The organism is Streptomyces sp. P9-A4 (assembly GCF_036634195.1).
In the GTDB taxonomy this organism is placed as follows: Bacteria; Actinomycetota; Actinomycetes; order Streptomycetales; family Streptomycetaceae; genus Streptomyces.
In genome coordinates this window covers 2,877,343-2,991,033 of record NZ_JAZIFY010000001.1, presented here as the reverse complement: position 1 = coordinate 2,991,033, position 113,691 = coordinate 2,877,343, and the positions used below count along the sequence as shown (strand labels likewise).

Sequence of the window (113,691 nt, the reverse complement as noted above, 5' to 3'; positions counted from 1 at the left end):
CGGCCCTCCGCCGTCGGCGCCTGGAACCGCAAGGTGCAGGCCCGGATGGAGCGGACCGTCTGGAAGGCCGGCGGCTGCGACAGCTGGTACCTCGACGCCAACGGCCGCAACACCACGCTGTGGCCGGGCACGACGGGCGAGTTCCGGCGCGAGACCCGTCAGGTCGACCTCTCGGAGTACGAGGTCGTCCGCGCGGCCGAGCCGGTCAAGTCCGCCCGTGCGGCCGAGCCCGCCGCCGCGGCGAAGGGGCGCGGCGCCACCTCCCACAAGAAGGAGGCCGCCCAGTGAGCCGGCACCTGACCTCGCTGCCCGCGTCGCGCGAACTCACCGCCGTCTCCGCCGACGGCGCCCGGATCCACGTCGAGGTGTACGGCCCCGAGGGCGCGCCCGCCGTCGTCCTCTCCCACGGCTGGACGTGCTCGATCGCCTTCTGGGCCGAGCAGATACGGGCCCTCGCCGCCGACCACCGCGTCATCGCCTACGACCAGCGCGGCCACGGCCTGTCCCCGGCCCCGGCCGGACCCGCCGGGTACTCGACCCGCGCACTCGCCGACGACCTCGAAGCGGTCCTCGCGGCCACCCTCGCCCCCGGCGAGAAGGCCGTCGTCGCCGGGCACTCCATGGGCGGCATGACGCTGATGGCGGCGGCCGGCCGGCCCGGCCTCCGGGAGCACGCGGCGGCCCTGCTGCTCTGCTCCACCGGGGCCTCCCGGCTGACCGCCGAGGCCACCGTCGTACCGGGCCGTCCGAGCGCCCGCCGCACCCGGCTGACCCGGGGCGTCCTCGGCGCCAAGGCGCCGCTCGGGCCGGTCAACGCCGTCTCGAAGAAGATCCTCAAGCACGCGACGATGGGCCCGGGTTCCGCCCCGGACCGGGTCGACGCCTGTGCCAGGATCGTGCACGCCTGCCCGCGCGGCGCCCGTGTCGGCTGGTCCGGGGTGCTCTCCGCGCTCGACCTCGAAGCGGGCGTACGGGCCCTCGACCTGCCGGTCGCCGTCCTCGTCGGCACCGTCGACCGGCTCACCCCGCCCGTCCACTCGCGGGCGATGGCCGAGGCCCTCCCGCAGTGCGTGGGCCTGCTCGAACTCGCGGGTATGGGACATATGACGCCGGTGGAGGCCCCCGAGGCCGTCACCGCGCGGATCCGTGCACTGACCGACACCTACCTGGAAGTGAAGGAGAAGGCATGAGCCGGGTGAGCCTGGAAGGACAGGTCGCGGTCGTCACCGGAGGTGCCCGCGGGGTCGGGGAACTCCTCGCCCGCAAGCTCTCCGCGCGCGGCGCGAAGATCGCGCTCGTCGGCCTGGAGCCGGAGCAGCTCAAGGAGGTCGCCGGGCGGCTGCACACCGAGGCCGACTGGTGGCACGCCGACGTCACCGACCACGAGGCGATGGCCCGGGTCGCGGCCGAGGTGAAGGAACGCTTCGGGAAGGTCGACATCGTCGTCGCCAACGCCGGTGTCGCGGCGGGCGGTCCGTTCGCCGAGTCCGACCCGGTCGCCTGGCGGCGGGTCATCGAGGTCAACCTGATCGGCGGCGCCGTGACGGGCCGGGCGTTCCTGCCCGTCCTCATGGAGTCCCGGGGGTACTTCCTCCAGATCGCCTCCCTCGCCGCCCTCACGCCGGCGCCGATGATGTCGGCGTACTGCGCCTCCAAGTCGGGCGTCGAGGCCTTCGCGCACAGCCTGCGCGCCGAGGTCGCGTACAAGGGAGTGAAGGTCGGCGTCGGCTATCTCTCCTGGACCGACACGGACATGGTGCGGGGCGCCGACCAGGACGACGTGATGAAGGAGCTGCGGCAGCGGCTGCCGTGGCCGGCGAACCGCACGTACCCCCTCGGCCCGGCCGTCGACCGGATCGTGGCGGGCATCGAGCGGCGCTCGGCCCATGTGTACGCGCAGTGGTGGCTGCGCGGGATGCAGTCGGTCCGGGGCTATCTGCCCGGGATGATCGCGACCGTCGGGCAGCGCGAGATGAAGCGCTTCGAGCCCCGGCTCGGCTCGGTGCCCAAGGGGCTCGTGGGCGCGGGCGGGGCGGCCGACGAGGAGGCCAGGGCGGGCGGGTCCGCCGCCCGGTAGCGGTCCGTAACTGATCGAAATGCGTGGAATGTTCGCTCGTGCAACGCTGGTCGAGGCCCGAGGGGCAAGCAGCCCCCGGCCCCCGCACACATCTTTCTAGGAGTGAACGTTCATGGGCATGGCAGACCAGTTCAAGGACAAGTCGGAGCAGCTCAAGCAGCAGGCCAAGCAGGCCATGGGCAAGAAGAAGGACGAGGCGTCCGAGCGCGCCTCCCAGGGCCGCGACCGCTCCGACGACGAGACGCGCCGGGCCCAGCAGGAGGCCCGGGACCGTCTCGACCAGGACTACGACGCCTGACACGTCGCGTTTCGCGTGCGATCGTGTCGGTCGCGTCGGGAGGGCGCACCCGGGATCACCCGGGTGCGCCCTTTCACGTGCGCGTCCTCGGGCGACGCTGTTGTACGACACCCGTTCAGGCCCGCCGCAGGCCGAAAAGTTGTACGTGTCCGGCGGCGGATCTTCGTACGGTGGCGCCCATGGCCGTACTTGAGCGACTGCGATCCGATCACGCCACCGCCCTCCTCGCCTTCGAGCGCGAGAACCGGGCGTACTTCGCCGCGTCCGTGCCCGACCGGGGGGACGCGTACTTCGCCGACTTCGCGGAACGGCACCGGGCGCTGCTCGACGAGCAGGAGACCGGGACGATCCGGTTCCATGTGCTGGTGGGGGAGGGCGGGGAGATCCTCGGGCGGTTCAACCTGGTCGACCTCGTCGACGGGGAGGCCGAGCTGGGCTACCGGGTGGCCGAGAAGGCGACCGGGCGCGGGGTGGCGACCGCCGGGGTGCGGGAGGTGTGCCGGCTGGCGCGCGAGACGTACGGGCTGAGCCGGCTGACCGCCGTCACGACCCTCGACAACGCGGGGTCGAGGGCCGTGCTCGGGCGGGTCGGTTTCGGGGTGGTCGGGAGTGTGACGCTCGGCGGTGAGGCGGGGGCCGCCTACGAGCTGGACCTGGGGGAACTGGCCTTCCTCTAGGGTCTGTCGTCAAATGTCACGCCCACATCAGGAGTGAGGCGAGGGCGACGGCGGCTTCGTAGGACTGGGCGGTCTTGTCGTATCGGGTGGCGATGCCCCGCCACTGCTTCAGGCGGTTGAAGCAGCGTTCCACGACGTTGCGATGCTTGTATGCCTCGCGGTCGAAGGCCGGCGGGCGGCCTCCGCGGCTGCCTCGCCGGGCCCGGTTGCGGACCTGGTCGGCCCGCTCGGGAATCGTGTGCGGGATGCCCCGACGGCGGAGCCAGGCACGGATCGCCTTCGAGCTGTAGCCCTTGTCTCCCAAGACGTGATCGGGCCGGATCCGGGGCCGTCCCGGTCCGATCCGGGGCACCCGGATCGCTTCCATGACCGTGGTGAACCGGGTGCAGTCGTTGGTGTTGCCGCCCGTGACGACGAAGCCGAGCGGACGGCCCCGCCCGTCGCAGGCCAGATGAATCTTGCTGGTCAGGCCACCCCTGGACCGGCCGAGGGCCGGGTCGCGGAGCCCCCTTTTCGGGCCCCGGCCGCGTGCTGATGGGCGCGGACGACCGTGGAGTCGACCGACACCAGCCACTCGATGTCGCCCGCCGCGTCCGCCTTCGCCTGCGCGGCCCGCAGCATCCGGTCGAACGTCCCGTCCGCCGCCCACCTGCGAAAACGCGTGTGGAGCGTGGCCCACGGCCCGTAACACTCGGGCACGTCCCGCCAGGCCGTCCCGGTCCGGAACTTCCACACGATCCCGTTCAACACCCTGCGATCGTCCAGCCGCTTCCGCCCCCGCAACGACACGGGAAGCAACGGCCGGACGAACTCCCACTCGGCATCAGACAGCTCATGACGACGTATCACGCAACCATGATCCACCAGCAGCGATCATTTGAAGACACCGCCTAGGGCCTGTCGTCGACCTCCCACCTGCCCCGCGGCGGGAGTTCGACGACAGGCCCTAGGTCGCCCTCGGCGGCAGTTTCGGGCGGGAGCGGTCCGGCAGGGCCTCGTACCCCGGCGGGCTCGCCGCCGGGGTCTCCGTGAGGAGCGCGAGGGCCATGTGGACCGCGTCGTCGAGCTGTCCGTACCGGCCCTCCGCCCAGTCCAGTGGCGTACGGAGCACCGCGAGGTCCGGTTCGACGCCGTGGTTCTCCAGGGACCAGCCGTACTCGGGGAACCAGGCCGCGTTCATCGGGACGGTGATCTGCGTGCCGTCCCCGAGCTGGTGGCGGCCGGTCATGCCGACCACCCCGCCCCAGGTGCGCTGGCCGACGACCGGACCGAGGCCGAGCAGCTTGAACGCGGCGGTGATCATGTCGCCGTCGGAGGAGGTCGCCTCGTCCGCGAGCGCGACGATGGGGCCGCGCGGGGCGTTGGAGGCGTACGCGACGGGCTGGGCGTTGCGAGTGAGGTCCCAGCCGAGGATCTTGCGGGTGAGCTTCTCGACGACGAGTTCGCTGATGTTGCCGCCGGCGTTGCCCCGTACGTCGACGATCAGCGCGGGCCGGGAGACCTCCATCCGCAGGTCGCGGTTGAACTGGGCCCAGCCCGAGCCGCCCATGTCGGGGATGTGCAGATAGCCGCACCGGCCGCCGCTCAGCTCCCGTACCACCGCACGGCGTTTGGCCACCCAGTCCTGGTAGCGCAGCGGCCGTTCGTCGACGAGCGGGACGACGGCGACGCGACGGGCCCGGCCCTCGCCCTCGGCGGGGGTGAAGGTCAGCTCGACCGTGGTGCCGCCGGTGCCGGAGAACAGCGGGTACGGGCCGGCGACGGGGTCCACGGGCCGGCCGTCGACATGGGTGAGGACAGCGCCCTCGCGGATGCCGGTGCCGGCCAGCGGGGAGCGGGCCTTGGAGTCGGAGGACTCGCCGGGCAGGATGCGCCTCACCGTCCACCCGGCCTCGCGGAGCACCAGGTTGGCGCCGAGGAGGCCCATGGGCCGCTGGTAGTGCGGGGGGCCCTCGTTGCGGCGGGCGGGGGTGACGTACGCGTGCGAGGTGCCCAGTTCGCCCATCACCTCCCGCAGCAGATCGGCGAACTCGTCGGGGGAGGCGACCCGTTCGACGAGCGGCCGGTACTGGTCGAGGACGGCCGTCCAGTCGACCCCGCCCATCCCGGGCTCCCAGAAGTAGGCGCGGACGATCCGGCCGGCCTCGTCGAAGGCCTGCCGCCACTCGGCGCCCGGGTCGATCTCGTGCAGGATGCGCCGCAGGTCCAGATAGACGGTGGAGTCGCCGTCCCCGGACTCGGTCGAGGGCACGGCCCGCAGCTCGCCGTCCTCGGCGACGACCAGCCGGGTGCCGTCGCCGCTGACCGCGAACCAGTCGAGGTCCTTGGCGAGTTCGTTCCTGCGGGCCTTGGTGATGGAGAAGTGCTCCAGGGTGGGCTTTCCCGAGGTGTCGGCCGGGTTGGCGAAGGTCTCGCCGAGCGCGCCCGAGATCGGCCAGCGCAGCCAGACGAGACCGCCGCCGCTGACCGGGTGCAGGGCCGAGTACTTGGAGGCGGCGACGGGGAACGGGGTGACCCGCTCCGCGAGCCCCTCGATCTCCACGGTGACCGTGCCGTCCCCGGTGTCCGTGTCGTCGTCGGCGGGGTCGAGACCGCCGGCCGCCGGCCGCCCGTCGGGCAGCAGCGCGAACGGCGAGGGCGTCGCGGAGGAGAGCGGGACGAGATAGGGGCGGCAGCCGAGCGGGAAGGACAGATCGCCGGTGTGCACGTCGTACACCGGGTCGAAGCCGCGCCAGGACAGGAAGGCGAGATAGCGGCCGTCCCGGGTGAAGACGGGGTTCTCGTCCTCGAAGCGCCCGTTGGTGACGTCGACGACGGTCCGGGCGCCGGGCCCGGAGATCCGGGCCATCTTGATGGAGCGCAGGGAGCGGCCGATGCCCGGGTGGGACCAGGTGAGCCAGTCGCCGTCGGGGGAGAAGGCGAGGTCGCGGACGGGCCCGTTGACGGACCTGATCAGCTCGGTGACCTCGCCGTCGGAGTCCTCGGTGGCGTCCAGGAGGAGGAGCCGGCCGTCGTGGGAGGCGATGGCGAGCCGCTCGCCGTCCGGGTCGGCGATCAGTTCCTCGACCCGGCCGAGGTCGCCGGAGGCGAGGCGGCGCGGCGGCCGGTCGCCGCTGGCGCGCGGCAGACAGGCGATCTCGACGGCGTCCTCGCCCTCGGCGTCGGTGACGTACGCGACCTGCCCGAGGCTGCCGAGCATCTCGGGCAGCCTGACCCGGACGCCCGGGGTGTCGACGATGGTGCGGGCCGGGCCGTCGCGGTGGGTGAGCCAGTACAGGCTGCCGCGTACGGAGACGGCGCTGGCGCGGCCGGTCTCGTCGACGGAGAGCGCGTCGACGTGGTGGGCGGCGGGCGCCTGGTAGGCGCGCCGGCCGACGCGCTGCCCGCCGAGCCGGACCTCCAGCTTGCGGGGGCGGGAGTCGGCCGTGAGCGCGTCGACGACCCAGAGTTCGCCGGCGCACTGGTAGACGACGCGGTGGCCGTCGCTGGAGGCGTGCCGGGCGTAGAACTCGTCGTGGTCGGTGTGGCGGCGCAGGTCGGTGCCGTCGGGCAGGCAGGAGTAGAGGTTGCCGACGCCCTCGTGGTCGGAGAGGAAGGCGACGCGGCCGTCGACGGCCATGGGGCAGTCGAGGTGGCCGCCGATGTCGGGGAGGAGCCGTTCGCCGTGCAGCCAGAGGCGCCCGGTGGCGCCGCCGAGGTAGCGCTTCCAGGCGGCCGGTTCGTGCGGCGGCTTCCCGGTGAGCAGCAGGGTGCGGCGCTCCCCTTCGGCGTCGGTGACGCTGATGTCGGAGACCGGGCCCCAGGGCAGGCGGCGGCCGGGGGAGCCGTCGGTGGGGACGGTGTAGGCCCAGGAGTAGTACGAGAAGGGCTGCCCGTGCGAGGAGACGGCGAGGATCTCGGAGCGGCCGTCCTGGTCGGGGGGCGTCCAGCCGCAGACCCGGGTGTCGGTGGACCCCCAGTAGCTGAGTCGCCGGGCGGCCCCGCCGTCTATGGGGACGAGGTGGATCTCGGGGTCGAGGCTGCGCCAGTTCGTGTACGCGATGTGGCGCCCGTCCGGCGAGAAGCGCGGGTGGCCGACCCGGGTCCGGTCGACGGTGAGCCGCCAGGCCCGGCCGGGGCGGTGGCCCTCGGGGACGAGCGGGGCGATCCACAGGTCGTCCTCGGCGGCGAAGCACAGCAGGTCGTCGTGGAGGTGCGGAAAACGGAGATACGCGACGTCGTCACTCACGCCCTCATGCTTTCCGCGCGGAGGGGGTGTGGCAACTCGTACGTGCTTGCGGGTTTTCCGTCCCGCGGGTTTTTCCGTGTGGCCCAGGACACGTACGAAACGGTTTCGTTTCGTTGGGGCCGGGGGTACCTTCGTACTGTACGAAACCGTTTCGTTCGGTCCGGAGGTTCGGCATGGCCCGCAGCAGACTCACTCCCGAGCGGGAGTCCGAGCTGTACGCGGCCGTTCTCGACCTCCTCCGCGAGGTCGGCTACGACGCCCTCACCATGGACGCCGTCGCCGCCCGCACCCACTCCAGCAAGGCCACCCTCTACCGCCAGTGGGGGAGCAAGCCCGAACTGGTCGCCAGGGCGCTGCGCGCCAACAAGCCGGCCGACCTCTCCGAGATCGACACCGGCACCCTGCGCGGCGACTTCCACGAGCTGATGACCCGGACCGACGACTGCCAGATGGAGAAGGACTCCGCGCTGATGCGGGGTCTGGCCCATGCCGTCCACACCAACCCCGAACTGCACCGGGCGCTGCGCGAGCTGCTCGTCGAACCCGAGATGAACGGCCTCGACGAAGTACTGCGCCGAGCGGTCCGCAGGGGCGAGATCGCCGCCGGCAACCCGGCGCTGAAGCTCGTCCCGCACATGCTCATCGGTGCCTTCGTCGCCCGCCCGCTGATCGACGATCAGCCGGTCGACCGCGCGTTCCTCAGCGCGTACATCGACGCCGTCGTGCTCCCCTCACTCGGCGTCTGACCCTCCCCGCAGCTCCATCCGTACCTCTCTCCACCTGACGTCGCACCGCTCACGCCGTCGGGCCGGCTCCCCATGCCCTGACCCACCCCACACCGGGAGACGCCCCCGTGGCCACGTTCCTCTACAAGTTGGGCCGTTCCGCCTTCCGGCGCCGACGGCTCGTCGCCCTCCTCTGGGTGGCCCTCCTGGCGGTCGCCGGGATCGGCGCCGCCACCGCACCCGCAGCGACCTCCGGCTCCTTCTCGATCCCCGGCACCGAGGCCCAGCGCGCCTTCGACCTGCTCGAAGAGCGCTTCCCGGGCGCCGGCGCCGACGGGGCCACCGCCCGCGTCGTCTTCAAGGCCCCCGAGGGCCAGAAGGTGACCGACCCGGCGCACAAGGCCGTCGTCGAGGAGACCGTCGCCGCGCTGAAGTCCGGCTCGGACCAGATCGTCTCGGTCGCCGACCCGTACACCGCGCAGGCCGTCTCCCAGGACGGCTCCACCGCCTACGTCTCCGTCGCCTACAAGGTCAACGGGATGGAGCTGACCGACGGGACGCGCGAGGCGCTGACCCGGGCCGGGGAGAACGCGCAGGGCAAGGGCCTGACCGTCGAGGTCGGCGGTGACGCCCTCCAGACCATGCCCGAGACCGGCGCCGGCGAGATCGTCGGCGTGGTCATCGCCGGTGTCGTCCTCGTCCTGACCTTCGGCTCGCTCGTCGCCGCCGGACTCCCGCTGCTCACGGCGATCATCGGCGTCGGCATCGGCGTCTCGTCGATCACCGCGCTGGCGAACGTCCTCGACCTGGGCTCCACCACCTCCACCCTCGCGATGATGATCGGCCTCGCGGTCGGCATCGACTACGCCCTCTTCATCGTCTCCCGCTACCGCGCGGAGCTGGCCGACGGCCGCGAGAAGGAGGAGGCCGCGGGCCGCGCGGTCGGCACGGCGGGATCGGCCGTCGTCTTCGCCGGACTCACCGTCGTCATCGCCCTGGTCGGCCTGGCCGTCGTCAACATCCCGATGCTGACGAAGATGGGCTTCGCCGCCGCCGGCACGGTCGTGATCGCCGTACTGATCGCGCTGACCCTGATCCCGGCGCTGCTGGGCTTCGCCGGTGACAAGGTCATCGGCCGCAAGCAGCGCCGGGCGGAGAAGGCGGGGAAGGCCGGGGAGGACTCCGCCCGGAACAAGAGCGGCAAGCCCAACGGCGGCACCCGCTGGGCCCGCTTCGTCATCCGCCGCCCCGTCATGGTGCTGCTGATCGGCGTCCTCGGCCTCGGCGCGATCGCGCTGCCCGCCGCCTCCCTGGAGATGGGCCTGCCGGACGACGGCGTCAAGCCGACCTCCACCTCCGAGCGCCGGGCCTACGACGCCCTCTCCGACGGCTTCGGCCCCGGCTTCAACGGCCCGCTGCTCGTCGTCGTGGACGGCGACAAGGCGACCGCCGACAAGACCGTCTCCACCATCAAGGGCCTCGCAGGCTGGGCGGCCGTCACCCCGGCGACGCCGAACAAGGCCGGCGACGCCGCCATGATCACGGTGGTCCCGAAGGACCGGCCGTCCTCGGCCGCCACCGAGAACCTCGTCCACGACATCCGCGGCGCCACCGGCGACGACGTCCTCGTCACCGGCGCCACCGCGATGAACATCGACTTCTCGCAGAAGATGAACGACGCCCTGGTGCCGTACCTGGCGCTCGTCGTCGGCCTGGCCTTCCTGCTCCTGACCCTGGTCTTCCGCTCGGTCCTCGTCCCCCTGAAGGCGGCCCTCGGCTTCCTGCTCTCGGTGGTCGCGGCCCTCGGCGCGGTCGTCGCGGTCTTCCAGTGGGGCTGGCTCGGGAGCCTCTTCGGGGTCGAGCAGACCGGCCCGATCATGTCGATGATGCCGATCTTCATGGTGGGTGTCGTCTTCGGTCTCGCGATGGACTACGAGGTCTTCCTCGTCACCCGGATGCGCGAGGCGTACGTCCACGGGGAGCGGCCCGGCGAGGCGATCGTGACCGGCTTCCGGCACAGCGCCCGGGTGGTCACCGCCGCCGCGGTGATCATGATCGCGGTCTTCTCCGGCTTCATCGGCATGGACGACCAGATGATCAAGATGATCGGCTTCGGCCTGGCCGTCGCGGTCCTCTTCGACGCCTTCGTGGTCCGGATGGCGATCGTCCCGGCCGTGCTGGCGCTGCTCGGGCACAAGGCCTGGTGGCTGCCGAAGTGGCTGGACCGGATCCTGCCGAACGTCGACGTGGAGGGCGAGTCGCTCGCCCGGCACACCGACGGGACCGCGGGCGAGAGCGCGAAGCCGGACCTCGTGAAGGTCTGATCCGGGCTTGTTCGACCCGGGCTTGTTCGACCCGGGCTTGTTCGACCCGGGTTTGTTCGATCCGGGTCTGCTCGACCCGTACGCCGTCAGTGCGTCGACAACGACGTGCCGGCGGCGTACGTGTGCCTGAGGAAGCGGAGCAGGGCGTTGGTGTCGAACTGGACGACCGTGACCCCGTCGTCCGTGTGCAGCTCGACCACCGTCTGGACCCGGCCGCAGGGCCAGACCCCGATGTCACCGCGGCGGGTCGGGGCGCTGAGCCCGGTCTCCAGCAGGGCGCGCGGGAAGGACCACTCGACGGCGCCGGGGAAGCCGAAGCGGACGGTCGCGGGGGAGAAGCCGGGGTCGTAACGGAGGGACACCGGCACGGGGCGGGAGAGCGGGGCGTCGCTGATGATCCGTCCCTTGGCGTGGTCGTCGACTTCGCGGTCGTGCGCGGCGGCCATCGGGGGGCTCCTCACGGTTTGTCCTCTTATCGACTAACTCTTGCACTCCTTCCCGGAGGGTGCGCGGCGCATGCGTGGACGGCCACGGGTGTGCGCGGGGTCACGCGCGACCGTGCGCCGCCGTTCTGTGACCCGTGCGCTCTTGCAAGCTCTTTGCAGGAGCGTCCTATCATTCGGAACGTGCATGTACCTGACGGATTCATCAACGCCCCCGTATCGGCCGCCGCCGGTGTCGTCGCCGCCGGCGCGGTCGCGATCGGCCTGCGCGGGGCACGGCGCGAACTGGACGAGCGGACCGCGCCGCTCGCCGGACTCGTCGCCGCCTTCGTCTTCGCCGTCCAGATGCTGAACTTCCCGGTCGCCGCCGGGACCAGCGGACATCTGCTCGGCGGCGCGCTCGCCGCGATCCTCGTCGGCCCATGGACCGGCGTCCTGTGCATCGCCGTCGTCCTGCTCATGCAGGGCATCCTCTTCGCCGACGGCGGCCTCACCGCCCTCGGCGTGAACATCACCGTCATGGGCGTCGTCACGGTCGTCATCGCGTACGCCCTCTTCCGCGGCCTCGTCCTGCTGCTGCCCCGCACCCGCGCCTCGGTGACCGCGGCCTCCTTCGTCGCCGCGCTGGTCTCCGTACCGGCCGCCGCCGCCGCCTTCACGCTCATCTACGCGATCGGCGGCACCACCGACGTACCCGTCGGCAAGGTCCTCACCGCCATGGTCGGCGTCCACGTCCTCATCGGCATCGGCGAGGCCGTCATCACCATGCTGACCGTCGGCGCGGTGATCGCCGTCCGCCCCGACCTGGTGTACGGCGCCCGCGGCCTGACCGCCCCGCTCAAGCTCCGCGTCGACGGACAGCTGGTCGACGCGGCCCCCGCCGCCGCCCCGGCCGCCGCCCGCTCCCCGAAGAAGCTGTGGGCCGGCGGCGTCGTCACCGCCCTCGTCCTCGCCGGGTTCGTCTCCTTCTACGCCTCCGCCAGCCCCGACGGCCTGGAGAAGGTCGCCGCCGACAAGGGCATCGACGCCAAGGCCGAGGACCACGCCTCCGCCGGCTCCCCGCTCGCCGACTACGGCGTCAAGGGCGTCGAGGCCCCCCGCCTCTCCGGCGGCCTGGCCGGCGTGATCGGCGTGGGCGCGACCCTCGCCGCGGGCACCGGCGCCTTCTGGGTCGTCCGCCGCCGCAAGACCGCCGCCCCGGAGGCGTGACATGGGAGCGGGGCACGCGCACAAGCTCTACCGGCACGCCCACTCGCCGGTCCACGAGCTGCCTCCGCACACCAAGCTCGCCGCCGTCCTCGGCTTCGTCGTGGTCGTCGTCTCGACGCCCCGCGAGGCCGTCTGGGCCTTCGCCCTCTACGCCGTCCTCCTCGCGGCCGTCGCCGCGAAGGCCCGCGTCCCGGCAGGATTCCTGCTCAAGCGGCTCCTCATCGAGGTGCCGTTCGTCGCGTTCGCGCTGCTCATGCCGTTCGTCGTGCCCGGCGAGCGGACCACCGTCCTCGGGGTGTCGCTGAGCGTCCCCGGACTGTGGGGCGCCTGGAACGTCCTCGCCAAGGGCACCCTCGGCGTCGCCGCCTCGGTCCTCCTGGCCTCCACCACCGAACTGCGCGCCCTGATCCTCGGCCTCCAGCGGCTCAGGCTGCCCCCGCTGCTCGTCCAGATCGCCTCGTTCATGATCCGGTACGGCGACGTCATCACCGACGAGATGCGCCGGATGTCCGTCGCCCGCCGCTCGCGCGGCTTCGAGGCGAAGGGCGTCCGCCACTGGGGCGTCCTCGCGAAGTCGGCCGGCGCGCTCTTCATCCGCTCGTACGAGCGCGGCGAGCGGGTCCACCTCGCCATGGTCAGCCGTGGCTACACCGGCACCATGCCGGTCATCGACGAGGTCACCGCGACCCGCGCCCAGTGGGCGTACGCCGCAGCGCTCCCGCTCACCGCCCTGCTGATCTGCCTTCTGGGATGGACCCTGTGACGACTCCCCCCTCGCTCGAGGTCTCCGGTCTCGCGTACGCGTACCCCGACGGCCACCAGGCCCTCTTCGGCGTCGACCTGACCGTGGGGCGCGGCGAACGGGTCGCACTGCTCGGCCCCAACGGCGCGGGCAAGACCACCCTGGTCCTCCACCTCAACGGCATCCTCACCGGCGGCGCCGGAACGGTCACCGTGGCCGGGCTGCCCGTCGGCAAGAAGCACATGGCCGAGATCAGGCGCAAGGTCGGCATCGTCTTCCAGGACCCGGACGACCAGCTGTTCATGCCGACCGTGCGCGAGGACGTGGCCTTCGGCCCGGCGGCGGCGGGCCTCCGGGGCGCCGAGCTCGAAGCCGTCGTCCGCAAGGCCCTCGAACGGGTCGGGATGGCGGAGTTCGCGGACCGGCCGCCCCACCACCTCTCCTTCGGGCAGCGCCGCCGGGTCGCCGTCGCCACCGTCCTGGCGATGGAGCCGGAGATCCTCGTCCTCGACGAGCCGTCCTCCAACCTGGACCCGGCCTCCCGCCGCGAACTCGCCGACGTCCTGCGCGCCCTCGACGTCACCGTCCTCATGGTCACCCACGACCTGCCGTACGCCCTGGAGCTCTGCCCGCGCGCGGTGATCCTCAGCGAGGGCGTCCTCGCCGCCGACGGGAAGACCGGCGAGATCCTCGCCGACGAGGAACTGATGGCCCGGCACCGCCTGGAGCTGCCGTACGGCTTCGTGCCGCAGTCGGTGGCCTGAGGTCCGTACGGAGCCGGTTGCCCGAGGCCCGTACGGAGCCGGTGGCCCCGGCTACCCCGGAATCGGCCCCCGCCCTTCCGCGTTGCACCATGGGAGCCGGTCGGAACGAGAGGGAGCGTGGCACAGGTGGACGTCCAGGGCACGGTGGCGGCGGGCTGGGAGCCGGTCAGGGACGCGTTCCTGCGCAATTTCGAGCAGCGCGGTGAGCGCGGGGCGGCCGTCGCCGTCCACCACGATGGGGCCCCCGTCGTCGACCTCTGGGCGGGCACCGAGGACGTCGAGGGGGAGAAGCCCTGGGCGGAGGACACCGCACAGGTCGTCCGCTCGGCCACCAAGGGCGTCGCCGCCGTCGTCCCCCTGCTCCTGCACCAGCGCGGACTGCTCGACCTGGACGCCCCCGTCGCCGCGTACTGGCCGGAGTTCAAGGCCGCGGGCAAGGACCGGGTGACCGTACGGCAGCTCCTCGCGCACCGGGCCGGGGTCCCCGTCCTGGACCGGCCGCTGACCCTCGCCGAGGCGGTCGACCTGGAGACCGCGACCGCCGCGATAGCCGCCCAGACCCCCGTCTGGGAGCCCGGCACCGCGCACGGCTACCACGCCCACACCTTCAGCTGGCTGCTCTCCGGCCTGGTCCACCGGGTCACCGGCCGCACCATCGGCCACTGGGCCGCCGAGGAGATCACCGGCCCCCTCGGCCTCGACCTGTGGATCGGGCTCCCCGAGGCGGAGGCCCACCGGGTCGGCCGGATCGGCCCCGTCGAGGAGATCGAACCGCCCGGCAGCGGCGCCCTCAGGCTCCGCCCCAAGCGCTCCGTCACCGAGGCCTACCAGGACCCGGGCTCCCTCACCCGGCGCGCCTTCGGGGTCATCGACCCCAAGCCCGACGAGAACGACCCGGTCTACCGGGCCGCCGAACTCCCCGGCTCGGCCGGGGTCGCCACCGCCCGCGCGCTCGCACGCTTCTACGCCGCCACCCTCGGCCCCGTGGACGGCGGCGCCCGCCTCCTCACCCCCGAGAGCCTCGCGCTCGCGCGGACCGAGGAGTCCGCGGGCCCGGACAGGGTGCTGCTGGTCGGCACCCGGTTCGGCCTCGGCCACATGCTGCACGGCGCGGCGTCCCCGCTCCTCGGCCCCTCCTCCTTCGGCCACCCGGGCCGCGGCGGCTCGCTCGGCTTCGCGGACCCGGACGCGGGGATCGCCTTCGGATACGTCACCAACGGCATGCGCAAGACGGTCACGGCGGACCCGCGCGCCCAGTCCCTCGTACGGGCGGTACGGGCGGTGACCGACCCGACCGTCTGAGCGGCGGCCCGGCGGGGGACCCCTCCGGACCGGGATCACGCCATGGACGGCGTCAGCGCGAGCACCATCCCCAGCCCGACGAGGACGGTCCCGATGACCTTGTTGAGCACGGTCTGCCGCCGCAACAGCCGGGTGCGCAGGCTCTGCTGGGAGAAGAGCAGCGCGGCGAGCGAGAACCAGCCGAGGTGGGCGGCCGACATGAACAGGCCGTAGCCGACCTGCTGGAAGACGGGGGTGTCGGCGCTGACGACCTGTGTGTACGTGCTCAGCACGAACAGCATGGTCTTCGGGTTCAGCGCGTTCGTCAGGAACCCCGTCCGCAGCGCCCCCGCCTTCGTGAGGCCGGCGTCGCTCGACAGGTCGACGTCCACCTGGGACTTGGTGACGAAGGTCCTGTACCCGATGTACACCAGGTACGCGGCGCCGATCAGCTTCATCGCGGTGAACAGCATCGGCGTACGCGACACCAGCAGGCCCACGCCCAGCATGGTGTAGGTGACGTGGACGAGAACGCCCAGGGCGATCCCGACGGCCGCGAGCACCCCCGCCGTACGCCCGTACAGGTAGCTGTTGCGGACGGTCATCGCGAAGTCCGCGCCGGGGCTGATGACAGCCAGAACCGTGATGACCGCTACGGCGATCAGCTGAGCCATGTTCCCGATCCCCCCACACTCACCCCCGCCGCCCCTCAGGTGAGGACGGCCCCGTGACGCTAGTCGATCACCGGGCCGGCGTGCGAGGGCGAGGTGACACAGTCGGGGCCCTGGTGCGGCCGGTGTGTTCGGTGCTGAGATCGACCCATGGAACTCACCAGGCGATTCGACGGATACGGAGTACTGGTCACGGGCGCGGCGCGCGGGATCGGTGCGGCCACCGCCCGGCGCCTCGCGGCGGAGGGAGCCAGGGTCCTGGTCTCCGACATCGACGAGGAGGCGGCCGGGAAGACGGCCGAGGACATCCCCGGCGCGGAGTCCCTGCGCTGCGACGTGTCGGACCAGGCGTCGGTGGACGCGGCCGTGGCGTACGCGCTCCGGGTCTTCGGCCGCCTGGACGTCCTCGTCAACAACGCGCTCGGCCCGGTGGCCCCCGACCGCGACCGCTTCGAGGACGAGCCGGACGGCATCTGGTCGGTCCAGCACGACGTGACGTTCATGGGCGCGGTCCGCTGCTCACGCGCGGCGCTGCCGCACCTGGCGGCGGCGGGCGGACGCGGGGCGATCGTGATGATCGGCTCGGTCAACGCGGAGGCGGACTTCGGCGGTCACGCCTACAGCGCGTCGAAGGCGGCGCTGGCGTCCCTGACCCGCACGCTGGCGGGCGACGCGGCGCCGCGCGGGGTCCGCGTGAACCAGATCAACCCGGGCACGATCGCGACGACGGCCTGGCAGGGCAGGGAACCCCAACTGGCGGCCCTGGCGGACCGCGTGTACCCCCTGTCGAGGGTGGGCACCCCGGAGGACGTGGCGGCGGCGGTGGCCTTCCTGGCCTCGAAGGACGCGTCCTGGATCACCGGCACGACCCTCAGGGTGGACGGCGGGCTCCTGGCCGTGAACACCCACTTCGCGGAGGTGCTGGGCGACTGAGGGGCACCTGCGGCCGGTGTCGGGCGGGTCGTCCGGCACCAGCCGCGGCCCCGGGAGCGAATGGACCCGGAGGGCGCTCAGTCGAGGCAGAACTCGTTGCCCTCGATGTCCTGCATGTTGATGCAGGACTCGTTGTCGTCATCGGCATACAGGGTTCGCACATGGACCGCGCCGAGCGCGACCAGCCGTGCGCATTCGGCCTCCAGCGTGGCGAGGCGCTCGGCACCCACGAGTCCGGTGCCGGCCCGCACGTCGAGATGCACCCGGTTCTTGACGACCTTGCCTTCGGGAACGCGCTGGAAGAGCACGCGCGGGCCCTTGCCCGAGGGATCGCTGCAGGCGAAGTAGACGACCTGCTTCTCGGGCGGCAGCGAGCGATGGTGCTCCTCCCACGTGGCGAACCCCTCGGGCGGCGGCGGAATGACGTATCCCAACACCTCGCACCAGAAGCGGGCGAGACGCACGGGGTCCGCGCAGTCGAAGGTGACCTGGAACTCCTTGAGCGATGACATCGGGCCACCGTAGTCGTAGCAGGGGGGACTCCACCGCTCATTTCCCGCTCGGAGACCGGAGGTTGAGGAGCGGACGGCCGCCACTCAGAGGGCGATGAGCCGACGCAGAGCCTGTATCAGCGAACCCGTGTGCTCCGTGTACGTGTCCGACGTCATCCCGGGTTTCTTCAGACGCCCGGGTACGCTTCCGCGCGCTCCCTCGTAGTGAATGCCTTGGAGCGTCTGGACCGACGAGCGGGGGTCACTCCGAAGGCTCGCGTACGTCCACCAGCGTGCCGCCCGCCTGTGCGACCAGCGTCTTCGGGTCGAGCGCGAACACCGTGTGCGGAGTTCCCGCCGCCGCCCACACCAGCGCGTGGTCGAGCAGGCCCCGGTCGGCGAGCACCCTCGTCCGCGTGCGGTGCCCGAACGGCGGGACGCCCCCGATCGCGTACCCCGTCGTCTCCCGGACCACCTTCGCGTCCGCCCGCGTCACCTTCCCCGCGCCCAGCTCCTCCCGTACCCGCTCGACATCGACCCGCGACGCGCCGTCCATCAGGACCAGCACCGGCACCCCGTCCGCCGCGAAGACCAGCGACTTCACGATCTCGGAGACCTCGCACCCGATGGCCTCGGCGGCCTGCTGCGCGGTCCTCGTCTCGTCCGGGAAGCGCCGGATCTCGACATCGAGCCCCAGCTCTTCGAGCGCTGCGGCGAACTGGGGGTGGGCGAGGGAGGCGGCGGGGCTCCCGGCGGGCGCGGATGCGGCGTTCTCAGCGGTCATGCGCCGCACGCTAGCGGTCGTTGTACGGGACCCGCGACCGGGTTCCGAGGGGCGGGCGGGGAGTTGGTTCGCGAGCGTCGGGTGGGGGGCCGGGTCGGGCCCGCCCGCCGTCCGAAGGGCCGCCCTTTACCTCGAGGGCCGCCCCTCACTCCGAGGGCCGCCCCTCACCCCGCCTTCAGCACCTGCGCCACCACCGGCCCCGCCGCGTCCCCGCCGTGGCCGCCCGACTCCACGACCGCCGCCGCCGCGAGGTCGCCCGAGTAGCCGGTGAACCAGCTGTTGGACTTGGACTGGCCGTCGACCTCCGCCGAGCCGGTCTTCGCGCCCTTGGGGGAGGGGACCCCCGCCATCGCCTCGGTCGCGGTGCCCTCGCCGGTCGTCGTCGCCTTCATCATCGCGCGCAGTCCCTCGGCGACCTTGCCGGAGAGCGGGTCGGCGGTGGCGAACTGGCGGTCGTCGAGTTCCTTCGCCACCAGGTACGGCTGGAGGAAGCCGCCGTTCTTCGCGGTAGCGGAGAGCGAGGCGACGTTCAGCGCGCTCATCGTGATCTTGCCCTGGCCGATGTACGAGGCGGCCGTCTCGCCGCCCGAGGACTCGGGCACGCTGCCGTCCGCCGCCGGGACGCCCACCTGCCAGACCTGGCCGATGCCGAAGGAGTCGCGGGCGGTCTCGCCGAGCTCGGTGTCCTCGATGTCCTTGTCGCTGAGGGGGCCGATCGCCTTGATGAAGGCGGTGTTGCAGGAGCGGCGGAAGGCCTGGGTCAGGGTGCCGTTGTCGATCTTGAAGTTCTTCAGGTTGTGGAAGGGGACGCCCTTCCAGGAGACCTGGGCCGGACACTCGACCTTGCTGCCGGGCATCGCCAGACCGTGCTGCATCATCATCGTCGCCGTGACGATCTTCATCGTCGAGCCCGGCGCCTGCTTGCCGAGGAAGGCCGTGTTGAAGCCGCCGGCCGGGCTGTTGGCGACCGCCCGTATCGCCCCCGTCGACGGCTCGATCGCCGCCACCGCCGCCTGCCCGAAGGACTTCACCGCCTTCTCGGCCGCCGCCTGCACGCCCACGTCGATGGTGGTCTTCAGGGTGCCGGCCCTGCCCTTCTTCAGGACGAGGAGGGTGGTGTCGGCGACGGACTCGCTGCCCGATTCGATCCAGGTCTCGACACCGCTGGTGCCGTCGACCTTCGCGCCGTACCGCTTGCGCAGTTCGTCCAGGACCGGTCCGAGCGAGGGGTACTTCTCCGCCGTCAGCTCGACGCCGTTCCGGTCGACGGCCTTCACGGAGGCCGTCTTCGAGACGCCCGTGCGCAGGGCGCCGTTCGCGGTGAGCTTGGGGTGGAGCACCGAAGGCAGCCACTTCACCAGTGGCCGGCCGGTGGTCTGCCCGCGCACCACGGTCAGTTCGGAGGCGTACGACCAGTCCTTGGTCACGCCCTCGTACGAGATCGTCGCCCGTACGGTGAACGGCACCGTCGCGCCCGCCGGCGTCCCCGGGGTGATGACCGCCTTCGAGACCTTGGCGCCCTCGCGGTAGGCGAGGACGGCGGGGCCGGCGGTGACCGGGTCGTTCGTCAGCTGCGCCGCCCGGTCGGACTCGCCGGCGGCCCAGGCGGCCAGGAAGTCCTTCGCGGTGGCCGTGACCTCGTCGCCCGTGACGGGCCCCGTCTTCGGCGCGTCGTCGGATCTCGTCCCCACGGACGCGTCACCGCCGGTGACCCCGTTCCACAGGTTCAGTCCCCCGTAGCCGACTCCGCCCGCCACGACGACGAACACGGCTCCCACGACGGCGGTCTTGGCTCCACTGCGCATGGCTGCGCCTCCCCTCCCCAGGTGGACCCATGAGTCAACAGCGTCAAGGCAGTTGTGTCGAGCAACTTCCGTCACATCTGTCATACGGGGCGGGGGCATGCGCGAGGGCGGCCCCTCCCCCGGGTGGGGGAGGGACCGCCCTTGGAGCGTTCGACCCTCGAAGGTTCGGACCCGAAGGTCAGACCTGCCACAGGAAGCGCATGTACCCCGACATCTGGGAGGTGACATGGGCGTGGTCCAGCAGGTTGACCGTCGCGCTCATCGAGCCGCCGCCGGTCGCGTCCTCGTAGAGGCCCTCGCCGCGCAGGATCGTGAACGTGCCGGTCGGGTAGACCGTGGTGGCCGCGGTGAGCGGCGCGCTGAGGTGGTAGGAGATCTTCAGCTTGTCGCCGTTGCTCCTGGAGATCATCGCCGTCCCGTTGATGTCGTACGTGCCGGGGACGGTCGCCGTACACACCACCTCGTCCTGCGTCCAGACGCCGCCGTCGGCGAACGGCGAGCCGAGGGAGGTGCCCGTGCCGGTCACCTTGTAGCCGTTGCAGCCCACCGTGTCCGGATGCGTGGTCGCGACCACGCCGAAGTTCGAGGTCACCTCGACCGGCGGCGGGCCCACCACGGTGGTGGCGGCGGAAGCCGTGCCGGTGGTGGTGCCGGCGATCATGAGGGCGGCGGCGGCCGCCCCCGCTATGCGCGCCAGCCAGCGATGAGTCGTTCCTGCCATGTGATCCCCCGTGCGTGAGTACGCAGCTGTTGTCCAACGTGGCCTGTGTGCAGGCCTGTTGGGGACAGCTTCCCTGACCGGGGGTCCCCCCGTCGAGGGGATTAAGCCGATTTTCGTACTGGAGTGTGATGCGGTGGGTCCGAGCCCCGCCCGGGGCCCGGACCCGCCCCCCTCACACCCAGGTGTCCAGCCACATCCGGTTGCGCCATTGGTCTATCGGAATGGGCGTGCCCGTGTAGATGGGCCAGAAGTAAATGAAATTCCAGACGATGAGGAGGACAAGACATCCCGCCGTCACCGCGCCGAATGTACGACGTCTTTCCGATGAACCCGCGGGGCCGATGATCGCGCCCAGCATCATGGCCACCGCCAGACACAGGAAAGGCACGAACACCACCGCGTAGAAAAGGAAGATGGTGCGTTCCTGGTAGAGGAACCACGGCAGCCAGCCGGCCGCGATGCCGCAGGCGATCGCGCCCGCGCGCCAGTCGCGGCGGAACGCCCAGCGCCACAGGATGTACAGGATGGCGAAACAGGCGGCCCACCACAGGAGCGGGGTGCCGAGGGCCAGGACCTCCTGGGCGCACTTCCCCTTCGCCGTGGCCGGGCAGCCGTTCACGCCCGGCGCGGGGGACTCGTAGAAGTACGAGACCGGGCGGCCGAGGACGATCCAGGACCAGGGGTTCGACTCGTAGGTGTGCGGCGAGGTCAGGCCCACGTGGAACGAGTACACCTCGGACTCGTAGTGCCACAGGCTGCGCAGCCACTGCGGCAGCCAGCCCCACGTGCCGCCGCCGTCGATCTTGTCCTGCTGGGCGGCCCAGTCGCGGAAGTAGCCCTTGTCGGTGACGAGCCAGCCGGTCCAGGTCGCCAGGTACGTGACGATCGCCACCGGCACCACCGACACGAAGGCCGGCACCAGGTCCTTCTTGATCACCGCGAGGTACGGGCGGACCGCGCCGGCCGTACGGCGCCCGCCGACGTCCCACAGGACCGTCATCAGGCCGAAGCCCACCATCACGTACAGGCCGTTCCACTTGGTGGCCGCCGCGAGGCCCAGCATCACCCCGGCCGTGATCCGCCACGGCCGCCACCCCAGGCGCAGGGTCTCCGCGATCTCCGCGTCGGGCCGCAGCACCCCCTCCTCGTCCTCGGGGAGGGCGCCCGCGAGCCGTTTTCTGGTCCGGTCCCGGTCCAGCACGAGACAGCCGAAGGCGGCGAGCACGAAGAACATCAGCACCTGGTCGAGGAGCGCGGTCCGGCTCATCACGAAGTGCAGGCCGTCGACGGCGAGCAGCAGGCCCGCCAGACAGCCCAGGAACGTCGAGCGGAACAGGCGCCGGCCGATCCGGCACAGCATCAGCACCGACAGGGTGCCGAGCAGCGCCACCATGAAGCGCCAGCCGAAGGGCTCGAAGCCGAAGATCTTCTCGCCGACGCCGATGACCCACTTGCCCATCGGGGGATGGACGACGTACCCGTGCTCGGTCGGTACGAGCACCGCGCCCGGGTCCGTCAGGATCGTCTTGTCGATGTCCTTCGGCCAGGCCCCCTCGTACCCCTGGTTGATCAGGGCCCAGGAGTCCTTGGCGTAGTACGTCTCATCGAATATCACCGCGTGCGGCTTGCCGAGGTTCCAGAACCTCAGCAGCCCGGCGACCGCCGTGACCAGGAGCGGACCGCCCCAGGCCATCAGCCGCCACAGCCGCTCCGCCCGGTCGGGGCCGATGCCGAGGAGCGACATCAGCCGCTCGGAGGGACGGGTGAACGGGGGGACGAGCCGCTCCCGCAGCCCGATGGGTGCGGTGCTTCCGGCGGGCGGCGCATAGCCGAAACGACGGAGCCGCTTCTGCCACGAAGAAGGCTCTGCCACGGCGTGCCGGCCCTCCAGGGCCTCGGGTGCGGTACTGGTCACCGCGCCATCGTAGGGAACGCGCCTGTGCGCGTCGCCTGTCCGGGCTGGGAGGATGGTCCGTGTGACAGGAACGCTGGTACTCGCAGGGACCCCCATCGGTGACATCGCGGACGCTCCGCCCCGACTCGCCACCGAACTGGAGAACGCGGACATCGTGGCCGCCGAGGACACCCGGAGGCTGCGCGGACTGACCCGCGCGCTGGGCATCCACACCTCGGGCCGGGTCGTCTCCTACTTCGAGGGGAACGAGTCCGCCCGTACGCCCGAACTCGTCGAGGCGCTGGTCGGCGGCGCCCGGGTGCTGCTGGTGACCGACGCGGGCATGCCGTCCGTGTCGGACCCCGGCTACCGGCTGGTCGCCGCCGCCGTCGAGCAGGACATCAAGGTGACGGCCGTCCCCGGCCCGTCCGCCGTGCTCACCGCGCTCGCCCTCTCCGGGCTGCCCGTGGACCGCTTCTGCTTCGAGGGCTTCCTGCCGAGGAAGGCGGGCGAGCGCCTCGGGAAGCTCCGCGAGGTCGCGGACGAGAAGCGGACCCTCGTCTACTTCGAGGCCCCGCACCGCCTGGACGACACCCTCGCCGCGATGGCCGAGGTCTTCGGCGCCGAGCGCAGGGCCGCCGTCTGCCGCGAGCTGACCAAGACGTACGAGGAGGTCAAGCGCGGCCCGCTGGCCGAGCTCGCCGCCTGGGCGGCCGAGGGCGTACGCGGCGAGATCACGGTCGTCGTCGAGGGCGCCCCGGAGACCGGCCCGGCCGAACTCGACGCCGAGGAGCTGGTGCGCAGGGTGCGGGTGCGCGAGGAGGCGGGGGAGCGCCGCAAGGAGGCCATCGCGGCCGTAGCGGCGGACGCGGGACTGCCCAAGCGGGAGGTCTTCGATGCGGTCGTGGCGGCAAAGAATGCGGCTGGCCCGGTCCCCGGAAACAGTAAAGGACTAATCTGAAAGGCAAAGCCGAAACCGGCGCCGGGACACTCCGCAGGGTGCTTGGCAAGGGAAGGGCCAAAAGCCTTCCATGGTTCTTCCCACGCTGATGCGCTCCGGCCCGAAAAGGCGTCCACTGATCAGTGGAGAGGAGCTGGCATGAGCGAGATCACCGGCACCGGCATATCCGTCGCCCACGAGGCGTACGCCTTCGCCTGCATGCGTTGTGGATACGGCTGGGAGCAGGCGTACGACATCGAGCACCACGTCGACGCCGCCGGCCACGAATTCGTCGTCTACAAGGCCGACGGGGAGCGGGTGCCTTCCCCGCTGTCCAGCCCCACCTGCATGAACTGCGGCGGACACGTCGTCCGCATCATGCGCGCGGGGCAGGTGTCGTCGGTGCTCGACCTGATCGCCGCGACGGAGAAGCACCGGCGGGGGTCGAAGGAGACGAGGCCCGTGGGGCCGGCCGGACCCATCGGCCAGGATCTGACCGAGGGCGGCCCGGAGCAGCCTCCGGTGCCGCACCACTGGCACCTCTCGGACCTCCTGCACCCCTTCCGGCGCCATCAGTGAACGGCTTCCGACGGCACGGGTAACCCCGCGCGCGGGCACTCGTGCGCCTCGTACGATCGGGGCCATGAGTGCCAAGGACGCCCCGCCGCCGCTGCCCGAACCCCTCCTGGTGGAGGTCGCGGACTCGCACACCCATCTGGACCTCCAGTCCGGGACCGTCGAGGAGGCCCTCGTCAAGGCCGCCGCCGTCGGCGTGACCACGGTCGTCCAGGTGGGCTGCGACGTGAAGGGCTCGCAATGGGCCGCCGAGACCGCCGCCGCCCACGAGCATGTGCACGCGGCCGTGGCCCTGCACCCCAACGAAGCGCCCCGGATCGTCCTCGGGGACCCCGACGGCTGGTCCCGGCAGGGCGCCCGGCAGGGGGGCGGCGACGCCGCCCTGGACGACGCGCTCGCCGAGATCGACCGCCTCGCCGCCCTCCCGTACGTCCGGGGCGTGGGCGAGACCGGCCTCGACTTCTTCCGTACGGGCCCCGAGGGCATCGCCGCGCAGGAGCGTTCCTTCCGCGCCCACATCGAGATCGCCAAGCGGCACGGCAAGGCGCTCGTCATCCACGACCGGGAGGCCCACGCCGACGTGCTGCGGGTCCTGGACGAGGAGGGCGCCCCCGAGCGGACCGTCTTCCACTGCTACTCCGGCGACGCCGCCATGGCCGAGATCTGCGCCGCCAAGGGCTACTACATGTCCTTCGCCGGCAACGTCACCTTCAAGAACGCCCAGCACCTGCGGGACGCGCTCGCCGTCGCCCCGCTGGACCTCGTCCTCGTCGAGACCGACGCCCCCTTCCTCACCCCGGCGCCCTACCGGGGCCGCCCGAACGCCCCGTACCTGATCCCGGTCACGCTCCGGGCGATGGCGGAGGTGCGGGGGATCGGGGAGAACGACCTCGCCGAGGCGATCGCCGTGAACACGGCCCGCGCGTTCGACTACTGAAGTCCGGCGGGGCTGGTGCTGGGGCCGGGACCGGTGCCGGGCGCCGGGGCCGATGCCGGGGCCGGTGCCGTGCATAACGATTACGCTTCGTGGTCGTGTCGTTCGGATGAGTGATGGAGGTCGGGGCTAGGGTCCCGGCCTCGTGAGCACTTCCCAGGGCAGTCACCGAGCGGGACGGCAGGGCGCCGCCGCGACCCTGCCCGTGCATGAGCAGCCGACGATCGAGGCACCCCTCGTGGTGCCCGCCGCGGCAGCCGTCCCCGGACAGGGCTCCCGGGCCGGGTCCCGGCGGGCCGCCCGCCGCCGCAGGGCCTCCGGACCCGCCGGGGAGGGGCTGCGCAGGCTCGTCCCGCAGGCCCTCGTCGTCGCCTTCCTCGCCGGCGGCACCAGCGCCTTCGTCGCCGACGACAAGGCCGTCCAGCTCACCGTCGACGGCGTGCCCCGCACCCTGCACACCTTCGCCGACGACATCGGCGAACTCCTCGCCGACGAGGGCCTGGCCGTCGGCGCGCACGACATCATCGCGCCCGCCCCCGCCGAGGCCCTGGCCAACGGAGACGAGATCATCGTCCGGTACGGCCGGCCGGTCGCCCTCACCCTCGACGGGCAGCGCCGCCAGGTGTGGACGACCGCCCACACGGTCGAGGGGGCGCTGCGCCAGCTCGGTGTCCGCGCGGCGGGCGCGTACCTCTCGGCCTCGCGGGGGGCCGCGATCTCCCGGCAGGGCCTCGCCCTGGACGTACGCACCGAGCGGAGCATCACCTTCCTCGCCGACGGGCGGGAGCGGACCGTCCGGACGAACGCCGCGACCGTCGGGGAGGCCCTGGCCGAGGCCGGGATCACCCTGACCGGTCAGGACGTCACCTCCGTCGCCCCCGGCTCCTTCCCGCGCGACGGCCAGACGGTCAACGTGCTGCGGATCACCGGCTCCCGGCAGGTGCGGGAGGAGGCGATCCCGTACGCGGTCGAGAAGGTCCGCGACCCCGGGCTGTTCGCGGGGTCCGAGGTCGTCGAACGGCAGGGCGTGCCCGGGGTGCGCCGGGTCACGTACAGCCTCCGCACCGTGAACGGCGTCCGGCAGCGGCCCCGCCGCACCGGGGAGGAGATCGTCCGCGAGCCCGTCAGCCGCACCGTGCGGGTCGGCACCCGGCCGCTGCCCACCTCCGTCGCCGGGGCCGACGGCCTCGACTGGGGCGCGCTCGCCGCCTGCGAGTCCGGCGGCCGGCCGGGCGCGGTCGACGCCTCGGGGACGTACGGCGGGCTCTACCAGTTCGACCCCGGCACCTGGCAGGCGCTCGGGGGCAGCGGCGTCGCGCAGAACGCACCCGCCGCCGAGCAGACCTTCCGGGCGAAGAAGCTGTACGTGCAGCGGGGCGCGAGCCCCTGGCCCCACTGCGGCCGCCGGCTGTACGGGTGAGCCGCGGTGGGACGGGGGTCACGGGCCGGCCGGAGCGCAGGCCCCCGCTCGTGCCGGTGAGCCCCGGCCGCGCAGGGCCTAGGCTGTACCGGTGAGCACCACCACCGGCCCCGAAAGCCCCGACGCCCTCCTCGGCCCCGCCGACATCCGTGAGCTGGCCGCCGCCCTCGGCGTGCGCCCCACGAAGCAGAAGGGCCAGAACTTCGTCATCGACGCCAACACCGTCCGGCGGATCGTCCGCACGGCCGAGGTCCGGCCCGACGACGTGGTCGTGGAGGTGGGGCCCGGACTCGGCTCCCTCACCCTGGCCCTCCTGGAGGCCGCGGACCGGGTGACGGCCGTCGAGATCGACGACGTACTCGCCGCCGCGCTGCCCGCCACGATCGCCGCCCGCATGCCGGCCCGCGCCGACCGCTTCGCGCTCGTCCACTCGGACGCCATGCAGGTCCAGGAACTGCCCGGCCCCGCGCCGACCGCGCTCGTCGCCAACCTGCCGTACAACGTCGCCGTGCCGGTCCTGCTCCACATGCTGGAGCGGTTCCCGAGCATCGAGCGGACCCTCGTCATGGTCCAGGCCGAGGTCGCCGACCGCCTCGCCGCCAAGCCCGGCAACAAGGTCTACGGCGTGCCCTCGGTCAAGGCCAACTGGTACGCGGAGGTCAAGCGGGCCGGCTCCATCGGCCGCAACGTCTTCTGGCCCGCGCCGAACGTCGACTCCGGTCTCGTCTCCCTGGTCCGCCGCACCGAACCCCTCGCGACCACCGCCTCCCGCCAGGAGGTCTTCGCGGTCGTCGACGCGGCCTTCGCGCAGCGCCGCAAGACCCTCCGCGCGGCCCTCGCGAACTGGGCGGGCTCGCCCGCCGCGGCCGAGGAGGCCCTCGTGAAGGCCGGGATCTCGCCGCAGGCGCGCGGCGAGGCGCTCACGGTCGAGGAGTTCGCCCGGATCGCGGAGGCGAAGGCGTGAGCGCTCCCCGTGGCGTGACCGTACGGGTCCCCGCCAAGGTCAACGTCCAGCTCGCGGTCGGCGCGGCCCGCCCCGACGGCTTCCACGACCTGGCCAACGTCTTCCTCGCCGTCTCCCTGTACGACGAGGTGACGGCGACCCCCGCCGGGACGCTGACGGTCACCTGCGAGGGCCCGGACGCCGACAAGGTGCCGCTCGACCGCACCAACCTGGCCGCGCGCGCCGCCGAACTGCTCGCCGCCCGGCACGGCATCGCGCCGGACGTGCACCTGCACATCGAGAAGGACATCCCGGTCGCCGGCGGCATGGCCGGCGGCAGCGCGGACGGGGCGGGCGCCCTGCTCGCCTGCGACGCGCTGTGGGGCCTGGACACCCCCCGTGACGTCCTCCTGGAGATCTGCGCCGAACTCGGCTCCGACGTGCCGTTCAGCCTGGTCGGCGGGGCGGCGCTCGGTACCGGGCGCGGCGAGAGGCTCGAAGAGCTGCCGGTCGGCGGCACCTTCCACTGGGTGTTCGCCGTCGCCGACGGCGGGCTCTCGACCCCGGCGGTGTACGGCGAGTTCGACCGCCTCGCCGAGGGCGTGGACGTCCCCGAGCCGGCCGCCTCCCCGGCCCTCCTCGAAGCCCTGCGGACCGGTGACACCGCCGCCCTCGCGGGCGCCCTCGCCAACGACCTCCAGGCCCCGGCGCTCTCCCTGCGCCCCGCGCTCGCCGCGACCCTGGCGGCCGGCACCGAGGCGGGCGCCCTCGCGGCCCTGGTCTCCGGCTCGGGCCCGACGACGGCGTTCCTGGTGAAGGACCCGGAGACGGCGGCCACGGTCGCCGCCGCCCTGACCGCCTCCGGCACCTGCCGCACGGCACGGGTGGCGACCTCGCCGACGGCAGGCGCGGCAGTCCTCTAGGACTTGTTCTTCGAGATCCGGGCCAGGAGCAGGTTCGGGTCCGGGTTCGGGGTGGTGAAGTAGGCCGCGCTGGGGACGTGGACGGTCTTGGCGCGCACGGCCACGGAGGTCGGGTTGTCGAGCCCGTCCGTCGCGGTGAGGACGGTCCTGTGGGTGCCGTCCGGGCGGACCAGCTCCACCTTGCTGTCCGTGTTCAGCGCGGCGAGCGCCGTGTCGCCGTGGCCGGTGAAGGCGAAGTCGTCGATCCCGTCGAGCCCGGTCGCCCTGGTCTCGACCGGGCCGGCGGTCCGGTCCTCCTCGACGGGGATGCGGAGCAGGGTGCCCTCGGCCGTGTTCGACACCCAGACGGCGCCGTCGTGGAGCTTGAGGCCGTTGGCCCCGAAGGGGAGCTGCGGGGACGGCGCGAGGGCCGGACCGGAGGCCCAGACCGTGGGCTCTCCGCCCTCCTGCGGGACGCTCCACACCGCGCCCCGGGCCGAATCGGCGACGTACAGGGTGCCGCACTCCTCGTCGAGGGCGAGACCGTTGGGGAAGGTGTCGGTCGGCAGCTGGGCGATCTGCTCCGGCTCGCCGCCGCCGGGACCGATGCGCCAGATGCCGGTCTCTGCGGTGCCGGTGGCGTAGCCGACGTACAGGGTGCCGTCGTGGGCGCGGGCGATGCCGGTGGCGATGGCCGCGCCGAGGTTCGGGGTCTGCGGGTCGGTCACCTCGGGGAGGGTCGCGACATCCGTCGGCCCGGACCCGTCCTTGCCGACCCGCACCACCTTGTGCGCGAAGGCGAAGGTCAGGTCGGCGGAGCCGTCGGGCTCCAGGGCGATGTTCTCCGGGGTCTCTCCGGCGGCGAAGTCGAAGTGGGCGACGACCCGGGGATCGGACACGGTCGGCTCGCCGGCGGACGCGGGGGCGGCGGCGAGCAGGGTGAGGGCGGCGGTGGCGGTGGCGACGGCGGCCAGGCGTGGATGCTGTCTCGGCACGGATCTCTCCCAGGGGGCTTCAGGGGGTGGGTGGGCTGAGGAGAGGCTGACGGCTGGCCGCCGGGGGAGCACGGCAGCCGGGGCCGCGAGGTCGCCCACGTGGCCGAGGGCATGGGGCCGGTTGGCAGCGCGAGCGGCGGCGGGGCGGGCGGCTGCGCACCCCGGCCGGGCGGCCGGACAGGCATCACCCTCGCCCTGCTCGGTGTCCTCGGTCTCTCCCTGACGGGTTTCGGCGGCCTCCTGACGGGCCACTCGGCCATCCTGATCGCCGTCCCGGTCACCGCCCCGGCGGCCGTCGCCCTCGCCCTGGCGGGCTGGCTGCTGGTGGAACGGGCCGGGCGCCGCCCGGGGGCCTGATGCCGGGGGCCCGGGGCGGTCCGTGCGGGGACGTACCCTGGGACGTCGATCGATCACCCCGTACAGGAGTCAACGTGGCCGTCAATCTGGTCAATGTCGAGGCCGTCACCAAGGTCTACGGCACCCGTGCCCTCCTCGACGGGGTCTCGCTCGGTGTCTCCGAAGGGGAGCGGATCGGCGTCGTGGGCCGCAACGGCGACGGCAAGACCACCCTCATCCGGATGCTCGCCAAGCTGGAGGAGGCCGACACCGGCCGTGTCACCCACAGCGGCGGGCTGCGCCTCGGCGTGCTGACCCAGCACGACTCGCTCGACCCGAAGGCCACCATCCGCCACGAGGTCATCGGCGTCATGGCCGACCACGAGTGGGCGGGCAGCGCCAAGATCCGCGACGTGCTCACCGGGCTCTTCGGCGGGCTCGACCTGCCCGGTTTCGAGAACGGTCTCGACACCGTCATCGGCCCGCTCTCCGGCGGTGAGCGCCGCCGTATCGCGCTCGCCAAGCTGCTCATCGACGACCAGGACCTCCTCGTCCTCGACGAGCCCACCAACCACCTCGACGTCGAGGGCATCGCCTGGCTCGCCAAGCACCTCCAGGAGCGCCGCTCCGCGCTCGTCTGCGTCACCCACGACCGCTGGTTCCTCGACCAGGTCTGCACCCGCATGTGGGACGTGCAGCGCGGTGACGTCCACGAGTACGAGGGCGGCTACTCCGACTACGTCTTCGCCCGTGCCGAGCGCGAGCGCATCGCCGCCACCGAGGAGACCAAGCGGCAGAACCTGATGCGCAAGGAGCTGGCCTGGCTGCGGCGCGGCGCCCCCGCCCGTACCTCCAAGCCGCGCTACCGCATCGAGGCCGCCAACGAGCTGATCGCCGACGTGCCGCCGCCGCGCGACACCTCCGAGCTGATGAAGTTCGCCAACGCCCGGCTCGGCAAGACGGTCTTCGACCTGGAGGACGTGACCGTCACCGCGGGTCCGAAGACGCTGCTCCAGCACCTCACCTGGCAGCTGGGCCCCGGCGACCGCATCGGTCTCGTCGGCGTCAACGGCGCGGGCAAGACCTCACTCCTGCGCGCCCTCGCGGACGCCGCCGTCAGCCAGGGCGAGATCCAGCCCGCCGCCGGCACCGTCACGGTCGGCAAGACCGTCCGGCTCGCCTACCTCTCCCAGGACGTCACCGAACTCCCGGGCACCCTGCGGGTCCTGGAGGCCGTCCAGCAGATCCGCGACCGCGTCGACCTCGGCAAGGGCCGTGAGATGACGGCCGGCCAGCTCTGCGAGCAGTTCGGTTTCACCAAGGAGAAGCAGTGGACGCCGGTCGGCGACCTCTCCGGCGGTGAGCGCCGCCGCCTCCAGCTGCTGCGTCTGCTGATGGACGAGCCGAACGTGCTCTTCCTCGACGAGCCCACCAACGACCTCGACATCGAGACCCTCACGCAGCTCGAGGACCTCCTCGACGGCTGGCCGGGCTCCATGGTCGTCATCTCCCACGACCGGTTCTTCATCGAGCGCACCACCGACAAGACGCTCGCGCTGCTCGGCGACCGGACCCTGCGGATGCTGCCGCGCGGCATCGACGAGTACCTGGAGCGCCGCCGGAAGATGATCGAGGCGTCCGTCCCGACGCCCGCCGCCGCGCCCGCGCAGTCGAAGCCGGGTGTCTCCGCCGCGGACGCCCGCGCCGCGAAGAAGGAGCTGCAGAAGGTCGAGCGGCAGCTCGACAAGGTCTCCGACAAGGAGGCCAAGCTGCACACCCGGATCGCTGACAACGCCACCGATTTCGAGCTGGTGGCGAAGCTCGACGCGGAACTCCGCGAACTCGCCGGGGAGCGCGAGGAACTGGAGATGCGCTGGCTCGAACTGGCCGAGGACGCATAACGAGGGCATCACGGGCCGGTCCTCCCTTGGGTACAAGGGGTGGACCGGTCGCTTTTGCGCCATCACGCGAGTGGTAGAAAGAAAAGCCGCTCACGTCAAGGGGGAACCGCTGATGACCCAGCCGCCCAGCAACCAGCCGCCGGGGGGCTTCGGAGCTCCCCAGGATCCGAACCAGGCCCCGGGCCAGAACCAGGGCCAGAACCAGGGCCCGAACCTGGGCAAGACCCCGGGTACGCCGCCCGTCCCGCCGCAGGCGCCGCAGACCCCGCCGCCGCCGGCCGGTCCGCCCGGAATGCCGCCGACCGCGCCGCCGGCCGCGCCCGGACCGTACGGGCAGCAGCCGCAGCCCGGTTACGGCTACCCGCAGCAGGGCCAGCCCGGCCCGTACGGCCAGCAGCCCCCGTACGGCTACCCCCAGCAGGGGCAGCCCGGCTACGGCCAGCAGCCGCAGCAGCCCGGCCCGTACGGCCAGCAGCAGAATCCGTACGGCGGTCACCCGACGCAGCCCATGTACCAGGGCGGCCAGACGCCGCCCCCGCCCGGTGGCGGCGGGCCCCTCAAGGGCCGGACCGGTGTCGTCGCGGCCGTGGCCGCCGCCGCCGTCCTGGTGGCCGCCGTCACCACCTGGGCCGTCGTCGGCGGTGACGACGAGAAGGACCCGATCGCCGGGCCGACCGCCACCGCCTCGTCCTCGTCCAACGTCCCCAAGCCGACGGAGTCGGTCGACAAGGGCGACGGCTCCGGTGACGGATCCAACGGCGAGGAGGACCTCAACGCCGGCCGCAAGGACGGCGAGGCGAAGGTCAACTGGCTGCTGAAGAACGACGTCGACCTGCCCCGCAACGGCGCCGACGTCTACGGCCCCTGGATCGTCGGCGACACCGTCGTCAAGGCCATGTACAAGGGCGTCGACGGCTACAGCCTCACCGACGGCTCCCCGAAGTGGCACGTCGACGTGCCGTTCGAGCTGTGCGCGGCGCCCGCGAACCCCTCGGCGACCGGTGTCATGGTCTTCGGCTACGCCGAGAGCGCCAAGGACGGCGCCAAGTGCAGCGAGCTCCAGCAGATCGACCTGAAGACCGGCAAGGCGGGCTGGAAGAAGTCCGTGCCGAAGCCCAAGGGCCTCTTCGCGTTCTCGGACAACACCCTGGCCATCAGCGGCAACACGCTGACCGTCGCCGGCACCAGCAGCGCCTACGGCTTCTCCCTCGCCGACGGCAGGCAGCTGTTCACCGGCCCGACGAGCGGCTGCAAGCCGTTCGCGTACGCGGGCGGCAGCAAGCTGATCGCGGCCATGGACTGCCCCTCGGGCAGCAGCTCCAAGAAGATCCAGGCCATCGGCCCGGTCGACGCGGCCACCGGCAAGCCCCGGTACACCTTCAAGCTGGAGGCGGGCTGGGAGGTCGACAAGGTCTACTCGGTCGACCCGCTGGTCGTGTCCGCCACCCAGCGCGAGCCGAAGAAGTGGACCATCTTCACGCTCAACCCCAACGGCACGCTCCGCTCGCAGATCCAGGGCGGCAAGGACAAGTTCGCCCCGTCCTGCGGCGGCTCGTTCGTCGTCTTCGGGCGCAACCTGGAGGGCTGCACGGGTGTCGCGGCCGACGCGAACAACTTCTACATGGCCACCGACGTCGGCTACGGCAAGTCCAACGAGGTCGTCGCGTTCGACCTGAGGACGGGCAAGCCCACGTGGCGTTCCAAGGCCCCCGAGGGCCAGTCCATGACGCCGCTGCGCATGGAGGGCTCCGAGGTGCTGCTGTACGTGGACTCCTCGTACGACAAGGGCGGCGCGGTCGCGACGCTCGCCCCGACCGGTGGCGCGCCGAAGATCCTGCTCCAGCACCCGGCGTCGACCTCCGAGATCGAGAACAGCTTCTACAGCCCGGGGTACGCCTACGGCGGCGGCACCTTCGTCGTGGCGAGCGGGCGCGTCTCCGCCTCGAACGACAAGGAAGAGAAGTTGGTCAAGACGATGATGGCGTTCAGCAAGTGAGGTACGAGGACCGATGACGCAGCCACCCCCGCCGCCGAACCAGCCCCCGGATCCGCAGGGCGGCTTCGGGGCCCCGACGCCCCCGCCGCAGCAGCCGGAGCCGGGCTACGGCTACCCGCAGCACGCCCCGGGACCGGACCAGTCGTACGGCTATCCGCAGCAGCCCGACCAGGGTTACGGCTACCCGCAGCAGCAGCAGCAGCAGCAGCAGCCCGGCCAGGGTTACGGCCAGCAGCAGCCGTACGGCTACCCCGGCGCCCAGCCGCAGCAGCCTCCCTACGGCGGTCAGCCGCAGCAGCCGCAGCAGCCCCCGTACGGCGGTCAGCCGCAGCAGCCGGCGCAGCAGCCCCCGTACGGCTACCCGACGCAGCCCCAGCAGGCCTACGGCGGGTTCCAGCAGCCCACCCCACCGCCGGCGCCCGGCGGCGGCAGGAAGCTGTCGGCGCAGATGCAGATCATCATCGCGGCGGCCGTCGCCGTCGTGCTGATCGTCGGCGTCGGTATCTGGTACGCCGGTTCCGACGGCGGCGGTGGCAAGGACGACCAGGCCAAGGGCTCGGCGGGCACCTCGCAGGGCACGGGCGGCGACGGCGGGAAGACCGGCGGCAACAGCGGTCTCGGCGGTGACGGCAAGGAGAAGGCGCCCGCGAACACGCAGGCGAAGCTGGCCTTCTCGGTCGACGAGCCGAAGGTCCCGGACGTCACCGAAGTCTCCGGTTCCTGGATCACCGACAAGGCGTACGTGAAGACCGGGGTCAACTCGGTCGTCGCCTACGACCACGACAAGGGCACGGTCCAGTGGACCCTGCCGCTGGCCGGTCAGGTCTGCGGTGCCTCCCGGCACAAGACGGCCGACAACAAGGTGCCGATCCTCTTCGAGGCCAAGAAGCGCGTCGCGCCGCGCTACTACCAGCAGTGCACCGAGGTCGGCCTGGTCGACCTGAACACCGGCAAGCTGCTCTGGACCTCCTCGGTCACCGGCGGTACCGGCGGCGACCAGAAGGTCCGCTTCTCCGAGGTCACCCTCAGCGGGAAGACGGTCGCGGCCGGCGGCACCGACGGCGGCGCCGCCTTCGACCTGGCCAACGGCAACGCGCGCTGGAAGCCGCAGGCCAACGACCAGAACTGCTACGACCTGGGGTACGGCGGCGGCGAGGGCCTGGTCGCGGTCCGCAAGTGCGGTGCGTACGACAGCCAGTCCGTGCTGATCCAGAACCTCGACCCGATGACGGGCGCCCCGGTCTCGCAGTACAAGATGCCGACCGGTGTGAAGTACGCGTCGGTGGTCTCCACCAAGCCGCTGGTCGTCGCGGCCGACGTCGGCGACACCGCCGGTGACGGCAGCGGCATCTCGGACTTCTTCTCGATCGACGAGAAGACCGGGAAGCTCAAGGCGAAGATCACGGCGGATGCCGACCAGTACGCGGGCCGCTGCCGCTCGACCAAGGTCGAGTCCTGCCAGCAGGTGCTCGTCGGCAACAACCGCCTGTACGTGCCGACCGAGGAGCACGAGGGCTCCACCGGCGAGTACGGCGACGAGACGAACGAGATCATCGCCTTCGAGCTGGCCACCGGGAAGATGGTGCCGGAGAAGGCGGACGCGGGGGACAAGTACACCCTCGTGCCGCTCCGCATGGACGGCGGCGACCTCATCGCGTACAAGGAGCCGCCGTACGACAAGGGCGGCAGGATCGTGTCGATCAACGCCGGCACGATGAAGGAGACGCTCCTCCTGGAGAACCCGGGCGAGCGCTCGATCCGCGCGATGGAGACCAACACCAGCCTCACCGGTGCGGAACTCCTCTACGGGGACGGGCGGCTGTTCATCGCGGAGACGCTGGTGAGCAAGGCCAGGGAGGGCGCCACGGACAAGAAGTACCTGGTGGTCTCCTTCGCCGTGCCGCGCTGACGGCACGCACGACCGACGCACGACCGATGTGGGCCCCTCCGGTGATCCGGAGGGGCCCACGTGCGTCCCGGCCCCTCGTCCGGCCCCCGCCAGGGCCGTGGCCGTCACCGGGAAGGGGGGAATTCGGCACCGGGACGGGTCTACCGCTCGCGGTTGGGGCGATGGGGGGCGGGGGAGCGTGTACCTTGCCGGGTCAGGCGTGCCGGGGGACGGCGGGCGCGGAGGAGGGGGATGACCGGGATGGGCGTACGCCTGGTGGTGGTGGACGACCACCGTCTGCTCGCGGAGGCGCTGGCCTCGGCGCTCAAGCTGCGCGGGCACCGGGTGCTCGCGGCGGCGGCGCCGGTGGCGGGCGCGGCGGAGCTGGTGGTCAGCCGGGCGCCGGAGGTCTGTCTGCTGGGCACGGCGACACCGGATCTGGCGGGGGTCTTCGACCCGGTCGTGCGGATCAAGCGGGAGCGGCCGCAGGTGGCGGTGGTGGTGCTCGGCCCGGTGCCCTCGCCGCGCGGGATCGCGGCGGCGTTCGCGGCCGGCGCCTCCGGTTACGTACGGCACGACGAGCGCATCGAGGGCGTCGAACGCGCCCTGGTGAAGGCCAGGGCGGGGGAGTCGGCGGTGGCGCCGCAGCTGCTCAGGTCGGCCTTCGAGGAGTTGCTGCACCCTTCGGCGCAGCCGGACGACGAGGGGCAGCGACTGCTGCGGCTGCTGACGCAGCGGGAGGCGGAGGTCCTCGTCCGGGTCGCGGAGGGGGAGGACACCCGGCTGATCGCGGCGGGGATGGGGATCGCGCCGAGCACGGCGCGGACGCATGTGCAGCGGGTCCTGATGAAGCTGGGGGTGGGCTCGCGCCTGGAGGCGGCGGCGCTCGCGGCCCGTACGGGGCTGCTGGACCGGGTGCTGCCGGGCCCGCGCCGGCCGGTGTGACGGGGCCGCTGATGCCCCGGCGTCGTGGCGCCCTGAGGCCCTGACGCCTTGATTCATCGTTCCGTCCGGTTCCGTTCATCCGCGGGACCGGGCTTCACCGTTGACGGTGATGTTGGAATGTGGTTCCTTGTGTGTGGTTCTGTTTGATCCGCCCCGGAGGGCACCCCCGTGAAGAAGACCGTCACCACGCTCGCCGACGGGCGCGAACTGATCTACTACGACACGCGTGACGACACCGTCCGCACCGCCGTCGACCCGCGCCCCCTCACCCCCGTCGTCTCCCGCTCGGAGATCCGCTACGACGCCCTCACCGGCGACCCCGTCGCCGTCGCCTCGCACCGGCAGTCCCGCACCTATCTCCCGCCGGCCGACGCCTGCCCGCTCTGCCCCGCCAGGGACGGACGCGAGAGCGAGATCCCCGAGGAGAGCTACGAGGTGGTGGTCTTCGAGAACCGCTTCCCCTCGCTCTCCGGCGGCGTCGGCCGCTGCGAGGTCGTCTGCTTCACCGACGACCACACGGACTCCTTCGCGGACCTCACCGAGGAGCGGGCCGCCCTCGTCCTCGACGCCTGGACCGACCGCACCGCCGAACTCTCCGCGCTCCCCGGCGTCGAGCAGGTCTACTGCTTCGAGAACCGGGGCGCCGAGATCGGCGTCACCCTGCCCCACGCGCACGGCCAGATCTACGCCTTCCCCTACGTGACCCCCCGGACGGCGGCCATGCGGCGCCGCCTCGACGAGCACCGGGCCGAGACCGGCCGGAACCTCTTCGACGACGTGGTCGAGCGGGAGCGGACCGACGGCGAGCGGGTGGTCCTGGAGACCGAGCACTGGATCGCCTTCGTGCCGTACGCCGCCCACTGGCCGTACGAGGTGCATCTGCACCCCAAGCGCCGGGTGCCGGACCTCCTCGCCCTCGAAGGGGCGGCCCGCACAGAGTGCGCACAGGTCTACCTGGAACTCTTGAGGCGCTTCGACCGGATCTTCGGCCCGGACGAGCCGCCGACGCCCTACATCGCCGCCTGGCACCAGGCGCCGTTCACGGACGCCCGGCGGGAGGACTTCGGACTGCACCTGGAGCTCTTCACCGTCCGACGGGCCTCCGGCAAGCTGAAGTTCCTCGCGGGCACCGAGTCCGGCATGGGCGCGTTCATGAACGACGTCCGGCCGGAGGACGCGGCCCGACGACTGCGAGAGGTGGCGACCGCCGAGTGAGCACGGAAACGAAGAAGTACCTGGTGACGGGTGGGGCCGGATACGTGGGCAGCGTCGTCGCCGCCCACCTCCTGGAGCGGGGCCACCGGGTCACCGTCCTCGACGACCTCTCCACCGGTTTCGCCGAAGCGGTCCCGGCGGGCGCCGAGTTCGTCGAGGGCCGCGTCCAGGACGCCGCGAAGTGGCTGGACGGCACCTACGACGGCGTCCTGCACTTCGCCGCCTTCTCCCAGGTCGGCGAATCCGTCGCCAGGCCGGAGAAGTACTGGGAGAACAACGTCGGCGGCACCATGGCCCTGCTGGCCGCCATGCGCTCCGCCGGGGTGCGCAGGTTCGTCTTCTCCTCGACCGCCGCGACCTACGGCGAGCCGGAGACCGTGCCGATCACCGAGACCGCGCCGACCGCGCCCACCAGCCCCTACGGGGCGAGCAAGCTGGCCGTCGACCACATGATCGGCGGGGAGTGCGCCGCCCACGGCCTGGCCGCCGTCTCGCTGCGCTACTTCAACGTGGCGGGGGCGTACGGCCCGCTCGGCGAGCGCCACGCGCCCGAGTCGCACCTGATCCCGCTCGTCCTCCAGGTCGCCCTGGGCGAGCGCGAGGCGATCTCGGTGTACGGCGAGGACTACCCGACCCCGGACGGCACCTGCGTCCGCGACTACATCCACGTCGCCGACCTGGCCGAGGCCCATGTGCTGGCGCTGGACGCGATGACGGTGGGCTCGGTGCCGGCCGGTGAGCACCTGGTCTGCAACCTCGGCAACGGCAACGGCTTCTCCGTGCGCGAGGTCGTCGAGACCGTACGGAAGGTCACCGGGCACCCGGTCCCCGAGATCACCGCCGAGCGCCGCCCGGGCGACCCGGCCGTGCTGGTCGCCTCCGCCGACGCGGCCCGCGAGCGGCTCGGCTGGACGCCGTCCCGGCCCGACCTGGCGGCCGTCGTCGCCGACGCCTGGGCCTTCGCCCGGCTCCGCCGCGAGGAGGGTTCCGCATGAGCGTCACCGAGGACTTCGAGGCGCTGTACGGCGCCGCACCCGACGGTGTCTGGGCCGCCCCCGGGCGGGTCAACCTCATCGGGGAGTACACCGACTTCAACGAGGGCTTCGTGCTGCCGCTCGCGCTGCCGCACACCACCGTCGCCGCCGTCTCCCGGCGCGAGGACGGCGTCCTGCGCCTGCACTCCGCCGACATCGACGGCGGTGTCGTCCAGCTCGCCGTCGACGCCCTCGAGCCGCTCTCGGGCGGCGGCTGGGCGGCCTACCCGGCCGGTGTCGTCTGGGCGCTGAGGGAGGCGGGGCACCCGGTGACGGGCGCGGACGTGCACCTCACCTCGACCGTGCCGACCGGCGCCGGGCTCTCCTCCTCGGCGGCCCTCGAGGTCGTCACCGCGCTCGCCCTGAACGACCTGTTCGGACTCGGGCTCACCCGGGCCGAGATCGCCCGGCTCGCGCAGCGCGCCGAGAACGCCTTCGTCGGCGTGCCCTGCGGGGTCATGGACCAGATGGCCTCCGCGTGCGCCGAGGAGGGCCATGCCCTCCATCTGGACACCCGGGACCTCTCGTACCGCCAGGTCCCCTTCGACCTCGCCCACGAAGGGCTGCGGCTGCTCGTCGTCGACACCCGGGTGAAGCACGCCCTCGGGGACGGCGCGTACGCGGAGCGGCGCGCCGGGTGTGAAGCGGGTGCGCGGGCGCTCGGTGTCCGTGCCCTGCGCGACGTGAGCGCCGTGCGCCTGCCCGAAACCCTCGCACGTCTGAGCGACGAGACGATGCGGCGGTACGTCCGGCACGTCGTCACCGACAACGCGCGCGTGGAGCGGACCATCGCCCTGCTCGACGCCGGAGCCACCCGCGCCGTCGGCCCGGTCCTCACCGAGGGGCACGCCTCCCTCCGCGACGACCTGCGGGTCTCCTGCCCCGAGCTGGACCTCGCCGTCGAGGCGGCGAACGCCGCCGGGGCGCTCGGCGCCCGGATGACCGGCGGCGGCTTCGGCGGCTCGGCCGTCGTCCTGGTCGACACCGACCGGGCGGACGCGGTCGTCGCCGCCGTGGAGAAGGCCTTCGCCGAGGCCGGGTACGCCCCTCCGGGGATCTTCCCGGCCGTCCCCGCGGAGGGCGCGCGCAGGATCTGAACCCGCCCCGCACACGCGCGACTTCGGACAGTTCCGCGAATCGGCCCCCGCCGTGACGCCCCACCCCTACTCTGAGGGGCGGCGCCGGTGGGGGCCGGTGCTGTTCAGGGTGCGAGTCCCGGTCGGGTACGGCGCCGGAAGCGGGGTAACAGTCAACGCACGGCGGCGGCCGCGCATCCGACGGACCCGCCTCCGGCGCCGTGCCCGCGTCGGTTCCGTTCCTCGACACTTGGGGGTGTCCGTGGCACGTATCCGTGTCCTGGTGGTGGACGACCACCGCGTCTTCGCCGAATCGCTGGCCGCCGCACTCGCGGCGGAGCCCGACGTCGACGTCGCCGCCGCGGGAAGCGGCCCGGCCGCCCTGCGCTGCCTGGAGCGCGGTGCGGCGGAGGGGCGCAGGTTCGACGTGCTGCTCGTCGACGCCGAGCTGGGCGCGGGCCCGCCGGGCGCGGCCGTGGCCCGGGCGGTCCCGGACGACGCCGAGGGCGCCGAGGGTGCCGTTGACGGGATCTCGCTGGTGGCGGGGGTGCGCAGGGCGCAGCCCGCGGTCCGCGCCGTGGTCCTCGCGGAGAAGGACGACCCGCGGCGGGCGGCGCTCGCCCTCCAGGCCGGGGCCTCCGGCTGGGTGGCGAAGGACTGCTCGCTGCAACGGCTCCTCGCGGTGGTGCGGGGGGTGCTGCGGGACGAGACGCATCTGCCGCCCGCGCTGCTCACCGGGGTGCTGCGGGAGCTGACGGAGGTGCGCAAGCACCGGACGGACAGCGAGCGTCTGGTGGAGTCGCTGACCCCGCGCGAGCGGGAGGTGCTGCGGTGCATGGTCGCGGGTCTGGGCCGCAAGGCGGTCGCGGAGCGGCTCTTCCTGTCGCCGCACACGGTCCGTACGCACATGCAGAACGTGCTGGGGAAGCTCGGGGTGCACTCGACCCTGGCGGCGGTGGCGCTGGCCCGCCGGGCGGGCGTGGGCCCCGCGCGGCTGGGTGAGGCGCCGCTGTCCGGTCTAGCCGGGGACGTTGTCGAACGGGGCGGTCAGCCGGCGTAGCAGTCCGGCCAGTTCGCCGCGCTGGGCGCGGGAGAGCTGGGCCAGGATGGCGCGCTCCTGGGCGAGGAGTCCGGCGAGTGCCTCGTCGGCGCGGTCGCGGCCCTCGGGGGTGAGCCGGACGAGGACGCCGCGCCGGTCGCTGGGGTCGGGCAGCCGCTCGACGAGGCCCTTCTTGGTGAGCCGGTCGATGCGGTTGGTCATGGTGCCCGAGGTGACCAGGGTCTGGGTGAGGAGCTGGCCGGGGGAGAGCTGGTAGGGCGCTCCGGCCCGGCGCAGTGAGGTGAGGACGTCGAACTCCCAGGGCTCCAGCTGGTGCTCGGAGAAGGCGAGCCGACGGGCGCGGTCGAGGTGCCGGGCGAGCCGCGAGACGCGGCTGAGCACCTCGAGCGGTTCCACGTCGAGGTCGGGGCGCTCGCGGCGCCATGCTGCGACCAGTCGGTCGACCTCGTCCTCCATGACGATCAGTGTAGAGGGTCTGTTGACATAAAGTCTCTTGGGGTCGAGTTTCTTGTCTTCGAGTATCTTGATGTAAAGATATATTCCCCGGGCTTCGGGGAAGGGACCCCGCCGGAACCACGTTCCGTTTCGGCGACTCGTGCCAGCAAGGGGGCTTCGAGCATGCATTCCGTGGAAAGCGTCGTACCCACCACACCGACCTGGGACCCGCGGCAGTACCTCCGCCACTCCGGCCATCGGACCCGGCCCTTCCTCGATCTGCTCGCCCGAGTACCGCACCTCCCGGCCGAGGACCGCCCGGCCCGCATCGCCGACCTCGGCTGCGGCCCCGGCAACGTCACGGCCCTCCTCGCCGACCGGTGGCCCGACGCCCGCATCACGGGCTACGACCTCTCGCCCGACATGCTGGAGCTGGCCGGGAAGGACTGGTCCGGCACCACCCGCGGCGGCGGCCGGCTCGACTTCCGGTCCGCCGACGTCGCCCACTGGACGCCCACCGAGCCCCACGACCTCATCGTCTCCAACGCCACCCTCCAGTGGGTGCCCGACCACCCCGAGTCCTTCGCCCGCTGGATCGACGGACTCCACCCCGGCGGCACCTTCGCCTTCCAGGTCCCCGGCAACTTCACCGCGCCCAGCCACACCCTGCTCGGCGAACTCTGCGGCACCCCCGAATGGCGCCCCCGCCTCGGCGACCAGGGCCACCGCTCCGTCCACGTCCTCAACCCCGCCGACTACCTCACCCGCCTCACCGGCCTCGGCTGCGAGGCGGACGTCTGGGAGACCACGTACTGCCAGCTGCTCCAGGGCGAGGACCCCGTCCTCGACTGGGTCAAGGGCACCGCCCTGCGGCCCGTCCTCACCGTGCTGGGTGACGACCGGGACGCGGTCGACGCCTTCCTCGGGCAGTACCGCGCCCTTCTCCGCGAGGCCTACCCGCCGGGCCCGCACGGCACCGTCTTCCCCTTCCGCCGCATCTTCGCCGTCGCCCGCAGGAAACCGTGAGCGGCGCCGGGGCGTGACCGCCGCCGGGCCCTGGACGCGCGGGCGCCCCGCACCGGAACTCCGGTACGGGGCGCCCGCGCGCGGGTCCCGGGGCCACCGGGACGCACGGTCGTGTCAGGACATGCTGTTGTAGACGCCGTAGCCGTTGCCGACCCTGACCCGCTCGGCGAACCTGCCCGGCGAGGTGTTCAGGTAGCGGTAGAGGTCGCCGCCCGGGGTGATGCCGAGCAGGTCGGCCTTCCCGTCGGCGTTGAGGTCGCCGGGGGCGACGAGCTTGGAGTACGCGTTCCAGCCCGTGCCGATCTTCAGCCGGCCCTTGAACGGGTTGCCCGCGACGCCGGTGCCGGCGTAGAGGTACAGGTCGCCGCCCGGGGTGCGGGCCACGACGTCCGTGCGCCCGTCGCCCGTGTGGTCGCCCGCGCCGACGATCCTGTCGTACGCGCCCCAGCCGCTGCCGACCCGGACGCGGGCGCCGAGCGCGGTGCCGGTGCCGTTGCCCGGGTAGAGGTAGAGGATGCCGGAGGCGTCCCGGGCCAGCAGGTCGCCCCTGCCGTCGCCGGACAGGTCGCCGGGGCCGACGATCGTGTTGTACACGCCCCAGCCGCCGCCGACGTCGACGCCGTCGATGAGGAGACGGCCCCGGTAGATCTCCGCGATGTCGGACGAGGCGTCCTGGTCCATCGTGGACAGATGGGTGAAGGCGGCACCGGCCCAGCCGCCGGCGGTGCCGACCTGGCTGCGTGCGGTGAGGCCGCCCCCGGTCGAGGCGCGGTACCAGTACATCGTGCCGGCCGTGGTCCGTGCGAGGACGCCGTCCTTGGTGCCGGTGACCGGGTTGTTGCCCGCCCCGCCGAACTGCGGGACCCCGGTCCAGCCGCCGGTGGAGCTGAGCTGCTGACGGCCCGCGAGGGTGCCGTCGCCCTTGCCGGTGTAGTACCAGAGCGTGCCCTTCAGGTCGCGGGCGATCAGCTCGCCGTTGCCGTCGCCGTCGTCGTCGCCGACGGGCAGGATCTGGTTGTAGACGCCCCAGCCGCCGCCGAGGGACCGGCGGGCGGCGAACGGCTTCGCCTTGTCGCCCGTGCCGGCGTAGAACCACAGGGTGCCGGCGGTGTCGCGGCCGAGCAGGTCCGCCCAGCCGTCGCCGTTGTTGTCGCCGATGCCGAGGAGCTGGTCGTAGGTGTTCCAGCCGGGGCCGAGCCCCACCCGCGCGGAGAACGGCGCGGTGCGGTTGCCGGTGGCGTAGTACAGGTACAGGTTGCCGTCGAGGTCGCGGGCGACCAGGTCCGCCCGGCCGTCGTCGTTCACGTCCCCGGGCGCGACGATCTTGTTGTAGATGTTCCAGCCGTTGCCCCGCCACGCGTAGCTCGCGGTGGTGGGCGTCGCGTCCGCGTACAGGGTGAGGGCACCCTGCCGGGACAGTGTCAGGACCTCGGGGCCGCTGGCGTTCCCGTCCTGGTTGCCGATCGGGATGATGTCCTTCGGAGGCTCCGTGAAGGACCCGAACCTGCCGCCCTGGCCGGAGGTCGTGGCCGTGTAGACCTTGCCGTCCGCATCGCGGTAGATCAGATCGCCGCCGCCGTCGCCGTCGAAGTCCGACAGCTGCGGCGAGGCGCCGACACCGGCGGTCGCCTGGGCGGACTGCCGGGCCGCGCCGCTCAGCGGGCGGGTCAGGGGCGGCGGGGTGGAGCGGACCGCCGGCTTCTCGACGGCCGGGTGCGGCCCGGGCTGACCGGCCGAGGCCGGGACCGCGAGCAGCATGCCCGCGGAGAGCGCGAGCGCGGTGCACACGCCGAGGCGCGTGCGGGTGAAGGGAACAGAACGCAAGAGATCCCCCCCAGGGATCAGGATGTCTTCGGTCCGGGCACGGGTCCGCGGCGCCCCGCCGCGGAGGAGAACGCGTACGAAGGGCGGACCCCCCGGATGCGGGGGAGCTTACCTCCCGGGCAGGACACGGCCCGGCGCACGGGGGACGCCCCGCACCGGAGAACCGGTGCGGGGCGTCTCACGGGGTGCGCGGTACGACTAGTACAGGCCGTTGTAGGTCTGGTAGCCGGTGCCGATCGAGGCACGCGCCTTGAACGGGGAGCCCGCCGTGCCGGTGCCGGAGTAGCGGAACAGCTCGCCGCCCGAGTTCACCGCGAGCAGGTCGGCCTTGCCGTCGCCGGTGATGTCACCGGGCGCCTCGATCTTCGGGTACGCGTTCCAGCCGCCGCCGATCTTGACGGGGCGCTTGAACGGGTCGCCGGCCTGACCGGTGCCCTGGTACAGGTACAGGTTGCCGTCCTTGGCGCGCGCCACGAGGTCGTTCAGACCGTCGCCGCTGTAGTCGCCCGAACCGACGATCCGGTCGTACGCGTTCCAGCCGCCGCCGATCTTGACGCGGGCGTGCAGGGAGGTGCCCTCGATGTTGCTGCGGTACAGCCACAGGACGCCGTCGCGGTCCCGGGCGACGAAGTCGCCGCTGCCGTCGCCGTTCAGGTCGCCGGGGCCGGCGATCAGGTTGATCGAGCCCCAGCCGCCGCCGAAGTCCGTCCCGTTGCCGTACAGGTGGCCCTGGTAGGTCTCCAGCGTGTCGGAGACCGAGTTCCGGCCCAGCGAGTTGACCTCGTAGATCGTCGAGCCGGCCCAGCCGCCGTCGTCGCTGATCTTGGCGCGGGCCGACAGCCGGCCGTTGTTCAGCGCGTCGTACCAGTAGAGCGTGCCGGCCTTGTCGCGGGCGACCATGCCCTCCTTGCCGTGCGCCGGGAGGCTGCCCGTGCCGGAGAACTGGTCCACCCCGGCCCAGGCGCCGTTCGAGCCGACCTTCTGGCGGGTGGTGTAGTAGCCCTTGCCGGTGCCGTAGTACTCCCACAGCGTGCCGTCGGCGCCGCGCGCGAGGACGTCGGGGACCCCGTTGGCGTTGTCGTCGTCGATGCCGATGATCTGGTTGTACTGCTGCCAGCCCTGGCCGACCAGCTTGCTGGGCTTCACCGTGTACGGGCTGCCGGTGCTGCCGTAGTAGAAGAGCGCGCCGGAGGGCGTACGGGCGAGGAAGTCGCCCCGGCCGTCGCCGTCGCTGTCGCCGAGGCCGATCAGCTGGTCGTAGACCTGCCAGCCGTTGCCGATCTTCTTGGGCGCGTGGAACGGGGCGCCCGGGGTGCCGGTGGAGACGTAGGCCCACAGCTCGCCCGCGGGCGTACGGGCCAGCACGTCGGCGCGGCCGTCGCCGCTGAGGTCGCCGGGCGAGAAGAGCTTGTTGTAGACCTGCCAGCCCGCACCGGACCAGCGGAAGGTGCCGTAGGACGGGGTGGAGTCGCCGTACAGGCTCAGCCGGCCGTACTTCGAGAGCGTCAGGATCTCCGGGCGGCTGCCGTTCAGGTCCTGGTCGCCGATCGGGATGATGTCCGTGGCGAAGGCGGTGTCGCCGTCGCCACGGCTGAACTCGCTGCCCGAGGAGTTCGTCGTCGCCGTCTGCAGGGTGCCGTTGATGCGCAGCACCATGTCGCTCTTGCCGTCACCGTCGAGGTCCGAGCGGGACGGCGGACGCTCCGCCGTGACGCCGGCGATCCCGGCGGAACGAGCGGTGTCGGCCTGCGGGACGGCCCGCTTCGACGGCGCGGCGGGTGCCTGCGAGGGCTTCTCGACGGCCGCGTGCGGGGCCGGCGTGTCGGCCGAGGCGGGACCCGCGAGGATCATGCCCGCGGAGAGGGCGAGAGCGGTGCAGCCGACGAGGTGACGGGCACGCTTGGAACGCATGAAGAACAAAAGAGATCCCCCCCAGGGATCAGAGGTTCGACAGAACCAAACAGGGGGGCTCGAACAGGCGTCGAACGGCGTCAGCGCATGACGGAATGCACGCGGAGACGACCTCGTCGGACGGTCGGGACACCCCCCCGGATGTTGAACACGAGTCTACCCACGGGACGGCTGAGCACCAGATGTTTACCCGGCCGAATCCGACCGTCCGGTCGGATCTCCTGTCCGGTCGGATCTCCCGTCCGGTCCCTCGTGCTCGGCGCCCCGGCACGGCCCGGTCAGTTCTTCCGGTGCCCGATCAGCCGCGGCTTCGGCTCCAGACCGTCCAGGCCGTGCCACGCCAGGTTCACCAGATGCGCCGCGACCTCCGCCTTCTTCGGCTTCCGGACGTCCAGCCACCACTGACCCGTCAGCGCCACACTGCCCACCAGCGCCTGCGCGTACAGCGGCGCCAGCTTCGGGTCGAAGCCGCGGGCCTTGAACTCCAGGCCCAGGATGTCCTCCACCTGCGTGGCGATGTCGCTGATCAGCGACGCGAACGTGCCCGTCGACTGCGCCACCGGGGAGTCCCGTACGAGAATCCGGAAACCGTCCGTGTAGTTCTCGATGTAGTCGAGCAGCGCGAACGCCGCCTGCTCGAGGAGCTCCCGCGGATGCCCCGCCGTCAGCGCCCCCGTCACCCCGTCCAGGAGCTGCCGCATCTCCCGGTCGACGACCACCGCGTACAGCCCCTCCTTGCCGCCGAAGTGCTCGTACACCACCGGCTTGGAGACCCCGGCCTTCGCCGCGATCTCCTCCACCGACGTGCCCTCGAAGCCCTTCGCGGCGAAGAGCGTGCGGCCGATGTCCAGCAGCTGTTCCCGGCGCTCCGCGCCCGTCATCCGCACCCGGCGCCCACGCCGGGGCTTCTGCTCGCCGCTGCCGGTGCCACTGGTCCTGCCGTCGATCGCCACGTCTTCCATCATGCCGCGTCTGCGGACGCGCTCTGGCGCCGGGCTTCGATGCGGGCCTTCGCCGGCCAGCGCACGTCGGACGCCCAGCCGGCCAGCTCGAACCAGCGGATCAGCCGCGCACTGGAGTCGACCTGCCCGCGCAGCACCCCGTGCCGGGCCGAGGTCGGGTCCGCGTGGTGCAGGTTGTGCCAGGACTCACCGCAGGACAGCACCGCCAGCCACCACACGTTGCCCGAGCGGTCCCGCGACTTGAACGGACGCTTGCCCACCGCGTGGCAGATCGAGTTGATCGACCAGGTCACGTGGTGCAGCAGCGCCACCCGTACCAGCGAGCCCCAGAAGAACGCGGTGAACGCGCCCCACCACGACATCGTGACCAGACCGCCCACCAGCGGCGGGATCGCCAGCGACAGCACCGTCCACAGCACGAACTGGCGGGAGATCGCCCGGAGCGCCGGGTCCTTGATCAGATCGGGGGCGTACTTGTGCTGCGGGGTCCGCTCCTCGTCGAACATCCACCCGATGTGCGCCCACCACAGGCCCTTCATCAGGGCCGGGAGCGTCTCGCCGAACCGCCACGGCGAGTGCGGGTCGCCCTCCGCGTCCGAGAACTTGTGGTGCTTGCGGTGGTCCGCCACCCAGCGCACCAGCGGACCCTCCACCGCGAGCGAACCCATGATCGCCAGCGCGATCCGCAGCGGCCGCTTCGCCTTGAAGGAACCGTGCGTGAAGTAGCGGTGGAAACCGATCGTGATCCCGTGGCAGCCGATGAAGTACATCGCCACCATCAGCCCGAGATCCAGCCAGCTCACCCCCCAGCCCCAGGCCAGCGGCACCGCGGCGAGCAGCGCCACGAAGGGCACCGTGATGAACAGCAGGAGCGCGATCTGCTCGACCGAACCCTTGCTGTCCCCGCCGAGCGTGGCGGAGGTCATGGCAGGGGCGCCGTCGGACAGCTCGGGTGCCTCGGGTGAGGTCACCTCCGGGCTCATGGTCATGGATGTCCCCTGGGGGTGAGGGTGAGGGTGGGGGAAAAGACAAGAAAACATGCGAAAACACGGCCGTGGCTACGCTTCCGTAACCTACGGCGTCGTAAGTATGGCAGCGCCGGGGCGCGCGGCAAGAGGGCACAACAGGGGCAGGGCCGTCGCCGGGAAGACGGACACCTATCCTGTGTGCGTCGGACAGCGCGGTCCGCAAGCCTCCAGAACCCTCCAGACGTGCTCAAACACTGCAAGGAGCCGCACCTGTGAGCAGTGCCGACCAGACCCCCACCGCCAGCGCCGAGCTGCGCGCCGACATCCGCCGACTGGGCGACCTGCTGGGCGAGACCCTCGTCCGCCAGGAGGGCCACGAACTCCTCGACCTCGTCGAGCGGGTCCGCAGCCTCACCCGCGAGGACGGAGAGGCCGCCGCCGAGCTGCTGAGCGGCGTCGAGCTGGAGACAGCCGCCAAGCTCGTACGCGCCTTCTCCACCTACTTCCACCTCGCGAACGTCACCGAGCAGGTCCACCGGGGCCGCGAGATGCGCGAGAAGCGCGCCGCCGAGGGCAGCCTCCTCGCCCGCACCGCCGACATGCTCAAGGACGGCGATCCCGAGCACGTCCGCGCGACGGTCAGGAACCTCAACGTACGGCCCGTCTTCACCGCGCACCCCACCGAAGCCGCCCGCCGTTCCGTCCTCAACAAGCTGCGCCGGATCGCGGTCCTCCTGGAGACCCCGGTCATCGAGGCCGACCGGCGTCGCCACGACCTGAGGCTCGCCGAGAACATCGACCTCATCTGGCAGACCGACGAACTCCGGGTGGTCCGCCCCGAGCCCGCCGACGAGGCGCGCAACGCCATCTACTACCTCGACGAACTGCACGCCAACGCCGTCGGTGACGTCCTGGAGGACCTCGCCGCCGAGCTGGAGCGCGTCGGCGTCGAACTGCCCGCCGGTACCCGCCCGCTCACCTTCGGCACCTGGATCGGCGGCGACCGCGACGGCAACCCCAACGTCACCCCCCAGGTGACCAGGGACGTGCTGATCCTCCAGCACGAGCACGGCATCACCGACGCCCTCGAACTCGTCGACTACCTCCGCGGACTCCTCTCCAACTCCATCCGCTACACCGGAGCCACCCAGGAACTCCTGGACTCCCTCCAGCGCGACCTGGAACTCCTCCCGGAGATCAGCCCCCGCTACAAGCGCCTCAACGCCGAGGAGCCCTACCGGCTCAAGGCCACCTGCATCCGGCAGAAGCTCCTCAACACCCGCGAGCGCCTCGCCTCCGGCACCCCCCACCAGGATGGCCGCGACTACCTCGGCACCGCCGAGCTGGTCCACGACCTCACCCTGATCCAGACCTCGCTGCGCGAGCACCGCGGCGGGCTCTTCGCCGACGGCCGGATGGACCGCACCATCCGCACCCTCTCGGCCTTCGGCCTCCAGCTCGCCACGATGGACGTACGCGAGCACGCCGACGCCCACCACCACGCCCTCGGGCAGCTCTTCGACCGCCTCGGCGAGGAGTCCTGGCGGTACGCCGACATGCCGCGCGACTACCGGCAGAAGCTGCTCGCCAAGGAGCTGCGTTCGCGCCGCCCGCTGGCGCCCACGCCCGCCCCGCTCGACGCGGCCGGGCAGAAGACCCTCGGCGTCTTCCACACCGTCAAGGAGGCCTTCGAGCGCTTCGGCCCCGAGGTCATCGAGTCGTACATCATCTCGATGTGCCAGGGCGCCGACGACGTCTTCGCCGCCGCCGTCCTCGCCCGCGAGGCCGGACTCATCGACCTCCACGGCGGCTGGGCCAAGATCGGCATCGTGCCCCTCCTGGAGACCACCGACGAGCTCAAGGCCGCCGACGTCATCCTCGACGGCATGCTCGCCGACCCCTCCTACCGGCGCCTCGTCTCGCTCCGCGGCGACGTCCAGGAGGTCATGCTCGGCTACTCCGACTCCTCCAAGTTCGGCGGCATCACCACCTCCCAGTGGGAGATCCACCGCGCCCAGCGCCGACTGCGCGACGTCGCCCACCGCTACGGCGTGCGCCTGCGCCTCTTCCACGGCCGCGGCGGCACCGTCGGCCGCGGCGGCGGCCCCTCGCACGACGCGATCCTCGCCCAGCCCTGGGGCACCCTGGAGGGCGAGATCAAGGTGACCGAGCAGGGCGAGGTCATCTCCGACAAGTACCTGATCCCGTCCCTCGCCCGCGAGAACCTCGAACTGACCGTCGCCGCCACCCTGCAGGCCTCCGCCCTGCACACCGCGCCGCGCCAGTCCGACGAGGCCCTCGCCCGCTGGGACGCGGCCATGGACACCGTCTCGGACGCCGCCCACACCGCGTACCGCACGCTCGTCGAGGACCCGGACCTGCCCGCGTACTTCTTCGCGGCCACCCCCGTCGACCAGCTCGCCGACCTCCACCTGGGCTCGCGGCCCTCGCGCCGCCCCGACTCCGGCGCCGGTCTCGACGGACTCCGCGCCATCCCCTGGGTGTTCGGCTGGACCCAGTCCCGCCAGATCGTCCCCGGCTGGTTCGGCGTCGGCTCCGGCCTCAAGGCGCTCCGCGAGGCCGGTCTCGACCCGGTCCTCGGCGAGATGTACGAGCACTGGCACTTCTTCCGCAACTTCCTCGCCAACGTCGAGATGACGCTCGCGAAGACCGACCTGCGGATCGCCCGCCACTACGTCGACACCCTGGTCCCCGACGACCTCAGGCACGTCTTCGACGCCATCGAGGCCGAGCACGCGCTGACCGTCGCCGAGGTCCTCAAGGTCACCGGCGGCGAGAAGCTGCTCGACTCCAACCCGGTCCTCCAGCAGACCTTCGCCATCCGCGACGCCTACCTGGACCCGATCTCCTACCTCCAGGTCTCCCTGCTGGCCCGCCAGCGCGCGGACGCGGAGGCCGGCGCGGAGCCCGACCCGCTGCTCGCGCGGGCCCTGCTCCTCACCGTCAACGGCGTGGCGGCCGGCCTGCGCAACACCGGCTGACACCCCGCCCGCACGACAGAAGCCCCCGCCGGACTCCGGCGGGGGCTTCCGTCATGACGGGGTACGTCAGTGCTGCTGCGCCTTACGGCGACGCGTCACCAGGAACGCACCGGCAGCCGCGAGGGCGAGCGCCGCGGCGGCGAGGATGCCGACGGGGGCGCTGGAGCCGGTCTCGGCCAGGTTGCCGTCCTTGCCGCCGGTGCCACCGTTGCCGCCGGTCTCACCCGCGGGGGTGGTCGCGGACGGGGACTCGGTGCCACCGGGGGTCTCGGACGGGGCCGGGGTCTCGGTGCCGGGGGTCTCCGTGCCGGGAGTGCCGGGGGTCTCCGTGCCGGGCGTCTCGGTACCGGGGGTGCCGGGCGTCTCCGTGCCGGGGGTCTCGGTACCCGGGGTGCCGGGCGTCTCGGTACCCGGGGTACCGGGGGTCTCCGTGCCCGGGGTGCCGGGGGTCTCCGTGCCGGGGGTCTCGTCCGGGCAGTCGACCTTGAAGACCTTGTGCTTGGCCTTGCCGTTCTCGCCGTCGAAGTTCCAGAACAGCTTGTACTGGCCGTCGGCGAGCTTCAGGTCCTCGGTGCGCCCGTGACCCTTCGCGTCGAGGGTGATGGAGCCCTTCTCGACCTCGGTGCCCTTTTCCTGGTCGTTGTTCGCCCAGGCCTCGATGCGCCAGTTCGCCTTCTGCTGGGCGTCGAAGTTGAACGCGTCGAGGTAGAACGCGCAGACCTTCGGCTCGTTGGCCTTGATCTCCTCGCCGGTCTTCGAGTCGTGGATCTTGACCGTGCCGTTGTCGCCCTTGGGGCCGTTGGACGCGAACGCCACCGGCGCGAGAGCGAGAGAGCCCGCCATGGCCGCGACGAGGGCGGCGGCGGGTATGAGGGAACGTCGCATGTGCAGTCGTCCATCTGTGGGATGAGGTATGCCGTGGGAGGTGGCGGGGGCAGCCTATCCGTCGCTTTAAGTGGGCCTTAAGCCAGAGGTCCAAAACGATTGCGCCAGGAAACCTATGGAAACGGGCCAGAACACCTCAGAGCGCGAAGAACGCCGCCACCAGCACCGCCCCGCCCGCACCCGCCATCGACCACGCCGTCCTCGGCAGCCGCAGCCCCCCGCCGATCAGCGGCGCCGCGAGCAGCAGCGCCCCGCCCAACGGCAGCCACGCGTGCAGACCGCCGCCCCAGCCCGTCCGTACGCCCTCGTCCGTGCCGGGCTTCACGACCACCGGGATCGTCACGCCCCGCTTCGCCGCCACCGAACGCTCGATCGTCAGCGTCCGTCGTGTCGATGACGGATCGTCCGGGGCGTAACGGCCGCTGCACATCTTCTCCGTACAGCCCGTCACGGTCAGCGTCCCGTGCTCCCGCCCCTTGCCGAGCAGGACGTGCTGGGCCGAGTTCCAGGAGGCCCACCCGCCCGCGACGAGGAGAAGGAGGGCGACCAGGGCCATGGCGGCGTTACGGACGTGCGTCATGACCCGCGATCGTACAGTCGTACGTTCCGACCGCCAGGGTCCTACGAGTTGTACGCCGACTGGGCCCGCTCCAGGCCCTCCGCCACCAGGCACTCCACCGAGTCCGCCGCCCGGTCCACGAACCAGTCCAGGTCCTTGCGCTCCGTCGCCGAGAAGTCCTTCAGGACGAAGTCCGCCACCTGCATCCGGCCCGGCGGACGCCCGATCCCGCACCGCACCCGGTGGTACTCGGGACCCATCGACTTCGTCATCGACTTCAGGCCGTTGTGCCCGTTGTCCCCGCCGCCGATCTTCAGCCGCAGCACCCCGTAGTCGATGTCCAGCTCGTCATGGATCGCCACGATGTTCGCCGTCGGCACCTTGTAGAAGTCCCGCAGCGCCGTCACCGGACCGCCCGACAGGTTCATGTACGACATCGGCTTCGCGAGGATCACCCGGCGGCTCGCGGGTCCCGGCGGGCCCATCCGGCCCTCGACGACCTGCGCCTGCGCCTTCTGCGCCCGCTTGAACGAACCGCGCATCCGCTCGGCGAGCAGGTCCACCGTCATGAAGCCGATGTTGTGCCGGTTGGCCGCGTACTCGGGCCCGGGGTTGCCGAGGCCGACGATCAGCCAGGGGGCGTTCGCGTCGTCCGTCATCTGCGTCAGGTCTCCTCGTGTCCGTCCACGCGCGTGCGTACTTCCGTACCCGTACAAGGGAAACGGGGTGACGGGCCGTGTGGCCCGTCACCCCGTCACGTCAGGCAGAGCCTACGGCTCAGGCCTCGGCACCCTCGGTGGCCTCGGCGGACGGCTCCTCGGCCTGCGCGCCCAGGATCTGGAGGACGACGGCGTCGGCGTCGGTCACCAGGGTGGCGCCCTTCGGCAGGGTGATGTCCTTGGCGAGGATGGAGGCACCGGCCTCCAGGCCCTCGACGGAGACCGTGACGGCCTCGGGGAGGTGGGTGGCCTCGGCCTCGATGGAGAGGGTGCTCAGCACGTGCTCCAGCAGGTTGCCGCCGGCGGCGAGCTCACCCTCGGCCTGGACCGGGATCTCGACCGTGACCTTCTCGCCGCGCTTGACGAGCAGCAGGTCGACGTGGACCAGGAAGCCCTTGATCGCGTCGCGCTGGATCGCCTTCGGGATCGCCAGCTCGTTCTTGCCGTCCACGTCCAGGGCGAGCAGGACGTTCGGCGTGCGCAGCGCCAGGGCAAGGTCGTGGGCCGGGAGGGTCACGTGCGCCGGCTCGGAGCCGTGGCCGTAGACGACCGCGGGAACCTGGTTGTTGCGGCGGATCGAACGGGCGGCGCCCTTGCCGAACTCGGTACGGACGGCAGCGGCGAGCTTGACCTCGGACATGGTGCACTCCTCGTAGAAAGGTGACGAAAAGACTTGGGTCACCCGGCCACGACTGGCGATGGCCTGCTACGAAGAGCGCGTCGATAACGGACCGCCGTGACCCTGTACATCCGTACGGGTACGGCCTCCCTCGCCGAGCAACTACGGCAGTCTACCGGCCGACCGCCCTACCACCCAATTCGATCACTCAAACACGACCGAGGGCCGCTCCCCCGAACGGGGAAGCGGCCCTCATGCCTGCTGCGGCGCCGGGGCTCAGTGCTCCTCGAAGAGGCTCGTCACCGAACCGTCCTCGAACACCTCGCGCACCGCGCGCGCGATCGTCGGCGCGATCGAGAGCACCGTGATCTTGTCCAGCTCCAGGGCGCCAGGAACCGGCAGCGTGTCCGTGAACACGAACTCGCTGACCTTGGAGTTCTTGAGGCGGTCCGCGGCCGGGCCCGACAGGATGCCGTGCGTGGCCGTCACGATGACGTCCTCCGCGCCGTGCGCGAACAGGGCGTCGGCGGCGGCGCAGATCGTGCCACCGGTGTCGACCATGTCGTCGACGAGGACGCAGACGCGGCCCTTCACGTCACCGACGACCTCGTGCACGGTGACCTGGTTGGCGACGTCCTTGTCACGGCGCTTGTGGACGATCGCGAGGGGGGCGTCCAGACGGTCGCACCAGCGGTCGGCGACCCGCACGCGGCCCGCGTCCGGGGAGACGATCGTCAGCTTGGCGCGGTCGACCTTGGCGCCCACGTAGTCCGCGAGGACCGGCAGCGCCGACAGGTGGTCGACCGGGCCGTCGAAGAAGCCCTGGATCTGGTCCGTGTGCAGGTCGACCGTCAGGATGCGGTCGGCGCCCGCCGTCTTCAGCAGGTCCGCGACCAGACGCGCCGAGATCGGCTCGCGGCCGCGGTGCTTCTTGTCCTGACGGGCGTAGCCGTACGACGGGATGATCACGGTGATGCTCCGGGCCGAGGCCCGCTTCAGCGCATCGATCATGATCAGCTGTTCCATGATCCACTTGTTGATCGGAGCCGTGTGGCTCTGGATCAGGAAGCAGTCCGCGCCGCGGGCCGACTCCTGGAAGCGGACGTAGATCTCACCGTTGGCGAAGTCGAACGCCTTGGTGGGAACGAGGCCGACGCCCAGCTGGTGCGCGACCTCCTCGGCCAGCTCGGGGTGGGCGCGGCCGGAGAAGAGCATCAGCTTCTTCTCGCCGGTCGTCTTGATCCCGGTCACAGCACTGTCTCCTCAGACGTGTTGTCTGGCCGCGTTCCACGAGCTGTCGTGCGCGTGTGCGAGCCAGCCGAATTTGTGTGCACGTATCACGGTACGCCGAGTTCGACGTACCTGTTTCCGGTCAGCTCTCGCCGGCGGAGTCCTCGGTCGCGGCCTGGGCGGCCTGCGCGGCGGCGCTTCCGGGCCGCTTCCTGGCCACCCAGCCCTCGATATTCCGCTGCTGGCCCCGGGCCACGGCGAGCGAGCCGGCCGGCACGTCCTTCGTGATCACGGACCCGGCGGCGGTGTAGGCGCCGTCCCCGATCGTGATGGGAGCCACAAACATGTTGTCCGAACCGGTCCGGCAGTGGGACCCGATCGTGGTGTGGTGCTTCGCCTCGCCGTCGTAGTTCACGAAGACGCTGGCGGCGCCGATGTTCGAGTACTCGCCGATCGTCGCGTCGCCCACGTACGACAGGTGGGGGACCTTGGTGCCCTCGCCGATCGTCGCGTTCTTCATCTCGACGTACGTGCCGGCCTTGGACTTCGTACCGAGGTTCGTGCCCGGACGGAGGTACGCGAAGGGGCCCACGGAGGCGCTGTCGCCGATCACGGCCGAGTCCGCCACGGTGTTGTCCACGCGGGCGCCCTTGCCGACGCGGGTGTCCTTGAGGCGGGTGTTCGGGCCGACCTCGGCGTCCTCGCCGATGTGGGTCGCGCCCAGGAGCTGGGTGCCCGGCAGGATCACCGCGTCCGGCTCGAAGGTCACGGTGACGTCCACGAACACGCTCGTCGGGTCGACGACCGTCACACCCGCGAGCATCGCCCGCTCGATCAGGCGCTGGTTCAGCAGGGCGCGGGCCTCGGCGAGCTGCACGCGGTTGTTGATGCCGAGGATCTCGCGGTGGTCGGCCGCCACGGAGGCGCCGACGCGGTGCCCGGCCTCCCGCAGGATGCTCAGCACGTCGGTGAGGTACTCCTCGCCCTGGCTGTTGTCCGTCCGCACCTTGCCGAGGGCGTCCGCGAGCAGCTGCCCGTCGAAGGCGAACACACCGGAGTTGATCTCGCGGATGGCGCGCTGCTCGTCGGTGGCGTCCTTGTGCTCGACGATCTCGGTGACGGCGCCGGAGGCGTCGCGGACGATCCGCCCGTAGCCGGTGGAGTCGGGGACCTCGGCGCTCAGCACGGTGACGGCGTTGCCGTCGGCGGCGTGCGTGCCGGCCAGCGCCCGCAGGGTCTCCCCGGACAGCAGCGGCGTGTCGCCGCAGACGACGACCACGGTCCCGTCGGGCGCCTGCCCGAGCTCCTCCAGGGCGATCCGCACCGCGTGCCCGGTGCCGTTCTGCTCCTCCTGGACGGCGGTCCGGGTCCCGGCGTAGTGCGCCTCCAGATGACCCTTCACCCGCTCACGGGCGTGCCCGACGACCACGACGAGGTGCTCGGGCTCCAGCTCCCGCGCGGCGGACACGACGTGCCCGACGAGCGACCGTCCGGCGATCTCGTGCAGGACCTTGGGGGTCTTCGACTTCATGCGGGTGCCCTCACCCGCTGCGAGGACGACGACGGCTGCCGGGCGGTTGGCGCTCACGGGATTGCCCTTCGGCTTTGGGTGGTGGACGCACGAAGGATACCGGGGGGCAAGGGGGCGGACATGAGTGCGGGTCCTGACCGTGGAGGTCAGGACCCGAGTGAAGAAGCTCCCCCGCCAGGACTCGAACCCGGACATAAGGCACCAAAAGCCTCAGTGCTGCCAATTACACCACAGGGGACTACTCATGCCGCGAAACAGACATTTCCGCTGGTCCGTTGATCCGGCGGCCTCCACTATGCCGTACGCGGACCCCTCGATGCGACGGTATAGCCGGGAGCTCACCGCCACCGGTGGGCCGCGCCCGTAGGGTGATGGGTATGACCACAACGGGGGCAGATCGGGACGCCGAGGGCGTCGGGAAATGGTGGTGGTGGGGAAGACGGCGGAGTGTCGTGCTCGATGTCGGGCTCGCTCTGCTGTCCGCGTTCGAGTGCGCGCTCGAAGGGATCGGGTTCGCCGGCAAGGCCGCGCTGCCCGTGCCCGTGGGGGTGCTCTTCGGGCTGCTCGTCGGGTCCGTGCTGCTCGTCCGGCGCCGGTGGCCCATCGTGGTCGTCCTCGTGTCGATCGCCGTCGCGCCCGCCGAGATGGGCTTCCTCATGGGGATCGTCGGGCTCTACTCGCTCGCCGCCTCCGAGGTGCCCCGGCGGATCACCGCCCTGCTCGCGGGCATGTCGACGCTCGCCGTCTTCGTCGTGACCGTGGTGCGGATGCGCCAGGACGTCGCCCAGGCCGACGTCGGACAGCCCGACATCGACCCCAGCGGCTGGTACGTCCCCGTCGTCGCCGTCTTCATGACGCTCGGCCTCAACGCCCCGCCCCTGCTCTTCGGCCTCTACATAGGGGCCCGCCGCCGCCTCATGGAAAGCCTGCGGGAGCGCGCGGACAGCCTGGAACAGGAACTCTCCCTGCTCGCCGACCGCGCCGAGCAGCGCGCCCAGTGGGCGCGCCAGGAGGAGCGGACCCGGATCGCCCGCGAGATGCACGACGTGGTCGCCCACCGGGTGTCCCTCATGGTGGTGCACGCGGCTGCCCTCCAGGCGGTCGCGCTGAAGGACCCCCAGAAGGCCGTACGCAACGCCGCCCTCGTCGGTGACATGGGGCGCCAGGCCCTGACCGAACTGCGCGAGATGCTGGGAGTCCTCCGCGAGGGCTCCGCCCCTGCCGCCCCCGCCGTGGTCCCCCTGGCCGCCGTCGGGCGGGCCGCCGCCGCCGCCGCCGAGGCCGCCGCCGACGACGGGCCCTGCCTGGACGCCCTGGAGACGCTGTGCGAGCAGTCCCGGCTGGCCGGGGCGGCCGTGGAGTTCCTGGTGATCGGCGAGGCCCGCGCCTATCCGCCGGAGGTGGAGCGGACGGCGTACCGCGTCGTGCAGGAGGCCCTCACCAACGTCCACAAGCACGCGGTCGGCGCCGAGGTCGTGGTGCGCCTGGCACACCGGGGGACCGAGGTCGCGATGCAGGTGGAGAACGGCCCCTCGGACGCCGCGGCGGCCGACGTGGGCCTGCCGAGCGGCGGCAACGGCCTCGTGGGGATGCGGGAGCGGGTCCTGCGGATCGGCGGGGTGTTCGTGTCGGGCGCGACGGACGCCGGCGGCTTCAAGGTCTCGGCGGTCCTGCCGACGGGCCCCGGCCGGGCGTGAGCCACGTGGGGGCGCGCCGGGCGTGAGCCGCGGCGGAACCCCGCCGCCTACTCCTGCCCCGCCGTCAGCCGCGTCGGCTGCGCCCCCGTGACCAGGGTCGACAGTGCCGCGTCGATGTCCTTGCCCAGGTACCAGTCGCCCGCGTGGTCGAGGCTGTAGACCCGGCCCTCCGCGTCCATCGCCAGGATCGCCTGGTGGTCGCCCTCCTCGCCGAGCGGCGCGATCTCCGTGTCGAGGGCGCGTCCGAGGTCCGCCAGGGTCCGGGAGAGGTGGAGTCCGGCGAGCGGGTCGAAGCGGACCGCGGCGGGCGCTATCTGCCGGCCGTGCCCGGGCGCCGTGATCCGCAGTCCGCCGAACTCGGCCCAGGCCTCGACGACGGCCGGGAACACGCTGTGCCGGTGCCCCGCCGGGGACGTGTGGGCCCGCAGGGTGTCGGCCCACTCCTCGGCGAGCCTGATGTCCCAGCGGCCGGGCTGCCAGCCGGCCTCGCGGAGCGCGGCGTCGACGTTGACCGGGAAACGGGTGGTGCTGAGGTGGTCGGGCATGGGTGCGCGATCAGCCGTTCTCTGCGGGCGTGGTGGGGTCGACGGCACGGACGCCGAAGTGGGCGAGCATCGCCGTACAGGAGCGGCAGGGAGCGGCGTAACTGCCGTGGAGCGGGTCGCCGTCCTCGCGGATACGCCGGGTCGTGAGCTTGGCGTGCTTCAGGGACCGGCGTGCCTCGCCGTGGGTCAGCGGCTTGCGCTGGGCGCGCTTGGACCGCCCGCTCTCGGTCGCGGCGAGGTGCCGGGAGAGCAGGATCGCCTCGGGGCAGCGCCCGGTGAACCGTTCCCGCTGGCCGCTGGTGAGGGTGTCCAGGAAGTCCTGGACGAGCGCGTGCAGGGCGGGCGGCCGGTCGCCGCGGCCCGCGGTGCACGTGAGGGTCTCGCCGCGTACGGAGAGGGCGGCGCCGACGGTGGGGAGGATGCCGTCGCGACGGTGACGCAGTAACGGGGCGCGGCCGGATTCGGCGCTGCTGCTCCAGTTGAGGCGTGGGTCACCCTGTGTGGGCGTCGGTGCTGTGTGCATGGTGCGCTCTTCCCCTCCTGCAATCCCCCGAGTTGCGTGGACAGCCTGCCAAATAGGGAGCCATATGGGGAAGCTGGGGCGGCGGAACGCCGCTTCGGTGTGTCGGAATCATGGTGCGACTGTCATGGCGTCGTGACACTTGGTCACCGTCGGATCGGGCCGGTTCGGCCTCTTGTGGCAGCGCATAGGCTGTGCGGCATCAGTCAGGAGCAGCCAGCGGCTGCGCGTAGTAGCAGTCAGCGACGCCAGTGCAGGGGGCAACCGCCATGACGACAGGTCGGCTCGGGCAGGACACCGCGCCACCGAACGCGGCCTATGCCGGGCAGGTCGTGCACTTCCCGGACCCGGTCCGTGCTTCCCGTCACCCGAGAGGGGTGCGGGTGGACGAGTTCGGTCACCCGGATTTCTCGCCGTACGCGCGCGCGGCGGCGGAGATCGCCGACCCGCCCGAGGGATTCGGTGTCGACGAGCTGCGGCTCACGGACTACGTGTCGGCGAACGCGGCGATGGCGGCCACCGGTCATGAGCTGTGGGACACCATCCCGTCGGTGGCGACTCCGCACGGCTGGACCTGGCACCACGTGGCGCGCAGCCGCCGGATGGAACTCGTCCCGGTCGAGGTGAAGGCCCTGCTGCGCCATCACGGCGGGGTGGCGACGGCCGCGGTCGACCACGGCAAGCGGGGTACGCGTCCGCTGCAGGAGACCCGGCCGGCGCACTTCGGGCTGCCGAAGGGCCTGGTGTCGGTGTCGGAGCAGCAGCTCCAGGGCGTCGAGGAGGACCTCGGCTACCGGCTTCCCGGGGCGTACCGCTCCTTCCTGAGGGCGGCGGGCGGGTGCGCCCCGGTGGGCGCCGCGCTCGACGCGGAGCTGGGCCTCCTGGTCGACCAGCCGTTCTTCACGGTCCGGGAGGAGGCGGGCGTCAATGACCTCGTCTATGTCAACAAGTGCCTCCGCGACCATCTGACCAAGGACTATCTGGGCGTCGCGTTCGTCCAGGGCGGTCTGATCGCGTTGAAGGTGCGGGGCGAGGCGGTCGGTTCGGTGTGGTTCTGCGCGTACGACGACGCGCGGGACACCGGTGAGGTGGCGGCCGGCTGGACGGTGGCCGAGCGGGTGGAGCGGCTGCTGCTGCCCTGCGGTACGGACTTCGACGCGTTTCTGCAGCGGCTCGCGGGCAATCCGCCGGAGCTGGAGACGGTGGCGAACCTGATGGTGGACGGTGGCTTCGCGCGTGCGGTGCCGGTCGTCCCGGTGGGGGAGTGAGTGGGCTGTGGTGACCTTCGCGCAGGCGCAGGAGCGCGCCGAGGAGTGGATCAACGGCGACCTGCCGTCGTACCAGCACCGTGAGGTGCGGGTGCGGGAATTCGAGCTGGGGTTCGTGGTGTGGGCGGAGGACCGCGAGGGCGGTCCGACCTCCGACGGGGGGCGCCAGCGCCTGGTGATCGCCCGGGACAGCGGCGAGGCGACGCTGTGGCCGGGGCTGCCGGTGGGTGAGGTCATCCGCCGGTACGAGGAGGAGTACGGGGCCGCCGAGGACGTTCCTGCCCAGGCGGCGGTGCCGGCGGCCCGGAGCGATCTGAACCAGACGTCGTTCCTGCTGAGTCCGCCGGAGTGGCTGCAGGACGCGGCGGACAAGATCGGGCTGCCGAAGCAGCCGAACGTGTCGCAGGAGAACGCGAGCGCGGCGGCGTCGGTGGACGACGCGTCGGACGCGTCGGACGCGGGGGCGTCGGGGTCGGGGTCGGGGTCGGTACTGGGGTCGGCTTCGGTCGCGTCGTCTTCGTCGGCGTCGTCCGCTTCCTCCTCGTCCTCCTCTTCCTTCTCGTCCTCCTCGTCCTCCTCGTCCTCCGTGTCGGAGGGGGCCGGTGCCGCGTACGAGCCCACGGCGATGGACGGGGTTCCGGCGGAGACGCCTCCGGCTCCCGTGCCGCCGGCCAGGCCCGCGCCCGTGGACAGCCCCTGGGCCGACGCCAACGCGAGTTCCGGTGGGGCCGACGGGGCGGTGCCGCTGCCCGCGACGGTCTTCGCGCCCGCGCTCTCGGGGACGGACGACGAGGACACCCCGCCGCTGTCGGTGGGCGCGGACGCGCCGACCGCCCTGATGAAGGGGGGCAGTGCGCTGCCCCCGACCGCGATCGCCCCTCGCCTGGACCCGGCCCATCCGGCGCCGGGTGCCGCTCCTGCGGCCCCGCCCGCCCCGCCCGCGCCCGCGCAGGCCGGTCCGGTGCGTCCCGCCGGTCCCGCCGGTCCGGGTGTGCCGCCGCCCCCGCCGGCCGTGCCGGGTGGCGGGGACATCGCGGACGCCGCGACGAGCAAGGCGTCGCTGTCGCCGAAGAGCGGGCGCGGTCCCGTGTCGCCGCCCCCGCCGCCGGGCGCCCCCGGCATCCCCGGAGCCCCGGGTGCGCCCGGCGCTCAGGGTGCCCCTGCGGCCCCTGGTGTTCCGGGTGCCCCCGGTGCTTCGGGTGCCCCCGCCTACGTACCGACGCAGCTGGTGTCGCAGCTCGGGCCCGACGGCCCCCAGCCGCCGGGTCCGCCCGCGCAGCCGGGCCCGCTGGGTCCGCCGGGTCCGCCCGCGCAGCCGGGCCCGCTGGGTCCGCCGGGTCCGCCGGCGCAGCCGGGCCCGCTGGGTCCGCCCGGTCCGCCCGGTCCGCCGGCGCAGCCGGGCCCGCTGGGTCCGCCCGGTCCGCCCGGTCCGCCCGCGCAGTCCGGTCCGCCCGGACCGCCCGCTCCCCCCGGCCCCGCGACGCCCCCGCAGCCCGTGCACCACGCGGCCACGATGCTCGCCCACCCCAACCAGGGCGGCCCCGCCGCCCCGCCGCCGCCCCCGCCGCCGCCGGGCATTCCCGGCGCGCCCGGTACGCCCGCGGGCGGGGTCGCGCACGCCGCGACCATGCTGGCGCACCCCGGTCCGGCCGGTCCCTCGGCCCCTCAGCCGCCCGGCCCTCCCGGTCCGCCGCCGGTGCACGGGGGTCACACGCCGCCGCCCGCGCCGGGGCAGGTGGCCGGCCCCGGAGCCGTACCGCCCGCGTACGGGTATCCGCAGCCCGCCGCGCAGCCGACGGTCGGCCCCGGGTACCAGGCGGTGCTCCGCTACCGCGCGCCCGACGGTTCCGAGGCGCAGATCATCCGGCGTTCGGCGCCGGGCACCCCGCACCCGGAGTGGCAGATCCTGCACGAGCTGCGCGCGATGAACGTGCCGCCGCAGCAGGTGCTCGAACTGCACACGGAGCTGGAGTCCTGTGAGCTTCCGGGCGGTTACTGCGCCCGGATGATCAGGGAGACCTGGCCGCAGGCGCGGATCACCAGCATCGCCCCGTACGGCCGTGATCACGCGGGCCGTCAGCAGGGCATGCGTCAACTCCTCACGCATCAGGGTGAGTTGCACCAGGTCGCGGACGGTCCCGCGCGGCCCGCGCCGGTACGGGCGCCGCTGCCGCAGGTGCAGCCGGCTCCGCCGGTGCCGCCGGAGGTGATCGCGCAGGAGCTGGCCGGGGCGTTCGGTCCCGGCATCCTCCGCTTCGACCAGCGCGCGGTGTCCCGGCAGGGTGTGCCGGAGCTGGTGGCGCTGACGCTGGTGTGGGCGGGTCTGCCCGCGGACTTCGGGCCGTTCTTCTGGGCGCAGCCCGCCGTCCCCGTGGTGCCGACGCTGGCCGAGCTGGCGGCGCAGCGGCAGGTTCCGGCCGCGCCGGACGCGAGTTCGTACCTGGTGATCGGTTCGGACTTCGGCCGGGCGCTCTGTGTCCAGTACGGGACCGCGCACATCGTGGCCGTACCGGTGGAGGCGGGTCCCGGCGGGCAGTCGGTGCCGCCGCAGTTCGTCAACACCGGACTGCCGGAGTTCACGCGCTCGATGGCGCTGCTGGGCCGGATGTGGCGGCTGCGGTTCGGGCTCAACCCGGAGCAGGCGGGCCGCTGGACGGTCGACTTCCAGGCGCAGTTGGCCATGCTGGACCCGGCGGCGCTGTCGTCGCCGGAGAACTGGTGGTCGGTGCTCCTGGAGCAGATGTGGGACGGCCTGCTGTAAGAGGCCGCTGTGAGTGGAGGGACAGGGGTTTCCCCCTGACGCCGCTGGACAGAATGTGATGAAAGGCGCTCGACGTGTATGCACGTTGGGCGCCTTTTGTCCGTTCTGATGAAGCATCCTGGACGTTCGGGACACAGGGAAGGGGCGTCAGGGATGAGTTTCGCTGTCGGACGGGGGCGCGGGTACCGGCCCGAGCAGGTCGACCGCCATCTCGCCGCGCTCTCCGAGGACCGTGACGGCGCCTGGGAGCGGGCCGCGCGGCTCACCGTCCTCGCCAAGGAGATGGAGGCCGAGGCCGCCCGGCTGCGCGAGGCCGTCGCGGCGCTCGCGCCGCAGCGGTACGAGGAGCTGGGCGACCGGGCCCGGAAGATCCTGGAGCTGGCCGAGCAGGAGGACGAGGCGCTGGTACGGGCCGCCGAGGCCGAGGCGCAGTCCCTCGCGGAGGCGGCCGACACGGCGGGCCGGGAGGCGGCGGAGTCGGCGCGGGCGTACGCGGAGGGCGTCCGGGCGGCGGCGGACGCGGCGGCCCGCGCGCGCCTGGAGGCGGCGCGGGGGCGGGCCGAGGAGCTGACGACGGAGGCGGGCCGCGAGGCGGAGGAGCGGCGGACCGGGGCGCGGGAGGTCTTCGAGGAGACCGAGCGGCGCGCGGCGGAACTCCTCGCGAAGCAGGGCGCCGAGCAGAAGACGGTACGGGACGAGGCCGAGCGTACGGAGGAGGGCGCGGCGGCCGACCTGGAGGCGCGGCACGAGGAGCTGTTCGGGGGCGCGGAGGCGCGGCTCGCGGAGGCTCGGCGGGCGCTCGCGGAGACCGAGGAGCAGGCCCGGCACGGCCAGGAGGACGCGGAGGCGCGGGCGGAGGAGGTGCTCGCGGAGGCGCGGATGAAGGCGGAGCGGGTCGAGCGCGAGACGGAACGGGTGCTGCGGGAGCACGAGGAGGGGCGCGAGGAGATCCACGCGCACATGGAGCACATCCGCAGCTCGCTGGCGGCGCTGACGGGCCGGGTGGCGGGGCCGGAGCAGCCGGAACAGCCCGAGGAGTAGCGGGACTTGGCCCCGGGGTGTGGATGTCCCCAGCGGTAGGCTCCCGGTCATGATCATGAAGCTGGTGGCGGCCACCCTCGACTGCGCCGACCCCATGGCCCTCGCCGACTTCTACAGCAGGGCCACCGGGCTCCCGCTCGCCGAGCGCTCCGACGACGAGTTCGCGGGGCTTCGTGGAGCGGAGGGGCTGTTCCTCGGTTTCCAGCGCGTCGACGGCTACCGGCCCCCGACCTGGCCGGGCCAGGACGTGCCGCAGCAGCTGCACCTCGACTTCGACGTCGACGACCTGGACGAGGCGGTGGCCCGGCTCGTGGAGTGGGGCGCGACCGTGCCCGACGTCCAGCCCCGTCCGGACGGGTGGCGGGTCGTCCTGGACCCGGCGGGGCACCCGTTCTGCCTGACGCTCCCGAGGCGTCCGGGCGCGTGACGGAGGCCGCTGCGGGCCGGAACGCGTCCGTCGGCCAGCCTCCGCGGCTGGGGAGGCTTCCTGAACCTCGTCGGCGACGCCAACGGTGACGGTCACGCCGACCTCATGGCCGCCGTGACCGGGGTGCCCGGCGCCCGTGGCGTCACCTTCTACGCCGGTACGGGGAACTGGAAGGCCCCGTTCGAGCCCGGGGTGAAGACCGACGTCACGAGCTGGACCGACTACGACGCCGTGTTCTAGCCGCCTTCCGGGTGAGGGCGCACTCCGCCCACACCGTCTTTCCCGGCGCCCCGGCCCTCGGGCACCAGCCCCAGCGGTCGGCGAGCGCGTCGACGAGCAGCAACCCCCGGCCCCCGTCCGTCAGTTCCGGACCGGGGCCGGGGAGCGTTCCGGGCCGGGGCGGTACGCGCTCCGCGCGGGTGTCGCTCACCTCGATCCGCGCGACCGGCGCGGTCCCCTCCGTGACGCGCAGCGAGATGCGGAAGTCCCGCCCCGGGACGTGCCCGTGCCGCACCGCGTTCGTCGCCAGCTCGGCGGCGACGAGCACGACGGTCTCGTGCGCCCCGGTCCCGTACGGGACACCCCACTCGTCCAGCCGTACGGCGACGAGCCGCCGGGCCAGCCGGGCGCCCCGGGGCGTCGAGGTGAACCGCATGCTGAAAAGCCCGCTCTCCAAGTAAGGCGAGACACCGGAGAGTTGGGTGGTGTCGGTGGGGCTGAGGTTGTTGCTCGTCATGGCTCCCACACTCCTCTTGGTGGCGTAGCGTGACCAGTGGTGACGCACCGACGCGATGGCCTTGTACGTGGGGTGTCGGTGCCGGTACGAGAGGCGGGGCGCGTGGCGGAGGAAGGGCCTGAGGCCGAGGTGGGCCAGGCAGTGGAGAAGTCCGGCAGAGGTGTGGTGGCCGGGTTCGGGCAGAGCCTGAAAACGTTGCGGGTGCGGGCGGGGATGGAACGGGAGGAGCTGGGCAAGCGGCTGGGCTACTCGGCGTCGACCATCGCCTCCTTCGAGCAGGGCCGGAGAATCCCGCCGCCGCGTGCGGTCGACCAGTCGGACGAGGTGCTGGACGCGGGCGGGTTGCTCTCGGTGTGGAAGGACCAGCTGGAGAGGGCGCAGTACCCGGCGTTCTTCCGGGGAATGGCACAGCTGGAGAAGCAGGCGATAGAGCTGCTGGCGTACGACACTCTGGCAGTCAAGGGGCTGTTGCAGACCGAGGAGTACATGAGGGCGGTGCTGAGCAACAGGCGTCCGCCGCTCGACGCCGAGACCATCGAGCAGCGCGTGACCGCCCGGCTGGCCCGACAGGCCATCTTCGACCGACGCCCCGCGCCCTTCCTCAGCTTCGTCATGTGCGAATCCGTGCTGCGGCGGAAGGTCGGTGGCAGGGAGGTGCTGCGCGGACAGCTGGAGCAGATCCTCCTCATCGGCCAGCAGAGGAATGTCGAGATCCAGGTCATGCCGCTCGACTGCGAGGAGAACGCGGGCTTGGAAGGGCCGTTCACGGTCGTCACTCGCGAGGACGGCAAGAGGTTCGTCTACGCCGAAGCCCAGAGCACCAGTGCCCTGGAGACCGATCCCAAGCAGACGGTTCTCGCCGCAGCCCGCTATGGGATCATCCGGTCGCAGGCTCTCAGCCCGCGAGAGTCACTGAGGTTGATCGAGAAATTGTTGGGAGAGCTATGAACAGCGCGGAGCCCCTCGCCTGGTTCAAGAGCAGCTACAGCGGCGGTGACGGCGGCGACTGCGTCGAGGTCGCATTCGCCTGGTTCAAGAGCAGCTACAGCGGAACTGAGGGCGGCCAGTGCATCGAGGTCGCGACCGGCGCGGGAGCCGTGCACGTCCGGGACTCCAAGGACGTGGCCCGGCCGGCCCTCCGGCTCTCGCGTGACGCGTGGGCCGGGTTCGTCGGGCTCGCCTCGGCGGAGTAGTACAGCCGCCGTCTGTACACGCCGCGCGGTCAGTCGTCGGCCCCCGCCGCCTCCTTGAGGACCGGGAAGCGGCGGGGTGCCAGGGTCAGCAGGACCACGAGGGCGAGGGCCGCCGCGCCCGCCGCGCCCACGAAGACGTGGTCGACCGCCGCGTCGACCGCGTGCCGCAGGCCGTCCATCGCCCCGGCCGTCAGGGAGCCGGGGTCGTCGAGCGCGCGGGCCAGGGTGTCCAGGTCGCCGCCGCCGAGGCGGGCGGCGAGGACGCCGTTGGCGACGGCGCCGAAGACGGCCGCGCCGACGCTCTGGCCGACCTGTCGGCAGAAGAGGACCGACGCGGTGGTCGTGCCCCTCTCCTCGTACGGGACCGTCGACTGGACGCCCACGATCAGCGGCAGTTGGAAGAGGCCCAGGGCCGCGCCCAGGAGCAGCATGATCAGTGCCGGCTGCCAGGGTTCCCCGGGGAACGGCAGGAACGGGAAGGCGAGCAGCAGGAGCAGGGCGAGCGAGATGCCGATGACGGCGGTGAGGCGGAAGCCGATCCGGCCGTAGACCCGGTTCGAGAACGCCGCGCTGATGGGCCAGCTCAGGGTCATCACCGAGAGGACGAACCCGGCGGCGATCGGGCCGAGGCCCAGGACGGACTGGGCGTACGTCGGCAGGAAGACCGTCGGCGCGACCATGAGCAGGCCGAGCGCGCCGAGGGCGAGGTTGACGGCGGATATCGTGCGGCGGCGCCAGACCCAGCCGGGGATGATCGGTTCGGCGGCGCGCCGCTCGACGAAGACCGTGACCGCGCCGAGGACGGCCGCCCCGGCCAGGAGGCCGAGGGAGGGCGCCGACAGCCAGGGCCAGGCGACGCCGCCCTGGACGAGCGCGGTGAGGAGCAGCGCCCCGGTCGCGAAGATCGCGAGGGCTCCCGCCCAGTCGATCCGTACGCGTGTGCCGGGGGCGCGGGGGGCCGGCCGCTCCGGTTCGCGCAGGTGCCGGACGATCATCCAGAGGGCGACGAGCCCCACCGGCAGGTTGATCAGGAAGATCCAGCGCCAGTCGGCGTAGCCCGCGAGGAGTCCGCCGGCGGCGGGGCCGGCCACCGAGGAAGCGGCCCATACGGAGGACAGCTTGGCCTGGATCTTGGGGCGTTCCTTGAGCGGGTAGAGGTCGGCGGCGATCGTCTGGATGGTGCCCTGGAGCGCGCCGCCGCCGAAGCCCTGGACGATGCGGAAGGCGATGAGCGAGGCCATGTTCCAGGCGCCCGCGCACAGCAGGGAGCCGATGAGGAAGAGGACGACGCCGGTGACGAGGACCGGCTTGCGGCCGAAGGTGTCGCTGAGCTTCCCGTACACGGGGAGGGTGACGGTCACGGCGAGCAGATAGCCGGAGAACAGCCAGGAGAAGACGGAGAGTCCGCCGAGGTCGCCGACGATCTGGGGCACGGCCGTGGAGACGATCGTGCCGTCGATGGCGGCGAGCCCCATGCCGAGCATCAGGGCGACCACTACGGGTCCGCGGCGGGCGGCTGGGGTGGTCGGGCCCGCTGTCGCGACCCCCTTCACGTACGGCTCCGTCACCGCGGCATTCCTTTCTTCGTACACCTAAATGTGCGGGGTCAGGGTCCCACCAGGACCACGGGGGGAGAACCCCTAGGGGCATCTCCCCCATACGGGCCAGGGGTGGTTCGTCCCGGCGGAGGAGGTGAAGTGCCGTACCGGCTTCTTAACTTGAACTTACAAAGCCACCTGCCGCTTCGCGCCATCGCTAGGAGAAAATCGTGACCACGGCTGTGACCATCCCCAGGCACGGGGGTACCGAAGGGAGCACGGCCGTCGCGGCGCGGGCGCGTCAGGTCGTCAAGGCGTACGGCTCCGGGGAGACCCGGGTCGTCGCCCTGGACTCCGTCGACGTCGACATCGCCCGCGGCCGGTTCACCGCGATCATGGGGCCCTCCGGCTCCGGCAAGTCGACCCTGATGCACTGCCTCGCCGGCCTCGACACCGTCACCAGCGGGCAGATCTTCCTCGACGAGACCGAGATCACCGGCCTCAAGGACAAGAAGCTGACGCAGCTGCGCCGGGACCGGATCGGCTTCATCTTCCAGGCGTTCAATCTGCTGCCGACCCTGAGCGCGATCGAGAACATCACGCTCCCGATGGACATCGCCGGGCGGAAGCCGGACGCCGAGTGGCTGCGCCGGGTCGTCGACACCGTCGGCCTCTCCGAGCGGCTCAAGCACCGGCCGAACGAGCTCTCCGGTGGCCAGCAGCAGCGCGTCGCCGTGGCCCGCGCGCTCGCCGCCCGGCCCGAGATCATCTTCGGTGACGAGCCGACCGGAAACCTCGACTCCCGGGCCGGCGCCGAGGTCCTCGGCTTCCTCCGTACGTCCGTGGACGAGCTGGGCCAGACGATCGTCATGGTCACCCACGACCCGGTCGCCGCCTCCTACGCGGACCGGGTCCTCTACCTCGCCGACGGCCGGATCGTGGACGAGATGCTGCGGCCCACCGCCGACGCCGTCCTCGACCGCATGAAGGACTTCGACGCGCGCGGGCGGACCTCATGAGCGTCATGAAGACCTCGCTGCGCAACTTCTTCGCGCACAAGGGCAGGATGGCGCTGTCCGCCGTCGCCGTCCTCCTCTCCGTCGCCTTCGTCAGTGGGACCCTGGTCTTCACCGACACGATGAACACGACGTTCGACAAGCTCTTCGCGTCGACGGCGTCCGACGTCACCGTCAGCCCCAAGGCCTCCTCCGACGGCGACACCCCGCGGACCGGCCGCCCCGAGTCCTTCCCCGCCTCGCTCGTCGAGCAGGTCAGGAAGGTCGACGGCGTCCAGTCCGTGCAGGGCGCGGTCGTCTCGACCGGCGTCACCGTCGTCGACGCGAAGAACAAGAACGTCGGGCCCACCGGCGGCGCCCCGACCCTCGCCGTCAACTGGAGCCCCAACGAGCTGCGTTCGGTGGAGATTGCCTCCGGCCACGAGCCGCGCGGCCCCACCGAGGTCGTCGTCGACGGCGCCACCGCCGAGAAGCACGGCCTCAAACTCGGCGACACGCTGCGCACGATCTCCGTCACCGGTGACTTCACCGCGAAGATCTCCGGCATCGTCGAGTTCAAGGTCACCAACCCGGGCGCTACCGTCGTCTACTTCGACACCGCCACCGCGCAGCGCGAACTCCTCGGCAAGGAAGGCCTGTTCACCCAGATCGCGGCCGACGCGAAGCCCGGTGTCAGCGACGACGTCCTCAAGCGGGACATCGCCGCCGCGATCGGCGGCGGCTACAAGCTCCAGACCGCCGCCGAGGCCGCCGACGCGGGCCGCGAGGACGTCGCCGGCTTCCTCGACGTCATGAAGTACGCGATGCTCGGCTTCGCCTTCGTCGCCTTCCTCGTCGGCATCTTCCTCATCGTCAACACCTTCTCCATGCTGGTCGCCCAGCGCACCCGCGAGATCGGCCTCATGCGGGCGATCGGCTCCAGCCGCAAGCAGGTGAACCGTTCCGTCCTCGTCGAGGCGCTGCTCCTCGGCCTCTTCGGCTCGGTCGCCGGCGTCGCCGCGGGCGTCGGCCTCGCCGTCGGCCTCATGAAGCTCATGTCCGCGGTCGGCATGGAACTCTCCACCCGCGACCTCACCGTCAAGTGGACGACCCCGGCCGTCGGCCTCGCCCTCGGCATCGTCGTCACCGTCCTCGCCGCGTACATCCCGGCCCGCCGCGCCGGGAAGGTCTCCCCGATGGCCGCCCTCCGCGACGCGGGCACCCCCGCCGACGGCAGGGCGGGCCGGGTGCGGGGCGGCATCGGCCTGGCCATGACGGCCGCCGGAGCGGCGGCGCTGTTGGCCGCGGCCCGCGCCGACGAGGCCGGTCCCGGCTCCCTCTGGCTCGGCCTCGGCGTCGTCCTCACCCTCCTCGGCTTCGTCGTCGTCGGCCCGCTCCTCGCGGGCGCCGTCGTCCGCGCCCTGGGCGTCGTCGTCCTGCGGATCTTCGGCCCGGTCGGCCGGATGGCCGAGCGGAACGCGCTGCGCAACCCGCGCCGCACCGGCGCCACCGCCGCCGCCCTGATGATCGGCCTCGCGCTCGTCGCCGGTCTGTCGGTGGTCGGTTCCTCGATGGTCGCCTCGGCCACGGACGAACTGGACCGGTCCGTCGGCGCCGACTTCATCGTGCAGTCCGGTACGGGGCAGCCGATCGTGCCGCAGGCCGCCGCCGCGATGGAGAAGGCGCCGGGCCTGGACCACGTCACCGAGTACCGGTGGGTCGACGCCACCGTCACCGACCCGCGCGGGAGGACCACGACCGCCGATCTGGCCGCCACCGAACCGTCGTACATGAAGGACCTGCGCCGCGAGACCACGGCCGGCACCCTCGCCGACGCGTACGGCAAGGGCGCGATGTCCGTCGGCAGCGACTACGCCACCCAGCACGGGGTGAAGGTCGGCGACGTGCTGACCCTCGCCTTCAAGGGCGGCGAGAAGGCGAAGCTGAAGGTCGCGGCGATCACCGCGGACACCGGGCAGGTCGACAAGGGGGCGATGTACATCAACGTCTCCACCCTCGCCGAGAACCTCCCCGCCGAGCGGATGCCGCAGAGCCTGCTGATCCTCGCCGGCGCGAAGGACGGCCAGGAGACCCAGGCCTACCAGGCGCTCAAGGACGCGCTCGCGCCGTACCCGCAGTACAAGGTCAGCAACCAGGCCGACTACAAGAAGGAACTCCAGGACCAGGTCGGCCAGCTGCTCAACATCGTGTACGGGCTCCTCGCCCTGGCGATCGTCGTCGCGGTGCTCGGCGTCGTGAACACCCTGGCGCTCTCGGTGGTCGAGCGGACCCGCGAGATCGGCCTCATGCGGGCCATCGGCCTCTCCCGCCGCCAGCTGCGCCGCATGATCCGCCTGGAGTCGGTGGTCATCGCCCTCTTCGGCGCGCTGCTCGGCCTCGGCCTGGGCATGGGCTGGGGCACGTCCGCCCAGAAGCTCCTGGCGCTGGAGGGCCTCGGCGTCCTGGAGATCCCCTGGCCGACGATCCTGACGGTCTTCATCGGCTCGGCCTTCGTGGGCCTCTTCGCCGCCCTGGTCCCGGCGTTCCGGGCGGGCCGGATGAACGTACTGAACGCGATCGCCAGCGAGTAGTCGTCCCGAACGCGATCGTGAGCGGGTGACGGTCGCGGGACGGAACGGGGGAGCGCGGCCCCGGTGGACCCTGCCAGGTCCACCGGGGCCGTCGTGCTGCTCCGGAAAGTCACTCGTCGTCCCCGAAGGCCTCGTCGAAGGCCTCGGGGAGATCGTCGAAGTCGTCGGATGCGGGGATACGGCCCTTGAGCGCGCCGAAATCGCCCCGGCGGGGCCTGCCGGCCAGCGGGATCACCTTCGCGACCGGTTCGCCGGACTTGCTGATGATCACCTCCTCGCCGGTGGCGACCGCTTCCAGGATCTTGGAGAAGTGGATCTGCGCCTCGTCGGCGCTGTACTGCCGGGCTGCTGCCATAGCGGCCTCTCACAGTGGGGAGGGCTCACAGCTGAGTGTGTGCTGAGTGTGCCGGGTGGACCGAGTACTGGACTAAAGCGTAGTGCGACAAGCCGACCTGCGGCCCGTTCCGTCACCCTCCCGGGCGGCCCCTTTCCTTCGGGCGGGTGGCGGGCGTACGTCGTAGGGTGGGGGCGACCGGGCCGTGCGCGCCCGGGACCACCCGGCCCGTTCGACGTGTCGGGCTGTTCGCGTTGCCCGCCCCCGTCGTCCGAACCCGGGATGGAAGCTCCATGAGCCTGCACGGTCTGCTCGATGTCGTCGTCAAGGACGCGGCCCTCGCCGAGGCGGTCAAGGCCGCCGCCGACGGGAACCGCCCGCACGTCGATCTGGTCGGGCCCGCGGCGGCACGGCCCTTCGCCGTCGCCGCGCTCGCCCGGGACTCGGGGCGGCCGGTGCTCGCGGTGACCGCGACCGGGCGGGAGGCCGAGGACCTGGCCGCCGCCCTGCGGTCCCTGCTCGACCCGGACCGGGTCGTCGAGTACCCCTCCTGGGAGACGCTCCCGCACGAGCGGCTCTCGCCCCGCTCCGACACCGTCGGCCGCCGTCTCGCCGTACTGCGCCGCCTCGCCCACCCCCGCGACGACGACCCGGCCGCCGGCCCCGTCAGCGTGGTCGTGGCGCCCATCCGCTCCGTACTCCAGCCACAGGTCAAGGGCCTGGGCGATCTGGAGCCGGTGGCCCTCAGGAGCGGGCAGAGCGCCGACCTGAACGAGATCGTCGAAGGCCTCGCCGCCGCCGCGTACGCGCGCGTGGAGCTGGTCGAGAAGCGCGGCGAGTTCGCCGTGCGCGGCGGCATCCTGGACGTCTTCCCGCCGACCGAGGAGCACCCGCTCCGGATCGAGTTCTGGGGCGACGACGTCGAGGAGATCCGCTACTTCAAGGTCGCCGACCAGCGGTCCCTGGAAGTCGCCGAGCACGGCCTGTGGGCCCCGCCCTGCCGTGAGCTGCTGCTGACGCCGGACGTACGGCAGCGGGCGGCGGCGCTCGCCGAGGCCCACCCGGAGCTGGGCGAACTCCTCAACAAGATCGCCGAGGGCATCGCCGTCGAGGGCATGGAATCCCTCGCGCCGGTCCTCGTCGACGACATGGAACTGCTGCTCGACGTGCTGCCCAAGGGCGCGATGGCGGTGGTCTGCGACCCCGAGCGGGTCAGGACCCGCGCGGCCGACCTCGTCGCCACGAGCCAGGAGTTCCTGCAGGCCTCCTGGGCGGCCACGGCGGGCGGCGGCGAGGCGCCGATCGACGTCGGCGCGGCCTCCCTGTGGGGCATCGCGGACGTCCGGGACCGGGCCCGCGAGCTGGACATCGCCTGGTGGTCGGTGTCGCCCTTCGCCGCGGACGAGACCGTGTCGGGGGACACCGTGACCCTCGGCATGCGCGCCCCCGAGTCCTATCGCGGCGACACCGCCCGCGCGCTCGCCGACACCAAGGGCTGGCTGGCCGACGGCTGGCGCACGGTCTATGTGACGGAGGCGCACGGCCCCGCCTCCCGTACGGCCGAGGTCCTCGGCGGCGAGGGCATCGCCGCCCGCCTCGACGCGGACCTCGCGGAGATCTCGCCGTCCCTGGTGCACGTGTCGACCGGCTCCATCGACTACGGCTTCGTCGACCCGGCGCTCAAGCTGGCCGTGCTCACCGAGACCGACCTGTCCGGCCAGAAGGCGGCCGGCAAGGACGGCCAGCGGATGCCGGCCAAGCGCCGCAAGACGATCGACCCGCTGACCCTGGAGGTCGGCGACTACATCGTGCACGAGCAGCACGGCGTCGGCCGGTACGTGGAGATGGTCCAGCGGACCGTGCAGGGCGCGACCCGCGAGTACCTCCTCGTCGAGTACGCCCCCGCGAAGCGCGGCCAGCCCGGCGACCGGCTGTACATCCCGACCGACCAGCTGGAGCAGGTCACCAAGTACGTGGGCGGCGAGGCCCCGACCCTGCACCGGCTCGGCGGCGCCGACTGGACGAAGACGAAGGCGCGCGCGAAGAAGGCCGTCAAGGAGATCGCGGCGGACCTGATCAAGCTGTACTCGGCGCGGATGGCGGCCCCCGGCCATGCCTTCGGCCAGGACACCCCGTGGCAGCGGGAGCTGGAGGACGCCTTCCCGTACGCGGAGACGCCCGACCAGCTCTCGACGATCGCGGAGGTCAAGGAGGACATGGAGAAGACGGTCCCCATGGACCGTCTGATCTGCGGCGACGTCGGTTACGGCAAGACGGAGATCGCCGTACGCGCGGCCTTCAAGGCGGTCCAGGACGGCAAGCAGGTCGCGGTCCTCGTGCCCACGACGCTGCTGGTGCAGCAGCACTTCGGCACGTTCAGCGAGCGGTACTCGCAGTTCCCTGTGAAGGTGCGGGCGCTGTCCCGCTTCCAGACGGACACCGAGTCGAAGGCGACCCTGGAGGGTCTGCGGGAGGGCTCCGTCGACATCGTCATCGGCACCCACCGGCTGTTCTCCTCGGAGACGAAGTTCAAGGACCTGGGCCTGGTCGTCGTCGACGAGGAGCAGCGGTTCGGCGTCGAGCACAAGGAGCAGCTGAAGAAGCTCCGCGCCAACGTCGACGTGCTGACGATGTCGGCCACCCCCATCCCCCGTACGCTCGAAATGGCCGTCACCGGCATCCGCGAGATGTCGACGATCACCACCCCGCCGGAGGAGCGGCACCCGGTCCTCACCTTCGTCGGACCGTACGAGGAGAAGCAGATCGGCGCCGCGATCCGGCGTGAACTCCTGCGCGAGGGCCAGGTCTTCTACATCCACAACCGGGTCGACTCGATCGACCGGGCGGCGGCGCGGCTCCGCGAGATCGTCCCCGAGGCGCGGATCGCGACGGCGCACGGCCAGATGGGCGAGAGCGCCCTCGAACAGGTCGTCGTCGACTTCTGGGAGAAGAAGTTCGACGTGCTCGTCTCGACGACGATCGTCGAGTCCGGCATCGACATCTCCAACGCCAACACGCTGATCGTCGAGCGCGGCGACAACTTCGGCCTCTCGCAGCTCCACCAGCTGCGCGGTCGTGTCGGCCGTGGCCGCGAGCGGGGTTACGCGTACTTCCTGTACCCGCCGGAGAAGCCGCTGACGGAGACCGCGCACGAGCGGCTCGCGACGATCGCCCAGCACACCGAGATGGGCGCCGGCATGTACGTCGCCATGAAGGACCTGGAGATCCGCGGCGCGGGCAACCTGCTCGGCGGCGAGCAGTCCGGTCACATCGCGGGCGTCGGCTTCGACCTGTACGTACGGATGGTCGGCGAGGCGGTCGCGGACTACCGGGCGCAGATGGAGGGCGGCGCGGAGGAGGAGGCGCCCCTTGAGGTGAAGATCGAGCTGCCGGTCGACGCCCACATGCCGCACGACTACGCGCCGGGCGAGCGGCTGCGGCTCCAGGCCTACCGTTCGATCGCCTCCGCGAACTCGGAGGAGGACATCAGGGCGGTGCGCGAGGAGCTCACCGACCGCTACGGCAAGCTGCCCGAGCCCGTCGAGAACCTGCTGCTCGTGGCGGGCCTGCGGATGCTGGCGCGCGCCTGCGGCGTCGGCGAGATCGTCCTCCAGGGACCCAACATCCGCTTCGCCCCGGTGGAGCTGAGGGAGTCGCAGGAGCTGCGCCTCAAGCGGCTCTACCCGCGCACGGTCATCAAGCCGGCGGTCCACCAGATCCTGGTGCCGCGTCCGACGGCGGGCAAGATCGGCGGGAAGCCGGTGGTGGGGCGTGAACTGCTCGGGTGGACCGGGGAGTTCCTGACGACGATCCTGGGGTCGTGAGGCGGGGCCCCGGCACGGGGACGCTCAGGTCGTGAGGCGGTCGTGAGGTGGTCGTGAGCCGGTCGTGAGGCGGCCGTGAGGCGGGGCCTCCGGTCGGTGACGCCCAGGCCGTGAGGCCGCGTCCCCAGGCCGTGAGGCCGCGTCCCCGGGCCGGGGGCTTCCCCGCCGGCGGGCTTCGCGTCCGCGGGCTCCGTGTCGAACGGCAGGGCCCGTCGCCCCTCGTGTCTGCCCCGGCGGGGCCTTGGACCCGTCCGTTTCGGGACCAACGGTACGAAGGGCGCGTTGTCGTCCGGCCTAGGATTCCAGGGTGCTGACGTACCGAAGGACCCTGGCCGCCTCGACACTTGCCGTCGCCGCCCTCATAACCACCGCCTGCTCACCCGGAGCTGACACCCCGGATTCCGGTGGCGGCTCCGCCGGGAAACCCGCCGCGCGCGGTACCGCCCTCGCCGCCGTGGACACCCTCACCGTCAAGGGCCGCGCCCCGAAGACGGGTTACGAGCGGGCCAAGTTCGGCCGCGCCTGGGTGGACGTCGACGGCAACGGCTGCGGCACCCGCGACGACATCCTCAAGCGCGATCTGACCGGCGTCCGGTTCACGGACGGCCACTGCAAGGTCGCCTCCGGGACCCTCACCGACGACCCGTACACCGGAACCACCGTCACCTACGTCCGGGGGCGCAGCAAGGTCGACATCGACCATGTCGTGGCGCTCTCCGACGCCTGGCAGAAGGGTGCGCAGAAGTGGGACGGGGAGACCCGGCGCCGCTTCGCCAACGACCCGCTCAACCTGCTCGCGGTGGACTCGGCCACGAACCGCCGCAAGTCCGACGGGGACGCGGCGACCTGGCTGCCGCCGAACAAGGCGTACCGCTGCACCTATGTGGCCCGGCAGGTCGCGGTGAAGAAGAAGTACGGCGTGTGGGTGACGGACGGGGAGCGGGACGCGATGAAGCGGGTCCTCGAAGGCTGCCCGCAGCAGAAGCTCCCGTAAGGCTCCGGCGTATCGGAAAAAACGTTTGAGCACCCGAAAGATGATCTTTAGTCTGACCGCATGGAACTGAACATCACGACCCTTGCCGAGCGCCCCGAACTGGAGGGGCCGATGTGGGGGATGCGCGACCTCTGGCCCGAGTTCATGATGTACGACCCGGTGGGCTGGGCGAACATCGGGCAGATCGTCCGGCAGCTGCCGGAGTACGTCCTCGTCGCCACCGACGGCGAGGGCAAGGTCGTCGCGCGCGGTTTCAGCGTGCCCTTCCGGCTGGACGTGGACGGCCGCCGCGAGCTGCCGGCCCGTGGCTGGGACGAGGTCCTGCTCTGGGCGTTCTCGGACCTGAAGCACGGCCGGGAGGCCGACACGGTCAGCGCCATCGAGATCACCGTCGACACGAGCGCCCTCGGCCAGGGCATCTCGCACCGGATGCTGGCCGCGATGCGCGAGAACGTCGCCGCGCGCGGTTTCTCCGAGCTGGTCGCCCCGGTCCGCCCCAACGGCAAGCACCTGGAGGCCGAGGCCTCCATCCACGAGTACGCCTTCCGTACCCGCGAGTCCGACGGCCTGCCGCACGACGCGTGGCTCCGCGTCCATGTGCGCGCGGGCGGTGCGGTCGAGGCGGTGGCGCCGGCGTCGATGACGGTCGCGGGCTCCGTCGAGCAGTGGCGGAAGTGGACCGGCCTCCCCTTCGACACGGACGGCCCGGTCGAGGTCGAGGGCGCCCTCGTCCCCGTCCACTGCGAGGCCACCCGCGGCTACGCGGTCTACGTCGAGCCCAACGTCTGGGTCCGCCACAGCCTGGTTCCGTAGCGGAACCGGAAGCCGGGCGCCCGCCGCCGAGGCCGCTGCCCTTCGGGGCGGCGGCCTCCGGCCGTTTCCGCGCCCGGGCCGTTCTGGGCCGGGTCGTGCCGTCGGCTCAGGCCGTCTTCGTCCAGTCGCCGCAGCCCGAGGTCTTGAAGAAGCCGTCCGAGGCGGTGACCTTCACGATGGCCGTGCCCGTCACGTTGTCGTTGGCGAGGATCGCGTCCGTGCTGTGGCTCGCGTCCTTCGACCGCTCCCAGTAGCACTCCGCGTCCTTGTTCCCCGTCGACCTGTACGTGCCGGGGGCGATGTCGACGCCCACCTTGAACATGCCCCCGTCGCCCTTGAGCGTGCTCTTGGGGGTGCCGGTCGCCTTGGCGTCGACGGCCTCCCACTTCCCGCAGCCGGAGGACTTGAAGAGCTTGTCCGTGGCCTTGATCTCGACGTAGCCGGTGCCCGTCACGTTGTCGTTGGCCAGGATCGAGTCCGTGTCCCCGGAGGCGTTCTTGGCGCGCTCCCAGTAGCACCCGGCGTCCTTGTTGCCCGTGGAGCGGTAGAGGCCGGGCTTCGCGTCCGCGCCCACCTCGAAGTCGCCGTCGCCGTCGATCGTGACGACCTTCTTCTCGGCCGGGGCCTTGGACTCGGGGGCCTTCTTGTCGCCGCCCTGCTTCGCGGGCTGCTCCTGCCGGTCGCCTGCCTTGGGGGAGCCGCCGTCGCCGCCCCCTCCCATCGCCGCGCCGATCGCGACGACCGCGACGACCGCACCGGCGGCGGTGAGGACCTTGTGGCGGGCGAACCAGTTGCGCTGCTGCTGCTGAGACATGGCTGTGGCACCTTCCGTGGCGCTGTGGGGACTTCGTGTTCCGATGGAGTAATCACAGCAGAACCTGTGAACCGAGTCAACAGGGTTCACGGGAAACAGATTCGCTCACGCCGTGAACGGGTGTGAGCGCTATGCTCGCTGTGTTCACACACGTACGAGGGGAGACGGACAGGTGCCCGAAGAGAGCACGACAGAGGTCACCGCCGCCGGCATCGCCCGGCTCGCGGGCGTCGGCAGGGCCGCCGTCAGCAACTGGCGCCGCCGCCACGCCGACTTCCCCAAGCCCGTCGGCGGCACCGAGACCAGCCCGTCCTTCTCCCTCACCGACATCGAGCAGTGGCTCCGCGACCAGGGGAAACTCGCCGAAGTCCCGCTCCGCGAGCGCGTCTGGCAGCAGCTCGCCGGCCACCCCTCCGGCACCGTCGCCGGCCTCGTACAGACCGGCTGCGTCCTGCTCCTCCTCCGCGCGCGCCCCGGCGCGTGGACCGAGCTGGCCGCCCTGCCCGACGCCCGGCTCGCCGAGCTGCTGCCCAGCGTCTTCGAAGAGGTGCTCACCGTCCGCTTCGGCGCACCGAGAGCCGTGCGCACCCCCACCCCGGCCGAGACCGTCCCCGCCGTCCCCCTGCTCCGCGCCGCCGTCGAGCTGGCCGTCGAGCTGGGCGGCGCCCGCCAGGCCTTCGAGTTCCTGCTCGGCCGCCACCTGGACGCCAACCCGCGCCAGTACACGCTGACCCCGCCCCCGCTCGCCGAGCTGATGGCGGCCCTCGCCGTCGCCGCCGCGCCCGAGGGACGGCCCCCCGCCACCGTCCTCGACCCCGCCTCCGGCACCGGCGGCCTGCTGCGCGCCGTCCCGCACCCCACCGCGCTCTACGCCCAGGACGCCGACCCCGACCTGGCCGCGCTCTCCGCCCTCCGGCTCGCCCTCCACGGCGACGCCGACATCCGGGCCGCCGCCGCCGACACCCTCCGCGCCGACGCCTTCCCGGGCCTGGCCGCCGACGCGGTCCTCTGCCACCCCCCGTTCAACGAGCGGGCCTGGGGCCACGACGAACTCGCCTACGACCCCCGCTGGGAGTACGGCTTCCCGGCCCGTACGGAATCCGAACTGGCCTGGGTGCAGCACGCCCTCGCGCGGCTCCGCGACGGCGGCACCGCCGTCCTCCTCATGCCGCCCGCCGTCGCCTCCCGCCGCTCCGGCCGCCGCATCCGCGCCGACCTGCTGCGCCGCGGCGCGCTCCGCGCGGTCGTGGCCCTGCCCGCCGGGGCCGCGCCCCCGTACGGCATCCCGCTCCACCTCTGGGTCCTCGTCAGGCCGGCCGCCGACCAGCGGCCCCCGGCGGAGACCCTGTTCGTGGACACGGCCGGGCTCGTCCCCGACGCCGGCCGCGACAAGCTCCCCTGGACCGCCCTGCGCAACGCCGTTCTCGACGCCTGGGCGGGACGCGGCGGCGACGAGTCCGTGGCCCGCGCCGTCCCCGTCGTCGAACTCCTCGACGACGAGGTCGACCTCGCGCCCGCCCGCTACCTCACGGCCCCCGCCGCCGGCGGCACGGCGCCCGAACTCGCCGCCGTACGGGACCGCCTGGACGAATCCCTGCGCCGCACCCAGGGCCTCGCCCCGACCCCGGTCCCCGCACGCCCCGGACCCCGCCCCCTCACGACCGTCGGCGAACTCGCCCGTACCGGCGCCCTCCAGCTCCGCACCGGCGGCTCGGGCACCGCACCGGCCGGGGACACCGTCGTCCCGGTGCTCACCGAGCACGACGTGCTGTCCGGCGGCGCGCCCTCCGGCACCCTGCCCGCCGGCGCCCCCGCCGAGGAACCGGTCCTCGTCGTCGAGGGCGACGTCGTCGTCCCCGTCCTCGGCGGCGGCTCCGTCGCCCGGGTGGTGGACGCCGCCACGGCGGGTGCCGCCCTCGGCCGGAACCTCCAGCTGCTGCGCCCCGCCCCGGCCGCCCTCGACCCCTGGTTCCTCGCCGGATTCCTGCGGGGTACCGCCAACAACCGGCAGGCGAGCAGCTTCGCCTCGACCGCGACCCGGCTCGACGTGCGCCGTCTCCAGCTGCCCCGGCTGCCCCTCGCGGACCAGCGCCGCCACGGCGCCCACTTCAAGTCGCTTGCCGAGTTCGAGGAGGCGCTGCGGCTGGCCTCGCGGCTCGGCGAGCAGCTGGTGCAGGGGCTGTACGACGGTCTCGCCGACGGAAGTGTGGAGCCGGAGTGAAGACCGGCATACCCTCATAGCCGGATCATCGGGTGATCATCCGTTCTGGGGGAGCGTTCGCATGTACGGTCAGGTGCCCACACCCGCACCCACGCCCACGGGGGCACCCACGCCCGCGCGTGCGGGCGGCCCTTCGGCGGCCACGATCACGGTCCGGGTGCTGATCACGGTCCTGGTCCTGCTGTCCCTGGGCTTCCTCGCCTGGGTCGCCATGCTCCGGATCGCGATCATGCGGCGCTCGGGGCGGGACTGGGCGCTCTTCTGGGCCCAACTGGTCCTGAACATCGGCTGTGTGGTGCCGCTGGAGGAGCGGTTCGCGGACACCTGGATGAACACCGCGGGCATGGTGGTCCTGCTCGTCCAGATGGCGATCGTGACCTTCTACTTCCTGGTCGTCGACATCCGCCACCACCAGCGCGCGCCGATCGTGGTCATGGCACCGCCCCCGCCGCCGTACCTCCCGATGGGGCACGTCTACACCCAGGGCGCCCCGGGCACCCCGCCCACCGTCGTCACGCGACCGGACCAGGCCGGCGCCCCGAACCCGTACACCTGCGCCCCGCCGCTCCCCGCGAACCAGGCGCCCCTGCCCCCGTACCCGCCCCGCATCGACCAGGTCCGGGCCGAACTCGACGAGCTGAGCGATCTCCTCCGCAAGGGGAAGGAGGGGGAGAAGTGAACGGCCGTGTCATCGGCGGCCGTTACGAGCTGGCCACCGTCATCGGGCAGGGCGGCATGGGGCAGGTCTGGACGGCGTACGACGGTCGGCTCGACCGCCGGGTCGCGGTGAAGCTGCTCCGCCCGGCCACCCTGTCGGGCCCGGAGACCGCCGCCGACGAGCTGCGGCGCCGCTTCGTGCGGGAGTGCCGGGTGACCGCGCAGGTCGGCCATCCCGGTCTGGTCACCGTGCACGACGCGGGCAGCGAGGGCGAGGACCTGTACCTCGTCATGCAGTACGTGGAGGGCGCGGACCTCGCCGACCACCTGGCCGAGCACGACCCGTACCCCTGGGAGTGGGCGGTATGCGTCGCCGCCCAGCTGTGCGGGGTGCTGGCCGCCGTGCACGCGGTGCCGATCGTGCACCGGGACCTCAAGCCGCGGAACGTGGTGGTCCGCCACGACGGCGCGGTCGTCGTCCTCGACCTCGGCGTCGCCTCCGTCCTCGACTCCGACACCACCCGCCTCACGCACACCGGTTCCCCCATCGGCAGCCCGGCCTACATGGCGCCCGAGCAGGCCATGGGCGGCGCCGTGGGCCCGGCCACCGACCTGTACGCGCTCGGCGTGCTCCTCCACGAACTCCTCAGCGGGAACGTGCCGTTCGCCGGATCCACCGCGCTCGGCGTCCTCCACCGCCATCTGTACGAGCCGCCCCTGCCGCTCCGCCGGCTGCGGCCCGAGGTCCCGGAGACCCTCGAAGCGCTGGTCCTGCGACTGCTCGCCAAGGACCCGAGGGAACGGCCGTCCGGCGCGCACGAGGTGTACGAGCACCTGGCGCCGCTGCTGCCCGCGCGGGGGGCGCCGGTGGGGCCGATGGACCCGACCCGGCCGTTCCTCCGCCCGCACGCGCCGTGGCCGGACCGGGCGCCGGGGCAGGCGGCGGCGGCCCGGACCTCGGCCCCGGCGACGCCGGTGGCACCGGTGGTACCGGCCGGGGTGTCCGCTCCGGCGGACCCGAGGACGTACGCGCCGGTGGCGGCCGTGACGCGCCCGCCCCACCCGCCGCGTACCGCCGATGTGGCCGCCGCCGTCGACGAGGTGAAGCGGCTGCTGGGTGAGGGCTCGCTCACCCAGGCCGTGGACATCCTCGGGGGCATCCTGCCCACGGCCGAGGCCGAGCACGGGGAGCGGTCGCCGGTCGTCCGCATCCTGCGCAAGCAGTACGCGTCGACGCTGATGGACGACGGCCGGTACGGGCGTGCGCTGCCGGAGCTGCGGCGGCTGGCGGCGGACCGCGAGGCGGAGGCCGGCCCCGCGGATCCGCAGGTTCTTCAATTCCGTTATGACGCGGCGTTGTGTCTGGAGCAGCTGGGGGAGACGGCGGAGGCGCTGGCGGAGTTCCGTGCCGTGCTGCCGTACTTCGAGCACGAGGGGGACCAGGCCCGGGCGTTCGACATCCGGCAGCGGATCGGGCTGCTGCTCGTGGCGACGGGTGAGCACGGGGAGGGGCAGGACCGGCTCCAGCGGCTCCTGTTCGACGCGGAGCGCGCGTACGGTCCGTATCACCCGCTTCCGGTGGAGTTGCGGCGGGTTCTGGAGCACCAGAGGCAGCTGGGACCGCGTTCCTGACGTGATGCCAGGGTCACGACTCGGCATCTGATCGAGGAGTGGATCCTCCTGATCCTTTTTGCCGCTTTTGGCGCATGTAGCGTTCGCGTCTGATCATGTCCGCGTCCCCCAAGGAATCCCTCATGACGACGCCGTCCGCGCCCTTCACCCCCGAGCAGCCCGCCGCTCCCGCGAAGAAGGGCAGCGCCCTCCTGAAGAAGGTCGGCGGAGTCGTCGTCGCGATCATCGTGGCCGTGGCCGTGAAGCTGGGCCTGCCCTACCTCACCGGTGACGCCCCGGTCCACGCCAAGGCCGGCGAGTGCGTGACCGTGACCGGTCCCGACAACGACCCGAAGGTCGACACGACGGACTGCTCCTCCGGGAAGGCGGACCTGTTCAAGGTCGTCAAGGTCATCGACAACACCTTCGACGTGAACCAGTGCGGCGACAAGCTCTCCGCGCTGGCGCAGCAGCTGGACTCGGACAAGTTCGTCCTCTGCCTGGAAGAGGTCGCCGCGAAGTAATCGCGCGCGAAGACCAGTCGAGGAAGGGCCGGAACCCCAGGGTTCCGGCCCTTCTTCCATGCCCGGGGGCGCCTCTCGGGCAGACGAAGGGCCGTTGTCAGAGGCGACGCCTACGGTGCGGCCATGAGCGTTCCCGAGGTCATTCCGGTCAAGTACGAGCCCGACTACCGCACGAGGACCATCGGGCGGTGGCGTGGCGGCCAGTTCTTCGCCTCGGTCACCGGAGCCTTCTCCGAGGGCTGGACCGACGGCGACTGGGAGAAGCGGAGGCGTTGGTGCGCGGTGCTCCACCGGTTCGACGGGGCGGGCCGGCATCTGGACTCGCGCATCGAGTTCACCGGCACGTCGGCGGACGGCGAGAGAAGGGTGATCGACGCCGCGTCCAAGCTGCTCGACGAGTGGCTGGACGCGCTGCCGGAGCGGCGGTACCAGGACATCGCGATCGCGCCGTTCACCGTACGGTGCGAGGGAGTGCTGTTCGGCCTGGTCGTGGAGGGCCGCGAGGACGAAGGGGCCGACGAGGGCGGGGAGGACGGGGAAGCGCTCGGCGTGTGGGCCGAGTTCTACCCCGACGGCCTGGGCTTCTCCGCCCCCTGGGACGGCGAGTACGACACCTGATCCCGAACGAACCGGTGATGTCACCCGGTCCGCCGAACGGGGAAACCCGGTCCCCGCCAGGTCCCCGCCAGGCCCCCGCCCGGTCCCCGCCGGACCAGGTCACTCCGACGCCGGGTCCCACTCCGACGCGCGGTCCAGTTCCGCCGCGAGGGCCGGGTCGCGCATGCCCGGGAAGCCGTAGCCCTCGGATTCGTCCCAGGGGACGTCGAGGTCGTCCATGTGGACGTGCCACTCCGCGCCCGGCAGCGCGCGGCGCAGGTCGGTGACGGAGTCCAGTACGTGGATCATCACCGGCATCAACTGCCCGGGATCCAGCGGCATCTTCGTCGACCCGGCCACGATCCGGTCGGGTTCGCTGCCGTCGTTCTCGTACAGGTCGAGGCTTTCCGTGTCCTCGTACGGGAACGACGACATGTGCGCGGCGACGATGCTCTCGACGGCGGCCTTCTCGGCGGCCGTCAGCGGCAACGCCCGGTCTGCGGAGTAGTACAGGGAGACACTCATGGGCCGAGCGTACGGAGGGGGTACGACAACCGGCCGCCCGTCGGCCCGCCGGAGGTACGACGACGGCCGCCCGGCGGGACCCCGCGCCCGCCGGAGTCCGACGACAGGCCTAGCGCGACGGGGTGCCGTCGCTCTCCACGGACGGGGTGACCGGGCCCGCGCTCGGCAGCGGGGTCGTCGCGGGCTTCGGGCGTATGACGATGCCCGGCGGGCGCGCGGGCGGTTCCGGAGCCGGGCTCAGTACGCCGCCGGGGGATGCCCCCAGCAGGTACGCGGCCGCCACGGCCGCCGCCGCCCCGAGCCCCGCGAAGGCCAGCCCCCGCACCCGGCGCGTCCCCCAGGCACGCCCCCGCGGCGGCTCGTCGCGGCGCAGTTCGCGGTACGTGACGAGGGCCGCGCGCGCGGTCAGCGCGGCGCGCAGCCGCTCCTCGACGGGGGACCCGTGGTCCCCGGCGGACGGTGTCTGCGGTCTCATCGGCCCGCCTCCAGCTTCTTCTCCAGCGCGTCGAGCGCCCGGCTCGCGGTGGACTTGACCGTGCCACGCGAAAGCCCCAGCGTCCGCGCGATCTGCTCCTCCGTCAGCTCCGACCAGTAGCGCAGCACGAGCACCTCGCGCTGGCGCCGGGTCAGCTGCGCGAGGGCGTCGAGCACATGCCGGTGCTCCTCCGCGAGCAGCAGCCCCTCGTCGACCGGCGCCCCCGCGCCCGGGTGCGGCGGGGTGTACGCGCGCGCGGTACGGCGCCTGCGCAGTACGGAACGGGCCGCGTTGACCACGGCGGTGTGCAGATACGCCCCCGGGTCCTGGAGCCCGCCCAGCGAGGTGCCATGGGTGCGGCACAGCGCGGTGAACGCGTCCTGGACCACGTCCTCGGCGGTGTGCAGGTCGTCCACCAGGAACAGCGCGAGCCGCACCATGTCGAGCCGCCGCGCCCGGTACAGCTCGGTGAGGGTGGGCGGCGGTTCGTGGCCGTACGCCGGCTCGTCCTCGTACGACGGTCCGACCGCCCGGAGGTGACGGCCGCGCTCCCGCCCCCGTACCGGCGCCTCGTCGGCGGCCCGGGACACGCGGGCGAGCAGCCGTGACCACCAGGCCGACGGCGCGGGGCCGGGGCCGGGGCGGAGGCTGGATATGGCGTACGACAACTGCACGTCCTCTGTACGGTCCTCGGTCGATCCGTCGCGGGAGGGGTGGCAGGACCGGGCCCGGCCCTGCCACCCCGTGGTGATACCGCTCGCCGCTACTTACCGGCGCCGGTGCCGGGCGAGATCACCCGGGGCGCGTTCTTGGCCGGGGCTGCCACTGTCGTGGGGGTGGTGGGGGTGGTGGGGGTGGAGGCGGTCGGCTTCGTCCCCTTGCCCGGGGAGACGACCTTCGGGGCGGCACCGGGCTTCGACACGGCCGGGGCGGCGTCAGGCGCGGTGGCCGGCACCGGGGCCGAGGCGGTGCCGGGCGCGGTGGCCGGCACCGGGGCCGGGGCGGGCTTCGCTCCGGAGTCGGCGAAGGCCTGCGCGGCGAAACCGCCGCCGAGGAGCAGCGCGACACCGGCGGCGACACCCAGGACGCGGGGGCGGCGGAGGTTCCGCTTGGAGTGGACGGACATGAGATCTCCCGAGGAAGTGGGACGGAAACACGGTCTGGTGGATCAGCTGAAGGGCGCCTTCAACCCACCAGACGTGCGTCACCCCCGGAGGTTGCGACCCGCCCCGGAAATCTTTCCGCCGGATCTCGGCGGCCCGGGGCTCGGCGTACCGGATCCGGGCCGCCCGGACCCAGCTCCCCAGGATCCGGTCACCGCCCCGCCCCACCCCTCACCCGCTGAACCGTCCCGCGTGCTCGCCGTTCAGCCGGCCCGCAGGCAGTCTCCTGCCGTACGCGAGGAGCAGCAGGTCCTGGCCGGTGCCCGTGACCGGGGACCCGGTGCCGAAGGACCAGTCGGTGTCGGTCGCGTCGAGCCGTATGCCGTCGAGGTTCGCGCCGAAGAAGCGGACCGTGCGCCGGTCGACCGCGTCGAGGAGCACCCGTATCCGGTCCTCCGGGACCACGCGGCCGAGCCCCAGGGCGACCGAGATGTCGAGACCGTGGACGACATCGTGCCCGAGGGCCGCCACCCGCCCCCCGACCGGTGGCGTCCACGGGTGGTGGGCGTTGTCCCGGAGCGCGGCGGCGAGCGCGCGCGGCGGGTGCTCGGCGGCGTCCCGGCGGGCGCACCGGTCCGTCATCCGGTGCAGCCGCCCGCCCGCCCGGAGGAGTTCCAGGGCGACCTTCGGCAGGGAGTACCGGAACCCCAGCGACATATGGGCCACGACCTCCCGCACCCGCCAGTCCCCGCACAGGGTGGGGGCGTCCCAGGCCGCTGCGGGCAGGGTGTCCAGCAGGTCGGCCAGTTCGCGGCGCTCGGCCGCGATCGACTCCGTCAACGACTGGGGGGTGTGCGTGCTGTGTCCCATGCGACCAGGGTGGTCGCGGCCGGGGTCATAAGTCCAAGAGCCAGTTGTTCTGCTCCCTAGAATCACCGGTTATGGAGCTTCGGCAGTTGCGGTACCTCGTCGCGGTGGTGGAGGAGGGCGGCTTCACGCGCGCGGCGGCCCGGCTGCACCTGGCGCAGCCGGGCGTGAGCGCCCAGATCCGGCAGCTGGAACGGGAGTTGGGCCAGCGCCTCCTGGACCGCTCGGGCGGGACGGTGACGCCGACGGAGGTGGGGGAGGCCCTGCTGCCGTACGCGCGGGCCGCGCTGGCCGCCGTGGAGGGCGTCCGGCAGGTGGCGGACGAGTTCGGCGGGCTGCTGCGCGGGCGGGTCACGATCGGGGTGGCGGCGGGCGTGGCGGTCTCCGCCGTCCCGGTGCACCCCTTCGATCTCGCCGCCGTGCTCGCCGACTTCCATCGCCGGCATCCGCGTATCGAGGTCACGTTGACCGAGGCGGCGTCCGAGCGGATGCTCTCGGCGCTCCAGAGCGGTGAACTCGACATCGCCCTCGTCGGCCTCGCCGAGGACGAGCCCCCGGCGGGCGTCTCGCTGCACGTCCTGATCGACGAGCCGCTGGTGGCCGCCGTGGCGGCGGACGACCCCTTGGCGGAGGCCTCCGGTCCGGTGATCGGCGTCGCGGCGCTCAACGGTCTGCCGCTGATCTGCCTGCCGCGCGGTACGGGGACACGCGGCGTGCTCGAACGGGCCTGCGCCCGCGCCGGGTTCAGGCCCCGGGTGGTCTTCGAGGCGGCCGACCCGCGCCTTCTCGCGCAGCTCGCCGCGCGCGGGCTGGGGGTGGCGGCGGTACCGAGGCTCGCGGAGGGCGTGGCGGAGGGCCTCGGGCTGCGGGTCCTCCACTTCGAGGACCCGCAGCCCCGGGCGCGTATCGCCCTGGCCTGGCGCACGAACGGCCCGACGGCCCCGGCGGCGGGGGCGCTGCTGAACCGCCTCAGAACGGCGCTCGCGAAGGCGCCTTAGACCGACCGGCAAATGGGGGGTGGAAGAAGGAGCGGGGCTGGGTGCGTGCAGCTGCGAGGCGGAGGATTGAGGCATGGCGGAGCCATGGTGATTGACGACAACGCGGCAGATGTGCGTGCCCAGCCCCGCGACGCCGCCCCCCATTTGCCGGTCGGTCTCAGGGCAGGAAGTCGAACTTGAGGCGGAGGGCGGCCGGGTCCGCTTCGGCGGCGGTGAAGGCCCGGGGCCGATGCCTGGTTCGCGTGGCCGCCCAGGCGGCTGTGGCCGTCTACACCTCGGGAAGGGAAGGGTCCGGTGTCCAGGGGGACGGTGCCGTGAGGGACCAGCGTTCGTGGTCGCGCCAGGCGCCGTCGATGAAGAGGTAGGCGGGCGACAGGCCCTCGTACCGGAAGCCCAGGCGCTGGACCAGGGACAGGGACGCCTTGTTCCCGGGCTGGATGTTCGCTTCCAGGCGGTGGAGCCGTAGGTCCGTGAACGCGTGGTCCAGGACGGCGGTGACGCCTTCCGTCATGTACCCCCGCCCCGCCGACGGGGCGAAGGCCGCGTAGCCGATGGACGCGCCCTGGTAGCGGCCCCTGATGATCGAGTTGATGTTGACCATGCCGACGGCCGCGCCGGTGTCCCGGGCGCGGATCAGGAAGCCCAGGGTGGTGCCGTCGCGGAAGCGTTCCATCCAGCTCCGGAAGTCCTCCGCCGTCGCGGGCAGTTGAATCCACGGCCCGTGGAGCTCGGCGCTGGCGCTCACGAGCGCGCAGAACTCGGCCTCGTCGGCGAGCGTGAGCGGGCTCAGCTCGACCCGGGGCGGCGATGCGGTGGGTACGGGGGGTACGGGCGGCGCAGGGGGTACGGGGGATTCGGCGGGCATCGGACTAGACCTTCGCGTCCGGATTCCAGTCCCGGGCCAGGAGCCCGAGCAGCACCTCGTCCAGGAACTCGCCCAGTACCCAGGCGGACGACCGCAGTACGCCCTCGCGGACGAAGCCGTTGCGCTCGGCGGAGCGCAGCATCGCGGTGTTGTCCGCCAGCGTCTCGATCTGCAGCCGGTGCAAGCCGCGTACGACGAAGCCGTAGTGGCACAGGGTCGCCACCACATCGGTGCCGTACCCCTTGCCGCGCGCGGCCGGCAGCAGCCCGAGGCCGATGTGCGCGCAGCGGTTGTGGGTGTCGATGCCCCACAGGTTCGCTGTGCCGACGAGCGTGCCGCTGTCCAGGTCGACGACGGAGAACGAGACGGTCGACTGATTCGTCTCGTCCACCACGAGCCGCCGGTCCTGCGAGCCGGGGGTGATCGGCCGCCACGGCCCGCCCTCGGACCGCGCGCCGTTGACCACGTCGTCGTAGAGCTCGGTCAGCAGAACCGGGATGTCTTCGTCGTGGCGGGCCCGCAGCCCGACCTTCTCGCCCCTCAGCATGCCGGTTTCCTATCCGACTCCGACGGCCGACGGCAAACGGATATCGGCCGGGGAATGCGGGCCGTGGCTCCGGGGCTTGTACGGGCGCCACGCTGAGTGCGGGAAAGCTGCCGTGATCGAGAACCGGTCACTGCATTCTGGCCACCGAGAACAAGACAGGCCCCGGGGAGCGCGCGATGTGGTCAGTGGTGTCGTCGGGTGACCTGCCCGACGAGGAACGGTTCGAATGGTTCGCGGACATGATCTCCCGGGAGGTCATGCCCACCGCGCTCACCAGTGAGCGGTCCGCCGAGTTCACCGCCGATGTCGCCCTTCTCGACCTCGGCGGGCTCCAGGTGTCCAAGGTCGCCTACTCCCCGCTGCGTTCGCGGCGCACCCCCGCGCTCATCCGGCGCGGCGACCCCGAGCAGTACCAGCTCGGACTGGTGACCAAAGGGGCGATGACCCTCTCCCAGCACGGCAACGACTGCGAGGCCGAGGCGGGGGACCTCCTCTTCTGGGACACCTCGCGGCCCTCCGACGCGCGGTACGTCTCCGACGGCGACCCCGGGCAGCTGGTCATCCTCCAACTTCCGCGCGACGCACTGCCGTTGCCTACCAACCGGCTCGACGGCGTCCTCGCCCGGCGCCTCTCGGGACGGAGCGGGATCGGGGCCGTGCTCGTCGACTTCCTGCGGTCGCTCGTCACCCACGGCGGGGAGTGCGCGCCCGAGGAGCTGAGCCGGCTCGGGGCCACCGCGACCGACCTCGCGGCGGCCTGTCTCGCGCAGCACTCCGGCACCGTGGAGAAGCTTCCGGCCGAGGTGCGGGCGCGGGCGCTGCTCCGCCGGATCCACGCCTTCATCGAGTACAACCTCGGCGACCCCGAACTGACGCCCGTCGTCGTGGCCGCCCACCACAACCTGTCCGTCCGCACGCTCCACCAGCTCTTCAAGGGCGAGGGGGAGACCGTCCAGGCCCGCATCCGGCGCCGTCGCCTGGAGCGGTGCCGCGACGACCTCGCCCGGCCCGAACTCCTCACGCACCCGGTGCAGGAGATCGCCGCGCGGCGGGGGTTCAGCGGCCCCGCCGTCTTCAGCCGGGCGTTCCGCGAGGCGTACGGGGTGAGCCCCAGCGAGTTCCGTGCGCGGAAGATCAAGGAGGGCCGCGCTCCACGCACACCCGGCGGGGCGGTGGGTTCCTAGGCTGGGGCCGCGGGCTCCCTGGCCGGGAGCCGGCAGGGCCGTAGGGGCGAGCAGTGGAACGACGGGGGAGGTCACGATGGGCGGGAAGCGCGACAACCAGGGGGTCTGGGACCTCCGCGCGTGAGGCTGTGGTCCACTGCTGCCGTGGCCCACTGGGGCCCGACCGACTACCGGAGGCACTGTGGACCCTGCTCGTGAGACCGGCGCGGACGGCGTGGACCGGGCGGACGGCGTGGCGGCGATGACGGTACGGACCCGTCGCCTCGACCTCGTACCGCTCGCCGTCGCGCACGCGGACGAGATGGCCCGGGTCCTCGCCGACCCCGCCCTGCACACCTTCATCGGCGGAGCGCCGCTCACCGCACCCGAACTGCGGGCCCGCTACGAGCGGTTGAGCGCCGGTTCGCCGGACCCGGCGACGGTCTGGTGCAACTGGGTGGTCCGCCTCCGCGACGAGGACCGGCTGACCGGCACGGTCCAGGCCACGGTCACGGACGGCGGCCGGGTCGCGGAGGTGGCGTGGGTGACCGGCACGGAGTGGCAGGGCCGGGGGATCGCCCGGGAGGCGGCCGGGGGCCTGGTGGCGGCGCTGGTGGAGCAGGGCGTACGGACGGTCGTGGCCCATGTCCACCCGGACCACGAGGCCTCCGCCGCCGTGGCCCGAGCGGCCGGCCTCACGCCGACGGACGAGGAACAGGACGGCGAGGTCCGCTTCCGCCTCTCGCGGTAGGGCCGGGCGGTCCGGGACCACGCCCGTTCCCGACGTTCCGGCGCCCGGCCACGGCCGCGCGTCCGGGACCACCCCCGTTCCTGACGCTCCGGCGTCCGGCCGGGACGCCGTCAGCGAGGCGGTCGCGCGGTCTCGGCGTTCCGGCGCCCGGCCACGGCCGCGCGTCCGGGACCACGCCCGTTCCTGACGCTCCGGCGCCCGGCCACGGCCCCGCGTTCGGGACCACCCCCGTTCCCGACGCCCCGGCGCCCGGCCACGGCCACCCCCACGAGCAGCAGTGCCGACAGCGCCCCCGTCCCCAGTCCCGCCCGCAGTCCCGGGGGCCGGAAGGCGCAGGACAGTTCGGTCCGGGCGTCGCTGAGCGGGACCGCGAGCAGCCCGCCGTACGACCCCGCCGCCGCGCCCTCGCAGTGCCAGCCCGCGATGCGGGGGGTCGCCACGACCGCCGTTCCCGCGCCCGGGGGGAGCGTGGCCGCGATACCGTCCGAGGTGACCTTGATCGACGTCGCCGGGCGGGCGCGGAGGGCCGTCACCGCCGCTCGCAGCCGGTCGTGGTCCAGGCAGCCGAGTTCGCCCGGCCCCGGCAGCACCGGCTTCAGGCCGGGGACGCGCTGGACGCCCAGGGACGTCAGGGCCGCCCGGCGTTTCGGTCCGCCGCCCAGCAGGTGCGTCTCGTGGTCGCCCAGGCGGGCCGTGCCCGTCGCCTCCGGGGCCCACAGGAAGACCTCCGTACCGACCGGGCACGCGCCCGCGCGCGGGGACCCGTAGACCCGCGCCCCGAGCAGGAGTTCCTGGTTGCGGAACGGGGACGGGCCGTACGCCGGGGCCGGGCCCGGCGGCCGTACCGTCACCAGCGGCAGGTACAGGTCCGTGCGGGCGACCGCGCCGTCCCGCCACCGCGCCCCCACCCCGAACAGCGCGTCCGTCACCGGGTTGTCCAGGCTCAGCAGGTTCCGGCCCCGTGACGTCCATCCGCCGCCCAGCGCGCTCAGCGTCTCCGTCAGGACCGCCGGGGTGTGGCTGCTGTAGTACGCGGCGCCCTGGCCGCCGAGCAGCAGCGGATCGTTGCCCGCGACCCGGGGCAGCCCCGCGTCCGTGCGGTAGGCGGGCCAGCCGTCGGCCGCCGCCAGCGCCGCCGCCCGCCGGTCCTGCTCCGCGCCCCACGGCGGGTAGTCGTCGAGCCGGGCGAGCCGCTCCCGGTCCGCGTACGCCGTCGTCGCCGCCGCCTGCCCCAGCACCGTTCCGGCGACGAGGAGCGCGGCGAGCACCCCGTACCGCCCCCGGACCGGCAGCAGCAGCGCGCCGACCACCGCCGCCAGGCCCACCCCCGTCAGCAGCAGCGCCCAGGACGTGACGAAGGGGCTCGCGAGCGCCCCCGCCGCCAGCGCCGCGACGACCGCCACCCCGCCGAGCAGCGCCCGCCGGTCCGGGCGGCCGTGGCCGAGGCCCGTCCAGGCGGCGACGACGAGGACGCCGGAGAGGACGAAGGTCTGCCGGTACGGGCTGCCGTTCGGCGTGGCGAACGCGTGCCACACCAGATGCGTCGGCCCCCACTGCATCGAGGCCGTCACCGCCACGCACAGCCCCGCCCACCACCACCGCTCCCGGCCGGGCACGTCCCGCCGGAACAGCAGCGTCCCCACGAGCAGCGGCACCGCCGTGCTGACGAAGGCCGCGGGCGTCGAGAAGCTGTACGTCACCGGGAGCAGCCGGGCCAGCACGTCCGTGGCCGGCGCCGGGTCGAAGTCCCTGACCAGGCCCGGGTAGGCGTGGCGCGAGCCGAGGAACACCGGGATCAGGACGGGCGCGGCCAGCCCGACCCCGAGGCCCGTGGTCACCGCCGCCCGCAGGACCGTGCGGACGCGGAAGGAGTCCGTCAGCGCCAGGCGGACGAGGAGGACCAGCGCCGCGCCGAGGGTCGCCATGTACGCGGTGTAGAAGTTCGCCGTCCAGCAGACCGCGACCAGCAGGGGGCCGAGGAGCGGGCGGCGGCCCTCCCGCACCCACTCGCCCACCAGACAGAGCAGCGGGAAGGCGATCAGGCCGTCCAGCCACATCGGGTTGTACGTGCCCTCCGCGAGCGACCAGCCGCACAGCGCGTACGAGGCGCCGAGCGCCGACGCCCACCACCAGGTCCCGGGGCCGAGACGGCGCAGCAGGAAGGTCATCGCCGCCGCCGCGAGCGCCGTCTTGAGGACGGTGATCGCGTAGACGGCGTACTCGATGTCCCCGCGCGGGAAGAGCGCGACCAGCGGGGCGAGGGGGCTCGACAGATAGGTGCCGTAGTCGGGGAGGAAGCTCGTCCCCCAGCCGGCCTGCCAGTCGAGCAGCGGCCCGCCGTCCGCCCGGCCGTGCAGCAGGTCCCACAGGTGCGCGTGGAACGGCACGAACTGGTTGGCGAGGTCGTTGACGGCCCGGTGGCGCGGCCCGAAGGGGAAGACCCGGGCGACGGCGTCCCCACCGCAGACGGCGGCCACGGAGAGCAGGGCGGCGAGGGCGGGGGCGAGGAGACGGACGGCGTCCGGGGCGCGGCCGGGAACAACCGGAGCGGTGCCGGGCCGGGCCGGGGCCGGGCCGGAAGCGTCCGGAGCGAGGCCGGGCCCGTCCGGCGCCGGGCGGCCGGGAACAGGGCGCTGAGAGTGCTGTGCGTTCGGCATGACACGCCGAATATGCCTCGGTCCCGCACGGAAATCCGCCCCCGGCGGCCCCGTTCACGCAATGGTCGCCTCAGCGCCACTCCTGTGGACCGGCCGGGTCACCGCACTCCGTTGTCGTGGTCGCGTGCTGCTCTCGATCGTCGTCCCGTGCTTCAACGAGGAAGACGTCCTCGCCCGTTTCCACGACCACGTGACCGACGAACTCGCCAGGCTCGACGGCGAGTTCGAGATCGTCTACGTGGACGACGGAAGCCGGGACGGGACGCTCCCCCTCCTCCAGGAGCTCGCCGCGCGCGACCCCCGCCACGTCCGGTACGTCTCCTTCAGCCGTAACTTCGGCAAGGAGGCGGCGATGCTGGCCGGTCTCCGCGACGCCGCCGGCGACGCCGTCGTCATCATGGACGCCGACCTCCAGCACCCGCCCGAACTCGTCCACCGCATGGTCGCGCTGCACGCCGAGGGGTACGACCAGGTCGTGGCCCGCCGCACCCGCGAGGGCGACCGCGTCACCCGTACCCTCACCGCCCGGCTCTACTACTGGGCGATCAACCGGCTCGTCGACGTCGAGCTGGTCGACGGCGTCGGCGACTTCCGTCTCCTCTCCCGCCGCACCGTCGACGCGGTCCTCGGCCTCGGCGAGTACAACCGCTTCTCCAAGGGCCTGTTCTCCTGGGTCGGTTTCCGGACGACGACGTTCTCCTACGAGAACGCCGTCCGCGAGGAGGGCCGCTCCAAGTGGACCTTCGGCAAACTCCTCAACTACGGCCTCGACGGCCTCCTCTCCTTCAACAACAAGCCGCTCCGCGCCGCCGTCCACCTCGGTTTCCTGCTCGTCCTCGTCGCCCTCGGCTACGCGGCCTGGATCGTCGGGGACGCGCTGGTCAACGGCGTCGACACGCCCGGCTACGTCACCCTCCTCGTCGCCGTCACCGCCCTCGCCGGCGTGCAGATGGTGATGGTCGGGCTGATCGGCGAATACGTCGGCCGCATCTACTACGAGGTGAAGCGCCGCCCCCATTACCTGGTGAAGGAGACCCACGAGGGGTACGAGACGGACGTGATGCGGGCCGACACCCGGCGTACGGGTGAGTCGTTGTGGGAAACAGTCGCACCGAAGTAGTGGCTCCGGCCCCGGCGACTCCCTACCATCGATCACCGCAAGGTCGTTCCACTGACGCACGACCGCCCGGGAGGCTCCTTTGCACCGCCGCACCGCGCTCACCGTCACCGCCGCGCTCCTCGCCGCGGCCCCGCTGCTCACCGCCTGCGGCAGTGACGCCCACCCAGGAGCGGCGGCCGTCGTCGGCGGCGACCGGATCGACGTCTCCAGCCTCCAGGCACAGGTGGAGGACGTCCGCACCGCGCAGGACCGCTCCCCGCAGGCCGCCCAGCTGGTGCAGGCCACCGGCGACCTGCCCCGCCGCAAGCTCAACGTCATGATCTTCGACAAGGTCGTCGACAAGGTCGCCGCGGACAACGGCGTCAGCGCCACCCGCGCCGACCTCCAGCAGACCCGGACCGCCTTCGTCCGCCAGAGCGGCGGCGAGGAGCGGCTCGCCGCCGTCCTCCTCCAGGAGCAGGGCGTGGCCCCCGGCCAGATCGACGACCTCGTCCGCCGCAACGTCCTCATGAACAAGATCGCCGCCAAGCTGGGCGTCACCGACAGCCCCGAGGGCCAGAAGAAGCTGACCGAGGTCTTCTCGGCCGCCTCCAAGTCCCTCGGCATCGACGTGAACCCGCGCTACGGCGCCTGGGACGACGCACAGGTCCGGCTCACCGACACCACCGCGCCCTGGCTGCGGCAGCTCAGCCAGGACCCCGGCGCCGTCCCGGCCGGTACCTGAGCCGTTGTAGGTTCGAGGGGTGACAACTGAGAGCCCCGGCCGCATCGTCCTGCTCACCGCCAGCCACCGTGTGGCGCCCGGACTGCTGTCCTGGCCCGCCTGGCAGGCGCTGCGCACCGCGGACCGGGTGCTCTGCCCCGACGAGCACCACCCCCAGCTGCCGTACCTGCGGGAGGCCGGGGTCGCCGTCGAGCACCTGCGGCCCACCGCCGAGGAACTCGTCGCCGCCTGCGCCGGAGGCCGTACGGTCCTCGTCCTGCCCTCCGGCGAGGGCGACCGGGCCCTCACCGACGGCCTCGCCCGGCTCGCCGGCTCCGGCCGGCTGACCATGCCGGACCTGGAACTGCTGCCCGGTTCGTACGACCTGCCCGGCGCCCGGCTGCTCGATCTCGTGCAGATCATGGACCGCATCCGCCGCGAATGCCCCTGGTCCTCGCGGCAGACGCACCGGGGGCTCGCCAAGTACGCCATCGAGGAGTCGTACGAACTCGTCGAGGCGATCGAGGACGGCGACCGGCACGAGTTGCGCGAGGAGCTGGGGGACGTCCTCCTCCAGGTCGTCTTCCACGCCCGGATCGCCGAGGAGGACCCGGAGGAGCCGTTCTCCGTGGACGACGTCGCCGGCACCCTCGTCGAGAAGCTGATCCTCCGCCACCCGCACGTCTTCGGCGACGCGACCGCCGAGACGCCGGAGGAGGTGCGGGAGCACTGGCTGCGCACCAAGGCCGTCGAGAAGCAGCGGGAGTCCGTCACCGACGGCGTGCCGCTCGGCCAGCCGGGACTGGCCCTCGCGGCGAAGCTCGGCAGCCGGGCACGGACGGCGGGCCTCGACGTGGCCGTACCGGAAGGCGAGGGCATCGGCTACGAACTCCTCGCCCTCGCGGTACGGGCGGAGGCCGGGGGAGTGGACCCGGAGGCCGCCCTGCGCGCGGCGGCCCGCACGTACCGGGACGCGATCCGCGCCGCCGAGGGCGTCAAGCCGTAGGAAAAGCCTCTCCACGCGCGCGCGGCGCACGGGCCTCCGGGTTGTGCCAGAGCGGCGGGGGCGGGCCGAGGAGGCGCTCGGCGGCGGTGTTCGGGCGGATGCCGAAGGGGCCCACCGGGGACAGCGTGTCGTGGTGGATGCGGTCCGGGTCGGTGCCCAGCTCGACCAGGGCCTCGGCGACCTCCGTCAGGAAACCGGGCGGACCGGCCAGGTACACGTCGTGGGCCGGCCAGTGGACGCAGGCCCGCAGCGCCTGGAGGAGACGCTCGGTCGCCTGGTCCTTGCGGTGGCCGGGGGCCGAGGTGATGTAGGTGACGCTGAGCCCGCCGAGACGTTCCTTGAGGCGCTCCGCCTCCCGCCGCCCGTACAGGTACTCCTTCGCGCGCGCCACCACGAACAGCCGGCCCTTCAGCTCCGGCTCGGCCTCCGCCGCCTCCGACAGGAGAGCCCGCACCGGCGCCCAGCCCGTACCCGCGCATATATAGGTGCGCAGTCCGCCCGGCTCCGTCCGCGCGACCAGACCGCCGCCGGGCGCGCTCAGCCGCAGCGTCTCGCCCGGTCCCGTCGCCTCGACGAGCGCCGTGCTCATCGCGCCGCCCCGGATGCGGCTCACATGCAGCTCCACCGTGCCGTCCGCGCGGGGCGCGTCCGCGAGGGAGTAGGTGCGCCAGACGCGCGGCACCCGCAGCGAGCTGACGCTGACGTACTGGCCGGGCAGGAACGGCAGGGGCCGCCGGGGCCGCAGGGTGAGGACGGCCAGGTCCTCGCCGAACCGCTCGTGCCGGACGACGTCCGCGTCCCACCAGGCCGGCTCCCCGGACCCGGAGGACTCATCGGCGCCCGCCAGCATCAGCTCGGTCACATGCCCGTACGCCTCGGTCCAGGCCTTCTCGGCCTCCAGGGTCCAGGCGGGGCCCGCCGCGTGCGCGAACGCGGCCAGCAGGCTCGCCCCGACCGCCGCGTACAGGGCGGGGGAGGCGAGGAACTTGCGGTGGTCGCGGCCGAGACGGCCCAGGTACCCGGCGAGCGACGGGTCCTCCAGATGGTCCACCACATGGGTCAGCGCGGCGAACAGCCGGTCGCGCTGGGGCCGCATGTCCGCGGGGAACAGCTCGCGGACGGCCGGGTTGTGCCAGAAGAGATGCGAGTAGAAGAAGGTGACGGCGTGTTCGGCCCGTCTCTCGACGACCGCGAACGTGCTTCTGAGCATCTGGGGATCCACTGACACGAATCTAGGGCACCACCCCCCTCCGCGATCACAGGATCTCCACATGTCCCGCCCTCCGGGGCTGCCTGTACGGTCGGGGGGTGAGCACCGCCCCCGGCACCGGCCCCACTTCCGAGCCTCCTTCCGAGCCCGCTTCCGCGCCCGCCTCCGCGCCTGCCTCCGCGCCCGCCTCCTGCCCTGTCGGCGGTACCGCGGCCGGGGCGCGGCCCCCCGCGCCCGAGCTCTTCACCTGGGAGTTCGCGAGCGATCCGTACCCCGCGTACGCCTGGCTCCGCGCGCACGCGCCCGTGCACCGCACGACGCTCCCCAGCGGGGTCGAGGCCTGGCTCGTGACCCGGTACGCCGACGCCCGGCAGGCCCTCGCCGACCAGCGGCTGTCCAAGAACCCCGCGCACCACGACGAGTCCCCGCACGCCAAGGGCAAGACCGGCATCCCCGGCGAGCGCAAGGCCGAGCTGATGACCCATCTGCTCAACATCGACCCGCCGGACCACACCCGGCTGCGGCGGCTCGTCTCGAAGGCCTTCACCCCGCGTCGGGTCGCCGAGTTCGCGCCGCGCGTGCAGGAGCTGACCGACCGGCTCATCGACTCCTTCGTGGAGAAGGGGAGCGCGGACCTCATCCACGAGTTCGCCTTCCCGCTCCCCATCTACGCGATCTGCGACCTGCTCGGGGTGCCCGAGGAGGACCAGGACGACTTCCGCGACTGGGCCGGGATGATGATCCGGCACGGTGGCGGGCCGCGCGGCGGGGTCGCCCGGTCGGTCAAGAAGATGCGCGGCTACCTCGCCGAGCTGATCCACCGCAAGCGCGAGGAGCCCGGGGACGACCTCATCTCGGGGCTCATCAAGGCCTCCGACCACGGTGAGCACCTCACCGAGAACGAGGCCGCCGCGATGGCCTTCATCCTGCTCTTCGCCGGCTTCGAAACCACCGTAAATCTGATAGGAAACGGACTTTACGCCCTTCTCCGGCATCCCGAGCAGCGCGAGCGCCTCCAGGCCTCGATCGCCGCCGGCGAGACCGGACTCCTGGAGACCGGCATCGAGGAGCTGCTGCGGTACGACGGGCCCGTGGAGATGGCCACCTGGCGGTATGCCACGCAGAACCTGACCGTCGGCGGCCAGGAGATCCCGGCGGGCGACCCCGTGCTCGTGGTGCTCGCCGCCGCCGACCGGGACCCGGAGCGGTTCGAAGGGCCGGAGGTCCTCGACCTCGCCCGGCGCGACAACCAGCACCTCGGATACGGCCACGGCATCCACTACTGCCTGGGCGCGCCGCTCGCCCGCCTCGAAGGGCAGACCGCGCTGGCCACCCTGCTGACCAGGCTTCCGGACCTGCGACTTGCCGCCGATCCGGGCGAACTGCGGTGGCGCGGCGGGCTCATCATGCGTGGATTGCGCACACTTCCGGTGGAGTTCTCCCCATCCGCGCGTCTCCCGTGAGCCCACGGTGAACTGACGGAGCGTCAAGACTGTGATCTTCGCGTGATCGTGCGGCCATCGACTTGTGATGAGCGTTCGAATGCGGCTACGTTTCGCCGCAGTCTCAGCCGTCACGCGAAAGGCGCTCCTATGCGTTCCGGGAACGGACGACACCGTCGCCCCCGTCAGGCCCCCGCCCTCGTCGTCGCCGCGGGCGTGACCGGATCCGCCATGGCGCTGCCGCTGCTCGCCACCGGATCCGCCTCCGCCGCCGACGCCGCCACCTGGGACCGGGTCGCCGAGTGCGAGTCCGGTGGCCAGTGGAGCGCCAACTTCGGCAACGGCATGTACGGCGGCCTCCAGTTCACCCAGGACAGCTGGGAGCGCCACGGCGGCCTGGCGTACGCGCCCAGCCCCGACCTGGCCAGCCGCGCCCAGCAGATCGCGGTGGCCGAGAAGGCGCTCGCGAAGGGCTCCCTGGAATGGGCCACCTGCGCGCCGATCGCCGGCCTGAAGAACGACGGCACGGCCCCCGGCGTGAACCCGGGCCCGGCCGCGCTGCCGAAGGCCCCCGCGGGACCGGTCGCCGAGTCGAACCGGACCTCGGGTCTGCCGTCCACCGGCACCGCCCAGGCGGCGCGGACGGCGGAGCGGGACGCCCGTACGGCCACGCCCGCGGCTCCCGGCGCCCCGACCGCCCCTGCGGCCCCCACCGCGCCGACGACGCCCCCGGCGGCCACGACGCCGGGCACGCCCACCGCTCCGGGCACTCCGACCACTCCCACCACGCCCGATACATCCGTTACGCCGGACACGTCCGCCACGCCCGGCGCGCCGGGCGATGGCGTGTCGTCGGCCACTCCCGGGACCGGGAAGCACCGGGGCGGGGCCGCTCCGGAGAGCGGTACGAAGTCGGGCACTTCGCCCGAATCGGGCCGACACGCCTCGACCGGCGTCGAGCTCGCGGGGGACACCGCGGCGGCGCCCACGCCTGACGCCATGAAGAATTCGGGCGCAACGGACACTTCCGGCACTTCGGGCGCGTACACCGTGCGGCCGGGTGACAGCCTGTCCGACATCGCGCGGCAGAACGAACTCCCCGGAGGGTGGACGGCGCTCTATGACGCCAACCGCCGGACCGTCGGCATCGATCCGGACCTCATCCTCCCTGGTCAGAGCCTCGACCTGACGAACGGTCCGCTCGCGAAGGCGGAGTGATTCGGGGTCAAATGTCCGGTTCTGGGCAAGTGAGACATGGGTCTCTTCGCCCCAACTGGCGTGTCTCGTCCGAGAAATCCGCTCCCGTTACCTCTCACCTGCACAAACGCCCCCAACCGGAAGGCAAGCAGGGGCGATATTTCCGCAATACGCCTCTTTGAACTTCCGGTGGGTCTGTGTCTACGGTCGTCACCGCTCGCCACCGCGGGCCCCGTCGACCGAAACGCCGAATCCTGCCGTCGGCCGATGGGAACAGTCGTCGCGTCAGCGCCGAAGGCAGGAGTGGGGGACCCAAGGTAAGTGCCGGTCCCGGCCGTTGAGAAAGACGGCCGACGACGGGCTTGGGGTGAAGCCGCGTGCAAGGACACGCGGCCGGGCAACTTTCCGGCCCGAACCCGACAGCTCACCTCACAGGCGTCGGTGAGGAGTATTTCCATGCTGTTTTCCGGTAAGGGCAAACACCGTCGTCCCTCCAAGGCCACCCAGGTCGCCACGCTCGTCGGCGTCACCGGTGTCGCCGTCGCCGCCCCGCTGATGACCGCGGGCACCGCCTCGGCCGCCACGGTCTCCGAGTGGGACCGCGTCGCCCAGTGCGAGTCCGGCGGCAACTGGTCCATCAACACGGGCAACGGCTACTACGGCGGCCTCCAGTTCTCGGCCTCCACCTGGGCCGCGTACGGCGGCACCGCCTACGCCTCGACCGCCAACCAGGCGTCGAAGTCCCAGCAGATCGCCATCGGCGAGAAGGTCCTCGCGGGCCAGGGCAAGGGTGCCTGGCCGAGCTGTGGCGTGGGCCTCTCCGGTGCCTCCTACGACGGCGGCGCCGCCGAGAGCACCCCGAAGACCGCCACCCAGCAGCCGCGCCAGCAGCCGAAGCAGGAGCGGAAGGCCGAGCAGCCGACCACCCGCAGCGAGCAGCGCCAGGCCCCGAAGAAGGCCGCGCAGCAGCAGGCCGCGCCGAAGGCCGCCAAGCAGACCGTCACCACCCCGGCCGGCAAGACGGTCAAGAAGGGCGACGGCGAGTACAAGGTCGCGGCCGGCGACACCCTCAGCAAGATCGCCCAGGCGCACGGCGTCAAGGGCGGCTGGGCCAAGCTCTTCGAGCTGAACAAGGACGTCGTCGAGAACGCCGACCTTATCTACCCGGGCCAGCAGCTCCACCTGAAGTAAGGCCCGGCGGTCCCGGTGAGTCCGGCGGCTCACATGGACCTCACGACCCTCCCGCGGTGACCACCCCGGCCCGACGCGCCCTCCCCCCGTGCGCGTCGGGCCGGGGTTCCCCCGTTCCGGGGGCGCTTTTTGTGGTTACTGTCCAGTAGATCCGGGGTCCTTCGTCCCGAGATACATGCCCTTGGGTCCTTTTTCGTCCCAGGGGGCGGGCGCCCGGCTGGCCGGAGGCTCCGAGCCGGTTAGGCTCTTGTCGCAAGGCCGGTCGACCCTGCGCCGGCCATGCGTCACATCCAGCGTCACATCCCAAAAAGGAGATGCTCGTGCCGTCCATCGACGTCGTCGTAGCCCGGGAAATCCTGGACTCCCGAGGCAACCCCACGGTCGAGGTCGAGGTCGGCCTCGACGACGGCAGCACCGGTCGTGCTGCTGTTCCGTCCGGCGCCTCCACCGGTGCGTTCGAGGCCATCGAGCTTCGCGACGGTGACCCGAACCGCTACATGGGCAAGGGTGTCGAGAAGGCCGTCCTCGCCGTCATCGAGCAGATCGGCCCGGAGCTCGTCGGCTACGACGCCACCGAGCAGCGCCTGATCGACCAGGCCATGTTCGACCTGGACGCCACCGAGAACAAGGGCTCGCTCGGCGCCAACGCCATCCTCGGCGTCTCCCTCGCCGTCGCGCACGCCGCGTCCGAGGCCTCGGACCTCCCGCTCTTCCGCTACCTCGGCGGCCCGAACGCGCACCTGCTGCCCGTTCCGATGATGAACATCCTGAACGGTGGGTCGCACGCCGACTCCAACGTCGACATCCAGGAGTTCATGATCGCCCCGATCGGCGCGGAGTCCTTCTCCGAGGCCCTCCGCTGGGGCGCCGAGATCTACCACACGCTCAAGGGTGTGCTGAAGCGCAAGGGCCTCTCCACCGGCCTCGGCGACGAGGGCGGCTTCGCCCCGAACCTCGAGTCGAACCGCGCCGCCCTCGACCTCATCGTCGAGGCCATCAAGGAGGCCGGCTACACCCCGGGCTCCGACGTCGCGCTCGCGCTCGACGTCGCCGCGTCCGAGTTCTACAAGGACGGCAAGTACGAGTTCGAGGGCAAGTCCCGCTCGGCCGCCGAGATGACCGAGTACTACGAGGAGCTCGTCTCCGCGTACCCGATGGTCTCCATCGAGGACCCGCTGTTCGAGGACGACTGGGCGGGCTGGAAGGTCCTCACCGACAAGCTGGGCGCCAAGGTCCAGATCGTCGGCGACGACCTCTTCGTCACCAACCCGGAGCGTCTGGCCCGCGGCATCGAGGAGGGCACCGCGAACGCCCTCCTGGTCAAGGTCAACCAGATCGGCTCGCTGACCGAGACGCTGGACGCCGTCGAGCTGGCCCAGCGCAACGGCTTCAAGTGCATGATGTCCCACCGCTCCGGCGAGACCGAGGACGTCACCATCGCCGACCTCGCCGTCGCGGTGAACTGCGGCCAGATCAAGACCGGCGCCCCGGCCCGCTCGGACCGCGTCGCCAAGTACAACCAGCTGCTGCGCATCGAGGAGATCCTCGACGACGCCGCGGTCTACGCCGGCCGCAGCGCCTTCCCGCGCTTCAAGGGCTGACCTGCCCCGACGCTGTAGATACGTCCGTCCCCGCACTCGGTCCCGTACCGTGTGCGGGGACGTCCGCGTGAACAGGGGAGGCGACACGACATGGCCGCGAAGGACCGGGACCGGTTCTCGACCGCGACCCGGATCAGACTGCTCGGCGAGCAGACCGCCGCCCGTGTCTACCGCTCCCAGACCCGCCGTCAGGCCCGCCGCTCCCGGCTCACCGGCCGCGCGGCCTTCCTCGCACTGGTCGTCTGCTCCCTCGTCGTGGCGCTCGCCTACCCCATGCGGAGCTACGTCTCCCAGCAGGGCGAGATCGCCGACCAGGAGCGCAAGGCCGCCGAGGCCGCCCGGCGGGTCGAGGAACTCAGGGACGAGAAGGCCCGCCTCCAGGACCCGGCCTACGTCCGCCGCCTCGCCCGCGAGCACCTGCACTACCTGATGCCCGGCGAGACCGGTTTCACCGTGAACGACCCCGGCGCGGAGCAACGGCCCCGCACCGACCAGGGCGCGGCGGACCGCCCCTGGTACGACAACCTCTGGGACGGCGTCGACCACGCCGACCGTCCCTGACCCCTCCTCCGCGACACAGCAAGGCAGACATGGACACGCCCCCTCCGCAGACCGAACGCACCGAGCCCACCGAGAAGGACATCGCCGCCTTCGAGCTCCAGCTCGGCCGGCCGCCCCGCGGCCTGCGCGCCATCGCGCACCGCTGCCCGTGCGGCAACCCGGACGTCGTCGAGACCGCGCCCCGGCTCCCCGACGGCACGCCCTTCCCGACCACGTACTACCTGACCTGCCCCCGGGCGGCCTCGGCCATCGGGACGCTGGAGGCCAACGGGGTCATGAAGGAGATGCAGGCCCGGCTCGCCACCGACCCGGAGCTGGCCGCCGCCTACCGGGCCGCGCACGAGGACTACATCGCCCGCCGTGACGCCATCGAGGTCCTGGAGGGCTTCCCGAGCGCCGGCGGCATGCCGGACCGGGTCAAGTGCCTGCACGTCCTCGTCGGCCACTCGCTGGCGGCGGGCCCCGGCGTGAACCCGTTCGGCGACGAGGCCCTCGCGATGCTGCCGGAGTGGTGGGCGAAGGGCGCCTGCGTCACCCCCTGCGCCGACAAGGAAGAAGGAGAGAAGTGACCCGGGTCGCCGGAATCGACTGCGGTACGAACTCCATCCGCCTCCTCGTGGCCGACGTCCACCCGGAGACGGGTGAGCTGATCGAGCTGGACCGGCGGATGACGATCGTCCGGCTCGGGCAGGACGTCGACCGGACCGGCCGGCTGGCCCCCGAGGCACTGGAGCGGACCTTCGCGGCCTGCCGCGCGTACGCCGAGGTCATCAAGGAGCTGGGGGCGGAGCGGATCCGCTTCGTCGCCACCTCCGCCTCCCGCGACGCCGAGAACCGCGCGGACTTCGTGAACGGGGTCGTGGAGATCCTCGGCGTCGAGCCCGAGGTCATCACCGGCGACCAGGAGGCCGCGTTCTCCTTCACCGGCGCCACCGGCGAACTCCACGGCACCGAGACCTACCTCGTCGTGGACATCGGCGGCGGCTCCACCGAGTTCGTCACCGGCAACAAGCACGTCGAGGCCGCCCGCTCCGTCGACATCGGCTGCGTCCGGCTCACCGAGCGGCACGTCCGGCACGACCCGCCGACCGCCGAGGAGGCCGACGCGATCCGCGCCGACGTCCGGGCCGCGCTCGACCTGGCCGCCGAGACCGTGCCGATCGACACCGCGGAAACCCTCGTCGGCCTCGCCGGCTCGGTCACCACGGTCGCCGCCATCGCCCTGGGCCTCCCGGAGTACGACTCCGAGAAGGTCCACCACTCCCGGATCTCCGCCGAGCGGATCGCCGAGGTCACCGACCGGCTGCTCACCTCCACCCACGCCGAACGGGCCGCGATCCCGGTCATCCACCCCGGCCGGGTCGACGTGATCATCGCCGGCGCACTGGTCCTGAGGGAGATCGTCGAACGCGTGGGAGCCCGTGAGGTCGTCGTCAGCGAGCACGACATCCTCGATGGGATCGCCCTATCCGTGGCATAGCGGGCGGCTATCGAGCCTCCCGGGCGACACTCCGTCGGGGAAGTTCGTGAAGTTCTTCACAAGGAAAAGGGCCCTGATGGCGTCCGAGGGGGGTCTTTAGGCCCTTCGAGGGGTGCGCCGGGGCCCTTTCGCAGGCGCGGAGGCCGAATCGCTCGATGTTTCCATCGTGTGAACGGGTGCCCCGGTTCAGCGTTGACGGAGGCTCTCCTGGCCAGTTCACAAGGGGTGAACAACGTTCGCCCCTGCACTCCGGTTCCTTTGCAGCACCATGACATGGATCACGTGGGCGGCGGAGTGTAGCAGAGGTACCCGGAGACCTTGTGAAGGGGCGCACGAGCACCCCCCTGGGGCGGGGTGGATACTCGATGGCATGAGCACCACGGAGCGTCCCAGGATCCTCGTAGTAGGCGGCGGGTACGTAGGCCTGTACGCAGCTCGGCGCATCCTCAAGAAGATGCGCTACGCGGAGGCGACCGTCACGGTCGTCGACCCGCGGTCGTACATGACCTACCAGCCCTTCCTGCCCGAAGCCGCCGCCGGCAGCATCTCGCCGCGCCACGTCGTCGTCCCGCTGCGACGCGTCGTGCGCGGAGCCGAGGTGCTCACCGGCCGGGTCACCACCATCGACCAGGACCGCAAGGTCGCCACGATCGCGCCGCTCGTCGGTGAGGCGTACGACCTGCCCTTCGACTACCTGGTCATCGCGATGGGCGCGGTCTCCCGTACCTTCCCGATCCCCGGCCTCGCCGAGCAGGGCATCGGCATGAAGGGCATCGAGGAGGCCATCGGCCTGCGCAACCACGTCCTCGAGCAGCTCGACAAGGCCGACTCGACCACCGACGAGGATGTCCGCCGCAAGGCGCTGACCTTCGTCTTCGTCGGCGGTGGCTTCGCCGGTGCCGAGACGATCGGCGAGGTCGAGGACATGGCCCGCGACGCCGCGAAGTACTACCAGAACGTGTCGCGCGAGGACATGCGCTTCGTCCTGGTCGACGCGGCCGACAAGATCCTCCCCGAGGTGGGCCCCAAGCTCGGCCAGTACGGCAAGGAGCACCTGGAGTCCCGCGGGATCGAGATCTACCTCGAGACCTCCATGGACTCCTGCGTCGACGGCCACGTCGTGCTGAAGAACGGCCTCGAGGTCGACTCCAACACGATCGTGTGGACCGCCGGTGTGAAGCCGAACCCGGCGCTCTCCCGCTTCGGTCTGCCGCTCGGCCCCCGCGGCCACGTGGACTGCAACGAGAAGCTCCAGGTCAACGGCCTCGACTACGCCTGGGCCGCGGGCGACAACGCCCAGGTCCCGGACATGGTCGGCCGCAAGGCGGGCAACCCGAACGCCTGGTGCCCGCCGAACGCCCAGCACGCGCTGCGCCAGGCCAAGGTCCTCGGCGACAACGTGGTGGCCGGCATGCGCGGCTTCCCGCAGGCCGAGTACAGCCACGCCAACAAGGGCGCCGTCGCCGGCCTCGGCCTGCACAAGGGCGTCGCGATGATCGTCATGGGCAAGATGAAGATCAAGGTCAAGGGCCGCCTCGCCTGGTACATGCACCGTGGCTACCACGGCATGGCGATGCCGACCTGGAACCGCAAGATCCGCGTCTTCGCCGACTGGACCCTCGCGATGTTCCTCAAGCGCGAGGTCGTCTCGCTCGGCGCCATGGAGACGCCGCGCGAGGAGTTCTACGAGGCCGCCAAGCCCGCCCCCGCGCCGGCCGCCCCGGCGCAGGAGAAGGCCAAGGCCTCCTAGCGCACCCGCAGTACCCGTAGCACCGCAGTACCCGAAAGGGCCGTCCGCCATCCGTGGTGCGGACGGCCCTTCGTGTGTTTTGCCGACTTGTTGCGCTGCGGCGGGAGTGCAAACGCCTACCGACGGTGTTCCCTTGGTGACGAGCATTTCTGGGGCACGAGATCACGGAGGTGTGCACCATGGCCGACGCCGCGTCGCGGCTGACGACTCTCGCCGAGGAGCTGCTGGGAGGACCGCTCCCGGTGCGACTGCGAGCCTGGGACGGCAGTGAGGCCGGTCCCGCAGGAGGCCCCGTCCTGATCGTCCGCGACCGCCGAGCCCTGCGGAGGATGATCTGGAAGCCCGGCGAACTGGGCCTGGCCCGCGCCTGGGTGGCCGGGGAACTCGACGTCGAGGGAGATCTGTACGCCCTCCTGGACGAGCTCTCGGGCCTGCTCTGGGAGCGGGAGGCCGACAGCAGGAGCCTGCTCGCGTCCGCGCGCGACCCCAGGCTCCGCGCCGCCGCCCGCAGCCTGCTGCGCCTCGCCGGGCCGCTGCCGCCGCCGCAGCCGCCGGCCGAGGAGATGCGGGGCCGCAGCGGCGGCCGCCACAGCAGGCGCAGGGACAAGCAGGCGATCAGTCACCACTACGACGTGGGCAACGACTTCTACGAGCTGGTCCTCGGCCCGTCGATGGTCTACTCGTGCGCGTACTGGGCCTCCGACGGCCCCGACGCGACCCTGGAGGACGCCCAGCGGGACAAGCTGGACCTCATCGCCCGCAAGCTCAACCTCAAGGAGGGCGACCGGCTGCTCGACGTGGGCTGCGGCTGGGGCTCCATGGCCCTCCACGCCGCCCGCGAGTACGGCGCCCGGGTCGTCGGCATCACCCTCTCCCGCGAGCAGGCCGCGTACGCCCGCAAGCGGATCGCCGACGAGGGCCTGACCGACCTGATCGAGATCCGCGTCCAGGACTACCGGGACGTCACGGACGGCCCGTACGACGCGATCTCCTCGATCGGCATGGCCGAGCACGTCGGCGCCGTGAAGTACCGGGAGTACGCCGACATCCTCCACGGGCTCCTCAGGCCCGGCGGCCGGCTCCTGAACCACCAGATCTCGCGGCGCCCCGAGCCCGACGAGGAGGCGTACGAGGTCGACGAGTTCATCGACGCGTACGTCTTCCCCGACGGCGAGCTGGCCCCGATGGGCCGCACGCTGGCCACCCTGGAGGACGCCGGCTTCGAGGTCAGGGACGTGGAGGCGATCCGCGAGCACTACGCGCTCACCCTGCGCCACTGGGTGGCGAACCTGGAGCGGGAGTGGGACCGGGCGGTCCGGTTCACCTCGCCGGGCCGGGCGAGGATCTGGCGGCTCTACATGGCGGCCTCCGCCGTCTCCTTCGAGCGCAACCGGATCGGCGTGAACCAGTTCCTCGCCGTGAAGACCCCGGTCTCGGGGAAGAGCGGCACGGCGCTGCGCCCGCGCGTCTGGAACGAGAAGACCGGCTGACGAAGGACATGCGAAGGGCCGGCCTCCCGAGCGGGGAGACCGGCCCTTCCTTGTCGTACGAGGGCTGCCGACTACTCGGCCTTGATCGCGGAGAGCATGTTCAGCTTCGCCGCGCTCCGGGCCGGCCACAGGGAGGCGAGGACGCCGACCAGGGCGGCCAGGACCAGGAAGAGCCCGATCCGGTCCCAGGGCAGGACCAGCGCGTAGTCCGGCAGGCTGCTCTTCATGGTCTCGCCGATCGCCCAGCCGAGGAACGTGCCGAGGCCGATGCCGACGACCGCGCCGAACACCGAGATGACCACGGCCTCCAGACGGATCATCCGCTTCACCCGGCGCCGGTCGAGACCGATCGCCCGCAGCATGCCGATCTCCTGCTGGCGCTCGAAGACCGACATCGCGAGGGTGTTGACGACACCGAGGACCGCGATGATCAGGGCCATGCCGAGCAGGCCGTACATGATGTTGAGCATCAGGTTGATCGGGCCGCCGAAGGTGTCACGGATCTCCTTGTGGTCCATGACCTGGATGGCGGGGTTGTCGCCCATCGCCTTCGACAGGGCCTGCTCGTGGGCCGCGCTCGCGCCGCCTTCGGCCGAGACGAAGATCTGACGGATCTCCGCCCGCTCCTCGTGCGCGGTGAGCAGCTTGTGGTCGATCAGGACCGGCGAGACGAACTCGTTGCCCTGGAAGACCGCGCCGACGGTCAGCTCGGCCTTCTGCTTGTCGAGGTACTCGACCGTGACGGTGTCGCCGACCTTCAGACCGCGCTTCTTCGCGACCTTCTCGTCGACGGCGATGCCGCCCTTGCCGAGGGTGGACAGCGAGCCGTTCACGACGGGGAGCTTGAGGACCTTCTCGATGTCGCCGGGGGTGACGCCGGAGGCCGAGACGTACGAGCCCTTGATCTCCAGGGCGCCGGCCTGCTGCGGGGAGACCGCGGTGACGCCGGGGGCCTTCTCCAGGGCGGCCAGGGCCTCCTTGCTGAGGCTGTCGCCGCTGGCCATGGAGACCATGTAGTCGGCCTTGACCTGGTCGGTGGTCGCCTTGTCCAGGGACGAGCCGACGGTGGCGCCGAGCACCGAGAGGCCGGTGACCAGGGTCAGGCCGATGGCGAGCGCGGAGGCGGTGGCGCCGGTGCGGCGCGGGTTGCGGACCGCGTTGAGACCGGCGAGCTTGCCGGAGACGCCGAACAAGTTCACGAAGAGCGGGCGGATCAGGGCGATCACGGGCCGGGACAGGAACGGGATCAGCACGATCACACCGATGAGGGTGACGAACGCGCCGCCCGCGATGAGCATCCGGCCGCTGTCGCCGCCCTGGCCCGCGCCGAGCACGATCAGCACGGCACCGATGGCGGTGAGCGCGGCGCCGATGGAGTTCCGTACGACGAGCGACTTGGTGCTCGCGGAGGCGTGGACGCTGTTCATGGCGGCGACCGGCGGGATCTTCGCGGCGCGGCGGCCGGGCAGCCAGGCGGCGAGCATCGTGATCAGGACGCCGACGGCGAAGGCGGAGACGGCCGGGGTGGCGCCGAGGACCAGGTCGCCGCCCGGGACCTTCATGTCGAAGGCGCTCATGGCCGAGCGGAGTCCGACGGCCAGGCCGATGCCGAGGACGTAGCCGACGGCGGAGGCGAGCAGGCCGACCAGTCCGGCCTCGGCGAGGACGGAGCGGGTGATCTGCTTGCGCGAGGCACCGACCGCGCGCATCAGGGCCAGTTCCTTGGTGCGCTGGGCGACCAGCATGGTGAAGGTGTTGGAGATCAGGAAGATCCCGACGAAGAGCGCGATGCCCGCGAAGCCCAGGAGGATCTGGTTGAGCGCGCCGAGGCCGGACTCGATCTGCTTGGCCTGCTCGTCGGCGAGGGCCTGCCCGGTCTGCGCCGAAGCGGCCTTCGGGACGACCTGGACGACCTCGGCGAGGAGCTTGGCGTCGTCGGCGCCGGGGGCGGCGGTGACGGTCAGGTTCCGGAAGTAGCCGGGCTTCAGGTAGAGCTGCTGGGCGACGGCGGTGTCGAAGACGACCAGGCTGCCGCCGGCGTTGACGGCGCCGTCCTCGGTGGTGAAGACACCGGAGAGGGTGTACTCCTTCACCGGGCCGTTGGTGGCGACGCGGACGGTGTCGCCGACCTTGTAGCCGCCCTTGTCGGCGGTGTCCTTGTCGAGCGCGATCTGTCCGGCCCCGGCCGGGCCCGTACCCGTGGTGAAGGCGTACGCGCGGTCCTTGCCGTCCTTGCCGGGGGCGAAGTTGGTGCCCTTGTTGGACCAGCCGCTGCCGATCAGCTTGCCGTTCTTGTCGGGCACACCGGCGAAGCCGTCGACGCGCGGGGTGACGGAGGCGACCCCGTCGAGCTTCGCGACCCTGTCGACGTCCTGCTGGGAGAGGCCGGGGGCCTTACGGGCCTCCGCGGCGTCCGGGTACATCTCGACGGCGACGGCGACGTCGTCGTAGCTCTTCGCCGACTGGCTGCGGAAGGCGCTGGAGAGGGTGTCGGTGAAGACGAGGGTGCCGGAGACGAAGGCCACGCCGAGCATCACGGCGAGGACGGTCATCAGCAGTCTCGCCTTGTGCGCGAGCACGTTGCGCAGGGCGGTACGGAACATGGGTGTGTCCTGGAGGAAAGAGGGACGGCGGGCGGGGCGGGCTGTTGAGGGGCCGTACCGGTTCGGGTCCGGTCCGGGCGCCGTCGGTCAGCTCGTGCGGCCCTTGGCGTCGAAGGCCTTCATGCGGTCGAGCACGCCGTCCGCGGTGGGGTGCGGCATCTCGTCGACGATCCGGCCGTCCGCGAGGAAGATCACGCGGTCCGCGTAGGAGGCGGCGACCGGGTCGTGGGTGACCATGACGACGGTCTGGCCCAGTTCCCGTACCGAGTTGCGGAGGAAGCCGAGGACCTCGGCGCCGGAGCGCGAGTCCAGGTTTCCGGTGGGCTCGTCGCCGAAGATGATCTCGGGGCGGGAGGCGAGGGCGCGGGCCACGGCCACGCGCTGCTGCTGGCCGCCGGAGAGTTCGGTGGGGCGGTGGCTGAGCCGGGCGGAGAGGCCGAGCATGTCGATGACCTGCTGGACCCACTGCTTGTCGGGCTTGCGGCCCGCGATGTCCATCGGCAGCGTGATGTTCTCCAGGGCGGTCAGGGTCGGCAGCAGGTTGAAGGCCTGGAAGATGAAGCCGATCTTGTCCCGGCGGAGCTGGGTGAGCTGCTTGTCCTTGAGGGTGGAGAGCTCCGTCTCACCGATCCGGACGGAGCCGGAGGAGAAGGAGTCCAGGCCGGCGACGCAGTGCATCAGCGTCGACTTGCCGGAGCCCGAGGGGCCCATGATCGCGGTGAACTCGCCCTGGCGGAAGTCCACGGTGACATGGTCGAGGGCGACCACCTGGGTCTCGCCCTGTCCGTAGACCTTCGAGAGATCCGTGGCGCGGGCGGCCACCGCGGTGGCACGGGACACGGTGGGGGTGGTGGTCACGAGGGACTCCTGTCACTGCGGGGCTGTTGCGGGAACCCCTCCATCGTGTCGTTCGTTCGAGTCCGGATCGTCCGCCCCTGTGCCCGTTCCCGGGGCAGCCTGGAGTCGGACCGGGGGGCCGGATCCTCCTCCTGAGGTATGACGGCGTCCCTGAGACGGGCCGGAACGGCGGGCTTCGGCCGACGTGACAGACGTGCGACGACTTTTCGTCATTCCAGGGGGTGCGGCTTTGCGCCTGCGACCCCTGTCACAGTTCGGCGAAAACGTCCCCACCTGCACTGACGCACCCTCAGACGTCAATAAAATAAGACAACATCGGGCCGATGTTCCGCTGAACGGGGGATGCGCCCCGATAGGCTCATGTGCCAACGCGGAGCTTCGCGACGCCCGGATGGTGGAACGCAGACACGGCGAGCTTAAACCTCGCTGGCCTTCGGGCCGTACCGGTTCGAGTCCGGTTCCGGGCACCACGGTTTCGCTAGTGCGGCAGGTTGTCCAGCAGCCGGGAGCCGCACTCCTTGGAGAACAGCGAACCGGCGGGGGCCGCCTCGCCGGTCGTCGTCAGATCGGCCTCGTCCTCGCCCAGGCCGTCGGCGGCGCCCCCGTCGAGCATGCGCAGGAAGAGCGGAGCCCGCGGCCTGCCGCCCAGACGCATCAGCTCGGCCTCCTCGTCCAGGTCCGGCACCGCGCCGTTGTGCGAGAAGTGCGTCCCGGTCCGGTGGTCCAGCCTCATGTACTCCATGCTCGCCAGGGCGTAGCGGGCGGCGAGCGCGCCGCGGCCGGTGCCGCCGACGGTCAGCGGGGTGTCGTCCGGGACCTCGGCGATCACCCGCTGGACGGCCTCCTGGACGGTTCCGCCGTCGCCGGAGATGCCGGCGTCGGCCGGCAGGCCGACCAGGACCAAGCCGCGGCCACGCGCCCGCAGTTCGGTGAGGAGCGGGTACGGGCCGTCCTCCAGACTCGCGGTCAGCGCCGCCAGGTCCGTACCGGCGTCACCGACCAGGACGACGGGCCCGGTGAGGCGCTCACCCGCGGTGAACACCCACGCGGTCCCGTTGCGCAGCTGCCAGGTCTCGTGCGGTGCGGTGGTCATCGGCTCTCCTGCGGAAGGGGTGTGCTGTCCGGGTGAGCCTCGCGGAGCGGGGTCCTCCGGCGCCGACGAAGATCGAAAACTTACGGGAAAAGATCCTCCCCGAGCACTAGAGAGTTTCTTTTGCCTACGCATTACTCTTGACGGGAGGCCGCGCCACGTGCGGCACGCCATGGAGGAGTGAGATGAGGAGCAGCAACCCGGTCTTCTCGCGACGGGGGTTCAGCCGCGACAACGGCACCGCGGGCTTCAACGGCCAGCAGCCGCAGGCCGGGGGCCCCGCCGTAGGAACCAACCCGTACGCCACCGGCAACCCGTATGCCGAGGGCGCGACGAACCCGTACGCGACCAACCCGTACGCCCCGCAGGACACACAGCTCGGCGCCCCGCAGCAGGCCCGCGGCAACGTGATGACGATCGACGACGTCGTGAGCCGTACGGCCATGACGCTCGGGACGGTCGTGCTCACCGCCGTGCTGTCCTGGCTGCTGCTGCCGGTCGACCCGGCGAACCTGGGCAAGTCCTACGGCATCGCGATCGGCGCCGCTCTGGTCGCGTTCGTGCTGTCGCTCGTGCAGTCCTTCAAGCGCAAGCCGTCGCCGGCGCTGATCCTGGGCTACGCGGCCTTCGAGGGTGTCTTCCTCGGAGTGATCTCGGCCGCCGTCTCGACGTACATCGCCGACGGCGTGGTCATCCAGGCGGTCCTGGGCACCATGGCGGTCTTCGCCGGTGTCCTGATCGCCTACAAGATGGGCTGGATCCGGGTCAACCGCCGCTTCTACGGCTTCGTGATGGCCGCCGCGATGGGCTTCATGCTCCTCATGGTGACTAACCTGCT

Annotated in this window: 101 protein-coding genes, 2 tRNA genes, 1 pseudogene and 1 riboswitch (2 of these 105 cut by a window edge); of the genes and pseudogenes, 64 read left to right on the top strand and 40 right to left on the bottom strand. The window is 72.3% G+C overall.

What is annotated here, in order from left to right; all coding sequences use genetic code 11:
• The 5 genes from V4Y03_RS13395 to V4Y03_RS13375 all read left to right on the top strand — a co-directional run.
• A protein-coding gene (locus V4Y03_RS13395) for a flavin-containing monooxygenase (protein WP_317877916.1) crosses the window boundary here: on the top strand, nt 1-288 show its final stretch. Its footprint begins 1,272 nt before the window's first position; only the last 288 of its 1,560 coding nucleotides appear in the window; the start codon falls outside the window, past its left edge; it ends in the stop codon at nt 286-288.
• Nucleotides 289-296: 8 nt separating this feature from the next.
• Entirely contained in the window at nt 297-1,190 is an 894-nt protein-coding gene (locus V4Y03_RS13390) for an alpha/beta fold hydrolase (protein ID WP_443079871.1), read from the top strand.
• Entirely contained in the window at nt 1,187-2,077 is an 891-nt protein-coding gene (locus V4Y03_RS13385) for an SDR family oxidoreductase (protein WP_332435063.1), read from the top strand. Before V4Y03_RS13390 ends, V4Y03_RS13385 begins: the two co-directional genes overlap by 4 nt.
• 118 nt (nt 2,078-2,195) lie before the next feature.
• Nucleotides 2,196-2,375 (top strand): hypothetical protein, encoded by a 180-nt coding sequence (locus V4Y03_RS13380; protein ID WP_442809566.1) that lies wholly within the window; start codon nt 2,196-2,198, stop codon nt 2,373-2,375.
• Nucleotides 2,376-2,554: 179 nt separating this feature from the next.
• Nucleotides 2,555-3,052 (top strand): GNAT family N-acetyltransferase, encoded by a 498-nt coding sequence (locus V4Y03_RS13375; RefSeq protein ID WP_317874219.1) that lies wholly within the window; start codon nt 2,555-2,557, stop codon nt 3,050-3,052.
• Between the two features lie 16 nt (nt 3,053-3,068).
• On the opposite strand, the pseudogene V4Y03_RS13370 reads toward V4Y03_RS13375, so the two are convergent.
• Nucleotides 3,069-3,841: pseudogene (locus V4Y03_RS13370) on the bottom strand (IS5 family transposase).
• A 157-nt stretch (nt 3,842-3,998) separates the two neighbouring features.
• Nucleotides 3,999-7,280, bottom strand: coding sequence for a S41 family peptidase (locus V4Y03_RS13365; RefSeq protein ID WP_332435062.1), 3,282 nt, complete (start codon nt 7,278-7,280; stop codon nt 3,999-4,001).
• A 173-nt stretch (nt 7,281-7,453) separates the two neighbouring features.
• Here V4Y03_RS13365 and V4Y03_RS13360 point away from each other — a divergent pair, with 173 nt between their 5' ends.
• Together V4Y03_RS13360 and V4Y03_RS13355 are read left to right on the top strand one after the other, a co-directional pair.
• On the top strand, nt 7,454-8,026 hold the full coding sequence (locus tag V4Y03_RS13360; RefSeq protein WP_317874217.1) for a TetR/AcrR family transcriptional regulator: 573 nt from the start codon (nt 7,454-7,456) through the stop codon (nt 8,024-8,026).
• Between the two features lie 107 nt (nt 8,027-8,133).
• On the top strand, nt 8,134-10,329 hold the full coding sequence (locus V4Y03_RS13355) for an MMPL family transporter (protein ID WP_332435061.1): 2,196 nt from the start codon (nt 8,134-8,136) through the stop codon (nt 10,327-10,329).
• 86 nt (nt 10,330-10,415) lie between these two features.
• Here V4Y03_RS13355 and V4Y03_RS13350 read toward each other — a convergent pair whose 3' ends face one another.
• Nucleotides 10,416-10,775, bottom strand: coding sequence for an SsgA family sporulation/cell division regulator (locus V4Y03_RS13350; RefSeq protein WP_317874215.1), 360 nt, complete (start codon nt 10,773-10,775; stop codon nt 10,416-10,418).
• A 180-nt stretch (nt 10,776-10,955) separates the two neighbouring features.
• On the opposite strand from V4Y03_RS13350, the gene V4Y03_RS13345 reads away from it, so the two are divergent.
• The 4 genes from V4Y03_RS13345 (at nt 10,956) to V4Y03_RS13330 (ending at nt 14,789) form a co-directional block, all read left to right on the top strand.
• The gene (locus tag V4Y03_RS13345) at nt 10,956-11,981 is read left to right on the top strand and encodes an energy-coupling factor ABC transporter permease (RefSeq protein ID WP_332435060.1); all 1,026 of its coding nucleotides are present in this window, start codon (nt 10,956-10,958) and stop codon (nt 11,979-11,981) included.
• A 1-nt stretch (nt 11,982) separates the two neighbouring features.
• Nucleotides 11,983-12,744, top strand: coding sequence for a cobalt ECF transporter T component CbiQ (gene cbiQ / locus V4Y03_RS13340; protein ID WP_317874213.1), 762 nt, complete (start codon nt 11,983-11,985; stop codon nt 12,742-12,744).
• Nucleotides 12,732-13,487 carry an energy-coupling factor ABC transporter ATP-binding protein gene (locus tag V4Y03_RS13335; protein WP_332435059.1) on the top strand — a complete coding sequence of 252 codons (756 nt, stop codon included), beginning with the start codon at nt 12,732-12,734 and terminating at the stop codon, nt 13,485-13,487. The genes cbiQ and V4Y03_RS13335 overlap by 13 nt, the downstream gene beginning before the upstream one ends.
• Nucleotides 13,488-13,613: 126 nt before the next feature.
• Nucleotides 13,614-14,789, top strand: a complete 1,176-nt coding sequence (locus V4Y03_RS13330; RefSeq protein ID WP_332437168.1) for a serine hydrolase domain-containing protein — start codon at nt 13,614-13,616, stop codon at nt 14,787-14,789.
• Nucleotides 14,790-14,824: 35 nt separating this feature from the next.
• Here V4Y03_RS13330 and V4Y03_RS13325 read toward each other — a convergent pair whose 3' ends face one another.
• Nucleotides 14,825-15,442 carry a LysE family translocator gene (locus V4Y03_RS13325; protein WP_332435058.1) on the bottom strand — a complete coding sequence of 206 codons (618 nt, stop codon included), beginning with the start codon at nt 15,440-15,442 and terminating at the stop codon, nt 14,825-14,827.
• A 147-nt stretch (nt 15,443-15,589) separates the two neighbouring features.
• Here V4Y03_RS13325 and V4Y03_RS13320 point away from each other — a divergent pair, with 147 nt between their 5' ends.
• Complete coding sequence (locus V4Y03_RS13320; protein ID WP_332435057.1) at nt 15,590-16,372, top strand: SDR family NAD(P)-dependent oxidoreductase; 783 nt, start codon at nt 15,590-15,592, stop codon at nt 16,370-16,372.
• A 77-nt stretch (nt 16,373-16,449) separates the two neighbouring features.
• On the opposite strand, the gene V4Y03_RS13315 is transcribed toward V4Y03_RS13320, so the two are convergent.
• From V4Y03_RS13315 to V4Y03_RS13295, 5 genes are all read right to left on the bottom strand, one after another.
• Nucleotides 16,450-16,884: a VOC family protein gene (locus tag V4Y03_RS13315; protein ID WP_332435056.1), complete on the bottom strand. Its 435-nt coding sequence runs from the start codon at nt 16,882-16,884 to the stop codon at nt 16,450-16,452.
• A 241-nt stretch (nt 16,885-17,125) separates the two neighbouring features.
• Nucleotides 17,126-17,647 carry a YbaK/EbsC family protein gene (locus V4Y03_RS13310; protein ID WP_317874208.1) on the bottom strand — a complete coding sequence of 174 codons (522 nt, stop codon included), beginning with the start codon at nt 17,645-17,647 and terminating at the stop codon, nt 17,126-17,128.
• Between the two features lie 164 nt (nt 17,648-17,811).
• The gene (locus V4Y03_RS13305; protein ID WP_332435055.1) at nt 17,812-19,452 is read right to left on the bottom strand and encodes a penicillin-binding transpeptidase domain-containing protein; all 1,641 of its coding nucleotides are present in this window, start codon (nt 19,450-19,452) and stop codon (nt 17,812-17,814) included.
• A 178-nt stretch (nt 19,453-19,630) separates the two neighbouring features.
• Nucleotides 19,631-20,173 carry a hypothetical protein gene (locus V4Y03_RS13300; RefSeq protein WP_317874206.1) on the bottom strand — a complete coding sequence of 181 codons (543 nt, stop codon included), beginning with the start codon at nt 20,171-20,173 and terminating at the stop codon, nt 19,631-19,633.
• A 172-nt stretch (nt 20,174-20,345) separates the two neighbouring features.
• On the bottom strand, nt 20,346-22,088 hold the full coding sequence (locus tag V4Y03_RS13295) for a dolichyl-phosphate-mannose--protein mannosyltransferase (protein WP_317874205.1): 1,743 nt from the start codon (nt 22,086-22,088) through the stop codon (nt 20,346-20,348).
• Nucleotides 22,089-22,140: 52 nt separating this feature from the next.
• Between V4Y03_RS13295 and rsmI the strand changes: the two genes are divergently transcribed.
• From rsmI to V4Y03_RS13265, 6 genes are all read left to right on the top strand, one after another.
• Nucleotides 22,141-23,028: a 16S rRNA (cytidine(1402)-2'-O)-methyltransferase gene (gene rsmI, locus V4Y03_RS13290; RefSeq protein ID WP_317874204.1), complete on the top strand. Its 888-nt coding sequence runs from the start codon at nt 22,141-22,143 to the stop codon at nt 23,026-23,028.
• Nucleotides 23,029-23,166: 138 nt separating this feature from the next.
• Entirely contained in the window at nt 23,167-23,586 is a 420-nt protein-coding gene (locus V4Y03_RS13285) for a hypothetical protein (RefSeq protein ID WP_317874203.1), read from the top strand.
• Between the two features lie 64 nt (nt 23,587-23,650).
• Complete coding sequence (locus tag V4Y03_RS13280) at nt 23,651-24,520, top strand: TatD family hydrolase (protein WP_317874202.1); 870 nt, start codon at nt 23,651-23,653, stop codon at nt 24,518-24,520.
• Nucleotides 24,521-24,662: 142 nt separating this feature from the next.
• Nucleotides 24,663-25,937 (top strand): ubiquitin-like domain-containing protein, encoded by a 1,275-nt coding sequence (locus tag V4Y03_RS13275; protein WP_332435054.1) that lies wholly within the window; start codon nt 24,663-24,665, stop codon nt 25,935-25,937.
• Between the two features lie 91 nt (nt 25,938-26,028).
• Nucleotides 26,029-26,901, top strand: a complete 873-nt coding sequence (rsmA, locus tag V4Y03_RS13270) for a 16S rRNA (adenine(1518)-N(6)/adenine(1519)-N(6))-dimethyltransferase RsmA (RefSeq protein WP_317879033.1) — start codon at nt 26,029-26,031, stop codon at nt 26,899-26,901.
• Complete coding sequence (locus V4Y03_RS13265; protein WP_332435053.1) at nt 26,898-27,803, top strand: 4-(cytidine 5'-diphospho)-2-C-methyl-D-erythritol kinase; 906 nt, start codon at nt 26,898-26,900, stop codon at nt 27,801-27,803. The genes rsmA and V4Y03_RS13265 overlap by 4 nt, the downstream gene beginning before the upstream one ends.
• Here the strand turns inward: V4Y03_RS13265 and V4Y03_RS13260 are convergent.
• Entirely contained in the window at nt 27,800-28,777 is a 978-nt protein-coding gene (locus V4Y03_RS13260; RefSeq protein ID WP_332435052.1) for a hypothetical protein, read from the bottom strand. The two genes, V4Y03_RS13265 and V4Y03_RS13260, sit on opposite strands and share 4 nt — an antisense overlap.
• Before the next feature lie 99 nt (nt 28,778-28,876).
• Between V4Y03_RS13260 and V4Y03_RS13255 the strand changes: the two genes are divergently transcribed.
• The 9 genes from V4Y03_RS13255 to V4Y03_RS13215 all read left to right on the top strand — a co-directional run bounded on the left by V4Y03_RS13255 (nt 28,877) and on the right by V4Y03_RS13215 (nt 40,228).
• The gene (locus tag V4Y03_RS13255) at nt 28,877-29,134 is read left to right on the top strand and encodes a hypothetical protein (RefSeq protein WP_443079782.1); all 258 of its coding nucleotides are present in this window, start codon (nt 28,877-28,879) and stop codon (nt 29,132-29,134) included.
• A 74-nt stretch (nt 29,135-29,208) separates the two neighbouring features.
• The gene (locus V4Y03_RS13250; protein ID WP_332435051.1) at nt 29,209-31,014 is read left to right on the top strand and encodes an ABC-F family ATP-binding cassette domain-containing protein; all 1,806 of its coding nucleotides are present in this window, start codon (nt 29,209-29,211) and stop codon (nt 31,012-31,014) included.
• Between the two features lie 112 nt (nt 31,015-31,126).
• Nucleotides 31,127-33,010, top strand: a complete 1,884-nt coding sequence (locus V4Y03_RS13245; RefSeq protein ID WP_332435050.1) for a hypothetical protein — start codon at nt 31,127-31,129, stop codon at nt 33,008-33,010.
• Between the two features lie 13 nt (nt 33,011-33,023).
• The gene (locus tag V4Y03_RS13240; protein WP_332435049.1) at nt 33,024-34,919 is read left to right on the top strand and encodes an outer membrane protein assembly factor BamB family protein; all 1,896 of its coding nucleotides are present in this window, start codon (nt 33,024-33,026) and stop codon (nt 34,917-34,919) included.
• A 240-nt stretch (nt 34,920-35,159) separates the two neighbouring features.
• The gene (locus V4Y03_RS13235; protein WP_317877412.1) at nt 35,160-35,843 is read left to right on the top strand and encodes a response regulator transcription factor; all 684 of its coding nucleotides are present in this window, start codon (nt 35,160-35,162) and stop codon (nt 35,841-35,843) included.
• 168 nt (nt 35,844-36,011) lie between these two features.
• Entirely contained in the window at nt 36,012-37,058 is a 1,047-nt protein-coding gene (gene galT / locus V4Y03_RS13230; protein ID WP_317877409.1) for a galactose-1-phosphate uridylyltransferase, read from the top strand.
• On the top strand, nt 37,055-38,053 hold the full coding sequence (gene galE, locus V4Y03_RS13225) for a UDP-glucose 4-epimerase GalE (protein ID WP_332435048.1): 999 nt from the start codon (nt 37,055-37,057) through the stop codon (nt 38,051-38,053). The genes galT and galE overlap by 4 nt, the downstream gene beginning before the upstream one ends.
• Complete coding sequence (gene galK, locus V4Y03_RS13220) at nt 38,050-39,189, top strand: galactokinase (protein ID WP_332435047.1); 1,140 nt, start codon at nt 38,050-38,052, stop codon at nt 39,187-39,189. The genes galE and galK overlap by 4 nt, the downstream gene beginning before the upstream one ends.
• A 241-nt stretch (nt 39,190-39,430) precedes the next feature.
• The gene (locus V4Y03_RS13215) at nt 39,431-40,228 is read left to right on the top strand and encodes a response regulator transcription factor (protein WP_332435046.1); all 798 of its coding nucleotides are present in this window, start codon (nt 39,431-39,433) and stop codon (nt 40,226-40,228) included.
• On the opposite strand, the gene V4Y03_RS13210 is transcribed toward V4Y03_RS13215, so the two are convergent.
• Complete coding sequence (locus tag V4Y03_RS13210; RefSeq protein WP_056554248.1) at nt 40,187-40,684, bottom strand: MarR family winged helix-turn-helix transcriptional regulator; 498 nt, start codon at nt 40,682-40,684, stop codon at nt 40,187-40,189. The genes V4Y03_RS13215 and V4Y03_RS13210 overlap by 42 nt on opposite strands.
• Nucleotides 40,685-40,846: 162 nt before the next feature.
• Between V4Y03_RS13210 and V4Y03_RS13205 the strand changes: the two genes are divergently transcribed.
• Nucleotides 40,847-41,689, top strand: coding sequence for a trans-aconitate 2-methyltransferase (locus V4Y03_RS13205; RefSeq protein WP_332435044.1), 843 nt, complete (start codon nt 40,847-40,849; stop codon nt 41,687-41,689).
• Nucleotides 41,690-41,803: 114 nt separating this feature from the next.
• Here V4Y03_RS13205 and V4Y03_RS13200 read toward each other — a convergent pair whose 3' ends face one another.
• The 4 genes from V4Y03_RS13200 to V4Y03_RS13185 all read right to left on the bottom strand — a co-directional run bounded on the left by V4Y03_RS13200 (nt 41,804) and on the right by V4Y03_RS13185 (nt 47,375).
• Complete coding sequence (locus V4Y03_RS13200; protein WP_332435043.1) at nt 41,804-43,513, bottom strand: FG-GAP repeat domain-containing protein; 1,710 nt, start codon at nt 43,511-43,513, stop codon at nt 41,804-41,806.
• Between the two features lie 198 nt (nt 43,514-43,711).
• Nucleotides 43,712-45,424 (bottom strand): VCBS repeat-containing protein, encoded by a 1,713-nt coding sequence (locus V4Y03_RS13195; protein ID WP_332435042.1) that lies wholly within the window; start codon nt 45,422-45,424, stop codon nt 43,712-43,714.
• A gap of 278 nt (nt 45,425-45,702) precedes the next feature.
• Complete coding sequence (locus V4Y03_RS13190; protein WP_073916044.1) at nt 45,703-46,386, bottom strand: TetR/AcrR family transcriptional regulator; 684 nt, start codon at nt 46,384-46,386, stop codon at nt 45,703-45,705.
• Entirely contained in the window at nt 46,386-47,375 is a 990-nt protein-coding gene (locus V4Y03_RS13185; RefSeq protein WP_442809590.1) for an acyl-CoA desaturase, read from the bottom strand. Before V4Y03_RS13185 ends, V4Y03_RS13190 begins: the two co-directional genes overlap by 1 nt.
• Nucleotides 47,376-47,626: 251 nt before the next feature.
• Here V4Y03_RS13185 and ppc point away from each other — a divergent pair, with 251 nt between their 5' ends.
• Entirely contained in the window at nt 47,627-50,356 is a 2,730-nt protein-coding gene (gene ppc, locus V4Y03_RS13180) for a phosphoenolpyruvate carboxylase (protein ID WP_317874567.1), read from the top strand.
• A gap of 66 nt (nt 50,357-50,422) precedes the next feature.
• Here ppc and V4Y03_RS13175 read toward each other — a convergent pair whose 3' ends face one another.
• From V4Y03_RS13175 to V4Y03_RS13145, 7 genes are all read right to left on the bottom strand, one after another.
• Entirely contained in the window at nt 50,423-51,241 is an 819-nt protein-coding gene (locus V4Y03_RS13175) for an LPXTG cell wall anchor domain-containing protein (protein ID WP_332435041.1), read from the bottom strand.
• Nucleotides 51,242-51,377: 136 nt separating this feature from the next.
• Nucleotides 51,378-51,821 carry a hypothetical protein gene (locus V4Y03_RS13170; protein ID WP_332435040.1) on the bottom strand — a complete coding sequence of 148 codons (444 nt, stop codon included), beginning with the start codon at nt 51,819-51,821 and terminating at the stop codon, nt 51,378-51,380.
• 41 nt (nt 51,822-51,862) lie between these two features.
• The gene (gene pth / locus V4Y03_RS13165) at nt 51,863-52,459 is read right to left on the bottom strand and encodes an aminoacyl-tRNA hydrolase (protein WP_317874570.1); all 597 of its coding nucleotides are present in this window, start codon (nt 52,457-52,459) and stop codon (nt 51,863-51,865) included.
• A gap of 118 nt (nt 52,460-52,577) precedes the next feature.
• A complete protein-coding gene (locus V4Y03_RS13160; protein ID WP_317874571.1) occupies nt 52,578-53,159 on the bottom strand; it encodes a 50S ribosomal protein L25/general stress protein Ctc in 582 nt (193 codons plus the stop codon).
• A gap of 255 nt (nt 53,160-53,414) precedes the next feature.
• Entirely contained in the window at nt 53,415-54,389 is a 975-nt protein-coding gene (locus V4Y03_RS13155) for a ribose-phosphate diphosphokinase (protein WP_141302919.1), read from the bottom strand.
• A 121-nt stretch (nt 54,390-54,510) separates the two neighbouring features.
• The gene (gene glmU / locus V4Y03_RS13150; protein ID WP_317874572.1) at nt 54,511-55,956 is read right to left on the bottom strand and encodes a bifunctional UDP-N-acetylglucosamine diphosphorylase/glucosamine-1-phosphate N-acetyltransferase GlmU; all 1,446 of its coding nucleotides are present in this window, start codon (nt 55,954-55,956) and stop codon (nt 54,511-54,513) included.
• Between the two features lie 109 nt (nt 55,957-56,065).
• Nucleotides 56,066-56,137, bottom strand: a tRNA-Gln gene (locus V4Y03_RS13145).
• Nucleotides 56,138-56,276: 139 nt separating this feature from the next.
• On the opposite strand from V4Y03_RS13145, the gene V4Y03_RS13140 reads away from it, so the two are divergent.
• Nucleotides 56,277-57,596, top strand: coding sequence for a sensor histidine kinase (locus V4Y03_RS13140; protein ID WP_332435039.1), 1,320 nt, complete (start codon nt 56,277-56,279; stop codon nt 57,594-57,596).
• A 47-nt stretch (nt 57,597-57,643) separates the two neighbouring features.
• On the opposite strand, the gene V4Y03_RS13135 is transcribed toward V4Y03_RS13140, so the two are convergent.
• Both V4Y03_RS13135 and V4Y03_RS13130 read right to left on the bottom strand, forming a co-directional pair.
• Nucleotides 57,644-58,141: an SUKH-3 domain-containing protein gene (locus V4Y03_RS13135; RefSeq protein ID WP_317874574.1), complete on the bottom strand. Its 498-nt coding sequence runs from the start codon at nt 58,139-58,141 to the stop codon at nt 57,644-57,646.
• A gap of 10 nt (nt 58,142-58,151) precedes the next feature.
• Nucleotides 58,152-58,664 carry a YwqJ-related putative deaminase gene (locus V4Y03_RS13130; protein ID WP_317874575.1) on the bottom strand — a complete coding sequence of 171 codons (513 nt, stop codon included), beginning with the start codon at nt 58,662-58,664 and terminating at the stop codon, nt 58,152-58,154.
• Nucleotides 58,665-58,930: 266 nt separating this feature from the next.
• On the opposite strand from V4Y03_RS13130, the gene V4Y03_RS13125 reads away from it, so the two are divergent.
• The 5 genes from V4Y03_RS13125 to V4Y03_RS13105 all read left to right on the top strand — a co-directional run bounded on the left by V4Y03_RS13125 (nt 58,931) and on the right by V4Y03_RS13105 (nt 64,398).
• Nucleotides 58,931-59,929: an SMI1/KNR4 family protein gene (locus V4Y03_RS13125; protein ID WP_317874576.1), complete on the top strand. Its 999-nt coding sequence runs from the start codon at nt 58,931-58,933 to the stop codon at nt 59,927-59,929.
• Between the two features lie 7 nt (nt 59,930-59,936).
• Nucleotides 59,937-62,690: an SUKH-4 family immunity protein gene (locus V4Y03_RS13120; RefSeq protein ID WP_332435038.1), complete on the top strand. Its 2,754-nt coding sequence runs from the start codon at nt 59,937-59,939 to the stop codon at nt 62,688-62,690.
• Between the two features lie 153 nt (nt 62,691-62,843).
• The gene (locus V4Y03_RS13115; RefSeq protein WP_332435037.1) at nt 62,844-63,731 is read left to right on the top strand and encodes a cellulose-binding protein; all 888 of its coding nucleotides are present in this window, start codon (nt 62,844-62,846) and stop codon (nt 63,729-63,731) included.
• Between the two features lie 49 nt (nt 63,732-63,780).
• Nucleotides 63,781-64,158, top strand: coding sequence for a VOC family protein (locus tag V4Y03_RS13110; protein ID WP_332435036.1), 378 nt, complete (start codon nt 63,781-63,783; stop codon nt 64,156-64,158).
• Between the two features lie 105 nt (nt 64,159-64,263).
• Nucleotides 64,264-64,398 carry a hypothetical protein gene (locus V4Y03_RS13105; RefSeq protein WP_332435035.1) on the top strand — a complete coding sequence of 45 codons (135 nt, stop codon included), beginning with the start codon at nt 64,264-64,266 and terminating at the stop codon, nt 64,396-64,398.
• Here the strand turns inward: V4Y03_RS13105 and V4Y03_RS13100 are convergent.
• Nucleotides 64,364-64,894, bottom strand: coding sequence for an ATP-binding protein (locus V4Y03_RS13100; RefSeq protein ID WP_332435034.1), 531 nt, complete (start codon nt 64,892-64,894; stop codon nt 64,364-64,366). The two genes, V4Y03_RS13105 and V4Y03_RS13100, sit on opposite strands and share 35 nt — an antisense overlap.
• A gap of 102 nt (nt 64,895-64,996) precedes the next feature.
• Here V4Y03_RS13100 and V4Y03_RS13095 point away from each other — a divergent pair, with 102 nt between their 5' ends.
• Both V4Y03_RS13095 and V4Y03_RS13090 read left to right on the top strand, forming a co-directional pair.
• Nucleotides 64,997-65,842, top strand: coding sequence for a helix-turn-helix domain-containing protein (locus tag V4Y03_RS13095; RefSeq protein WP_332435033.1), 846 nt, complete (start codon nt 64,997-64,999; stop codon nt 65,840-65,842).
• Nucleotides 65,839-66,087, top strand: a complete 249-nt coding sequence (locus tag V4Y03_RS13090) for a DUF397 domain-containing protein (protein WP_332435032.1) — start codon at nt 65,839-65,841, stop codon at nt 66,085-66,087. Before V4Y03_RS13095 ends, V4Y03_RS13090 begins: the two co-directional genes overlap by 4 nt.
• Nucleotides 66,088-66,116: 29 nt before the next feature.
• On the opposite strand, the gene V4Y03_RS13085 is transcribed toward V4Y03_RS13090, so the two are convergent.
• A complete protein-coding gene (locus V4Y03_RS13085; RefSeq protein WP_443079870.1) occupies nt 66,117-67,571 on the bottom strand; it encodes an MFS transporter in 1,455 nt (484 codons plus the stop codon).
• Nucleotides 67,572-67,855: 284 nt separating this feature from the next.
• On the opposite strand from V4Y03_RS13085, the gene V4Y03_RS13080 reads away from it, so the two are divergent.
• On the top strand, nt 67,856-68,644 hold the full coding sequence (locus V4Y03_RS13080; protein ID WP_317877491.1) for an ABC transporter ATP-binding protein: 789 nt from the start codon (nt 67,856-67,858) through the stop codon (nt 68,642-68,644).
• A complete protein-coding gene (locus V4Y03_RS13075; protein ID WP_332435029.1) occupies nt 68,641-71,211 on the top strand; it encodes an ABC transporter permease in 2,571 nt (856 codons plus the stop codon). Before V4Y03_RS13080 ends, V4Y03_RS13075 begins: the two co-directional genes overlap by 4 nt.
• 109 nt (nt 71,212-71,320) lie before the next feature.
• On the opposite strand, the gene V4Y03_RS13070 is transcribed toward V4Y03_RS13075, so the two are convergent.
• The gene (locus V4Y03_RS13070) at nt 71,321-71,566 is read right to left on the bottom strand and encodes a type II toxin-antitoxin system Phd/YefM family antitoxin (protein WP_317877292.1); all 246 of its coding nucleotides are present in this window, start codon (nt 71,564-71,566) and stop codon (nt 71,321-71,323) included.
• 272 nt (nt 71,567-71,838) lie between these two features.
• Between V4Y03_RS13070 and mfd the strand changes: the two genes are divergently transcribed.
• The 3 genes from mfd (at nt 71,839) to V4Y03_RS13055 (ending at nt 77,176) form a co-directional block, all read left to right on the top strand.
• Complete coding sequence (mfd, locus tag V4Y03_RS13065) at nt 71,839-75,369, top strand: transcription-repair coupling factor (RefSeq protein WP_332435028.1); 3,531 nt, start codon at nt 71,839-71,841, stop codon at nt 75,367-75,369.
• 307 nt (nt 75,370-75,676) lie between these two features.
• Complete coding sequence (locus tag V4Y03_RS13060) at nt 75,677-76,363, top strand: HNH endonuclease family protein (protein WP_332435027.1); 687 nt, start codon at nt 75,677-75,679, stop codon at nt 76,361-76,363.
• A 60-nt stretch (nt 76,364-76,423) separates the two neighbouring features.
• On the top strand, nt 76,424-77,176 hold the full coding sequence (locus V4Y03_RS13055) for an N-acetyltransferase (protein WP_332435026.1): 753 nt from the start codon (nt 76,424-76,426) through the stop codon (nt 77,174-77,176).
• Between the two features lie 106 nt (nt 77,177-77,282).
• Here the strand turns inward: V4Y03_RS13055 and V4Y03_RS13050 are convergent, their stop codons facing one another.
• A complete protein-coding gene (locus V4Y03_RS13050) occupies nt 77,283-77,990 on the bottom strand; it encodes a hypothetical protein (protein WP_317877296.1) in 708 nt (235 codons plus the stop codon).
• A gap of 172 nt (nt 77,991-78,162) precedes the next feature.
• Here V4Y03_RS13050 and V4Y03_RS13045 point away from each other — a divergent pair, with 172 nt between their 5' ends.
• The 5 genes from V4Y03_RS13045 (at nt 78,163) to V4Y03_RS13025 (ending at nt 83,621) form a co-directional block, all read left to right on the top strand.
• Complete coding sequence (locus V4Y03_RS13045; RefSeq protein WP_332435025.1) at nt 78,163-80,211, top strand: N-6 DNA methylase; 2,049 nt, start codon at nt 78,163-78,165, stop codon at nt 80,209-80,211.
• Between the two features lie 61 nt (nt 80,212-80,272).
• A complete protein-coding gene (locus V4Y03_RS13040; RefSeq protein ID WP_332435024.1) occupies nt 80,273-80,890 on the top strand; it encodes a hypothetical protein in 618 nt (205 codons plus the stop codon).
• A complete protein-coding gene (locus tag V4Y03_RS13035; RefSeq protein ID WP_332435023.1) occupies nt 80,887-82,500 on the top strand; it encodes a serine/threonine-protein kinase in 1,614 nt (537 codons plus the stop codon). Before V4Y03_RS13040 ends, V4Y03_RS13035 begins: the two co-directional genes overlap by 4 nt.
• Nucleotides 82,501-82,622: 122 nt before the next feature.
• Nucleotides 82,623-83,003 carry an LppU/SCO3897 family protein gene (locus tag V4Y03_RS13030; RefSeq protein WP_317878885.1) on the top strand — a complete coding sequence of 127 codons (381 nt, stop codon included), beginning with the start codon at nt 82,623-82,625 and terminating at the stop codon, nt 83,001-83,003.
• 123 nt (nt 83,004-83,126) lie between these two features.
• Nucleotides 83,127-83,621, top strand: a complete 495-nt coding sequence (locus tag V4Y03_RS13025; protein WP_317878884.1) for a hypothetical protein — start codon at nt 83,127-83,129, stop codon at nt 83,619-83,621.
• Between the two features lie 99 nt (nt 83,622-83,720).
• Here the strand turns inward: V4Y03_RS13025 and V4Y03_RS13020 are convergent, their stop codons facing one another.
• The 5 genes from V4Y03_RS13020 to V4Y03_RS13000 all read right to left on the bottom strand — a co-directional run bounded on the left by V4Y03_RS13020 (nt 83,721) and on the right by V4Y03_RS13000 (nt 86,573).
• The gene (locus V4Y03_RS13020; protein WP_332435022.1) at nt 83,721-84,125 is read right to left on the bottom strand and encodes a hypothetical protein; all 405 of its coding nucleotides are present in this window, start codon (nt 84,123-84,125) and stop codon (nt 83,721-83,723) included.
• Between the two features lie 109 nt (nt 84,126-84,234).
• On the bottom strand, nt 84,235-84,600 hold the full coding sequence (locus V4Y03_RS13015) for a hypothetical protein (protein ID WP_332435021.1): 366 nt from the start codon (nt 84,598-84,600) through the stop codon (nt 84,235-84,237).
• Nucleotides 84,597-85,274, bottom strand: coding sequence for an RNA polymerase sigma factor (locus V4Y03_RS13010; RefSeq protein WP_332435020.1), 678 nt, complete (start codon nt 85,272-85,274; stop codon nt 84,597-84,599). Before V4Y03_RS13010 ends, V4Y03_RS13015 begins: the two co-directional genes overlap by 4 nt.
• Before the next feature lie 89 nt (nt 85,275-85,363).
• Nucleotides 85,364-85,726, bottom strand: coding sequence for a hypothetical protein (locus V4Y03_RS13005; RefSeq protein WP_332435019.1), 363 nt, complete (start codon nt 85,724-85,726; stop codon nt 85,364-85,366).
• A 208-nt stretch (nt 85,727-85,934) separates the two neighbouring features.
• Nucleotides 85,935-86,573 carry a maleylpyruvate isomerase family mycothiol-dependent enzyme gene (locus tag V4Y03_RS13000; protein WP_332435018.1) on the bottom strand — a complete coding sequence of 213 codons (639 nt, stop codon included), beginning with the start codon at nt 86,571-86,573 and terminating at the stop codon, nt 85,935-85,937.
• Between the two features lie 71 nt (nt 86,574-86,644).
• Between V4Y03_RS13000 and V4Y03_RS12995 the strand changes: the two genes are divergently transcribed.
• Complete coding sequence (locus V4Y03_RS12995; RefSeq protein ID WP_332435017.1) at nt 86,645-87,568, top strand: LysR family transcriptional regulator; 924 nt, start codon at nt 86,645-86,647, stop codon at nt 87,566-87,568.
• Between the two features lie 268 nt (nt 87,569-87,836).
• Here the strand turns inward: V4Y03_RS12995 and V4Y03_RS12990 are convergent, their stop codons facing one another.
• Both V4Y03_RS12990 and V4Y03_RS12985 read right to left on the bottom strand, forming a co-directional pair.
• On the bottom strand, nt 87,837-88,433 hold the full coding sequence (locus tag V4Y03_RS12990; protein WP_332435016.1) for a GNAT family N-acetyltransferase: 597 nt from the start codon (nt 88,431-88,433) through the stop codon (nt 87,837-87,839).
• A gap of 4 nt (nt 88,434-88,437) precedes the next feature.
• A complete protein-coding gene (locus V4Y03_RS12985) occupies nt 88,438-88,980 on the bottom strand; it encodes a GNAT family N-acetyltransferase (RefSeq protein ID WP_332435015.1) in 543 nt (180 codons plus the stop codon).
• 176 nt (nt 88,981-89,156) lie between these two features.
• On the opposite strand from V4Y03_RS12985, the gene V4Y03_RS12980 reads away from it, so the two are divergent.
• Nucleotides 89,157-90,164 carry an AraC family transcriptional regulator gene (locus V4Y03_RS12980; RefSeq protein WP_332435014.1) on the top strand — a complete coding sequence of 336 codons (1,008 nt, stop codon included), beginning with the start codon at nt 89,157-89,159 and terminating at the stop codon, nt 90,162-90,164.
• Nucleotides 90,165-90,405: 241 nt separating this feature from the next.
• Nucleotides 90,406-90,894 (top strand): GNAT family N-acetyltransferase, encoded by a 489-nt coding sequence (locus V4Y03_RS12975; RefSeq protein ID WP_332437167.1) that lies wholly within the window; start codon nt 90,406-90,408, stop codon nt 90,892-90,894.
• A 110-nt stretch (nt 90,895-91,004) separates the two neighbouring features.
• On the opposite strand, the gene V4Y03_RS12970 is transcribed toward V4Y03_RS12975, so the two are convergent.
• Nucleotides 91,005-93,551, bottom strand: a complete 2,547-nt coding sequence (locus tag V4Y03_RS12970; RefSeq protein WP_332435013.1) for a YfhO family protein — start codon at nt 93,549-93,551, stop codon at nt 91,005-91,007.
• Nucleotides 93,552-93,675: 124 nt separating this feature from the next.
• Between V4Y03_RS12970 and V4Y03_RS12965 the strand changes: the two genes are divergently transcribed.
• The 3 genes from V4Y03_RS12965 (at nt 93,676) to V4Y03_RS12955 (ending at nt 96,380) form a co-directional block, all read left to right on the top strand.
• Nucleotides 93,676-94,671, top strand: coding sequence for a glycosyltransferase family 2 protein (locus V4Y03_RS12965; protein WP_317878092.1), 996 nt, complete (start codon nt 93,676-93,678; stop codon nt 94,669-94,671).
• Between the two features lie 79 nt (nt 94,672-94,750).
• A complete protein-coding gene (locus V4Y03_RS12960; protein WP_317878091.1) occupies nt 94,751-95,395 on the top strand; it encodes a SurA N-terminal domain-containing protein in 645 nt (214 codons plus the stop codon).
• Between the two features lie 19 nt (nt 95,396-95,414).
• Nucleotides 95,415-96,380, top strand: a complete 966-nt coding sequence (locus V4Y03_RS12955) for a nucleoside triphosphate pyrophosphohydrolase (protein WP_317878090.1) — start codon at nt 95,415-95,417, stop codon at nt 96,378-96,380.
• On the opposite strand, the gene V4Y03_RS12950 is transcribed toward V4Y03_RS12955, so the two are convergent.
• Nucleotides 96,370-97,590 carry a globin domain-containing protein gene (locus V4Y03_RS12950; protein WP_332435012.1) on the bottom strand — a complete coding sequence of 407 codons (1,221 nt, stop codon included), beginning with the start codon at nt 97,588-97,590 and terminating at the stop codon, nt 96,370-96,372. The two genes, V4Y03_RS12955 and V4Y03_RS12950, sit on opposite strands and share 11 nt — an antisense overlap.
• Before the next feature lie 98 nt (nt 97,591-97,688).
• Between V4Y03_RS12950 and V4Y03_RS12945 the strand changes: the two genes are divergently transcribed.
• The 9 genes from V4Y03_RS12945 (at nt 97,689) to V4Y03_RS12905 (ending at nt 108,302) form a co-directional block, all read left to right on the top strand.
• On the top strand, nt 97,689-99,053 hold the full coding sequence (locus V4Y03_RS12945; protein ID WP_332435011.1) for a cytochrome P450 family protein: 1,365 nt from the start codon (nt 97,689-97,691) through the stop codon (nt 99,051-99,053).
• Nucleotides 99,054-99,182: 129 nt separating this feature from the next.
• Nucleotides 99,183-100,250, top strand: a complete 1,068-nt coding sequence (locus V4Y03_RS12940; protein WP_332435010.1) for a transglycosylase family protein — start codon at nt 99,183-99,185, stop codon at nt 100,248-100,250.
• A 258-nt stretch (nt 100,251-100,508) separates the two neighbouring features.
• Nucleotides 100,509-100,682: riboswitch (cyclic di-AMP (ydaO/yuaA leader) on the top strand.
• 3 nt (nt 100,683-100,685) lie between these two features.
• Nucleotides 100,686-101,420: a transglycosylase family protein gene (locus V4Y03_RS12935; RefSeq protein WP_317873920.1), complete on the top strand. Its 735-nt coding sequence runs from the start codon at nt 100,686-100,688 to the stop codon at nt 101,418-101,420.
• A 314-nt stretch (nt 101,421-101,734) separates the two neighbouring features.
• A complete protein-coding gene (gene eno, locus V4Y03_RS12930; RefSeq protein WP_317873921.1) occupies nt 101,735-103,021 on the top strand; it encodes a phosphopyruvate hydratase in 1,287 nt (428 codons plus the stop codon).
• A 90-nt stretch (nt 103,022-103,111) separates the two neighbouring features.
• Complete coding sequence (locus tag V4Y03_RS12925; RefSeq protein WP_317873922.1) at nt 103,112-103,582, top strand: FtsB family cell division protein; 471 nt, start codon at nt 103,112-103,114, stop codon at nt 103,580-103,582.
• Between the two features lie 29 nt (nt 103,583-103,611).
• Nucleotides 103,612-104,151 (top strand): DUF501 domain-containing protein, encoded by a 540-nt coding sequence (locus V4Y03_RS12920; protein ID WP_317873923.1) that lies wholly within the window; start codon nt 103,612-103,614, stop codon nt 104,149-104,151.
• Nucleotides 104,148-105,062, top strand: coding sequence for a Ppx/GppA phosphatase family protein (locus V4Y03_RS12915; protein WP_317873924.1), 915 nt, complete (start codon nt 104,148-104,150; stop codon nt 105,060-105,062). Before V4Y03_RS12920 ends, V4Y03_RS12915 begins: the two co-directional genes overlap by 4 nt.
• A gap of 370 nt (nt 105,063-105,432) precedes the next feature.
• Entirely contained in the window at nt 105,433-106,812 is a 1,380-nt protein-coding gene (locus tag V4Y03_RS12910) for an NAD(P)/FAD-dependent oxidoreductase (RefSeq protein WP_332435009.1), read from the top strand.
• A 179-nt stretch (nt 106,813-106,991) separates the two neighbouring features.
• Nucleotides 106,992-108,302, top strand: a complete 1,311-nt coding sequence (locus V4Y03_RS12905) for a cyclopropane-fatty-acyl-phospholipid synthase family protein (protein WP_317873926.1) — start codon at nt 106,992-106,994, stop codon at nt 108,300-108,302.
• Between the two features lie 71 nt (nt 108,303-108,373).
• Here V4Y03_RS12905 and V4Y03_RS12900 read toward each other — a convergent pair whose 3' ends face one another.
• Together V4Y03_RS12900 and V4Y03_RS12895 are read right to left on the bottom strand one after the other, a co-directional pair.
• Nucleotides 108,374-110,905, bottom strand: a complete 2,532-nt coding sequence (locus V4Y03_RS12900) for an ABC transporter permease (protein WP_332435008.1) — start codon at nt 110,903-110,905, stop codon at nt 108,374-108,376.
• Nucleotides 110,906-110,992: 87 nt separating this feature from the next.
• A complete protein-coding gene (locus tag V4Y03_RS12895) occupies nt 110,993-111,763 on the bottom strand; it encodes an ABC transporter ATP-binding protein (RefSeq protein WP_317873928.1) in 771 nt (256 codons plus the stop codon).
• 385 nt (nt 111,764-112,148) lie between these two features.
• On the opposite strand from V4Y03_RS12895, the gene V4Y03_RS12890 reads away from it, so the two are divergent.
• Nucleotides 112,149-112,233: transfer RNA gene (locus V4Y03_RS12890), tRNA-Leu, on the top strand.
• Between the two features lie 8 nt (nt 112,234-112,241).
• On the opposite strand, the gene V4Y03_RS12885 is transcribed toward V4Y03_RS12890, so the two are convergent.
• On the bottom strand, nt 112,242-112,856 hold the full coding sequence (locus V4Y03_RS12885) for a hypothetical protein (protein ID WP_332435007.1): 615 nt from the start codon (nt 112,854-112,856) through the stop codon (nt 112,242-112,244).
• A gap of 182 nt (nt 112,857-113,038) precedes the next feature.
• On the opposite strand from V4Y03_RS12885, the gene V4Y03_RS12880 reads away from it, so the two are divergent.
• A protein-coding gene (locus V4Y03_RS12880; RefSeq protein ID WP_317873930.1) for a Bax inhibitor-1/YccA family protein crosses the window boundary here: on the top strand, nt 113,039-113,691 show its 5' portion. It continues 250 nt past the right edge of the window; 653 of the gene's 903 nt are visible here — the first part of the coding sequence; its start codon is at nt 113,039-113,041; the stop codon falls past the right edge of the window.

Coding starts and splice junctions, on each gene's coding strand:
- V4Y03_RS12970 (WP_332435013.1), bottom strand. CDS start 93,551: ATGCCGAACGCACAGCACTCTCAGCGCCCTGTTCCCGGCCGCCCGGCG.
- pth (WP_317874570.1), bottom strand. CDS start 52,459: ATGACGGACGACGCGAACGCCCCCTGGCTGATCGTCGGCCTCGGCAAC.
- V4Y03_RS13110 (WP_332435036.1), top strand. CDS start 63,781: ATGATCATGAAGCTGGTGGCGGCCACCCTCGACTGCGCCGACCCCATG.
- V4Y03_RS13300 (WP_317874206.1), bottom strand. CDS start 20,173: ATGGCAGGAACGACTCATCGCTGGCTGGCGCGCATAGCGGGGGCGGCC.
- V4Y03_RS12975 (WP_332437167.1), top strand. CDS start 90,406: ATGACGGTACGGACCCGTCGCCTCGACCTCGTACCGCTCGCCGTCGCG.
- V4Y03_RS13305 (WP_332435055.1), bottom strand. CDS start 19,452: ATGCGCAGTGGAGCCAAGACCGCCGTCGTGGGAGCCGTGTTCGTCGTC.
- V4Y03_RS12985 (WP_332435015.1), bottom strand. CDS start 88,980: ATGCTGAGGGGCGAGAAGGTCGGGCTGCGGGCCCGCCACGACGAAGAC.
- V4Y03_RS13090 (WP_332435032.1), top strand. CDS start 65,839: ATGAACAGCGCGGAGCCCCTCGCCTGGTTCAAGAGCAGCTACAGCGGC.
- V4Y03_RS13000 (WP_332435018.1), bottom strand. CDS start 86,573: ATGGGACACAGCACGCACACCCCCCAGTCGTTGACGGAGTCGATCGCG.
- mfd (WP_332435028.1), top strand. CDS start 71,839: ATGAGCCTGCACGGTCTGCTCGATGTCGTCGTCAAGGACGCGGCCCTC.
- V4Y03_RS13210 (WP_056554248.1), bottom strand. CDS start 40,684: ATGGAGGACGAGGTCGACCGACTGGTCGCAGCATGGCGCCGCGAGCGC.
- V4Y03_RS13030 (WP_317878885.1), top strand. CDS start 82,623: ATGACGACGCCGTCCGCGCCCTTCACCCCCGAGCAGCCCGCCGCTCCC.
- V4Y03_RS13380 (WP_442809566.1), top strand. CDS start 2,196: ATGGCAGACCAGTTCAAGGACAAGTCGGAGCAGCTCAAGCAGCAGGCC.
- V4Y03_RS13050 (WP_317877296.1), bottom strand. CDS start 77,990: ATGTCTCAGCAGCAGCAGCGCAACTGGTTCGCCCGCCACAAGGTCCTC.
- V4Y03_RS13195 (WP_332435042.1), bottom strand. CDS start 45,424: ATGCGTTCCAAGCGTGCCCGTCACCTCGTCGGCTGCACCGCTCTCGCC.
- V4Y03_RS13185 (WP_442809590.1), bottom strand. CDS start 47,375: ATGACCATGAGCCCGGAGGTGACCTCACCCGAGGCACCCGAGCTGTCC.
- V4Y03_RS13040 (WP_332435024.1), top strand. CDS start 80,273: ATGTACGGTCAGGTGCCCACACCCGCACCCACGCCCACGGGGGCACCC.
- V4Y03_RS13075 (WP_332435029.1), top strand. CDS start 68,641: ATGAGCGTCATGAAGACCTCGCTGCGCAACTTCTTCGCGCACAAGGGC.
- V4Y03_RS13240 (WP_332435049.1), top strand. CDS start 33,024: ATGACGCAGCCACCCCCGCCGCCGAACCAGCCCCCGGATCCGCAGGGC.
- V4Y03_RS13055 (WP_332435026.1), top strand. CDS start 76,424: ATGGAACTGAACATCACGACCCTTGCCGAGCGCCCCGAACTGGAGGGG.
- V4Y03_RS13245 (WP_332435050.1), top strand. CDS start 31,127: ATGACCCAGCCGCCCAGCAACCAGCCGCCGGGGGGCTTCGGAGCTCCC.
- V4Y03_RS12995 (WP_332435017.1), top strand. CDS start 86,645: ATGGAGCTTCGGCAGTTGCGGTACCTCGTCGCGGTGGTGGAGGAGGGC.
- eno (WP_317873921.1), top strand. CDS start 101,735: ATGCTCGTGCCGTCCATCGACGTCGTCGTAGCCCGGGAAATCCTGGAC.
- V4Y03_RS13375 (WP_317874219.1), top strand. CDS start 2,555: ATGGCCGTACTTGAGCGACTGCGATCCGATCACGCCACCGCCCTCCTC.
- V4Y03_RS13205 (WP_332435044.1), top strand. CDS start 40,847: ATGCATTCCGTGGAAAGCGTCGTACCCACCACACCGACCTGGGACCCG.
- V4Y03_RS12935 (WP_317873920.1), top strand. CDS start 100,686: ATGCTGTTTTCCGGTAAGGGCAAACACCGTCGTCCCTCCAAGGCCACC.
- V4Y03_RS13315 (WP_332435056.1), bottom strand. CDS start 16,884: ATGTCATCGCTCAAGGAGTTCCAGGTCACCTTCGACTGCGCGGACCCC.
- V4Y03_RS13325 (WP_332435058.1), bottom strand. CDS start 15,442: ATGGCTCAGCTGATCGCCGTAGCGGTCATCACGGTTCTGGCTGTCATC.
- V4Y03_RS13335 (WP_332435059.1), top strand. CDS start 12,732: ATGGACCCTGTGACGACTCCCCCCTCGCTCGAGGTCTCCGGTCTCGCG.
- V4Y03_RS13070 (WP_317877292.1), bottom strand. CDS start 71,566: ATGGCAGCAGCCCGGCAGTACAGCGCCGACGAGGCGCAGATCCACTTC.
- V4Y03_RS12990 (WP_332435016.1), bottom strand. CDS start 88,433: ATGCCCGCCGAATCCCCCGTACCCCCTGCGCCGCCCGTACCCCCCGTA.
- V4Y03_RS13235 (WP_317877412.1), top strand. CDS start 35,160: ATGGGCGTACGCCTGGTGGTGGTGGACGACCACCGTCTGCTCGCGGAG.
- V4Y03_RS13280 (WP_317874202.1), top strand. CDS start 23,651: ATGAGTGCCAAGGACGCCCCGCCGCCGCTGCCCGAACCCCTCCTGGTG.
- V4Y03_RS12950 (WP_332435012.1), bottom strand. CDS start 97,590: ATGCTCAGAAGCACGTTCGCGGTCGTCGAGAGACGGGCCGAACACGCC.
- V4Y03_RS13170 (WP_332435040.1), bottom strand. CDS start 51,821: ATGACGCACGTCCGTAACGCCGCCATGGCCCTGGTCGCCCTCCTTCTC.
- V4Y03_RS13025 (WP_317878884.1), top strand. CDS start 83,127: ATGAGCGTTCCCGAGGTCATTCCGGTCAAGTACGAGCCCGACTACCGC.
- V4Y03_RS13385 (WP_332435063.1), top strand. CDS start 1,187: ATGAGCCGGGTGAGCCTGGAAGGACAGGTCGCGGTCGTCACCGGAGGT.
- V4Y03_RS13285 (WP_317874203.1), top strand. CDS start 23,167: ATGAGCGAGATCACCGGCACCGGCATATCCGTCGCCCACGAGGCGTAC.
- V4Y03_RS13175 (WP_332435041.1), bottom strand. CDS start 51,241: ATGCGACGTTCCCTCATACCCGCCGCCGCCCTCGTCGCGGCCATGGCG.
- V4Y03_RS13360 (WP_317874217.1), top strand. CDS start 7,454: ATGGCCCGCAGCAGACTCACTCCCGAGCGGGAGTCCGAGCTGTACGCG.
- V4Y03_RS12905 (WP_317873926.1), top strand. CDS start 106,992: ATGGCCGACGCCGCGTCGCGGCTGACGACTCTCGCCGAGGAGCTGCTG.
- V4Y03_RS13135 (WP_317874574.1), bottom strand. CDS start 58,141: ATGCCCGACCACCTCAGCACCACCCGTTTCCCGGTCAACGTCGACGCC.
- V4Y03_RS13125 (WP_317874576.1), top strand. CDS start 58,931: ATGACGACAGGTCGGCTCGGGCAGGACACCGCGCCACCGAACGCGGCC.
- galK (WP_332435047.1), top strand. CDS start 38,050: ATGAGCGTCACCGAGGACTTCGAGGCGCTGTACGGCGCCGCACCCGAC.
- V4Y03_RS13310 (WP_317874208.1), bottom strand. CDS start 17,647: ATGACCGCTGAGAACGCCGCATCCGCGCCCGCCGGGAGCCCCGCCGCC.
- V4Y03_RS12940 (WP_332435010.1), top strand. CDS start 99,183: ATGCGTTCCGGGAACGGACGACACCGTCGCCCCCGTCAGGCCCCCGCC.
- V4Y03_RS12925 (WP_317873922.1), top strand. CDS start 103,112: ATGGCCGCGAAGGACCGGGACCGGTTCTCGACCGCGACCCGGATCAGA.
- V4Y03_RS12900 (WP_332435008.1), bottom strand. CDS start 110,905: ATGTTCCGTACCGCCCTGCGCAACGTGCTCGCGCACAAGGCGAGACTG.
- V4Y03_RS13350 (WP_317874215.1), bottom strand. CDS start 10,775: ATGGCCGCCGCGCACGACCGCGAAGTCGACGACCACGCCAAGGGACGG.
- V4Y03_RS13190 (WP_073916044.1), bottom strand. CDS start 46,386: ATGGAAGACGTGGCGATCGACGGCAGGACCAGTGGCACCGGCAGCGGC.
- V4Y03_RS13020 (WP_332435022.1), bottom strand. CDS start 84,125: ATGAGTGTCTCCCTGTACTACTCCGCAGACCGGGCGTTGCCGCTGACG.
- V4Y03_RS12885 (WP_332435007.1), bottom strand. CDS start 112,856: ATGACCACCGCACCGCACGAGACCTGGCAGCTGCGCAACGGGACCGCG.
- V4Y03_RS12980 (WP_332435014.1), top strand. CDS start 89,157: ATGTGGTCAGTGGTGTCGTCGGGTGACCTGCCCGACGAGGAACGGTTC.
- V4Y03_RS12920 (WP_317873923.1), top strand. CDS start 103,612: ATGGACACGCCCCCTCCGCAGACCGAACGCACCGAGCCCACCGAGAAG.
- V4Y03_RS13320 (WP_332435057.1), top strand. CDS start 15,590: ATGGAACTCACCAGGCGATTCGACGGATACGGAGTACTGGTCACGGGC.
- V4Y03_RS13130 (WP_317874575.1), bottom strand. CDS start 58,664: ATGCACACAGCACCGACGCCCACACAGGGTGACCCACGCCTCAACTGG.
- V4Y03_RS13105 (WP_332435035.1), top strand. CDS start 64,264: ATGGCCGCCGTGACCGGGGTGCCCGGCGCCCGTGGCGTCACCTTCTAC.
- V4Y03_RS13140 (WP_332435039.1), top strand. CDS start 56,277: ATGACCACAACGGGGGCAGATCGGGACGCCGAGGGCGTCGGGAAATGG.
- cbiQ (WP_317874213.1), top strand. CDS start 11,983: ATGGGAGCGGGGCACGCGCACAAGCTCTACCGGCACGCCCACTCGCCG.
- V4Y03_RS13005 (WP_332435019.1), bottom strand. CDS start 85,726: ATGTCCGTCCACTCCAAGCGGAACCTCCGCCGCCCCCGCGTCCTGGGT.
- V4Y03_RS13085 (WP_443079870.1), bottom strand. CDS start 67,571: ATGCTCGGCATGGGGCTCGCCGCCATCGACGGCACGATCGTCTCCACG.
- V4Y03_RS13115 (WP_332435037.1), top strand. CDS start 62,844: ATGAGTTTCGCTGTCGGACGGGGGCGCGGGTACCGGCCCGAGCAGGTC.
- V4Y03_RS13100 (WP_332435034.1), bottom strand. CDS start 64,894: ATGACGAGCAACAACCTCAGCCCCACCGACACCACCCAACTCTCCGGT.
- V4Y03_RS12910 (WP_332435009.1), top strand. CDS start 105,433: ATGAGCACCACGGAGCGTCCCAGGATCCTCGTAGTAGGCGGCGGGTAC.
- V4Y03_RS13015 (WP_332435021.1), bottom strand. CDS start 84,600: ATGAGACCGCAGACACCGTCCGCCGGGGACCACGGGTCCCCCGTCGAG.
- V4Y03_RS13160 (WP_317874571.1), bottom strand. CDS start 53,159: ATGTCCGAGGTCAAGCTCGCCGCTGCCGTCCGTACCGAGTTCGGCAAG.
- rsmI (WP_317874204.1), top strand. CDS start 22,141: ATGGTCCGTGTGACAGGAACGCTGGTACTCGCAGGGACCCCCATCGGT.